Raw genomic sequence first — 104118 nt, forward strand, 5'->3', positions numbered from 1 at the left:
AGGATGCACAAGCTAGAAAAGAACAAGCACAGACAGAATATACTCAAGCAGAAGTTACTGCGCAAAATGCAGTGACTAATCGTAATGATATTCAGAATATTGCTTTAAAAACTCCTGAAGCAGAAGCTAAGTTAAAGCAGGCGGAAGCAAATCTTGAAAAAGCTAGTTTAGAAAACAAACAAGCGCAAGAGGCTTTGGAACAGTTGAATGCAGACGTGCAAAACAAACGTGAAGTACTTGCATTAGCTAAAGATAAACTAGCTGAAAAACAAACTGAATGGAAATCGCTGAATGAAGCTTTGACTGCTGAGAAAGATGCATTGATTGCTAAACAAGGTGAAGTTGCTCGAATTAAAGAACTTGTCCTCAGTCGTCAAGCCTTACTTTCAGAATCAACTGAAGCCTTGAAGGCATCAAAAGAGCGAGTGGAAGTTTTGCAAAATGCCCCACAACTCTTAAAAAAGGCAAAACTGAATCTTGAAGCTGCTCAAGAAGTTTTGAAAGAAAAGAGATCAGCTCTTGAGTTAGCACTAGCAAAACTAGAAGCTGCAAAAGTAGAACAAAGAAAGGTATTAGAGGCTCATAAAGAGTTGTTGTCGGCTTATCGTGATTATCTGGAAGCACAGCAAGAAATTAAGAATCAAAAAGAGTTGACAGTTCAGCAAGCAAGTATTGAACAAGATGGAACTCATTCTAATACAGTAGTTCAAAATGGTAAGACTGCGAAGTATGTGCACGAACAAGTTGCAAAAGTCAAAGATCCAGTCTATCAAGCACCTGCTGCAAGATATGAATTACCTAAGACGGGGGAAAAATCATCCAGTCTTTGGTTCTTTGGAATGTTAACTATTTCACTTTTAAGTTTGTTGAAAATCAAACGAGAATCTAAGGAAAATTAAATTAAATTAAGTAAAGTCATCAAGGTTTCTTGGTGACTTTTTGATTGGAGAAAGAAATGAAAATTATACATTTTAGGGCGAGAGCTCCTTCAAATTATATCGTAAGTGAATAATATTGAATACTATATTAAGAGTTAAAGGAGAAATCATGAAATTCAATAATGAAACAAGAGCATTCGGATCAATCCGAAAAACAAGACGTTGGGGAACGTGTGGAGTAATTCTTGGTCTAGCTGCCTTAGGATTGATGACTAGTCCAGTTAGAGCAGATGAACGAGTAAATCCAAATCCTGCTACAAATGCGAAAAGTTTACAAGATGCCCCAACGGTGGATTCTACAAAAGACCAAGGTAGTGCAGAAAAATCAACAGGCTCTGTTGAAGTTACTGTTAACCGAGAAAAAGTAGAGTCTGCGGTATCGGCTGCTAAAGAAGCAGGTTTAATTGTAAAAGAAACTGAAGTTGATGGTGGTTTGGTGACTAATCCTGATGTGTTAGCTAAGAAAACTGCTGAAATTGAGTCTACTTATGAAAAACAAGCGACTACTGTTGTAGATGAGTCTAAGAAGTACAAAGAGGAAGTAGAAACTCGTAAAGAAGAGATTAAAACTATTACTGCTGAGAACAATGAAAAGCAAGACTCTTATAACAAAGCCAAAGCTCAGTATGATAAAGATTTAGCAGACGCTACTACTAAAAATGCTCAGATTGATAAAGAAAATCAAGAAAAGAATGAGCGTTTAAAAGCTGAAAAAGAGCGTGTAGCTAAAGAGAATGAGCGTATTAAACAAGAAAATGCGCTTGCCAAGTCTAACTATGAGAAGGCTTTAGCTGATCAAACAAAGAAAAATGCTGAGATTGATAAAGAAAACGCAGAGGCTAAGAAAGCTTACGAAGAAGCTTTAAAAACATGGACTGTTGAAAAAAGTAAGTCTGATGCTGATTTAACGAAGTATAAAGAGCAGTTGGCTCAGTATCAGAAGGACTTAGCTGAAGCAAAGCGTAAAAACGAAGAAATTGCTAAGAAGAATCTTTCAGATAAAGATGCTTATGCAAAAGCAGTAGAAGCTCGTAGGAAAGAAAATGAAGCTATTCTTCAGGCTAATAAAACTGCTTTAGACGCTTATGAAAAAGCTTTAGCTGATTTAAAACTTAAAAATGAGCAGATTGATAAAGATAATGCAAAATCACAAGATGAGTACAATAAAGCATTATTGAGGTATCAAACTGCTCATGCTCAATACGAAAGTGATTTAGCTGACTATAACCGTAAGTTAGCTGCATTGAGAACTCAGAGAGTTCAAGGTAGTGCGAATGGTGTTACTATTTATGGTGAATTTGATGAATCGAAGCGTGGTTCATTAGAATATTACTCTAGGCTGACTGCGGTTTTTGATTCAAGTGTTCCTAATCTTGAGGTAGTAGATGGTTCTTTGGGTGCAAATGTTAATACAACTATGAGTTTAGATAAGGATTTGCAACACGATAGATTAGAGAATAAAGATTTCTATGGTCATTCTGATTCTAAAGGAACTTATGGTGGTTCTGTAATCACAGGAATCAAACAAGGTTCAACATTCACCTTACACGACATCGGTAAAACTAAAACAGGCAAAACAATTTCTGCTAAGTTTGTAGCGCGCAACACTCCTGTCCCTGAGCATAAAATTGCAGGTAATCCTTCAACATATACTCGTTTGAATGTTTGGTGGAATAAGGTTACAAACGACAAGGATGTTTCATCTGTAAATTTTAACCCTTATAATTATCTTAATGTTGAATGGGATATTCATTACTTTGATGAGAAGTCAGGTAAAGCTATTGATTTAGGGCTTATTACTATTTACTCTGATTTAGATTACGCACAGGCAGTGCGACATACTTATGGGGACAATGTGGTAGGTGTTGTAATCAACCCAACGGATTCTCTGATTAAGGAAACTACAGTCAATGGACAAACACATTGGATGGGTGTAAAAACTGATGGTGTTTACAAACATAATGATCCAAGTGGGTTGGAACGTTATAAAATTGGCGATCCTGATTATATCGATGTAGATGATTACAGAGCAACTCCAGAAGGCACAATTGTAAGTGCAGGTCACGGTTCTATTCAACACTTAACTTACTTAGCGCGCGGAGATAAACCTTTACATACATACACAGAATCACAATCAGCTTCTTACCGTAAGTATTGGAATGATGAGCGTAGAGCTAACGGGCAACAAGATGATAACGATGATGAAATCTTCGCAGCTGGTTACACCTTCCAGGTTTGGGGTGGTCGTTCTGTGGTTAATCAGTTAGTTCCACCGTCTCCGCTAAAAATACCAATTCAACCAAGCTTAATTCAAAAGAATAAGGATACTATTGAGAAACCTACACCTAAGTCGTTATTACCAGAAATTCCACCAGTATCTGATACAGGTGAGGTTCCTTTGCCAAAAGAACCTCCTAAACCAGACGAATTTACAAACCCAAGACCAGATGAACCAGAGTATAAGGAGAAGGACAAGACTCCATTGACACCTCCTAAGGAGAAACCTTTATTAGCCTCGCCAAAAGATGAACCAGATAAACCTCACGTTCCTATTCCGAGTGAACCTCCTACACCGGACTTAAAGCCTGTGCCAAATGAGGTCGCGCCGAGAGAAATTAAGGTTACATACACTCGCTTGAAAACTACGCCTACTGTAGAAAAGTTAGTTAAGAACTCTGCAGGTACAAATGTGAATAATTCGTCAGTACCCAAGTTATCAGAAGTTGTTTGGGACTTGAAAACTAAACCTCTTGCAGCAAACAGAGAAGAAACTACAATTTACGAACTAACAGACAACTTACCTCAAGGATATCGTTTAGATTTAGCAAAAACTGTAGCTCAAAACTCAGATTTTACAATAACTTATGATAAAGCTAAACATCAGTTAAAAGGGTTATTGAAATCTGAAGGTTTAGCTAAAGTTAATTTGGATTTAACTAAAGTATTTACCGCACCTGTTCTTAAAGTGTATGGTACAGTAACGAATGATGGTGCAACCTATAAGAATAACTTCCGTTTGAATTTAAACAATGAGTTTGAGTCTTATTCAAATATTGTTAAGGTAACAACACCAGGTAAACCGAATGATCCAGACAATCCGAATAACAACTTAATCAAACCTCTCAAACACAATCATAACAAGGATGGTGTTATCATTGATGGAAAGACAGTTCTAGCTGGTTCAACGAATTACTACCATATAACCTTGGATTATGATCAGTATAAAGGGATAAAGGCAGATCCATCTGCTATTCTAAAAGGCTTTGGTGCGATTGATGATTATCCAGAAGAGGCAGTAACTATTAATAAATCAGATATTCGTTATATTGATAGTGAAGGAAAAGAAGTTTCTGGTATTTCAGTGTATCAGTATGATTCTATTGAAGCTGTTGATAATGATAAGGTTAAAGCCTTTCTAGATAGTTCTGAGATTAAGCCTAAGGGAGCTTTCCAAGTATTTTTAGTGGATGATCCGGAAGCTTATTTTAAGCAATATATCAAAGCAGGAAAATCTGTTACAATTATTGATCCAATGGTAACTAAGGAAGAACTGCGAAATACAGGAAAATCATTTGAGAATACAGCTTACCAAGTTGATTTCGGTAACGGATATAAAACTGATACAGTTGTAAATAATGTTCCTACTGTTAAACCAACCAAAAAGAATCTTAACAAGGAAGGTGTTAACATCGATGGGAAACAAGTCTTGGCAGGCTCTGTCAACTACTACAAGGTAACGGCAGATTATAGCCAATACAAGGGCATTGAAGCAGATAAAGACCGTATTGGTAAAGGGTTCTATATCGTTGATGATTACCCAGAAGAAGCTGTTACCATCAATCAAGACGGTGTTCAAGTAACGGATTCTAAAGGGCAAGTGGTTAAAGGGTTGAGAGCTACTATATATGAAAGTCTAGACAAAGCTCCAGTAGGAGTTCAAGAATCTTTGAAAAAACAAGGATTTATCCCAAAAGGAGCGATTCAAGTATTCAAGGCGGAGAATCAAGAGGAATACTACAAGACCTACGTTCAAACTGGAGAAGTTCTGACTATTACCAACCCAATGACTGTCAAGAAGGAATTGGGTCAAACAGGTGGTAAGTATGAGAATACAGCTTATCAAGTTGATTTTGGTATAGCTTATGTAACTGAAACTGTAGTCAATAATGTTCCGAAGATTGAACCTAAGAAAGATGTGGTGATTGACCATCTAAGTAAAGAAAGTTTAGATGGCAAAGATGTCAGGTTGAATCAAACGTTTAATTATAAATTAGTTGGTTCCTTGATACCAAAAGATCGCTCAGAACAGTTATTTGAATATAAGTTTAGAGATGACTATGATGAAACACATGATGATTATCAGAGTATCTATCAAGTGTTTGCGACTGTAGATTTTGAAACAAGTGATGGTCAAAAATTCAAAGCTGGTGATGAATTAACTAAGTTCACAAGTCAAGTAGTAGACAAGGCTAAAGGTAAAGTAGATATTAGCTTTGATGATGCTTTCTTGAAGTCAATTTTAGAAACATTAGAGTTTCAAGCAGAAGCATATCTACAAATGACACGTATTCAGTCAGGAACAGTAGAAAATACTTACTCTCATACAGTTAATGGTGTGGAAGTTGTTTCTAATACGGTTGTGACTCATACTCCAGAAGAACCAAAAACTCCTGAAGAACATCCGCAACAACCAGAACGAAGCTTGCCATCTACAGGTGAGCAGGCTTCTGCAGAATTGTTGTTAGCTGGTCTGGCAATGGGGGGTACTGCTGCAGGCTTGCTCTACAGCAAGCGCAAGAAAAAAGAGGCTTAGAATACTCTAGGAACCTTTGAAATAAGCTATTTTTATGGTATAATAACGGTAAATCGTAGAGGAGTAGGATTATGAAATTTGGAAGTGATTTTTCCTGGTTATGGGTAGCTATCATTAGGATTTTTACAGCTCCCTTTTATATCATTCTTTGGTGTATTAATGTTGTGAAATCAGCGTTTGGAGTTGTCATACTTTGGATTGTATCTAAATGTTGTGTTGGATTAGTTCTGTTTTTGCCTTTTTGGCTTTTGATTGATATCTTACACTGGATTACTCCTTCGGTAGGAGATGCTTTTTTCCGATGGTACGGAATTCATGTTATGGGTTTTGTTCAACGTGCTTGGATTGATGGCGCAGTTCATGAATTTCCAATACCTGCAGGTGGAACTAATTTCCTTCCCTATCCACATATTGAGATTCCGATTATGATAGTACTTACTCTTCTAGTAGCTACTGTTCGGACGATTTATCGTGAAGAATTTGATGAATTATAAAAATGTGTTTGGCACTGTAGAAATCTCTGCAGTGCCTTTTGTTATAAAAAAAGAAATTAAAAGAGGTAAAACAAATGGAAATCATTACAAAAATTATTACTGGTCTAGGTGGAGTTGGAACAGTTACGGGTCTTTTCTGGATCTGGGCTGGTGCGGTCGACTTTATTCAAGGAAGAAAGAACAAAGATAAGCAAAGACAAGATGATGGGTCTGATTCTATGACTAATGGTGTATATCTGGCCATAGCTTCTGCGGGGATTGCAGCCGCAATCGTTGCAGCACTATCTCAGATAAAATTTTAGGAGTAGCCTATGAATTTAGATATTAGAGAGCTAACTAGTTCTCTTTCCAGTTACAGCTCGGCGACAAACCAAGCTGTAAATATGATGGCTGATGCAGTCAGACCTATTGGGTATATCCTTTTAGGTCTTTTTTTCTGGTTTGAAATGGCATCGTGGTCACAAATGGTCAAGTCGAGAGGAGGTTCGCTAACCCAAAAGATTTGGCTAGAGGCCTTGATGAAGTATTTATTTGCCTTAATCATGATTTCTGCCTCATCTCAAATTTGCGATGCCATTCTGGAATTGCTTAATATTATTGTGAAAGTAATTGCTCATGTAGTACCTTCACAACTTGATAAATATCAATATGCGCAAGGTGCTGTCAAAGGTTGGTTTGAAAAAAGTATTTTTGGTCTAGTCGGTGGACTAACTGAATTCATAGCTAATATAATACTTGGAATTATTATCTTCCTAAGGTATTTAGACTTGTATATGCTTAAGGCTTTAGCTCCATTATTGGTAGCTTTCTTTATGATGGATTCTTTACGAACTGTCACGATTAACTTCCTGAAATATTTTGCAGCTTCAGCCTTTATCGGAGTTATTCTAATTGTAGTATCTGTTGTATATAATGGTTTAGTCACTACAGATATGTTAAAAGTGGCAGCAGGAACTAGCGGAAGTTTGGGGACAGCCTTTGCGTCAATTGCTAAAGGTGTAATATACATCTTTACACTTGTTGGAACTAGTCGAAAAGCCAAGCAACTTTTAGGAGTATAATCCATGTCTAGAGAAATTAGAATTAATCGATGTTACCTATGTTTAGAGAGTTTCTATAGAAAGAGGTGACTATCGATGGAAACGTTAAAAGAGATAGGAAATAAACAATTTAATGATTTACAAAAGCAACATGGTACAAGAGAGTTGAAAGATAAAATAACTTCTCTTGAACAAGAAATAACACGTCTTTCTTGGTTTGCCTATGAACATGAATTATTATCGGAGCCTTTATTGGAGTGGATATTGGATGGTAGGGTTAAGATAGATGAAATTCCTTGTGCTGTTCGGATGAGTAGTTATGGTGATGAACTATATATTTATGCTTGGCGCTATGCAGAAGCTAAGCAAGATGCTTTTTATGGCATGAGAATTCTTACCCTTCTTCAGGAAGATATAAAGCACTGTGTTATAGCCGATAGTATCAGTCAAACAGAGTATGTTTACCGTTTGGAACAGTGGATTAAATATATGGCTCGTGGTAAAATGGTCTTCAAAGGAGATGAAAACTTTGAACGCTATTTTCAGGAACAAAAGGCGTCTAACAGAAGCCTATTCGATACTGAGGGGTTATGAGAATGAAATCAAATTGTTAAAGAAACAGTTAAGCATTCTTAATAGAGATTTGCCAAGAATTGAAGAATCGAATTATAGTGAAAGAATGATTCTTTTTAGTAAGGCTATTCAGAATAAACGTATTATTATCACGGTGCGCTATAACCTAAATTATAAAAAACAGGTTGAGATGCTTTATTTTAGCTTGGATGATGGTCAAGGAAAGACTAAATACGCTCATCAGTTACAACTTCAAGCCCTCTATGGTCATTATGATGGATTATTTAAACAATTGGTAATAAGGGATTTTCTTATAAGAGATCCTAATAGAGGATATGGCAGTCTATTATTAAGGGAATCTCTTCTTCATATTAGTCAATTATTTGGAGTAAAGACTAAAATTGTTGGAAAGTTGTCTTTTGTAGACGAAGTAGACAAGGTAAATCATCAACGTCGAGATCATTTGTACCAAAAATTTGGTTTTTCTATCACAGATGGAAGAATTTCGCTTGATGAGATTCCTGTAGCTATGCTTGTAAAGGAACGTGATAAATAACTGACATAACACTAACAGTTCTAAACGGACTGTTTTTTTGATGGGAAGGAAACTAATTGAAAAAAATTGGATCAGAATTTTTAAGAGAATTTGAAAACGAGGACAAGCCAATTCTATTTGGTCTAACTACTAGAATGCTTGTTCTATACCTGTGTTTGATAATAGCTGTCTCAGGGACAATTGCTATTTACTTCTTTGGTCTACCTGATTGGTACATCTATCTTTGGGATGCTCTATTTGTCGTTCCTGGAGGAATGTACGGTACGGGAATGACTAAGCGAATGCGGATTAAAGAAAAAATCAATTTCTTTTTCCGAATCCAACAACGAACCTATGAGACAGAATTTGGAAAGGTAGGAATGTATACGAAAGATGAGTTTATTCAAAAGCAAAAGAGAAAAACTAGAAAAAGCAGAAAAGAAAAAAATTGATCGTTTGCGTCGCCAGATGAAACCTACAACGCAAAACACGATCAATTACACACGTCTACATGAAGATGGATTGATGCACATTGCACGTGAGAAGTATTCTCGTAGCTTTATGCTAGGGGATGCTTCTTACTCGACAGCTCAACAAGATGAAAAAGAGAGTATCATCGATACAACGATGGATGCTCTTAATTCACTGGATGAGGGTAGTAACTACCAGCTCCTAGTCATTAATCGTCGAGTATCGGATAACTCCTTGCAGAATATCTTGTTTGAAGAAACAAACGATGGCTACGATGACTATCGTGAGGAGCTAAATGAGATGATCAAGGAGCGATTTACGACACATGCTAACAACTTCGAGGTACATAAGTATGTGACCATTTCAACGAATGCGGATGACCGAAAACAGGCTCAGTTGTTACTACAAGATATTGGAGTTTCCCTAGGGACTCAGTTCCAGGAGGCTGATATTACATTTAGGGATATGAATGGTTTGGATCGCCTAAAGGTCTTTTCTGAGCTACTACGAGGTAACCCGTATGTCAATTTTGATTACAAAGAAATTGCTTTGACAGGTTTATCCACTAAATCATTTATTGCGCCAAACAGGATTGAATTTCAAGAAAAACGCATGATGATAGATGATAGCTGGGTCAAGGTACTCTATGCACACCGCTATCCTAACTGGATGTCTGATCGTCTCATTCGGGATTTAACAACACTAGGTTTTGAACTAGCTATTACTATTCATGCAGAACCCTATGAGAATGTTGAAATCTTAGAGAAAATTGACGATGCAGAAACAGATGCTGAAATTGGGAAACTTCGTTCTAAACGCAAGGCGGCTCAATCTGGTATCTTTGATGATGCGGTTGTGGCTGGTCGTGACCAAGAAATCTCAGAAGCTACCAAGAAGTGGCGAGACGAGATTACTGAGTATGATCAGAAAATCTTTTCTGGTTTGATTGCAGTGTATTTTAAGGCAGAGAGCCAAGAGGAACTACAACGTAACGAACAGAAGATTAAGCGTGCTGGCCGTAAATTAGGGGTAGAGTTTGATGATCTTTATTATTATCAAGAAGAGGCTTTGAATACGATTCTACCTATCGGGGAGTGCTTCTTGAATGTGAAGAAGAATTTTATGAGAAAGATGACGACAGCTAATATTGCTACGCAAGTTCCTTTTACCAACGTGGACTTGAAGTCTGAAAGCTCACTTGCTCGCTACTATGGACAGAATCAATTATCAAACAATATCATTACACTAGATCGAAAACGTGATCTGAATACGGGTTCAGGTGTTGTACTTGGTACCTCTGGTTCTGGTAAATCTACTACGATTAAAGGTGGAGAAGTCATTCCAACTTTGCTGAAATATCCAGAAGACCGAGTTATCATCGTGGATCCCGAAGATGAATATTCTGATATTGGCCGTGCTTTCGGTGCTCAGATGGTGGATATTTCGATTGGTTCTAAAACACATATCAATCTTTTGGATCTACCAGATCTGGATCGCTTGGATGATGAGGATGACGACCCAATAGGGGATAAAGCAAACTTGTTGATGGGATTGTTTGAATCGATTCTGTCAGAGGTGACAGATGCCCAGATTGGGATTATTGACCGAGTGACAGGTGTGACTTATGAACGCTATTTGACGGAGAATTATACCCCAACATTAAAAGAGTGGCACCAGGTCTTGAAAGAACAACCCGAACCCGAAGCACAAGACTTAGCTTTAGCAGTAGAGACCTATACAACTGGTTCTCAGGATATTTTTGCTCACAATACCAACGTGGATCTCAATCATCGCTTTGTTATCTTTAATCTGAAGAAGTTGTCGCACAAATTGAAGCCGTTCGCTTTGATGGTGATTCAGGATTATATCTGGAATCAAATTGTAGAGAATCAAGGGAAATGTACTACATGGGTTTACTTTGATGAGATGCAGATTCTATTTAAAAATAAGGCTCAAGCAGACTTCTTTACTACGTTGTATTCACGGATTCGGAAATACGGTGCGATTCCAACAGGAATTACACAGAACGTAGAAACGCTAGCTGCTGTTGAAGAAGGTCGGAAATTGCTCTCAAATAGTGAGTTTATGATTTTACTCAAACAAAAACCCCAAGATTTGGCTATCCTAAAAGAGATTGTCAATCTGACTGATAAACAGATTCGCTACTTAGCACGGCCAAAAGCTAAAGGTACTGGCTTAATCGTAGCTGGGCCAGTTGTGGTACCTTTTGAAAATCCAATACCAAAGAATACTAAGTTGTATAACTTAGTCGCAACAGACGCTTAGGAGTCTCATTATGAATCAGGATCAAGGCAGACCAAACACAATCGGTCATAAGTTAGATCAAAAACTGGAGACGGTTCGGAATAATTACCGAACGGTTCAACAAGAGAGTGCTAAGCAAATGAAGGAGCTAAAAGAACAAACACGTTCTAAGCGCCATATAGTGAAGAAGAGTCGTAAACAATTTAGAGCTTCAAAGGCCAAGGTAAAATCTCTAAAAAAGGCATATAAAAGTTTACAGAAACAAGGAAAATCATTAACTCCAGAAGGTGCTAAAAAGTTAGCGTCACTCAAGAAAGAACTGGATAAGGCAAAACTAGAGAAGAGAGTTGCTAAAAAAGTCTTCAAAGTTGCTCAAGAGGCTAACGGTGGTTCACGTAAGAAGAAGTTTTATCGTGCTACTAAACAGGCTTTAGAACGTTCTGCGAGTCAACAAGCTAGTTCTGCAGCGCATCAGGATGATACGCTATCAGATTTAGCACGAGCTAAATATCGGTATCAGGATATTCAGATTCAAGGGAAACGGATCAAAACGATTGGGAAGTATAGCGGTAAACTTGGCCAAGGAATGGTTAAATCGAGCTATAGCCTTGGAAATAGAGTCTACAATAAGGCTAAGGGTAGAGGTTTCACTCGAACTCCAAGAGAATTTTCTTGGGAAGGAAAACTCTCTCGTCGTATTAAGGCCTATAAGAAACGCTTAGCTACTTCTAAAGCAGGGAAAGTTGCTAAGAAAGCGAGGAAGTTTTACCGTGTAGGTTCTAAACCTCTTAAAGTTATTCTCAAAAATCCATTTAGCTTAAAGGCTTATCTGATTGCTTTTGGTCTGCTTTTGTTTCTGGCTATACTTGGTATCGGTAGTTCAGGAATTACCCGTCAAGATGAATTTGATATGAATGATACCTGGTTGTATCTTTCAAAATTGGATCGTGAAAAATCGAATGACAAGGTAGATTATTGGACAAAAATTGACGATCCGCTTTTGTACTTGAATTATAAGTATGATGATATTTCAGATAAGCTTCGTATAGACGGGAATAAATATTTTTCACAACAGAATCGTGGAAAACTTTACTTAGATACCTTATGGAAGAATTTGAATGGGGATAAAGACAATCTTAAAACGATGGAAGAGCTTTATACCAAAAATAATCTCTATAAGCTTGATAAGGACGAGTTAGAGGAGTATAAACAACTCTTAGAAATTGCTAGAGATAGCGGAAAATATATGTTGCTTCAAGAACTAGATAATCCATTTTATACAGAAGAAGAACCTGAATCACAAGCACCGCTTCAGATTATTGAGCGGTTTGGGTATAAAACTAGGACGGAAGTTTTTAATGGATCTGTTTTGCAGGCTTCAGGAGGTCAGTCTCTGTTAGCTGTTTTAGATGGGAAAGTTGAAGTTAAGGGGAGTGACATAGAAATTAGTGATCAGGACTCCAAGTTTCTGTATAAGAACGTAGATACGATTCGCTATAAAACAGGTGATCACGTCAAAGCTGGAGATATTATTGGAAAGGTAGCACCTGAAGGAAATCAAACTGTTTATTATCAAAAGCTAGAACCTGATCGTGCAAATAAGAAAGATAAAGATGGGAATATCAAGAAGAGTTGGACTTATGTCAATGTCGGCTTTTACTTCCAGCGTGTAGAATATACCCAAGCAACGTCGGTTGTGAGCAGTATTGAAACATCTGGAGATAAAGGAAGACGTGCAAGAGCTTTTGCGGATGCAATCAAAAAAAATATACCAGAAGCAACAGATGAAGGAATCGCAGCCGTTTTGGGAGGATTTGATATTGAGAGTTCCATCACCTTTAAACGCTATGAAACAGACTATCTAACCAATAATCAGTTTGATAAAGTCGCTAAAGAACCAACTGCAGAAAATCTAGTTGGTAATTGGGGAGCCTTTCAAGCTATGTACCCTACCTTGCCTCTAAATGAAAGAGGTTATCTAGTCAACGGTTTGCACTATATCGGGATTGGGATTGGTCAATTTACTGGCCCTCGTGCTCTTGCGTTGTGGAATTTTGCAAAATCTGTGAATGGAGATATTTGGTCTGCGGAAGTCCAAACAAAATTTCTTCTGGAGGAAGATGATCCAACTAGACGTGCAGCATTCAGAAGAATTGTAACCTCAACTGGTTCTGTAGAAACTCTTGCGGAGGACTTCTTGAATGCTTGGTTAGGAGTCCCAGGAAATAAGCTTTTAGAACGGCAATCTGCAGCCCGTCAATGGTTGAATTTCTTAAAAAATAAAGGAGGAGGTTCGACAGGTATTTCTAGCAAGCAAGTTCCATCAGAATATAAAGATAAGCTACCTTATGGTCTACCTACCGATCAAGCAATTCTAGAGGGTCAAGGTTATCCAGGTAATGCCTATGCACTAGGAAATTGTACTTGGTATGTCTATAACCGTTTTGCTCAGATTGGAATAGGAATTTATCCGTATTTAGGAAATGCCAATCAATGGGTTGATAGCGGTCAAGCTCAAGGATATGACATTTCAACGACTCCTAAACCAGGTTCTGCAGTTGTATTCATGAATGGTGTAGCTGGAGCATCACCAATTTATGGTCACGTGGGATTCTGTGAGTATGTTAATAGTGATGGTAGCTTCTTAATGTCAGAAATGAACTTTGGTGGTTTATACTTATCGACTTGGCGAACCTTGACACCACAATCAGGCATATACTTTGTTACCCCTAAATAAGAAAGGAAAAGAATGTATAATCAAAAGTTAATCAAAATGGTAAAGGGATTCCTTATGGGAGTTGCTGCTATTTTATGTATTGTCCTGGGCTATTCTATTGCCCGAGTACAGCAGAATTTGAGACAGAATAGTCAAGTTCAGGAAGAGGCAAAGCAGAAACCAGAAGAGAAACAACAGGAACAACTATCTCTTACTGAACAGCAGGTCGAGGACTTTCTAATTGCTTACTATACCAAGAAGGATTTAGAAGAGAATCGCCCGCGCTATAAGCCTTTTATGACTGATTCTATGTATCAGGAAACTGTTCAAGAAGAACAAAAACCAGTCAACCAGACCTATAAGGGGTATGTGGTTGATCAAGCTTTTGAATCAGGCTCTATCTACATTGATAAACAACATAAAATTGCATTAGCTCAGGTTCAATATACTAGTACTACCTTAACAGAGAAAGATAATAGAGCTTCTAAGGGGCTAACTGGTAGTACTAAGGCGACAATTCGATTGACCTATGTAGAAAAAGCAGGGAAACTATTAATCAATAAAATAGAGCCTATCGTATTGACTGAAGCGAGAGGGCAAAGTATAGGAACTTATTCAGATACTAGCAGTTCAAGCTCGACTCCAGTTTCATCTACATCAACGGCAACACCTACATCTTCTGAACCAACAACCGCAACTAGTAGTAACCAATAAGGAGAATTGAATGAATAAAAAAATAGAACAACTTGAAGGTAAGCTTGAGAAAGTGAGGAAAGATAAGAAAAAAGCGCAACGACAAAAAGAAGAAGCAGATAAAAAAATCAAGAATTACATAAATCAAGAAAAAGATTTGGAAGCACAGCTTTTTATTGCACTATCAGAAGAGAGTGGCTTATCCTATCAGGAAATGAAGGAACTCATTCTTCCAGCACAATCAAGTAACCAAGGAGTGAATCATGTATAAAATTATTAATCAATTGACTAATCAAGAGGAAACATTTGAGAATCGAGATGATTTATTATCAAGGCTAGAAATCATCAATGAGCGAATGAAGAGTAATAGAATAACCGGAACATATCAGCTTTATTCTCTTAATCCTGAAGGTGAAATCCTACAAGAACTTAGTCTTGAAATACCTTTTGTTGGGATTATTGATCAGTTGCTGGAAAATTTTGGTACGAGTACTGGAAAGAAAAAGAGAGGTTTTCTTCATTTTTTAGCAAAACATAAAGAAAATACCTCCTTACCAGCCGAACGAGAATCCCAATCTCAACCAGAGCCTGAGCTAGAAGAACTAACGTTAAAGAAAGAAGCAGACAGAAATCGACAAAGAATTGCAGAGCTGGTGGCTAAAAAGCCTCAGAATGATATTGTAGAGGAAAAAACTTTGGGAGATAAGGATACTTTCTCATCCGATGAGTGGACTACAGAACACTTCAGTAGACTGGATGAAACAGAGGCGGTACAGGAAGGACGAGTAGAACCTACACAAGAAGTAGTTTCTAGTGTTGAAAAATCAAGTCAGGAAGAAACTGGATCTCTTCCTGTTAAACAAGAAGATAAGGGCAATGTTGAGCCTTCCTTCTCTCTTTCTCATGCGACGACAGTAGAATTGCCTTCAGAGGTCATTGATAGCTTTGAGGCTCAGACCCTCACTTATAAGCAGTCTATTAAACATAAAATTCAGTCTAACGAAGAATTCATCAAGGAAGCAAACGAGGAAATTATTGAGTGTCAAAATAAAATCAATGAGTTGCGACAACAGATTCTTGCCAAAGAGAAACAAGCTAGTCAACTGAAGGATCTTTATTTCAAAATTGAAGAGGTGAGCTAAAATGGAACAAGAACAAGTGGTAGTCCAATTAGGACGGGCAACTCTTGTGACAGGAGAAATCATCTTAAAAGGCCTCTTTCTGGTGAGTTCTAAGGCAGTTGAAATGTATCAGGCCAGAGGGGAAAATGTCCTCTTTACTGGTGAGACAGACTGGAATAAATTCATGGCAACGGCAGACACTAAAGAAGTCCAGCAATTACTACATAATGAAGTCAATCTCGAGGCAGTTCGAAAAGAACTGGGCCAATATGGGATTGGCTTTTCTTTTTATACACACCCTGATGGTAAGACAACTCTTGCTTTCAATGCAAAAGATAAAGGAGTTGTCGAACAAGCCTTTAAGGATGTCCTAGAAGGCATCACAAGAGATCCTAAAGGATTCAATGAGCGAAACCTTAAAAATGGGAAAACAACTTCTTTTGAAGAGAAATTGCAACATTTCAAAGCAGTGGAACAAGAGAAAATTTCTTCCTTCCAGGTGAACATTCATACGAAGGAGTTTGTTCTTCCAGAAAATATCGAACCACAGATTGGAGGAAAAATGAAGTGATTACAGAAAAGAAGAAACGGAGACTTAGACCGTATTTGTTGTTAGGAATTGGTCTATTCTACCTTTTTCATTGGTTCTTTAAACTATGGCTGTTGGCACCAGATACTGATTCAGTAACAGATGTATTTGGATTTGGAAAGCTTAACTGGATGAACAACCATCTGGGCGATAAATCTTGGTTTGATTTTCAATTCACACTAGCTTCTTTATTAATTGGTATGGGCGGATTTTTGATTGCTTTTCTGCTGTATTTGAGAGTATCTGATACGGGGACTTACCGCTATGGAGAAGAACATGGATCAGCTCGTTTTGCGACAAGAGAAGAGTTGATGAGATTCCGAGACGAAGAACCTGAAAAGAATATGATTTTTACCCAGAACAGTCAGATGGGACTATTTAATAACCGCTTGAGCTTTGAAAATCAGATTAATAAAAATATTCTGGTGTATGGAGGTACAGGGGATTCAAAGACACGTAGTGCTGTAAAACCGAATATATTACAAGCTAACTCTAGTTTTGTAACTACAGATACTAAAGGGATTTTGATTCATGAAACAGGGAAATCACTTGTAGAAAAAGGCTATAAGATTAAGATTTTTGATTTGATTACTTTCCTGAATTCAGATGGCTTCAACGTTTTTAGATATATTCATAATGAAATGGATATAGACCGAGTGGCAGAGGCAATTACAGAGTCTCTCAACAGAAATGGTCATGAAAGTGATCCTTTTTGGCCTGCAGCAAATAAACTCTTGATGCGTTCTCTAATTGGCTATCTTTATTTTGATGGTCAAATCGATCACTATCTGCCTAATTTGGGGCAGGTTACAGATATGATTCGAGAATTGAGAAGGAAGCATCCAGAAGCGGAGAGTCCGGTTGAATTGATGTTTGAAGATTTGGAGAGAAGGAGCCCAGGGAATTATGCCTGCAGGCAGTGGGAACTATTCAATAAAAACTTTGATGGTCAAACACGGGCTTCTGTTTATGCCATTTTTGCGACTACCTTCTCAGTCTTTGACCATGAGCAACTAAGAAAGATTATTGAAAAAGATACGCTGGAGATTGAAAAATGGAATATTGAGAAAACAGCAGTTTTTATTCATATTCCAGAAGTGGATCCAGCTTACCAGTTCTTATCTGCCCTTCTTTTTAGTACCATTTTTGATGTGCTAATAAAAACTGCAGATGCAGTTATATTAGGTGAGTATCCAAAAAAGACTAAGGAAGACCTATTACATCTACAGGTGTGGGCAGATGAGTTTGGTCAGATTGGGAAGATTCCTAATTTACCACCAATTATCTCTGTTATTCGTTCACGAGAGATTTCTATCAAGATGATGGTGCAATCTCAAAGTCAGATTGAAGTATTGTACGGTAAAGAAAATACAAAGACGATTATCAATAACTGTGGTGCTATTCTTTATTTAGGCTCCAATGACTTAGACACGCTTAAGTACCTATCTGAGCGATCAGGTAAGCAAACTTTGAATGATCAGAATTATAGTGAGAGCAGAGGAAGAAATGCCAGCAGTTCTAAGCAAAACTCCAAAATTGGTCGAGAACTGTTGACACCGCATGAAGTGGCTACGATTGGAACAACAGAAGCCCTACTCTTCCTATCCAAACAAAATGTTTTTCGAGATCAAAAATTTAACCTGGATACGCATCCAAGAGCCAATCTCCTAAGCAATGGCCCAAACGATGACAATTGGTATCGATACAAGCGCTATCTGAGCGATATTGATGAGTGGAAAGACCAGGTTGGGGAAGAAAATGTTATTCATATCGGGATTGAGGAAGTGGAGGAAGTTCCTCTCAAAGTGAGTTAGGAATCTTTGGATATACAACTTTCTATAAGTTGACTATCTTTTCTTCAGATGAACTTAAGTTGATGGTAACTAAGAACCAGAGTGCAGAATATATCTTAGTATTTTATGATATAATAAGTGGAGAATGCTGAAGGAGGGATGATATGGCTGTTTCAAAGTTTTATGCAGTATGGCGGAAAGAATCCGGAGAAGAAGAGATTGTGAATGCCTTTCAAGCACTAGCTTTAAAGGGGCGAGCACAAATTATCACGACACCAAAAGAACAGGCGACTCTTTTTGATTTGGAAACGGGTCTCAAGGTTAATCCAAGAAGTAGCCAGAAAAAAGATGGTCGCTATGTAGGTCAACCATACTTTAGTTACTATCCAGGTGAAGAGAGCCCGTTAAAGGGGTTAGAAAGTAGCTTTGAATATTCCTCTGAGCTGAATGCTTTTATCGAGGCTTTTAAGACTATTGAGAAATTTCAGATTGAATATGACGATCATACGGCTTATATTTTTCCTAAAGCTATTTCTCTGATGCAACGGATTGTATTTGAAGATGAAGACTTTGTTATTCTAAAGCTCTTGATTGATATTGATGGGACTTATCCTTATTCTGAATACTACCGTTTAAATGGTCAACTAGGTATTGAATTTTATAAAACGAGTAGACCAGAACCTGCTAAACGGATAAAATTAGCTAAAAAAGGCATTCCCTTGTTTGAAGCCGAAGCTCACTTCCCTGAATCTACTAAAATTTATGTTCCTAAAGAATTTACTTCACCTGAACAGGTTAGAAGTATTGCTGCTAGAGTGAGGGAAGTTTATCAGAAAACAAACTATAAACTGTATGGGAATTTTGACAAATACCACATAGAAGCATTTGTCTTTTTAGATGATAATGAAAGGAAGTACCAAACTTTGAAAACTTATGAGGAACAGTGTCAGGAACTCCTGACAGAAATTGAGCGATTAAGGCTATCCTATATTGAAAAATCAGAAAAAGTTGATCAACTTGATAAAAACATCGAGGAAGTGAAAATACGCCTGAGAAAGTATCACGAAGAGGAGGAGTATTATAAGAAGTTAGAAAAGGAGAATCAAAAACTGGAATATGCTAATCAGAAACTGAAGCAGGAAAAAGGAGAAATTCTCTCCGAAAATCAACGTCTAACCAATAAATCGCAACGTTTACGTAAACTGAAAAATGCAGCAGAAGAGAAGATAGAGTATTTACAAAAACGATCGTTCTGGCAAAGACTTTTAAATAAATAAAAATAGTAGGTAATGAAACAGTTCTAAAGAAGAGCTGTTTTTTTGATGGAAAGGATAAAGTATGAATTTAGAAGAACTCAAGCAACGGCGAGATGAGCTTGTGCAAGACAATGCTTGGATGGATAATTTAATTAAGGAAAAAGAGGAAGAGTTATGGGAATTGAAGGTAAGAGGTATTGCAGCTTCTGAGCTAGCGAGATCGGCATTGGAATCTGCTTTACGCTCTGCAGGAATTGTAGATACCTTTTACGGTCCAGATAATGGAAAGAAAGGAAACGAAATAGAATGAATACATTACCACAAAAACAATTTAAACGAATGAAGCGTGAAGTTGAGGAAGAAACTGCTCGAGGGATTGGTTATTTTGAGGGGATTTTAGAACATATCCCTTCTTACCCCCTATCTGAAGCCGTAAAAGAGTTGGCTTTATCTAGCTGGATCACTCCTCATACAGATGTCATCGATGTCCAAAATATGATTGTTACTGAATCTATAAAATGGATGAATTACCAGGACTTCAAAGAAGTTGCTCCCTACTTGTTTTCTTACCCTCGAGAGCAACGAGAGAAAGATTTATTGGTTCAACCAGTGAAAATCTCCAGAGAGTATTTTGAGGAATTACAAGCCAATGCAGAAGAATTATTTTACTTGAAGCAAGACTTGCTTCAGGTTAATAATCAATTAGATGCTAGGATTCGGGAATTGGAGATGGATCAGCTACCCAATGGCGATCAGGTCATTGGAGTTGATCTGGAAGCTGAGGAGGTATTGTTACTACGAACTCCAGAAAATGCTCAGGTTGAGGAGTGGGAGGTTCGTAAAGATGGCTTGATTACTGATTATCGTTCCAATCTTTCAGAATATGCTCAAATTGTAGATACTTTGCTTGAAATGAAGAATCCAGAGATTGATACGATTCTCTATGAAGAAGTAATCAACTATTCTAAGAAAACTTGGCCAGACTCAGAACCCATTCAACTTCCAGAAAATATCAAGGAACTATTGAATCAAGAGGGCAAGCTTGATCCCTCATATTATCAAATAGCCCAGTTTGAAACAGTAAAACAAGCCTATATCTATGGGATGATTTCACCTAGTTTCCAGGAACATTTCCCTCATTATTCAGATTTCGTTAGGAACTATGTCGAAGATAGGGAAGAATATGAATTTTTCGATTATCGTACAGAAGCCGTTGCACTAGCTCAGGAAATTCTGGTACCACGTTTAGGAGATATTAACCAGATTTTAGGAACGAATAGTCAGGAGTTAATCGTTCAAGAAGTCACTGGATATTCTCAGGGTGAAAGTTGGGAACTAGCTTATTTACGGGATACAAAGACGGAAGATAGAGAATCTGTTCGCTTCTATCTTGAAAGTGAGATTGGAGCTTGGTATAAGGGAAGTTTGACAGAGTTGGCTGTTATCCGCTTTGATAATATTGATTTAGAGAAAGGTTTCAACGGACACCAGGAAGCGATCTATTATATCGATGAGAACTTGTTGGTTCATGATAAGCTAAAACAAGCCCAACTTCATATTCCTGATTTAAAACACTTTGTAGAAGCAGAAGAACTTGAGAGAGAACAGACACAAGATATAGTAGCAGAAAAAGAAGAGCCAGAATTTTCATTGTAGGGAGGTAACAGATGGCATTAAGTAAAGAAGAAGCCAAAAGATTATCTATTATTTCTGTTGCAGAGCAACTAGGCATAGAGTTAAAGCGTACAGGAAGCTATAGTTATACCTGGACAGAGCACGATTCATTTGTAATCGATACAAGGAAAAATGAATTTCACTGGAATTCAAGAACTGAATTTGGAGATGTCATTCAGTTAGTTCAAACCATACGAGGTGTTTCTTACAAGGAAGCGATGTATTTTTTAGAAACTGGAGAATTTAAGGAAGTCGATGTAGAAGCTCAGACGGCCCCAAAAGAGCCTTTTAGCTATTACCTGGAAAGATATGAGCGTCAGGATTTCAGCGCCTCTAGAAGCTATTTGAAGGCAGAGAGAGACCTTTCAGATGATACGATTAACTTCTTTATTAGCCAAGGGAGTATAGCGGAAGCAATCCGAAAAAAGGGAGACTATTTTGAGCCTGTGATTGTCTTTAAGTATAAGGACAACACAGGCTTTTTAGCTGGAGCGAGCCTTCAGGGAATAGTAGAGAATCGGGAGCACTATCCTGAACGTGGACGCCTAAAACAAATTATGAGAAATTCAGACGGACAACTAGGCTTTTCAATTGATATTGGCACCCCAAAACATTTGGTCTTTGCGGAAGCTCCAATCGATCTAATGAGCTACTATGAGCTTCATAAAGATAGGCTTCGGGATGTCCGCTTAGTAGCTATGGATGGAGTAAAAGAAGGAATCATTAGTAGACGGTTTATGGAATTGTATGCAGAGATAAATGATAAATCCTATCAAGTCAATCAGAATACTGGGAAAGCTCTAGAAGTAGTCGCTAGAACAACGAACTATTTTAAAGATGGTCAGCATCAGGATATGATTATCTTGGCTGTAGATAATGATATGGCTGGCCATAAATTTATAACTAGTCTGCAGGAAAAGGGGATTCCAGTACAGATTGCGATTCCCCCTATCCTTCAGAGAGACCAGGAGAAGGAAGATTGGAATGACTTTCTGAAGGGAGGGAATAACACTCCTAAAGAGTTAGCACATGTTTATACAGTAGACGAAAAGTCCTGGCATTATCAGGGCTTTTTTGAGAAGGAACTAGCTCTTGCAAAAGCGCAAGAGCTAACTACACAGGATGTAAAAGCCTTTGTGTCAGATAGGCAATTGACAAAGGAAGAAGTCCGTCAAGAATATCAAACAATTATTAATCAAGAGAGAGGAAGAAAAAATAGTATGTCGGAATCGTACGAGAATGAAACTAAGTATGAAGCAGAGGATGTACCAAGTAGTCCAAAAAAAGATGACGGATTCGTTATTCAACCAGAAGCACAGGATATAATTGATTCTGGAGAGATCAAACAATGGGCTAAACATCCAAATATCTACTTTGTAAAAGGGCTACGTCAAGTAGCTTTAGAACTGACAGAAGAAGGAAAATTTGAACAATCATCTCAATATCTCCCTAATACGAAGGAGGAAAGAGAGGTGGTAAACAAGTTACTGTCTAAACAAAAAGATCAAGGTGAACTAGTCCTAGAAGATGATCAGAGTTCTGTATTGAACATAGACACTAGTAATTTATCTCCCGAAGATGCGGAATGGCTAAAGAAAAACTGGAATAATATTAGCTTCTCAGTAGAACCTAAAAAACAGATGGTCATCGATGGAGATAAAACGGTAATCTTTGAAAAGCCTTCTGATCCGGTTGGAGATACTTATGAAGCGCAAGAAGAAAATCAGAGCACAGAAAAAGCTCTTGAGACTTCTCAAGAGCAAAGTATGAATTCAGAGTATCAAAAAAATGAGAGGACCAATGGTAGTCAGGGGTCTTTACAGCCCAAGGCTGAAGGCAGTCCCACACCCGTACCAGAAGTTGGTACCTTTGAACGCTCTGTTACCAGTCGCCCTACGTTATCCTCTCATTTATTATATTTTAGCATAAACGAAGAGTTTCAGTCAAGTAATGATGGTCATTATCATTCTATTTCCTCGAATGAATTAGCTAAATTGAATCGTACAATTCGTAGTCAAACTATTCAGAATGCAGCGCAGTATTATTTGGATGAATTGGCTAACTCTAAGATTTATTATGTCACTCCTGATAAGACTGTACAAGTAAATTTTGAAGAGAAGCACTTCATGCACTTAACAGGGATTAAGCCACTTGCACCAGGGCAGACACCTGAAAAAACTTTACGTGATTTTGCAGAGGGAAACGGGCACTTTGATAATATTCTTTTGGCTAACAATGATGCAGCTTTTGACAAAATCAACGTCCTGTCAGATCTTTCAGTCGCAACAGAAAGTACATCTTTCTATTTTGATGATTTAACTAATCTTAGACGATATAATGGGCGCTTTGACAGCCTTATAAAGTCTGATGATAAAGATATTATTTTACTGTTTAAAGAGTTGGAAGAAGAAAATTATATTCCAGTATCAGTATTTCAATCCAGAGCAAAACTGGGCAAGGAACTGGAGAAGGCAGATAAAACTCCTATTCTTGCTGTATTCCGTGAACGTAATGGGCACATTGAACAGCTATCAATCAATGAGGACTATATTAAGGATGGGGGCAAAGAATTGCAATCCATTATGAAAAACGGCTTGTTTGAGGCAATTCAACTAAATGAGATTGACAAAAATAACTACAATGTCCGCCTTCAATGGGCTGAGGATCGCCCAGGTGGCCCGAAATTACCGTTTAAAGAGACAGAGCTGATATCTTATCAAGATTTTGCTAGAGAGCTTTACAAGGCCAATCAGAGCTTCTATCAGCTATATCAGGAAGAGCTAAAACAAGTGACTGGTGGTCATCCAGAAGCCTATATATCTCCAACTAAGATCCAGTTTAGTATCTACGCTCCCGATGGTGAACTGATTCAGGATAGCATCCGTTACAATATTGGTGAGGAGATTAATCCAATCGCTCATGAAGAAAGACTTGGTACACGAGAGATGAGAGAGAATCCAGAGCTGATGAAGATAGATAGGGCATTATTCAATCAATATCATCTGGAGAGATTGGCGAGCGAACTAGATATTTCTCAGTTCAGTTACGCTTTGGAAGATACTCCTTATGCAGATCAACTTTTATCCCAAGTACCTTATGGAGTGTTAGAAAACAGCCCGATTGGTTTTTCGGATAGTAGTCATGACAGTCGTCTAGGATTTATTTCTTTTGATGGAATGGATAGTGTTGAGATCGAAAATTTATCTGCTTGGTTTGAGAAGTTGGGAGTTAGAGATTCGCCTCAAGAACAAATAGCTCTTGTAGAAAAATGGCAGAAAGAAATTAAAGAATTATCGGAAAAAGTTGAACAAACCATTGTCAACATTCGAGATGAATTTGAAAAGACACCAGTCAAGAATTCGCAAAATACACTAGATAATCCATACGAAAAAATTTATCAGTATAACCGAAAAGACGAGAGGGATCGTGATTTGGATGGTGATGGTATTTCTAATTCCGATGAGATGTTGCAAGGAACAGATCCATACAATGGTGCTTCTAACCTTCATAAAAAACAGGAAGATAGAGAAAGAATGATAGATGCTGAAGCTGAAATTGGAGCTATTATAACCGATGCAATTGCTACTAAAACTTCAGAACAAACCATTTCCCAGTTAGTCGCAAATAAAGATACAAAAGCTTTAGCTGAACACTTGAAAGAGGGAATGAAGAACTATTTAGATTCAGAACAGTTTAAATCGTTTTTGGATACGATGAGTAAGTTTCACAACTACTCACTCAACAATATTCATTTGCTGAAGATGCAAAATCCTAATGTTTCCCAAGTTGCTAGTTTCAATAAATGGAAAACAGATTTTGACAGAACAGTTAAAAAGGGTTCAAAAGCTCTGAAGATTTGGGTTCCGTATCAAGTGAAAACCAGCATTCCTGTTCATCAAAAGGAGTTAGATTTTACTCCAGCTGAAAATGAAATGGAACAGAAGGAAATCATCGTTACTCGATTCAAGTTAGGGAATGTCTTTGATGTATCTCAAACAGAAGGAAAAGAATTGCCAAAAGCAATTAATGAATTAACTGGAGATGTTAAAGATTATGAAGATTTGTACCGAGCAGCCAAAGCTGTTTCAATGGATAATCAGGTTCCTATCAGTTTTGAAGAAATTAAAAGAGAGAGCACAAATGGTTATTACTCTCCAGATGAAAATCGAATTGTTATTTCAAAAGGATTAAAGGGTCAAGAACAGATTTTAAAAACCATTTTTCATGAAATGGCTCATGCAGATTTACATAGAGGAAGCAATGCCCAATATGGGGACGACCAATATCGTAAGCAAGAATTACAAGCTGAAAGTGTCGCTTATGTCGTGGCTAATCATTTTGGTTTTGATACGAGTAGTTATAGTTTTGGATATTTGGCTATTTGGGCGAAGGATAAAAATGGTTTTGAAGATATGGTAGAACAACTGCAGGTTGTTCAGAAAGAAGCAAAAAGTTTGATTGATCGGATGGATGCTAAGTTAGAATTAGTGAAAAATAAAACTCTGACGAAAGATAAGTTTGCTGATAAACTCCAACAGGCAAAAGAAAAATCTGAGCAGTTGGGGAATCAAAAGGCGGAGGCTGTAAAGCAGGTGGAAGAAAAAAAGTCCCTGAGCAACCCTCAATAATGGAGGCATTAGTCCGTAGGAATAAAAACAAAAAAGGAGAAACGGAAGATGATTGAACATCTAAAACAAGAAACTTTTGATCTTTTAATGGAGATATTTTTTGAGGATGAGGCTACAGATTCGCCAAAAGTGAATGAAGTTAACCAGCACATTTCACGTAAGGAATGTCTTTACATTCTTCGTAGAGATATGCGAATTAAAACAAACTATAAGCTAGAAGAAGTAGAAATGTATCCCATTGCACTTAAAGAAATTGAAGGGATGAGTGATGAACGATTTGAACAACTAAAAGACGAAATTCTTAAAATGGAGATGGTTGATACAATGGAGTTTCTACTGGAAGACTTAAAAATTTAGTCAAACTTCTCCCTCGTGATAGGATAACATTCCTACTTGCAGGGATTAGGGGATTGGGGATTTCCCCAAAGATTTAAAAAGTCAAGAATAGTCAGGGACAACACCCTGACTAACTTTGACCTTTTTAAAAACAGCATTTGGGTACCCAAGTGCTATGCTTGCCAGAAGAAAAGGGGCTTAGCCCCTCAGTCAAAAAATACTAGAATAAAGGTGATGATTTTTGAAAAATGGAGAAAAACGAAAACGAATGATTCAGAAAAAAATTCGTTTGACGGAAGAAGAGGCACGGTTTATTTCAACTAAAGTTGCAGAATCTGGAATGACAAATTTTAATGCCTTTGCCCGAATTATGTTGATTATGGGCGAGGTCAAAATCTTAAATTTTGAAGAATTGAGAGAACTGCGTAAGGAAATAAATCGGATAGGGGGCAATATTAATCAGGTCGCAAAAAAGGTAAACGAAGATGATCAAGCTAGTCTCAATGAATTGAGTCAGATTCTTGAATTGCAAAAACATTTGAAAGATACAGTCAGCCAGTTTATCCAAAAACAAGAAAATCAAACAAAGGAACAAGAGAGATGGTTGTAACAAAAGTTCTTCAGATAAAAGGAGTGGCATCTCTAGGAAGATCTACAAAATATATTGAGGACGAAGCAAAGACGGTCGAAATGACAGACCTAAAAAGTCTGACAAATGCATTGCGCTATATTGAGAATCCCTCAAAAACAAGTTTACTGGAGAATGATGAAGTAGAGTTTCCAGCAGTAGTTAAAGATGGTCGAGTAGTCAAGCAACTTGTATCTACTTATGGAATTACAGATGCGAGTACAGCGACAGAAGAATTTCTTTTGACAAAAAAGAATGCGGCTCAACGATCAGGGACAAAAGAGCTATCGGATATTCAAAATCCGAATCGAGTGTTGGCTCATCACATCATCCAATCATTTTCTCCTGAAGATGATTTGACTCCACAAGAAATTCATGAGATTGGTCGTAAAACAATTTTAGAATTAACTGGTGGACAACATGAATTTGTCATAGCGACTCACATGGATAAAGGACACATTCATAATCACATTATTTTTAATTCTACTAATTCTGTTACTTTAAAAAAGTTTCGATGGCAAAAAGGAACGAAAAAAAGTTTAGAGAATATTTCAGATAAGTATGCTGACCTAGCTGGAGCTAAAATTCTCAAAGAGAGATTATGGACTAATCGAAAAACGTATCATGCTTACCGAAAGAAAAATTCATTTCGTTATGAAATTAAATCTCGTTTAGATTTCCTTTTAAAACATTCAAGCTCCTTAGAAGATTTCAAGTCTAAGGCACGAGCTTTAAATCTGATAGTTGATACTTCAGGAAAGGAAATCAAGTATCGTCTAACTGATCAAGATCAAACCAGAAATGTTCGAGATCGCACGTTATCAAAAAAAGGAAATTATTCTTTAGAGAAAATTTCTGAGAGAGTAGTTGCCAACGAGGTGACTTTTTCTGTCGATGAAATAAAATCCGAATATGAAAAGATGGTAGCAGAACGAGAAGATGATTTTGAAATGAGAATCACAGTTGAAGAATGGCAGGTGATGGAAGAAACGAAAAATGGAATCTATCTTGAAATGGAATTTGGGATTAGAAATAAGGGAACCATTCTTATACCTGCTCATCAGATTGAAAAAGCAGAAGATGGCTCTTATGAAATTTTTATTAGGAAAAACGATTTCTACTATTTTGTTAATCCTGAACACGCTGATAAGAATCGGTATATGAAGGGAGAAACAGTCGCTTCCCAGTTGTCGTATGATAATGGAGAAATGATTGTACGGAAAAATCCGAAAATTTCCAGTTTGGATCAGCTTGTTCGTGAATATAATTATCTATCTGCTCATGGAGTGACAGAAGGACAGCAATTTGATGAATTGTTAAATCGTTTTGAAGAGGAACTGGAAGAAGTAGATAACTTGCTTGATAAATTAGATCAACGATTGGGTGAGCTTAATAAAATTCAGTCTGCATTTCTTGCATTGGAGTCAAGTGATCCTCGGGAATCGAAGTTAGCTATTTCTATTCTGAAAGATCTGAGAGTAGATCCTAGCACTCGAAAATCTGAAATCGATAAACTTGTTAAGGAGGCGACCTTTGAGCGCCAGGCTTTGTATCAACGAGTAGAAACAATTACAAAAGATTATAAGTTACATCAAGACATTGAGAAAAATGTGGAACAGCGTAAGGAAATAGAAACTTCATTGTAACAAAAATAATTATAAACATAATTATAAACATGTTGACAAATATAATTATAATGGTATAATAGAAATATAGAAAAAGGATGGAGAAATAGAATGAAGATTATCACATTTGCCGCTATCAAAGGCGGTGTTGGAAAAACAACTTTGACATTTAATTATGGAGAATGGTTGGCTCGCAAAGGTCATAAAGTTCTCTTTATAGATTTAGATCATCAGTGTAATTTGACTCAGTGCTACAATATTTACGAAAGCAAGAATACGATTGCGAATGCCTTCAAAGGAGGTGACGTGGATATTAAGCAAGTCAAGGAAAATATCAGTCTAATTCCAGGATCGGTTCAACTTGACACTGTAGAACGAGATCTTGAGAACAGCGATAAGAAAAATATGCTACTTTATCTTTGGCTAGAGGATAACTACGAAAAGCAGAAGTTGGATCAGTTTGACTATATCTTGATTGATTGTAGACCAGATTTTGCGACAGCTACTAAAAATGCTGTTGCGGTCAGTCACGCTATTATTAGTCCATTGACTCCTTCAGAGTTTGGTTATAATGCCAAATTCAATCTATCAACTCGGTTAGAAGCATTCAGAAAGGATGTAATTGACTATCGTACAAGAGAATCATACATTACTGCTGAGTTATATTTCTTAGCAAATATGATTCGACCAAACTACGGATCATCGAGAGAATTACTGGAAGCCCTGGGACTTGAAGCCAAAGAAAAGGGAACAGATAACCTTCTAGGAATTGTACCAGCAAAAGAGTTATTCAATCATTCCACGATTGATAAGATCTCTATTGCAGATATGGAGGAGAATCCTGAACTTTATCAAAAACACAAAAAGTTTTTCACTGAGCTGGAGCAGACTTTTTCAAAAATTTATGATACAATATAATTATATTTATAAATACAAATACAATTATAAATATAATTAGAAGGAGATTGTTATGGCATTCACACCAAAAGAAAAAGAGATTTCGCAGATTATCGAAGCAACCCACCAACCTGAGCAGGTTTCAGAGGTAGCCAACTTTGAAAGTTTTGAACGCAAAAAGCAATTCCAGTTTACTTTGAAACCAAGCAATCGGAAAAAATTAGATGAGATTGCTAAAGCAGCCGGCGCAAAATCTGCATCAGATTACCTTGATAAACTTCTCGAAAGTTTATCGCTATAAATATAATTATAAACATAATTATATTTATAATCAAGAAACCTTCCCAATAATAAGGGAAGGCTTTTATCTTTGCTGAAAAAAATATTTGAACTCCTGAACTAAAATCTTTATACTTTTTTATTATGATTTTAGTTGGGAGTGTTTTTATTTTGGATACAAAAATTATTGATGAAAGAGAATTTGTAGAGAAATTTAAAGATAAAAATTTACAAGAATTTCATAAATTTGTAAGTGACTATGATAACTATATTGCTCCCACAATGAGAGCTAGAGGGTACAAATTTGTAAACTATGCTGAGAGAACCGTTACTTTTACGTTTGGCCAGGTAACTTTTTCAAGAAGGCGCTGGTATAAGAATGGGAAATGTAGAATTCCAGTAGATGAGAAGTTAGGTCTAGAGAAACGTATTGCCTATTCCAAAGAATTGCTGTATCAGATCACTAAACTAGCTACAATGTTACCGTATCGAAAAGTTGTGGAAGTTATTGAACTGATGTACCAGGTTTATATTACTAAAGACACAGTGTTAAAAGCAATTAAACTAGCAAGTCAGTTGTTAAATGAAAAAGAAGATTATCGTTACTATAGTGATGAGGTAGTTGTCAAGAAAATTGAGGCACCTGTCATTTATCTTGAAGGAGATGGTGTTTGGATAAAGGTCAGTGGAAGAGAAAAAGAACAACAGAATAAAGAATTATCTCATTTTGTCATTCATACCGGAACGGAGGTGTACGGAAAGAGGAAAATTTTAAAAAATAAGGTGGAAATTGTGTCGCCCAATAATCGAACAGCAAGAAAAAGAGTAGTAGATTATATTTATAATCATTTTAAAATTACGTCAGATACTCTACTTGTGACAAATTCAGATATGGGTCACGGTTATACTCCACATTTATTTAAAGAGATATCACATGATCTAGGAATTAAACATCATCAACATTTTTGGGATCGATACCATCTGAACAAAGAAATAAAAAAGTTGGTCAAGCCGTATTCAGTAGAGCTACTAGATCAATTTATGAAAGCCATAGACAGTCATTGCAAGCAGAAATTGAAAACAGCTATTGATACACTAGAATCATTCATTCTGCTTAATCAGAACGAAAAGAAGATTGATACATTTAAGGTTTTTAAGAATAGAATCCTTGGAAATTTTAAATATACGCAACCTCCTGAGCAGAGGAATCTAGATACAGCAAGTTTAGGAATTATTGAAAGCCAGCATCGGAAAATCAGTTATCGGATGAAAAATAGAGGAATGTATTGGTCATTAGACCATGCCGATGCAATGTCCCATCTTATTTTGTTGTCTTACAATCAAGAACTTCGAGATTTATTTTTTGGTAATTGGATAAATGAATATGAAAAATACCGCTCAGAAGGAATGAGCGGTGCAAAAGTACGAAAAAAGATTGATCAAGCTCCAAGGAGTTTAGGGACGATTGTAAATGCCTCCTGGAAGGGCCGAAAACAGAGAGACAAACAACGTTTTGTAGGGAAAAAAATCAATAAATAAAACGTTATAAACTCAGTAAACTATTGACTTATAGTAATAAATATTGTATAATGATCTTATTAATAAAAAAGAGGCACGCAGCAACGTACCTCTCATAAAGATAAACAATTGGGACTTGTTTATCAGTAAGATTAATACTATCAGAAATTTTAGTAGATGTCAAGGCTGAGCAAGTAAAATTGTTTAGCCTTGTTTTTACATTTCCGTTTTTGATGTATTTTTTTACTACCTCAAAAAAATAGACACAAACTAAAGCTTAAAACCCCTTTACAAATCTAGCCATTCATGGTAGAATGGATTTTGTGTGAAATACCAGCAGGAAAGCATGAAGCTCGTCAACAGGTGTCTTATGATAAGTAACCTTGGCTGTTTAGGCGAAGGGCATCTGCACGAATCAGGGCTTTCTAAGTGACTATTTCCACCGAAATATTATTTATATCAGGAGGACATTTACATGTCACGTTATACAGGACCATCTTGGAAACAAGCCCGTCGCCTTGGCCTTTCACTTACAGGTACAGGTAAAGAATTGGCACGTCGTAACTACGTACCAGGACAACACGGACCAAACAACCGTTCTAAATTGTCAGAATACGGTTTGCAATTGGCTGAAAAACAAAAACTTCGTTTCACTTACGGTGTAGGTGAAAAACAATTCCGTAACTTGTTCGTACAAGCTACAAAAATCAAAGGTGGAATCCTAGGTTTCAACTTCATGCTTCTTTTGGAACGTCGTTTGGATAACGTTGTTTACCGTCTTGGTCTTGCGACTACTCGTCGTCAAGCTCGTCAATTCGTAAACCACGGTCACATCCTTGTTGACGGAAAACGCGTTGATATCCCATCATACCGTGTAACTCCAGGTCAAGTGATCTCAGTTCGTGAAAAATCATTGAAAGTTCCAGCTATCCTTGAAGCAGTAGAAGCTACTCTTGGACGTCCAGCATTCGTATCATTCGATGCTGAAAAATTGGAAGGTTCATTGACTCGCTTGCCAGAACGCGACGAAATCAACCCAGAAATCAACGAAGCACTTGTCGTTGAATTCTACAACAAGATGTTGTAATATTTTATTGAATCAGATAGGCTTTAGAGCCTTGATATTGAGCACTTTGGGGCGCTTTCCCTTAGTGCTTTTTTTGTTTTTACAATAGCTTTTAAGCATGCAGCTATAAGTATCTATACGCAACTAGACCTGTATAGTTTAAAGTGATATAATAGTCTAAAAAGAGGTACTACTATGAATGTTTTAGAAAAAAATACACAGGTAAATTTTAAGACTAACAGAGACTTGTTAGAGAAGGCTAAAGCTGTTATCACAGCACAAAATCTTGATATGACAGCTAGTTTCAACTTGTTTTTAGAACACATTGTAGAAAATAAAGCCTTGCCATTTGAAACTCAAGTAGATAAAGAAAGAGAAGAACTTCTATCAGGGTTGCGTGCTGAAATTGCTCGTAGCTTTGACGATTTAGAACATGGAAGAACTTACAGCCTTGATGAAGTGAGGGCTAACCTTGGAATTTAACGAGAACGCATATAGACTTATTATCTCTGAAACGGTACAAGGACAGCTAAGAGATGTTAAAGATTATATCTCAGCTAACTACTTTTCAGAACAGGCAGGAGCAAACACAGTTAAGAATATTCTTTATGGTTTGGAACGTCTTGAAGTTTTCCCGGAAGCAGGATTTGATGCTGATGAAAGAGTAGGAGGCATTATATACCCACCCCACAAAACTCGATGCATCATTTTAGGCGATTACTTAGCCTTCTATCATATTTTAGAGGATAGAAAAGCTGTCTTTGTATCAGATATTATTCATAGTAAACAGGACTACATCCGTTTGTTCAAGAAAAAATAGCGCCTACACATGAAGGCGTTTTTGTTTGGGAATGACACGATGTTGATGATATACATCTGGTGTGATATAATATTTTGGCCCCCTCACTTTAAGGAAGGGAGGTGTTATATATGCTAGAGTTACTTTCCCTTTTTCTAGCTCCGTTACTTGTTAACGTACTATCTGAGCTTTTCAAGCTATGGATAAAGAAACGTAGCAAGTAGCTTTTAACCCTTTGAGAGGGTAGCAAAAAAGCCCCATCGGTGGCACGATGGGGCTTTTTTAGTTACATATGCTAGAAGCATTGTTTTCCCTTTATGCTTTCATTCTAACACACAACCCCCGATATTTCAAGCTTTTGTTTTGATATGTCCTCAGAGGTCATTAGCAATCTTATAACACTGAAGCCTGTGGTTTGAGTCCACTTTACTGAAATTAGCCCACGCGCTACCAAGTTCCATTCTACAGCAAAGAAATCAACTCTTTTCTAGGGATTTCCGCCCTCATTTTTCTCTTTTGTGCTAAAATAGACTTATAAATTGAAAATAAGGAATGTTTATGAAATCGGGTAATGGTTTTTGGAAAGGCTGTCTCTATTTTTGGGGCTTCTTGTTCTTACTGGGCCTTTTGGTCCAATATGCTCTTCCACTTGCGGCTTGTGTACTGCTAGGCTATGGTGGTTATCGCCTCTATAAACGTTGGCGCTATCCTCTTTTGCAGGATCGTTCGCTCGACGATCGGATTGAGCTTTTAAAAGCTCGGATTCGTCAGGCGGACAAGGATATTCAGCAGTTAGAGGGAGTCTTGGTAGAGAAAGGCTCAGATTCCTATAAGAGTTTGGCTAATCAAGTATTGATCGAACTGCGGGAAATTCATCAGGAGGCGGATCGTCTCAAGTCCTATATCGATGCTGATGTCTACAACCGTATTGACAAAAAGGTTCGTACAGTAAGGGCAAACATCGATGTTCAGCTAGAACGTTTGGATAGGGAAAGTCAGGTAGATCTTGAAAATGCGGAGCCAGAGGAATTAGCTCCAGAATTGTCTCAGACTTTGGCTAATATTGCCATTGACCATCAGGCTATTTTAGACAAGATTGCTACCTCGGCTGAGGGTGATAAGGAAGAATTGACTGCTATTCATAGTTTGAAGATGGAGAAATTCCAAACGATTTTAGAAGGCTATTTAAAGATTAAGGCCAATCCTAAAAACTATAATCGGGCAGAAGAACGCTTAGAGCAAGCTAAAGCAGCTATCGAACAATTTGATCTTGAGCTGGACCAAGTTTTGAGAGAACTCAATGAAACAGATATGCGTGATTTTGATATCAGTCTGCGTATTCTAGAAAAAGATCGTAAAGAATAGGTTAGAAACAAAGGAGTAACCATGACAGAATTTAATTTTGATATTGACCAGATTGCCAATAATACGGTAGCTAAGGTGGATAAAACAACCCAAATCATCGAGACCAATACTGGCTCAGACAAGACCTTGACCTTCCTTGAAAAGTTGAGCCCTGAGCAGCAAGAAGGAATCAAGGCGCACGTGCCGCAGTTGGTAGACCAGTTTGTCACAAATCAAAATGCTCTTTTAGATTTTGGACAATCTGCTGTAGAAGGTGTGAACAATACAGTTAATCGTATCTTGTCAGAACAAAAGAAACTGCAGATTCCCCAAGTGGATGATCTACTCAAAAATACCAACCGTGAGTTGCAAGGCTTTGTAGTAAAATACAAGAACGCTGAGATTGCTGAGTTAGAAGAGAAGCCAAACTTTTTGCAACGATTGTTTAACAAGAGTAAAAATACGCTACAAGAATTTTACTTTGACTCAAAAACAGTGGAGCAAAAGCTCGATGGCATGGCTGCTGCAGTGGTCAAGCAAGAAGATGTGCTAGCTCGAAATATCGTCTCAGCTGAGATGTTGATCGAGGACAATACCAAATCCATTGAAAATCTAGTGGGAGTGATTTCCTTTATCGAAGCCAGCCAGACAGAAGCTGGTAATCGCGCTGCCGAACTGAAAGCCCAAGCTGACCAACTCGATACAAGTACGGTAGAATACCAAACCAAGTCACAAGAATTGGCCCGCATAGCAGAAGTGGTCAATACCCTCGAACAACAGCACACTGAGTATGTCAGCCGTCTCTATGTTGCCTGGGCAACAACACCTCAGATGCGCAATCTTGTGAAGGTATCATCTGATATGCGTCAAAAATTGGGCATGCTTCGTCGTAATACCATTCCAACAATGAAGCTTTCCATTGCCCAACTTGGTATTTTGCAACAATCTATGAAATCAGGTGTTGTGGCAGATGCCATTGTCAATGCCAATAATGCTGCTCTTCAGATGCTAGCTGAGACCAGCAAGGAAGTGATTCCACAGATGGAACGAATTGCCCAAAACCCGACAGTCGCTGTCGAATCTGTTACCAAACTGGCTGAAAGTCTGGTCGCTCAAAACCAAGGTATCGTCGCAGCTATTGAGTTGGGACGTCAGAAACGTGCCCAACTAGAAACAACCATCGTTAAGTCCGCAGAAATGATCAACGATTCTGTCAAACTACGCGATGAGAAAATCGTCCAAGCCCTTCTAGACCAAGGAAAGGCTGCCCAGAAAGAAGTACAAGAATAACACACAAGTCCCCTATAATGTAGATTCGCAGGGGATTTTGCTTGGCTAGGAGCCCTTACCAACCATTGTTAGTGGCCAGTAAGCAAGTTTACTCTAAAATAGAGATAAAAGCATGGGAAGCCTTTTCCCAATAGGGCTTTTATGGTACAATAGAAGGAAGTAAAGGTGTTGTTTTTCAATCTTATCAACGCCTTGGATGAATGAAAAGGAAGAGTCCCTATGTTTTTCAGATTTAAGCAAATAACTAGCTTGCATATATATATATATATATATATATATATATATATATATAAACTCGCGTTTTCATACCCATTTTCAAAACCTACCAATTTCCTTGGTAGGCTTTTTGCGTTGTAGAAATGGGGTATGAACATGGCTTACACTTTATCAAGAGAATTAGAACAAGACCTCATCGTTTCAGCGCCTGAGTTGCAGGCTAGTTATGCTGCTATCGTAGAATACCTAGAAGCTATCAACCAGAAAGAAGCATCTGGAAGAAATTCTCAGGAACTCCAGAATCAGCTTGCTATTCAGCTGAGACGTTTAGAAGATTTAGTGCAGGGTTATATCCAAATAAAGAAGAATCCACATCACTACCTAGATGCAGATAAAGACCTGACAGAATCCTATCAAGCCATAAAAGGTACGGAGCAAGATCTTCTCAAAAAATTGCAACATCTCAATCAAGCAGCCTTGCAGGATTTCCATATCAGCCAGAGACTCTCTCCCAAAGATGAGACTGCTATTCCTGTAGCAGGTAAAGCCAAAACCAAACAGGAATTGGCTATCGAGCGGGATTTGATTAACCAGCTGACAAAGGGAGAAAGTCAATGGGTGTATCGACCTGAGTTAAATACAGAAGACCTCCTATGGGGAAACTTTTTTGCCAAGCTGGAAGCCAATAATGTCCGCATTTTGCAAGACCATCCCCTTACAAATTCAGAGAAAAATCAAATCAAAAACCAGCTCAATTTCGTCAACTTTTATGAAGCAGCCAAGTGGATAGCAGGGGAAAACGGTATTGCCAAGGTGCAGGTTCAACGTGAAGATGCCAGTCTAGGCACCATTCGCTTGGAAGTCTTGTGGAGAAACAATGTCGCTGGTGGCAAATCCAGCTATGAGGTTGTCAACCAAGTCATCACAGGCGGAGAAGGGATTCGCCAGCGTCGCGGGGATGTGACTTTGTTAATCAATGGTCTGCCCATGATTCAAATCGAACTGAAAAGCCGTTCTCATCCTTATATGGATGCCTTCCGTCAGATTAAAAAATACGACCAAGAAGGACAGTTCAGAGGTATTTTTTCAAGTCTTCAGATGTTTGTTGTCTCTAATGTCACAGACACTCGCTACATCGTTGCTGCCAAAGCCAACAAGCTAAATGAGCGCTTCTTGACCAAGTGGGTGGATAGTGAAAATAGACCTCAACATCAACTATTTGACTTTGCAGAGTCTGTCTTGTCGATACCGAGAGCCCACGAGATGGTCATGCAGTATTCTGTCATCGATGATGACAAGAAGGCCTTGATTTTATTGCGTCCCTATCAGGTACATGCCATTGAGGCCATTCGTGAAGCCAGTCGCAAGCGCCAGTCAGGCTATATTTGGCATACGACTGGTTCAGGAAAAACCCTGACCTCCTATAAGGTTTCGCGCAATCTGCTTCAGATACCATCCATTGAGAAGACAATCTTTGTGATTGATAGGACAGACCTTGACCAGCAGACGACCAGTTCTTTTCAGTCTTACGCAGAGAACGACATGATTGATATCGACGAAACCGATGATACACAGGAATTGGTTAAAAATCTGGCTTCTGATGACCGCCGTGTCGTTGTGACGACCATCCAGAAAATCAATGCTATGATTCGTCAGTTTGATGAAGGGCGTCACCAAAAGGTCTACAATCGTATCAAACAACTTAAACTAGCCTTTGTCGTTGATGAATGCCATCGTGCAGTGACTCCTGAACGCCAGCGCCACCTAGAGCATTTCTTTACAAATTCTCTCTGGTATGGGTTTACAGGGACTCCTATCTTTACAGAAAATAAGCGTGAACAAAAAGGAGACCTCGCTCAGACGACCGAAGAGCAGTACGGTGACTGCCTCCACCAATATACTGTTAAAGAAGCCATCCATGACAAGGCGGTTCTTGGCTTTAATGTGGAGTATCAGACAACCATGCCTGGTTGGGCAGAAGATGAGATTGACGAGGAGCGTTATGATGACGAAGGCCACATGCTTGCCGTTTTAGATGCCATTCTCAATCGCTCAAGACGCAAACTCGGTTTCCAAAATGGGGTAGGAAAAACCTATGAAGCCATTTTGACCGTCAAAAGCATTGCCCGTGCGCAGGCCTATTATAACCTGATTAAGCAAGTCAAAAATGGAGAAAAGTCTCTAAGCATTTCGGAAAATGTTAAAAAGGTCTTGCCAGACTTTCCTAAGGTTGCTATTACTTACTCTGTGACAGAAAATGAAGCAGACTCCTATATCAACCAAGCCTACATGGAGGAAAGTCTAGAAGACTACAATACCATGTTTGGTACCCACTTTAGCCTAGCAACCATTGCTTCCTACAACAGTGACCTCAACGACCGTCTGGCCCGTAAGAAAGAACGCTTTGCTTTTCGTGAGGAACAATTGGACCTGGTTATCGTTGTGGACCGCTTGTTGACAGGCTTTGATGCCCCTTGCCTATCGACCCTGTTCATGGATCGTCAGCCCATGAAACCCCAGCATATCATTCAGGCCTTTTCACGAACCAATCGCCTCTTTGATGAAGGCAAGAAATTCGGCCAAATCGTTACCTTCCAAACGCCTGACCGCTTTAAAGAAAAGGTGGATGAAGCTCTGAGCCTCTACTCAAATGGTGGCGAAACCAGTGTCTTAGCCCCGGAATGGCAGGAGGAGAAGGCCAAGTTTCTGGAGAAGGTTCATCAACTATTAGCCATCGCTCCAAGTCCAGAGCAGGTGCCTGATTTGGATACAGCGACAGATGCAGAATTAAAACGCTTTGCCAAGGCCTTCCAAGAATTTGACAAGCTCCTATCTTCGATACAGGTCTATTCTGACTATGATGAGAAAGTCATCCTCAGAGAAATTGGCCTCAGCCTAGAAGACATCGAGAACTTTGCCGGCCAATATCAAAATGTCATCGAAGAACTACGCAGACGTAGAAAAGAAGAACAAGAAGATGAAGGTGTGCTGCTGGATATCGAGTATGAGCTCGAATCCATCCGCACCGACGAGATAAACTATCACTATATCCTCTCTCTCATCCAAGCCCTGATCGAAAATCGGGAAAATCTCATTGGTAAAAAGGAAAAGAGCCTGGTAGATAACTATATCGAAGATTTGAACAAATCCAATCCCAAGTTATCCAACCTCATCTCCAAACTCTGGCAGAATGTCCAAGCAGATGCCAAGAGCTATCAGGGTCAGTCTATCATCCATAAGTTGGATGAGATGATTGAGTTAACAACCCAGAAAAAGATTCGTGAAACGGCAGATTATTGGCAGATAGGAGAGGATGAACTCCAGTTCGTAGTGGACAACTACCGCATCGGACGAGACAAGCAAAATGGCGAAAAAGCCATCACCGAGTCTCAGGATTATCTGGCCTATAAGGAAGCCCACGGAGACAAGGCACTACCAAAACTCAAATACAAAAAAGCCCTCAAAGAGGACTATATGCGCATGATTTCAGAGGATATCTTACCGCTAAGAGGGAGATAAACTACCGATTTGACTTTTCTTATTTGCTAGATGTTTAACTTTATCTTGTCAAATCAGACTTTCTATTGTTTCAAAATAGGTAAAATTGAAGAATAGAATAGCATAGTTGCCTATCTAAAGTGCAAAAATAGCAAAAATTGAACAAAAGAAATGACAGATGTATGTCCTAAAGTTCAAAAATGGCCGAAATTGAAGAATAGAAATCAAAAAAGAAAATCTAAAGTGTAGAAATAAGAAAATGGAGTAATAGAAAGAAGGAACATTATGGAAAAATTATTTATTATTGGAAATGGGTTTGATATAGCGCATGATTTAAAGACGGATTATCTATATTTCAAGAAGTTCGTTTATCAGCAGGCGTATGGAAAAGATGATTTGTTAGAGGCGTTGCAAAGTGAAAATGCCATAAAATTGTACCTAAATAGAATTGACGAAGAAATATTGCTAGAAGAAATAGACGATTATAGTATTCCTGAAATGCAAAAGGGACCAGATTGGGGAGACCTATATCCAGATGATGTAGATTTGTATAAGTTGTTGTACCAGTTAATGGGTCAAATTACGGAAACTGAGAAATTTTGGTCTGATTTTGAAGCGAAATTAGCAGATTTTAATAAAGTGTCTATTGCTACCATGGATTTTCTGGATAGTGATGGCGATTTGGATGGTTCTTTGATGGCTAATAATGCTGATGAGATAGGAGAAATTCTAGCTAAATATATATATTATTCTTTAAATAAATTATTTAAATTGTGGATAGAAGAAACATATTCTGATTGGAAGGATAGAATTCTGACTAAAAGTGAAGAGTCGCACTCTAAATTATTAAAGGATACAGTTTTGAAAAATTCTGATGCATTATTTATCAATTTCAATTATACAAAAACGTTAGAGGATTTATATAGAATTCCTGAAGAGCAAGTTTTTCATTTACATGGAGTTATTGGTGGGGAAGGATTTGTTTTTGGACATGGTTGTGATGATGAAGTAAGTGATTTCAATCCTCTTGATGTAGGAGCATATCTTGAAGAAGTTGTTGAAAAGTTAAAGAAACCAGTTGACAATGTATTGACTAATTATAATGAACTTTTTGAAAGATTATCTTCTGTCAAAGAAATTTATTTCATCGGATTTGGAATTCGTTCGGAACAAAGATGGGTAGACAGTCCATATTTAAAAGAAATATTTAAAAAGACTCCAAACGCAGATATTTTACTTGATAGTTATTACCGATTTGGAAATATAGTACAAATGAAAAGAACTCTGAAAAAATTAGGTGCAGATAAAGCATATAAACTAAGATTAATAGATACAAGGGACAATCAATTGCTATAAGGAGGATAAACATGACAAAGAAACCAAGTTATCGCTTTACTGGCTATGCTGAACCTTGGGAAGAAAAGAAGTTGAGGGAAACTGAAACTCTTTTTACAGATGGCAACTACGGAGAAGCTTATCCGTCAGAGAAAGACCTTACTACTAGTGAAAATGGTGTCCCTTTTTTAAGAGGTAGTAATCTTGTAAATGGAGTTTTGGATGAGACTAATGCAAATTATATAACTCATGAAAAACATGAAGAATTGACATCTGGTCACATTGAATTGGATGATATTATTTTAGCAGTGAGAGGATCATTAGGAGCTATTGGATACGCTAAAGATGAGAATGTTGGATGGAACATCAATTCACAGCTCGCAATTATTCGGACTAACAAAAATGAAGCTAAAGGGGACTTTCTTTTGCAATTTTTTATTAGTACAAAAGGGCAAAGAGAATTGTTATCGAGAAATACTGGAACGGCATTAAAGCAGTTACCACTTAAGCAACTGAAAGATATCCCAGTCCCCCTCCCCTCCCTCCCCGAGCAAACTGCTATTGGTTCTTTCTTCCAAGATATTGACCAGCTCATTAGCCTTCAACAGTGTAAGTTAGAGGTGCTCAAAGAGCAGAAGAAAACCTACCTCAAACTCCTCTTCCCAGCCAAAGGACAAATCAAACCAGCCCTTCGCTTCGCAGGATTTGAAGATGAGTGGAAAGAAGTGAAGTTGGGGGAAGTTACGGATAGGTATGATAATTTAAGAGTTCCAGTTTCAGCAAATGAAAGAGTTTCTGGGGCTACTCCATATTATGGGGCTAATGGGATACAGGATTATGTAGATGGTTATACACATGATGGCGAGTTCATTCTCATTGCCGAAGATGGTGCAAGTGATTTAAAAGATTATCCAGTACAATATGTAAATGGAAAAGTTTGGGTAAATAATCACGCTCATGTTATTCAAGGTAAAAATAATCTGATAAACAATATTTTTTTATTATTTGCAGTAAAACAAATTAACATTGAACCTTTTCTAGTAGGAGGAGGAAGAACGAAGCTAAATTCGGATATAATGATGAAACTTCCTTTACATCTCCCCTCTCTCCCTGAACAAGAAGCTATCGGTTCTTTCTTCCAAGATCTAGACAAAGCTATTGCCAAGCAAGAGGAAAAAGTCAACCAGCTCAAAGAAAGCAAACAAACCCTACTCAGAAAAATGTTTATCTAAGATACAAAGACCGTCAAAAGCCCAGTGATTCGTTTTTAAAAGAGTTTATCGTAAAATGAGTGCGAACGAAGTGAGCTTTTAGAGGATATTTTCCGCCATGGTGGTATCCTATACAATAACAAAGTTATTGTATAGGACGGGATTTTTTAGACTCTGGGCTCAAAAATTAGGGATGAAATTCCTTGGATTTCTAAAATCATCCACTGGATAATTTTACCTCCCGTCCGCACTATTTAAGGAAAATATAAAAAAGAAAAATATTTTAAAACATGGAATACTACTAACAACATAAATTGATAGGAGACCCTATGTCACAAACAGATTTATCAAGAGAACTCTACCAATCCCTCTGGAATGCGGCAGATATCCTGCGTGGCCAGATGGAAGCCAATGAATACAAGTCCTACCTCTTGGGCTTGATTTTCTACAAGTACCTATCCGACAACATCCTCCAAGCCGTCTGTGATAACTTGGACGAGACTTTTGAGTCCTTCCAGCAAGCACAGCTTCTCTACGAGGAAAACTTTGCGGATGCAGATGTCCGTGAAGACCTCATCGAGGTCTTAAATGACGAGCTGGGCTATGTGATTGAGCCTTCTCTAACCTTCACCAAGCTGGTTCAGTCTATCCATGAAGGAACCTTCCAGCTAGAATCTCTAGCCCAAAGTTTCCGTGATATCGAGCAGGCCAATGAAAAATTTGAAAATCTCTTCGAAGATATCGATCTCTATGCGAAAAAGCTAGGCAACACACCACAAAAGCAAAATAAAACCATCTCTGAGGTTATGAAACAGCTCAACGACCTCAATGTGTCTGGTCATGCTGGTGATATCTTGGGTGATGCTTATGAGTACTTGATTGGCCAGTTTGCCAGTGATTCTGGTAAAAAGGCTGGAGAGTTCTATACACCTCAAGCAGTCTCTCACCTCATGACTCAGATTGTCTTTGCAGGGCGCGAGCATCAAAAGGGCATGTCGGTTTACGACCCAACCATGGGTTCTGGTTCTCTCTTGCTCAATGCCAAGCGCTATAGTAAGGAAGCTTCGACGATTTCTTACTACGGCCAAGAGTTGATTACTTCGACTTTCAACCTTGCTCGCATGAATATGATGCTTCATGGAGTTGCGATTGAGAATTATCACCTCAGCAATCACGATACACTAGACGAAGATTGGCCGACGACCGAGCCGACAGACTTTGATGGGGTTTTGATGAACCCACCCTATTCACTGAAGTGGTCAGCAGATAGTGGCTTCCTGCAAGATCCTCGCTTTTCAAGTTATGGAGTTCTTGCACCTAAGTCAAAAGCAGATTTTGCCTTCCTGCTTCACGGTTTTTACCACCTCAAGCATAATGGTGTCATGGCTATCGTACTTCCTCACGGAGTTCTCTTTCGAGGAGCAGCCGAGCAAAAGATTCGCCAGCATCTATTAGAAGAAGGCGCTATTGATACAGTTATCGGCTTGCCAGCAAATATCTTCTACAATACCTCTATCCCGACAACTATTATCATCCTTAAAAAGAATCGCACTAACAAGGATGTCTTCTTTATCGATGCCTCAAAAGAGTTTGAAAAAGGGAAAAATCAAAACAATATGACCGAAGACCATATTGCTAAGATTTTGGAGACTTATCAAAAACGCGAGAATGTCGAGAAGTTTGCCCATCTAGCCAGCTTTGAAGAGATTGTTGAAAATGACTACAACCTCAACATTCCACGCTATGTTGATACCTTTGAGGAAGAACCCGTAGTTCCCCTCGCCGACCTCGCCGATCAGCTCGCAGAGATTGATAAAGAGATTGGAGAGGTAGAAACCAGACTCGCACACATGCGCAGCCAGCTAGTAGGCACAACACCAGAAGCCCAAGCAGAATTAAGCGCCTATCTCGAAAAGTTGAATGAGATTTAGAGAGTAGGGGAAGAATGAAAAAACGCAGGTTCACTTGAGCCTGCGCTTTGGTTTCCGCAAATTTGGGAAAAGACCATATTATTTCAAAAATTTTTAGGAATGAAAATAAAATATTTAATATTTAGTCATGAAATCTCCAAGATTTTTGATTTGTTGTTTAATGATGTGGTATTGTTCAGTTGAGCTTTTAGGGAGAACATATCTTGTAGATCGTCCCTTACCTTCTATCTCAATATACTTTTTATTTTGTAGAGATTTCAAATTTTCTCTAAATTTATACTCAGTCATGAGAGAATTTTCGAGGACATCATTTTTAGTAATACTACCATTTTTAATGATATATTCAAGTATTATCTTTTCATTATCTGATGTATCCGCATAAGAAGACAATAAGTCTACTTTCCAGATTGTAACAACAGTACTATCAAAGGTAGTGCTTACCTCAGGGATTTTTAGTTTATATTTTTCGGAAATATCAAAAATTTTTGGTCCACCTGATCCAGCTTTTTCGGACATCCCAATTCTACGGAATAATGAAGAGATTGTACTATTTCGCGTTTTGGAAGTTCCGCCATGTATAAATTCGGGAATAGAAATTTTCATCTTACCTGGATTTTTAAATTCATAGAAGTCTTGATAAGCTGTAATAACTATAGGAGAATCAAAGTCATAGTAAGCATGCATTAAGCAGTTTACTAAAGCTTCACGTATAGATTCAGATAGGTCTTTCTTGAATGGTAAACGGTGGGCAGATTCGTTATTAAACTCAAATCTATCATTTGTTGTAGTAGTTAATTTCTTATATGCTAAATTGAAAAAATCAAACATGTTTAAATCAGGGTACATCATATCCCCTGTTGAAATTCTATCGTTCCACCTAGTTGAAAGGGAGGTATCTTTTTCAAAATAGTCTAATTGAAATTTGGGATAACGAGAAATGATAGAATTGTACTTTCCAAAAAATATTAGTCCTCCTGCGGTTAATTTATATGTATTATCAATCCTGTCTTTTTTAAATACACCAATTTCGATTAGAAAATCTCTCAACGAAATGCTATTATATTTTGTATTACCAGTAAGTTCAATTAATAATTGCTTGTAATGTTCTATTGTATCTAAATTTAAATCATTTTCGTCAAAATTATTAAGTAACTCACTATCAATATCATCATGAGAACTAGTCATCAGATATTTAAGTTCTTCTTTATCAAGTCGAACATCGCCTTCACCTAATCTTTTATATGACTCACGATAATCATTTTTTAGATGGACGGGTTTTTGGTGAGGATTCGCTTCTCTTACAGTGATTACCATGAGTTGTTTATTTTTACCTGGAATGTCAATGTATTCAATGTCATTATCGGTAAGTAAGTTACAACTAACTTTTTGTTTGTTTGCGACTAAAGCGAATAAATTGTCTCGTATTTTTTGAGGATTATTGACTCCTTGGTAGGGGTCAATATTTTTTTCGTCTATCCCGAGAATTATTTTCCCGCCATTTGTATTTGCAAATGCTGAGTAGGTTTCCCAGAAAGACTCTGGAAGATCGTTTTTGGCTTTTTTGTATTCTAAATCAACCCCTTCAAATTTTAAGTCCATATTTTTCCTTCCTAAAATATAATGTTGCTTAAATTTATTTTTTTAAATGATTGTCACGCGAAAAAGTAAATTTGATAGATAATTAAAATCTTTGATTTCATCGTATTTCTAAGATATATTTTAAAATATTCACGCGAAAATCACGCGAAAATCACGCGAATATTTGTAATCAAAATTCAATTGAAAAATGTAGAATTTTCAATAATAAAATAGATGGATTTAAAATCTATTTTATTATAACACAGAGATAAGAAAAAATAGATAGTGAGACAAGTTTAAATAGGATTACTCGCTATGAAATGTTAATTACTTTTGATGGCTTAACAAATATTATCAATAATGTAGTCATTCGGTTGATTTTTATTGTAATGTACTGAAATTAACAAAAAGAAAAAACGCTTGAATCAGCGTTTTTCTTTTGTATTGATTCGTATTGAATGCTTACTTCACTTCTGTAAACACAACGTGTTTGCGAAGTTTTGGTGAGTATTTCTTCAATTGAAGACGGTCTGGAGTGTTACGTTTGTTTTTAGAAGTAAGGTACAAGCGTTCACCAGATTCTTTGTGTTCAAGTGTAATATTTACGCGCATGGTATCTCCCTTCTATTATTCAGCTGATGCAGCTTTAGCGATTTTACGTCCTTTGTAGTATCCTTTAAGTGATACGCGGTGAGAACGTGAGTAATCTCCAGTAGTTTCGTCAAAGTTTACAGATGGAGCTGTTACTTTGTAGTGTGTACGACGTTTGTTTTTCTTCGCTTTTGAAGTGCGACGTGCAGGTACTGCCATTTTGATTTCTCCTTTAGGTATTTATATTCGATTCAATCTACTGATTTTCATCAACCATACTAGGATAACACATTTTTTTTGTAAAGTAAAGTTACTTGACAAAAAAAGATGAAAAAATTAAAAGGTCATCAATTGAATTAATCGAAATTTTCTGAAAATTCAAGAATTTTCTTCTGTTCATTGCCTTTAAAATGTGCTATAATAGTAAAAACTGAAATGGGAGGGAACAAATGACTGAATTAGCTAAACGTCATCGCAGTAGCATTTATGATAGTATGGTTAAATCACCAAACCGTGCTATGCTTCGTGCGACTGGTATGACAGATAAGGACTTTGAAACACCGATTGTGGGAGTGATTTCGACTTGGGCGGAAAATACACCATGTAACATCCACTTGCATGATTTTGGGAAATTGGCTAAAGAGGGTGTCAAATCTGCAGGCGCTTGGCCTGTGCAGTTTGGGACTATCACTGTAGCGGACGGGATTGCCATGGGAACGCCTGGTATGCGTTTCTCTTTGACATCTCGTGATATCATCGCGGACTCCATCGAAGCGGCTATGGGTGGTCACAACGTGGATGCCTTCGTCGCTATCGGTGGCTGTGACAAGAACATGCCTGGATCTATGATTGCTATTGCAAATATGGATATTCCAGCTATTTTCGCTTATGGTGGAACCATTGCACCGGGAAATCTTGATGGCAAAGACATCGACTTGGTTTCTGTTTTTGAGGGTATCGGAAAATGGAACCACGGTGACATGACAGCTGAGGACGTGAAACGTCTTGAATGTAATGCCTGCCCTGGCCCTGGTGGCTGTGGTGGTATGTACACTGCTAATACCATGGCGACTGCTATCGAAGTTCTCGGTATGAGTTTGCCAGGCTCTTCATCTCACCCAGCTGAATCAGCTGACAAGAAAGAAGACATCGAAGCAGCAGGACGTGCTGTTGTTAAGATGTTGGAGCTCGGTCTCAAACCATCAGATATCTTGACTCGTGAAGCCTTTGAAGATGCTATCACTGTAACTATGGCTCTAGGTGGTTCTACAAACGCCACTCTTCACTTGCTTGCCATTGCCCATGCTGCCAATGTTGACTTGTCACTTGAGGACTTTAATACAATCCAAGAACGTGTGCCTCACTTGGCTGACTTGAAACCATCTGGTCAGTATGTCTTCCAAGACCTCTACGAAGTCGGTGGTGTGCCTGCGGTTATGAGATATCTCTTGGCAAATGGTTTCCTTCATGGAGACCGCATTACATGTACTGGTAAGACTGTTGCTGAGAACTTAGCTGACTTTGCAGATCTTACACCAGGTCAAAAAGTCATCATGCCACTTGAAAATCCAAAACGTGCAGATGGTCCGCTTATCATCTTGAACGGGAACCTTGCTCCTGACGGTGCGGTTGCCAAGGTATCAGGTGTTAAAGTGCGTCGTCACGTTGGTCCAGCTAAGGTCTTTGACTCAGAAGAAGATGCTATTCAGGCCGTTCTGACAGATGAAATCGTTGATGGAGATGTAGTTGTTGTTCGTTTCGTTGGACCTAAAGGTGGTCCTGGTATGCCTGAGATGTTGTCACTTTCATCTATGATTGTTGGTAAAGGTCAAGGAGACAAGGTTGCCCTCTTGACGGATGGCCGTTTCTCTGGTGGTACTTATGGTCTGGTTGTTGGACATATCGCCCCTGAAGCTCAGGATGGTGGACCAATTGCCTACCTTCGTACAGGCGATATCGTTACGGTTGACCAAGATACCAAAGAAATTTCCATGGCCGTATCCGAAGAAGAACTTGAAAAACGCAAGGCAGAAACAACCTTGCCACCACTTTACAGTCGTGGTGTCCTCGGTAAATACGCTCACATCGTATCATCTGCTTCACGCGGAGCCGTGACAGACTTCTGGAATATGGACAAGTCAGGTAAAAAATAAACTCATACTCTTCGAAAATCTCTTCAAACCACGTTAACGTCGCCTTGCTGTAGGTATGGTTACTGACTTCGTCAGTTCTATCTACAACCTCAAAACACTGTTTTGAGCAACCTGCGGCTAGTTTCCTAGTTTGCTCTTTGATTTTCATTGAGTATCAAAAAGCAAGCCAACTTCGGCTTGCTTTTTTTCATCTTCAAAAGTTATTTGCTTGCTTAACGAGGTGGTAGTCCAAGGGCAATACGGCCGTAGCGACTGATTCGTGTAATCTTCCAGGCAGGCGACCAGGTAACTTCAACCTTGACATCTTCGATCCCCTCGATTTGTTTCAGACCTGCGACGATTTCAATAGGCAGGCTTTCGGCACAATCGCAGGCAGTGTCGGTGAAGGTCATGACAATCTTGCAGAGGCCCGTTTCATCCAGATTGATTTCATAAATCAACCCTAGATTGTAAACATCCAATTCCACATCTGTATCAAAAACCTTCTCTAGTTTTTCGATAATTTGGTCTTGCAAGGCCAAAGCGCGGTCATTGATTTTGATATCGTCTCTCATTACAGTCCCTCCACGTGATAAATATCCTCTATTTTCTCATAATTCTGACAATTTGGCAAGTTTTTGATGAATTTTCTGAAAAATATGATAAAATGAAGAAAATACTGAATCAAGGGGAAGCCTATGGAGCAGATTGGAAAAGTCTTTAGACAATTACGAGAGTCAAGAAATATCTCACTGAGACAAGCAACTGGGGGACAATTTTCGCCGTCTATGTTATCTCGCTTTGAAACAGGTCAGAGTGAGCTATCGGTGGAAAAGTTTCTATTTGCCCTAGAAAATATATCTGCCAGTGTAGAGGAAATCCTCTTTCTGGCGAGAGGTTTTCAGTATGATACAGATTCTGAGTTGAGAAAAGAAATCATAGATGTCTTGGATCCAAAGAATATAGCTCCGCTTGAGGACTTGTATCGCAGGGAGTATCAAAAGCATGCCCATTCTCAAAACAAACAGAAACATATTCTAAATGCCATTCTTATCAAGTCTTATATGAAGAGCATGGATGAAAGGGTAGAGTTAACGGCAGAGGAGGGGAAAGTCCTTCATGATTATTTGTTTTCTACCGAGATCTGGGGAATCTATGAACTCAATTTATTTTCAGTCAGTTCTCCCTTTTTATCAGTTCCTCTTTTTACCAGATATGTACGAGAAATGGTCCGCAAATCTGATTTTCTAATGGAAGTGTCTGGCAATCGAAACCTGTTTCACACTATACTATTGAATGGCTTTTTAGCTAGCATTGAGTGTGAAGAATTTACCAATGCCTCTTATTTTAAACGTGTCATCGAAGAGCATTTCTACAATGAAAATGAAACCTATTTCCGAGTTGTCTATTTGTGGGCGGAAGGTCTCCTTGATAGCAAGCAAGGTAGAGTCAAGGAAGGCCAGAAAAAAATGGAAGATGCTGTTCGTATTTTTGAGATGCTTGGCTGTAACAAATCTGCCGAATACTATAGAAATACGACTGATTGTTGAATATCTGCAAACTAAGAAAATTATTTGAAATTTTAAGCGATAGAACTGTTGGGCTCTCTCGTGCCACTAGAGAAATTCTATTGTTTCTTTTTGCTCATTTCATTTGTTGCATATATTCAAAAGTTTTTCTCTAGAATTTCTAAGTGCTATACTATAGTCATACTTCACATAAAACTTCTAACAAGAAGGGAGATTACCTATGAAACTATTGTTTAGGAATCAAGCTTATCGCCTCTTGACTTTGTCACGCTTCTTCAATGCTTTTGGTGCTTCAATTTTCAATCTGGTCTTTATCGTCTATGCATCGACCCTGCCACAAGCCTCGTTTGCGGTTGCTATGGCGAATATTGTCATGCTTCTTCCTACTCTCTTTACAGTTTTTGTAGGGATTCGGGCAGATTACACGAGGGACAAGGTCAAATGGATGATCTATAGCGGTTTGTTTCAGGCGGTTTTATTTTTTCTAGCAGCCCTAGTTGTCCAGCAAGCTAGTCTCTTTGCCTTTTCTAGCCTGTGCTTAATCAATGTCATTAGTGATGTGATTAGTGATTTTGCAGGTGGCTTGCGCATGCCTCTTATTAAGGAAAAAGTAGCTGAAGACGATCTGATGGAAGCTTACTCTTTTTCACAGTTCATCACCTATATTTCAGCTATTGGTGGTCAAGCTTTCGGAGTCTGGCTCTTAGGCCTATCGGTCAACAATTTTTCCCTCGTTGCGGGAATCAATGCCTGTTTTTTCCTCGTATCAGCCTTTATTCTCTTTTTAGGAAAAAGCAAATTGAGCCTGTCAATGTCATCTGCTGATGGTGAAATCCTAAAGAATGAGAAGCTTCCTATCAAAGACCAGTTCCTAACGATTTATCGAAATTTGCGTCTTGTTTTTCTTAAAAGTGGACAGAAAAACTTTGGTTTTATGCTCTTTGCTGTCTTGCTTATCAATGCCTTGGGTGGCGCTTTGGGTGGAATTTATAATATCTTCTTTTTGAGCCATTCTCTCTTGAATTTTTCTTACACAGAGGCACTATTTATCAATCAAGTCGGTGTCTTAGTAGCAGTCATCATCAGTAGCCTTACGGGCAATGATTATTTTGGGAAGCAGTCCTTGCCTAGATTGATGATGTGGGTGACCGTAGGACTCAGTCTAGTTGGTCTAGCTAATTTATTCAATCAAGTCGTACTTGGTTTACTATTTCTCTGTTCAACTCTGTATGTGTCTGGTAAAGTTCAACCAAAGATTAGTGCCATGCTCATGAAAAATCTAGCTCCAGAGGTTCTGGCTCGTACCAGTAATTTTTTAGGTCTCTTGTTTACCTTGTCCATACCTGTGGGAACAGCTTGTTTTTCACTTATAGCTGTATGGAATATACAGTTGACTTGGATGCTATTTGTTGGTCTTTCCTTGCTAGCTATTCTTTTGACAGTTATTAATCTTAAAAATGATATTTAAATCCTAATTTTTTTCTCACTGTTTTAATCCCTCTATTTATGGTAAAATAAGACTATTAAGTTTAAAGAGGATTCCCTATGAAATTACAAAAACCAAAAGGAACGCAGGATATTTTACCTGCTGAGTCTGCCAAGTGGCAGTACGTTGAGGGCTTTGCCCGTGAAATTTTCAAGCTCTATAACTATGCAGAAGTGCGCACGCCTATTTTTGAGCACTACGAGGTTATCAGTCGCTCTGTCGGAGATACAACGGATATCGTAACTAAGGAAATGTATGACTTCTACGATAAGGGTGACCGCCATATTACCCTCCGTCCAGAAGGAACAGCGCCAGTTGTCCGTTCCTATGTGGAAAATAAACTCTTCGCGCCAGAAGTGCAAAAGCCAAGTAAGTTCTACTACATGGGCCCAATGTTCCGCTATGAGCGTCCACAGGCAGGGCGTTTGCGCCAATTCCACCAGATTGGTGTTGAGTGTTTTGGCTCTAGCAATCCAGCTACCGATGTGGAAACAATCGCTATGGCAGCCCATTTCTTGAAAGAAATCGGAATCCAAGGTGTCAAATTGCACCTCAACACTCTTGGAAATCCTGAGAGTCGTGCGGCCTACCGTCAAGCCTTGATTGACTATTTGACACCGCTCAAGGAGACCTTGTCTAAGGATAGCCAGCGTCGCTTGGAGGAAAATCCTCTTCGTGTCTTGGACTCTAAGGAGAAAGAAGACAAGGTAGCAGTAGAGAATGCGCCTTCTATCTTGGACTTCCTTGATGAAGAAAGCCAAGCTCATTTTGATGTTGTGCGTCAGATGTTGGAGAATCTTGGAGTAGATTATATCATCGATACCAATATGGTGCGTGGTCTGGACTACTACAACCACACCATTTTCGAGTTTATCACTGAGATTGAGGGCAATGACCTGACAGTCTGTGCAGGTGGTCGTTACGATGGTTTGGTTGCTTACTTTGGTGGCCCTGAAACTGCTGGATTTGGTTTTGGACTTGGTGTAGAGCGCCTGCTTCTCATTCTTGAGAAGCAAGGTGTGTCCCTTCCTATTGAAAATGCCCTAGATGTTTATATCGCAGTCTTGGGCGAAGGAGCAAATGTCAAGGCCTTGGAATTAGTACAGGCTCTTCGCCAACAAGGATTCAAAGCAGAGCGTGATTACCTCAACCGTAAGCTCAAAGCTCAGTTCAAGTCAGCCGATGTCTTTACGGCTAGGACCCTCATCACCCTAGGAGAGAGCGAAGTCGAAAGTGGACAAGTGACGGTCAAGAACAACCAAACCCGAGAAGAAGTGCAAGTGTCACTTGAGACAATCAGCCAAAACTTCTCAGAAATCTTTGAAAAACTAGGATTTTAATGATAGATAAACCGGTCAGGAACCTACCCCTGACCTTTTTCTTTTGCAAAATGACAAAAATCATAAACTTTTTGACAAATATGCTTGTCAAAAAGAAAAAGATGTGTTACAATGTAAGCAAGTTAAGAGAAAAGGAGAAAGGAATGCTTAAAAATCGTCTAAAAGAGCTTCGGGCTCGCGATGGTCTCAATCAAACCGAACTGGCTAAGCTAGCAGGGGTTTCCAGACAGACCATTAGCCTACTAGAACGGGATGAGTACACCCCATCCATTATCATTGCCCTGAAAATATCTCAGATTTTCAACGAAACAGTCGAATCGGTATTTCGCTTGGAGGAGGACGAGTGATGAACAAGTATAAAGTAATCTATTATGTAGTTGCCATAGCTTTATTAGTCAGCGTATTTCTATTGATTGGGATGGACTTAGGATGGTTTAATCCCTATCAGAGTAACCAATTTATTTGGGTCTACTTTGCTCTTATCCCAGTCGTTGACTGGATTGAAAAGAAAGCAAACAATCTAGCAAGTGAAAAAGGAGAATGAATATGAAAAAGAAAAAGAAAGGTGTCTTGTTATTTTTAATGTCTATTGTCTTGGGAGGTTTCTTGTACATATTTGTAGATATGTTGAAGGCTGGTGCCGAATCCCACGAAATTATTTTAGATGTAAAAATCTTGATACCATGGATATCAGCTATTTGTTTAGTATTAGGTTTCATTAGCATTCTTTTGACGTTCAATTTCTTAAAGAAAAGCAGAAAATTTCACTCCTTGTATCAAGAGGAAATGGATGATGATCTGAATGAAACCTATTATGTGCAGATGTATCGGAATCTCGAGTTTGGAACTATTGCTTTTAATAGTGCAAGCGTAGCGATTTTATTGGCTCTTTTCATCTCAGGTAGTGAAGCATTTGTACTAAATAGAAGCCATCTAACCTTATCTCTTTCTTTTTTGGGATTAGTGCTGATTTTCAGTGTTCAAAAATATCTTTTTAAGACCATTGCGATTGTTCGTCAGTTTGATTTGGCATTTTTCTCTACACCAAAGGATGTCATGGACTTTATCAATTCTTACGATGAAGGGGAGCGCCAGGCTAATTTGGAACAGAGTTTTCGAATTTTATTCCAATTAAACCAGTATGTCTTGCCAGGTTTGTATATTTTGATTGATCTCTTTTCCTTACTGACAGGAGAGATTCAGTTACTAGCCTTCTTGCTTGTAGGAGCTATCCATATTTATATCAATGTGATGCAGTTACCTATGGTAAAACGTTATTTCAAATAAAGGAGTTTCTATGATTCGTGTTGAAAATGTAAGCAAAAGTTTTGGGAGCAAAAAAGCTCTTCATCAGATTTCTTTTGAGATTAAGGAAGGTGAAATCTTTGGTTTTCTTGGACCTTCTGGCTCAGGTAAAACAACCATGATCAATGTCTTAACAGGTCAGTTGGCTGCAGATCAAGGTAAAACAGTTTTGTTAGGCAAGAATTCTCAAGATTTAACCTCAAAGGATTTGGAACAAATTGGTATAGTTAGTGATGGCAGTGGTTTTTATGAAAAGATGAGTCTTTACAAAAATCTTCTCATCTATGCTAAGCTATATGGTCTCAAGTCAGATAGAGTAGTTCAGGTGCTTCAACAGGTTGGATTGGCAGATGCTAAAGATATTATCGCAGAAAAGTTATCTACTGGAATGAAACAACGAATGTTCTTGGCCCGTGCCCTTCTGAATGCTCCTAAGATTCTCTTTCTAGATGAGCCAACTAGTGGCTTAGATCCTACAACATCTAAGATGATTCATACCCTACTTCAAGAATTAAAGCATGCGGGGACAACTATCTTTCTGACCACGCATGATATGAATGAAGCAACTCTGCTTTGTGATCGCTTATCTCTTTTAAATAAGGGTAACTTAATAGAGTATGGAAGTCCGCAAGATATCATCCAGAAGTACCATGTGGATAAGAAAGTACATGTGGTTTATAACGATGGACGAGAACAGATAGTTCCATTTGAAGAATTGCCACATTTAGACACGACAGATTTGATGGTGGTTCACTCTTGTGAGCCAACACTAGAAGAAATCTTTATCAGATTGACAGGAGAAAAGTTAGATGTTTAGAAAATTAAATGCCCTACTATGGTTAAGAGTACAAGTTCTTATTAGCAATTCAAGTTTGTTAGCAACTTTATTGATGCCTTTTGGTATTGCTGTTCTATATAATGAATTCATGAATAAGAATGGAGAATTGAGTATGTTGCTCCTCTCTACGAGTTTGACCATGGTCTTGAGTATGGGAAGTGGTTATATGGTATCGATTATGATGGCAGAAGATAAGGAAAAGCGCAATCTTAAATCACTCATTCTAAGTGGTGTGACAGCAACAGAATATACTCTTAGTATGCTTGTTCTCCCTATTCTGATAATGTTACTTGCTATGATTGTACTTCCCATCTATCTTAAAGTAGATATATCTGGTTATTTATTTGCCTACGTTATCTATTTGCTCCTAGCAACGATTAGTATTATTTTTCTCAACCTTCTAATCGGTGCGGTGTCAGATACTCAATCTAAAGCGCAAGTTTATAGTATCTTCCCTATGTTAATTGTCTCTTTTTTACCTATGATTGCTCTTCAAAATGATACGGCTCAGAAAGTGTTGGATTACTCGTTCGTCGGTCCTATTGTAAATCTTTTAAATAAAAAAGGTGGGGAAATATCCTTTTCTAATATCGGCATGTTACTTGCCTGGGTACTTGTGTTAGGGATAGCAAACCTCTTTGTATTGAAAAACAGCTATAAAGCAAGATAGGAGACCTTTATGAAATTACTTAAAAACCTCGGCTGGTTTCTTCTAGCCCTTCTATCCTTTTTCTTTATCTATAGCTTCATTCAGGGGCTCGCGACTGCTTCGCTTGCCTTAGGCGCTTCCCCCTATGCTGTTACCTTGCTCTATGTGGCCTTGGCTGGAGTATACGTGTACGGCATTTACAAATGGTATCAGAAAGCTCCTGTTCATATTGAGAAGAGTGGCTTTAACCGATTTATTTGGCTCCCTGCCTTGGTTTGGTTCTTATCTCTGGTTGTCCAGTTTTTCTTGCCAGATGATCCTTCAGTAAATCAACAAATAGCGACAGACTTGACCTTGTCTCAACCACTTTTCTCATTCTTTGCTGTCGTTATTTTTGCTCCTTTGACGGAAGAACTCCTCTTTAGAGGAATGCTGGCACGCTATCTCTTCCCTAAGCAGGACAAGAGCAAACAGGTTCTGTTTCTTCTGGTATCCAGTGTTTTGTTTGCTTTGATTCATTTCCCAGGTGATGTGCAACAATTTTTAGTTTATACTAGTCTTGGTTTTAGCTTGGGCTTGGCTTATATTAGCAGAAAAGGTCTGGTCTACAGTATTTCTCTCCACGCTTTGAATAATTTAGTCAGCTTTTTGATGATTCTCATGCTATAATAGAGTCAGGAGGTCACATGAAACGAGTAATTTTATTAGCAGTGATTCAAGCAGTTGTTCTATTTTTCATCATTGGGGCGCTAGCTTATGCCTTTAAGGGCGATTTCTTCTACAACTATCTAGCAGTTGTCTTTGCCCCTATTGCAGGTGTCTTGCGCTTTGGGACAGCTTACACGACGGAAATCGTCTTGCCTCGAAAGGCAGCTGAAATCGCTGAAAAGCGCAAAGCAGGCAACAATTCAAAATAAAAGAGTCCGATGAAGTTCATCGGATTTTTGTATGGGCGCTAATTTTTAGGGACTTTACCTGATTTTTAAAGACTGACAAACTTTTCTGCTGATTTTCATGAAGAGCCTGCGCTTTTATGGTAAAATAGTAACAGAATAAAAGAGGAGAGAAAACATGAAACGTAGTATGTATGCTGGTCGTGTTCGTGAGGAACACATCGGACAAGAAATAACCTTGAAAGGATGGGTTGGCCGTCGTCGTGACCTTGGTGGTTTGATCTTTATCGATCTTCGTGACCGTGAAGGGATCATGCAGTTGGTTATCAACCCTGAAAAAGTATCTGCAGAGATCATGACAACAGCTGAAAGCCTTCGTAGCGAATTTGTTATCGAGGTGACTGGACAGGTCGCTGCGCGTGAGCAAGCCAATGATAAGTTACCAACTGGTGCAGTTGAGTTAAACGTGACAGCTCTGACAGTGCTGAATACAGCTAATACAACCCCATTTGAGATTAAGGATGGCATTGAGGCCAATGACGATACACGTTTGCGTTACCGTTACCTTGACCTTCGTCGTCCAGAAATGTTGGAAAATCTTAAACTTCGTGCTAAGGTGACCCACTCTATCCGCAACTACTTGGATGAGTTGGAGTTTATCGACGTGGAGACACCATTCCTTTCTAAGTCAACGCCTGAAGGGGCGCGTGACTATTTGGTGCCATCTCGTGTTAATAAAGGGCATTTTTACGCGCTTCCTCAAAGTCCGCAAATCACTAAGCAGTTATTGATGAATGCTGGTTTTGACCGTTACTACCAAATCGTTAAATGTTTCCGTGACGAGGACTTGCGTGGTGACCGCCAGCCTGAGTTCACACAGGTTGACTTGGAAACATCTTTCCTTACTGAGCAAGAAATCCAAGATATCACAGAAGGCTTGATTGCGCGCGTGATGAAAGAAACTAAAGGCATCGAAGTGACGCTTCCATTCCCTCGTATGAAATACGATGATGCTATGGCTCTTTATGGTTCTGATAAACCTGATACGCGTTTTGACATGTTGCTTCAAGACTTGACAGAAGTGGTCGAAGGTGTAGACTTTAAAGTCTTTTCAGAAGCACCTGCTGTAAAAGCCATTGTAGTCAAAGGCGCAGCGGACAACTACTCACGTAAAGACATCGACAAGATGACGGAAGTAGCCAAACAATATGGTGCCAAAGGTCTTGCTTGGGTCAAGGTGGTTGATGGAGAATTAAATGGACCAGTTGCTAAGTTCTTGACAGGCATCCAAGCAGAATTGACAACAGTGCTTGCACTTGAAGATAAGGACTTGGTTCTCTTTGTGGCGGATACGCTTGAAGTGGCCAATGCAACGCTTGGTGCCCTTCGTGGACGTATTGCCAAAGAGCTTGGTTTGATTGATAATGATAAATTCAACTTCCTTTGGGTTGTTGACTGGCCAATGTTTGAATGGTCTGAAGAAGAAGGTCGTTACATGAGCGCCCACCATCCATTTACTCTACCACAGGAAGAGACTGCTCACGAATTAGAAGGTGATTTGGCGAAGGTTCGTGCCATTGCTTACGATATTGTCTTGAACGGTTATGAACTTGGTGGTGGTAGCCTTCGTATCAACCAAAAAGACCTTCAAGAACGTATGTTCAAGGCTCTTGGTTTCTCAGCCGAAGAAGCAAATGACCAGTTTGGTTTCCTTCTTGAAGCCATGGACTATGGTTTCCCACCACACGGTGGCTTGGCTATCGGGCTTGACCGATTTGTCATGCTCTTAGCAGGAGAAGAAAATATTCGTGAAGTTATTGCCTTCCCTAAGAACAATAAGGCAAGTGACCCAATGACACAAGCTCCTTCAACAGTAGCTCTCAAACAACTAGAGGAACTCAGCTTACAAGTAGAAGAAGATGAAACAAGCAAAACGAATTAAGCGGTGGCGCTATTATCTGCGCCGCTTTGCTCATCAGATAAAAATTTTACGTGTCTTACAAAGCATCTCTCGCGAAAAATATGATGAGAAGATTTCGGCCTCTCTGGTCTATGGATTTTTATCAGCAGTAGCGGTCAATTTCTTTTTCCAACCAGGTCATGTGTATTCGAGTGGTGCGACAGGTCTGGCACAGATTATCTCTGCCTTGAGTAATCACTGGTTTGGTTTTCATATCCCGATTTCGTTGACCTTCTATGCCATTAATTTCCCTTTGATGGTCTTGGCTTGGTATCAAATTGGGCATAAGTTCACCGTCTTTACCTTTATAACGGTATCCATGAGTTCCTTCTTTATCCAGTTTGTCCCTGTGGCGACCTTGACGGAGGATCCCATTATCAATGCCCTTTTTGGGGGTGTTGTCATGGGCTTGGGGATTGGTTTTGCTCTTCGAAACAATATCTCCAGTGGTGGGACGGATATCGTCAGCCTGACTATTCGCAAGAAAACGGGTAAGAATGTTGGTAGTATTTCTTTCTTGGTAAATGGGACCATCATGCTGATAGCAGGCTTGACCTTTGGTTGGGAATACGCTCTCTACTCTATGATTACCATCTTTGTCTCTAGCCGTGTCACAGACGCTGTCTTTACCAAGCAAAAACGGATGCAGGCCATGATTGTGACCAATCATCCAGAGAAGGTAATTGAAAAAATCCATAAAAAATTGCACCGCGGTGCAACCATGATCCACGATGCAGAAGGAACCTATAATCACGAAAGAAAGGCAGTTTTAATCACTGTCATTACACGTGCAGAGTTTAATGAATTTAAACAGATTATGAAACAGGTGGATCCAAGCGCCTTTGTCTCTGTCTCGGAGAATGTTCATATTTTGGGACGGTTCGTTGAAACAGATAATTAGTGATCAAAAAAACCAGCTCGAGCTGGTTTTTATTTTTCGATAATTTTGTGGGCGATTAACTGACGGTAACAAATTTGTTTATTGCTCTTAGCATCGTTGATAATCTGAAGAATCGTTTCAAATGATGTTCGACCAAGTTCTAGGCTATTGATATCGACATAGGCTGCCAAGTTGAGCTTGGGATTGACTGAGTCGAAGCTGAGAACAGGGACATCCAGCTGGTGTTTTGCGATGTAATCACAGACCCCTGCAGCAAGGAGACTATCAATGGTAATAATAGCGTCAATATTTGAATCGTGTTTGAAGAGAAGTCTACTAAAGCGATAACCATTATCTTCAAGAAATTCAGTAGCAAAGCAAGTCAGATTAGTATCGAGAGGAAGTTGGTGTTGTTTTAGAGCCATCTCGTAACCTGTCAGACGGTCTTGTGTTACGAAGAGTCGCTTAGTCCCTCCAATGAAGGCAATTCGCTTGCAACCTTTTTTGATGAAATACTCTGTCGCATCAAAACCAGCTTGGACATTGTCATTATCGACAAGCGGAATGAAGGGAGATAGAGATTTACCTAAGATAAGGAAAGGAAATTGCTCGTCTGCTACTAACTTAACCAAAGGGTCCTCTTCTTTGGCATAAAGGAAAATCAAACCATCCACACGTTTACCGTAAACCATCTGTGAAATAGCTTTAAGGCGCTCTTTTTCATCTTTACCTGTTGCAATCTGAATAGCATAGTGGTTTTCAGAAGCGACTTGGGCGATACCACGGAGGACAGATGGGAAGAAAGGATTTTGATAGAAGGCGTCTGAGTCGTCAGGAAGGACCAAGCCAATAACTTGGGTATAACTGCTTACCAAACTACGAGCGTTGAGGTTAGGGTGGTAATTGAGCTCCTTCATAGCCTTGCGAACGCGTTTTTTTGTTTCGTCGCTAATGGTTGATTTATTTTGAATAACACGGGTTACGGTTGAAGGCGAAACACCAGCAGCCTTGGCCACGTCTTTAATCGTAACGGGCATAAAAATCTCCTATTTATGGTAATCTGGATCACGGAAATGCGTTTTATAAAAGATAGTGACCAGATAAAGGACAAAAAGAATGTTTTGTATAGTGATGAGGTTTGACATATTTTGGCCAAATAATCCCAAAATAAGCGTAATCAGAGTTGGTAATCCTAAACAGTTCAAGATAAAATGGTAGCACTCTTTAAAGGTTTTAAATGAAAAGAGGCGTGATTTCTTAGTGATATAAAGGAGAAGACTCGCCCCTAGAGAGACGATAAAGAAATTCAAACCAAAGAGGAAGCTAGCACCGAGAACTAGGAAGAGACTGATATAGACACGATTCTGCTGGTACCAGTCTTTAGAAATTGCTTGGGTCAAGCTATCTTTACTTTTGAAACTCTCAGTATCAATCGCTCGGTAAGAGACACGGGTCAGTTCTTTACTTTCCTTGCTGATGACTAGCTCATTCGTATCGAAATGCAGTTGCAGGTCCTTAGGTAATTCTTTGCTTGGGCTTGGACCGATTACAATAGAAGGCGCTTGACTAGCTGTTCCTGTATAAGTTAATTTGCCATCAACAATTGTAGCGTGTTCAGAGAGATCCTGGACAACCTTATCTGTCAATGGTTCATAGACATTATCGATAAAGGTTTCTAGCGGATAAGTCTCCTGGGAGCTGTTTTGGATGGCAATAGGTACCATAGATAAGCTGATAAGGAAGATACTGGTAAAGAGAAGCTGAAACCAGTTGAGCCCGAAACGTTTGGACAGGGGCTTACGAAATCCCCAAATACTTGAAAAATAGGAAAATGGATATGGAAGCATTTGTATCTTTCTAAAAGGTGTTTTCTATATGAGTATTATTATATAGAGAAATGCGCTTTATTTCAAGTCTAGGAGAAAAATTGCTTGTTGCAAGAATATTATTTACAGTAGCAATCGCTAATACTCAATGAAAATCAAAGAGCAAACTAGGAAACTAGCCGCAGGCTGCTCAAAACACTGTTTTGAGGTTGCAGATGGAAGCTGACGTGGTTTGAAGAGATTTTCGAAGAGTATAAAATGAAAAAGGGTGGCGGGGATATATTATCCCTTGTCGCCACCACTTGTAAGTCCTGAAACAAAGTTCTTTTGTAGGAAGAAGAAGAGAATACAGATTGGAAGGGCGATGAGGATAGCACCTGCTGAGAAGTAGGCAATCTTCATGTTTTTCGCATTGTTAACGAAGGTTTGGAGACCAACGGCAACAGTAAAGTATTCTTTCTCACGAAGCAAGAAACTAGAGAGGATGTAGTCCCCGAAAGGTCCCATGAAGGCCCAGAGAGCTTGTACAGCAACCATTGGGCGAACAAGTGGAAGAACAATTTGCCAGAAGCGGCGGAAGTGTCCTGCACCGTCTAGTTTTGCAGATTCGTCTAGAGACATTGGCACTGTATCGAAGTAGCCCTTCATGAGCCAAGCATTCATCGGGATACCACCACCAACGTAGAGGAAGATGAGGAACCAGCTGTGGTTAAGGGCGTTCAACATAAGTGCCATAACGAAGAAGGCTGTCAAAGCGGCCATGGTTGGCACCATTTGGATAATCAAGAAGAAGACCAAACTTTGTTTACGAGCCAAGAAGTTGTAACGGCTGTAAGCATAACCAGCAAGTACGATAATACTTGTTTGAACAGCCATAGTAATTAAGGCGATAATCAAAGTGTTGAGGTACCAAGTACCGTACAAGGTTTCAGTGAAGAGGCCTTTAAAGTTATCAAAATTGAGGTCGATATTAGTATCTAGTTTAAAGGCTGAGACGTTACCTGCTTTAAAGGCTGACATGATGGTAATCAAAAGTGGATAGATAATCACGATTGATAGGCCAATTAAGTAGAGGTAAGTAAGGGTTTGAGTCAGTCTACGTTTGAGTTTAATTGAGTTATTCATCTTAGACGTCCTCCATATCAAATGCGTGTAGTTTCTTGAATGCGATCATAGAGATTGAGATGACAATGATAGAGATAATCAAGGTAACAGCTGCCGCCATTGAGTATTGAGGAGATGTACCTGTTGTCAAACGGTAGATCCATGAGATCAAGATATCGGTTGAACCAGCTCCACCTCCGACACTACCAGGTCCTCCACCATTGAAGAGGTACATGATAGAGAAGTTGTTAAAGTTGAAGGTGTATTGGCTGATCAAAGTAGGTGCCGCAACGGCCAAGATCATTGGGAAAGTGATGTTGCGGAATTTTTGCCAAGCATTGGCACCGTCAATATAAGCTGCTTCGTAAAGGTCGTTAGGGATAGATTGTAAGATACCTAAAGTCAAAACGTAGATGTATGGGAATCCAAGCCAACCTTGCATCATAATCAAGGCAATTTTTGTCCAAGTTGGATCTGTTTTCCAAGGAATAAGAGCACCATCAAGGAAAGGAAGGAATTTAGCAAAGATTGGCAAGACTTGAGTGTTGATAGCACCGACACTATCATTAAACATATTTGAGAATGTCAAGATAGTGATGAAGGCTGGGACAGCCCAAGGAAGAAGGAAAATAACACCAAAGATACGTTTTCCTTTGATAAATGGTTGGTTAGCAATGATAGCTGTGAAGATACCGATTACGATTTGTAAAGTTGAGGCAGCCAAAGCCCAGATGATAGTCCAAGAAAGAACGGAACCGAAGGCAGAACGGAAGGTACTCAAACTCCAGATGTTCGTAAAGTTCGTCAAACCAACCCAGTCCAACAATTTGTTTGGTGGCAAGTGTTGGAAGTCGTAGTTGGTAAAGGCGATCATCAAGGTTACGATAACTGGGAAGATAATCGCAAAAGTCATGGCAACATAAGATGGAATGATCAAGAGGTAAGGGAAGCCATTTTCATAGATTCCTTTGACCATTTCTTTAAAGGTAAGTGCTACTGGTATGCCATTGTTAATGTGTTTGGCAGTTGTATGTGCATCTTTGATATTTGCGAAATAAAAGAGTACATAAACAACTACAAAGATTAAATGGAAGGCACCGCGAATCAACATAAAGAGGGAATTGTCACGACCTGGTTTGTCACCAAGAGTGATGAGATTGCTCAATTCAGGGGCTGCAAGTGCTAGGAAGTAGAGGACAAATACAAAGGTTACACCAAGGAAGATAAAACCTTTGGCTTTTTGTTTATTGTAAATCTGTCCTAACCCAGGAATGATAGACAGCAGGGCTGCTTTACTAGGTTGTTGCTTTTCCATAATAACTCCTTTCATAGGATACTGGTTTCTATATAAAACCTAAACTATTTGTGTTTTTGTTGATAAATTCAAAGGGGGATTTGATTTCCACCCCCCTTGAACAAATTTCTTATTCACCAAATTTTTGTTTGATTGTTTCTTTGATCAATGTTACAGCATCGTTAGCTGCTGTTTTAGCATCTTTCTTGCCACTTACAGCATCAAAGAGCATATTTTTCGCTGGATCCCAAACTGCAGACATTTGAGAGATGTTTGGCATTGGTTGAGCGTTCTTGAACTGTTTGATAACAGCAGTTGTCAACTCATCGTTTTTACCTTCAGCGTATGAACGAGCCTCAGTGTTAGCTGGGATTTCGTTAGTCTTATCGTATAATACTTTTTGTTGTTCAGTTGAAACAAGGAAGTCTACAAATTTTTGAGAAGCTTCAAGGTTCTTAGTGGCTTGAGGGATGACCCAAGCTTTACCACCACCAAATGCAGCATATTCTTTTCCGTTTGGAAGAGTTGGGATAGTCGCAACACCGTAGTTTACTTTAGCATCTTTGAAGGCTTGAGCTTTCCAAGGTCCGTCGATGATAGCGGCTGTTTTACCTTCTTGGAAATGAGTTTGGATTAAGTTACCAGCACCTTCAGTATCTTGCATACCTTTAGGCCATTTTTCATACCAAGATTTAGCGTACTCTATACCTTTGATAGCGCCGTCGTTGGCAAGACCGATATCTTTAGCGTCTTTACCGTTTTGTCCGAATACGTAAGCGCCGTTACCAGCAAGAAGTCCGTATGCATAGTAGAAGTTTGTCCAGTCAGCTAGGAAAGCAGAAGTTTTTCCATCTTCTCCAGCGAAGGCATATTTGCTATCTTTAGCAAGGTTTTCTAAGTCAGCAAAAGTTTTTGGAGCTTCTTTTATCAAGTCTTTGTTGTAGTACATAACAAGTGACTCGATAACGGCAGGAGCACCGTAAACTTTACCATTAGCAGCTGTTACAAGAGATTTAGTTGTGTCGTCTGTTTTAGCACCATCGCTCAATTTCACTTCTGAAAGTTGTCCGTCAGAACCAAGGCTACCTACACGGTCGTATGGAGCCATCATAATATCAGGGACATTACCAGATTGGTTGTCAAGAGAAAGTTTATCAAGACCTCCTAGAGCATCACCAGTTTTAAGAGTGATTTTTACCCCAGCTTCTTTTTCATAAGCTTTAGCAACCTCTTCAATATAGCTCTTATATCCCTCGTCTACATATACAGTGAGTTCTTTCGCTTCAGATGAACCAGAATCAGCAGGCTTATCAGCAGTTTTGCTTCCGCAAGCTACCAAAAGCAAGCTAGCAAGTGTAACAGTTCCAAGCACAGCAGTGCTCTTCATGAATTTAGATGACATAGTGTATTCCTCCTAAAGAATAACAAATTTTATAATGAGGAAACGCAAACGTTTTCCTTTATGGGACTAGTATAGCACAAATAGAAAACGGTTGCAAGTGTTTTTTGTAAAAATTTTAAAAAAATTTCACGGGAATGGTAAGCGTTTTATTTGTTTGTAATAGAAGAAAAGTCGGAAAATATATTTTCATGATTTTACTGAAATTATTTAGGGAAACGATTGCCTAAATTTTGAACAAAAAATAAATTGCTCTAGACCAAAAGTAGGCTAAGTTGAGCCTTCTATTTATAGTTGAAGAAGATTTTGTAAATAGAAAAGAAAAATGTATATGTATACATAAAGAAGGACAAGTTTTTTTAAAAAAATAATCAAAAAGTTTTTTAAAAACGCTTGCAATTATTCCAAAAATAAAGTATACTTATCTTAACGCAAACGTTTGCGCCCAAAAATGAAAATTTAAACTACAAATACACGAGGTGTTGTTTATGAAAAAACGTCAAAGTGGTGTGTTGATGCACATCTCTTCTCTCCCAGGAGCCTACGGAATCGGATCGTTTGGTCAAAGTGCTTACGACTTCGTTGATTTCTTGGTTCGCACAAAACAACGTTACTGGCAAATCCTTCCATTAGGAACAACTAGTTACGGGGATTCTCCTTACCAGTCTTTCTCAGCCTTCGCAGGGAACACTCATTTTATCGATTTGGATATCTTGGTGGAGCAAGGTTTGTTGGAAGCAAGTGACCTTGAAGGAGTTGACTTTGGTAGCGATCCGTCTGAAGTTGACTATGCTAAGATTTACTATGCACGTCGTCCTCTTTTAGAAAAAGCGGTGAAACGTTTCTTTGAAGTTGGAGATGTTAAAGATTTTGAGAAATTTGCTCAAGACAACCAATCATGGCTTGAGCTCTTTGCTGAGTATATGGCTATCAAAGAGCATTTTGAAAATCTTGCTTGGACTGAATGGCCAGATGCAGATGCTCGCGTTCGTAAAGCTTCAGCACTTGAAAGCTACCGTGAGCAATTGGCAGACAAGTTGGTTTACCACCGTGTGACTCAGTACTTCTTCTTCCAACAATGGTTGAAATTGAAAGCTTACGCTAACGACAACCACATCGAAATCGTTGGAGACATGCCAATTTACGTAGCGGAAGATTCAAGCGATATGTGGGCAAATTCACATCTCTTCAAGACAGATGTCAACGGTAAGGCGACTTGCATCGCAGGATGCCCACCAGATGAGTTTTCTGCAACTGGTCAGCTTTGGGGTAACCCAATCTATGATTGGGAAGCAATGGACAAAGACGGCTACAAATGGTGGATTGAACGCTTGCGTGAAAGCTTCAAAATCTACGATATCGTTCGTATCGACCACTTCCGTGGTTTCGAATCTTACTGGGAAATCCCTGCTGGTTCCGATACAGCAGCACCTGGTGAGTGGGTGAAAGGTCCGGGCTACAAGCTTTTTGCAGCCGTTAAGGAAGAACTTGGTGAGCTAAACATCATCGCAGAAGACCTTGGCTTCATGACTGATGAAGTTATTGAGTTGCGTGAACGTACTGGCTTCCCAGGAATGAAGATTCTTCAATTTGCTTTCAACCCAGAAGATGAAAGTATCGATAGCCCACACTTGGCACCTGCTAACTCAGTTATGTACACAGGAACACACGATAACAACACGGTCCTTGGTTGGTACCGTAACGAGATCGATGATGCGACTCGTGAGTACATGGCTCGCTATACTAACCGTAAAGAATACGAAACAGTGCCACACGCTATGCTTCGTACAGTCTTTTCATCAGTTAGCTTCATGGCAATTGCAACTATGCAAGATTTGCTAGAATTGGATGAGACAGCTCGTATGAACTTCCCATCTACCCTTGGTGGAAACTGGTCTTGGCGTATGACTGAAGATCAATTGACACCAGCTGTCGAGGAAGGTTTGCTTGACTTGACAACAATCTATCGACGAATTAATGAAAATTTGGTAGAATTAAAGAAATAATACAATATCAGGAGACACCTTAAACATGTTATCACTACAAGAATTTGTACAAAATCGTTACAATAAAACCATTGCAGAATGTAGCAATGAAGAGCTTTACCTTGCTCTTCTTAACTACAGCAAGCTTGCAAGTAGCCAAAAACCAGTCAACACTGGTAAAAAGAAAGTTTACTATATCTCAGCTGAGTTCTTGATTGGTAAACTCTTGTCAAACAACTTGATCAATCTTGGTCTTTACGACGATGTCAAAAAAGAACTTGCAGCTGCAGGTAAAGACTTGATTGAAGTTGAAGAAGTTGAATTGGAACCATCTCTTGGTAATGGTGGTTTGGGACGTTTGGCTGCCTGCTTTATCGACTCAATTGCGACTCTTGGTTTGAACGGTGACGGTGTTGGTCTTAACTACCACTTTGGTCTTTTCCAACAAGTTCTTAAAAACAACCAACAAGAAACAATTCCAAATGCATGGTTGACAGAGCAAAACTGGTTGGTTCGCTCAAGCCGTAGCTACCAAGTACCATTTGCAGACTTTACTTTGACATCAACTCTTTACGATATTGATGTTACTGGTTATGAAACAGCAACTAAAAACCGCTTGCGTTTGTTTGACTTGGATTCAGTTGATTCTTCTATTATTAAAGATGGTATCAACTTTGACAAGACAGATATCGCTCGCAACTTGACTCTTTTCCTTTACCCAGATGATAGTGACCGTCAAGGTGAATTGCTCCGTATCTTCCAACAATACTTCATGGTTTCAAACGGTGCGCAATTGATCATCGACGAAGCAATCGAAAAAGGAAGCAACTTGCATGACCTTGCTGATTACGCAGTTGTACAAATCAACGATACTCACCCATCAATGGTTATCCCTGAATTGATCCGTCTTTTGACTGCACGTGGTATCGAGCTTGACGAAGCAATCTCAATCGTTCGTAGCATGACTGCCTACACTAACCACACAATCCTTGCTGAAGCCCTTGAAAAATGGCCTCTTGAATTCTTGCAAGAAGTGGTTCCTCACTTGGTACCAATCATCGAAGAATTGGACCGTCGCGTGAAAGCAGAATACAAAGATCCAGCTGTTCAAATCATCGATGAGAGCGGACGTGTTCACATGGCTCACATGGATATCCACTACGGATACAGCGTTAACGGGGTAGCAGCACTTCACACTGAAATCTTGAAGAACTCTGAGTTGAAAGCTTTCTACGACCTTTACCCAGAAAAATTCAACAACAAAACAAATGGTATCACTTTCCGTCGTTGGCTCATGCATGCTAACCCAAGACTATCTCACTACTTGGATGAGATTCTTGGAGAAGGTTGGCACCATGAAGCAGATGAACTTGAAAAACTTTTGTCTTATGAAGACAAAGCAGCTGTCAAAGAAAAATTGGAAAGCATCAAGGCTCACAACAAACGTAAATTGGCTCGCCACTTGAAAGAACACCAAGGTGTGGAAATCAATCCAAACTCTATCTTTGATATCCAAATCAAACGTCTTCACGAGTACAAACGCCAACAAATGAACGCCTTGTACGTGATCCACAAATATCTTGACATCAAAGCTGGTAACATTCCTGCTCGTCCAATCACAATCTTATTTGGTGGTAAAGCAGCTCCAGCCTACACAATCGCTCAAGACATTATCCACTTGATCCTTTGCATGTCAGAAGTTATTGCTAACGATCCAGCAGTTGCTCCACACTTGCAAGTTGTTATGGTTGAAAACTACAACGTTACTGCAGCAAGCTTCCTTATCCCAGCATGTGATATCTCAGAACAAATCTCACTTGCTTCTAAAGAAGCTTCAGGTACTGGTAACATGAAATTCATGTTGAACGGAGCTTTGACTCTTGGTACTATGGACGGTGCTAACGTGGAAATCGCTGAGTTGGTTGGCGACGAAAACATCTACATCTTTGGTGAAGATTCAGAAACTGTTATCGACCTTTACGCAAAAGCAGCTTACAAATCAAGCGAATTCTACGCTCGTGAAGCTATCAAACCATTGGTTGACTTCATCGTTAGCGATGCAGTTCTTGCAGCTGGAAACAAAGAGCGCTTGGAACGTCTTTACAATGAATTGATCAACAAAGACTGGTTCATGACTCTTCTTGACTTAGAAGATTACATCAAAGTCAAAGAGCAAATGTTGGCTGACTACGAAGACCGTGACGCATGGTTGGACAAAGTTATCGTTAACATTTCTAAAGCAGGATTCTTCTCATCTGACCGTACAATCGCTCAGTATAACGAAGATATCTGGCACTTGAACTAATACTCTTCGAAAATCTCTTCAAACCACGTCAGCTTTATCTGCAACCTCAAAGCAGTGCTTTGAGCAACCTGCGGCTAGCTTCCTAGTTTGCTCTTTGATTTTCATTGAGTATAAGATACAAAATTTATACTAATACATTTTGTAAAAAAGCGAGTTTCGATTGAAATTCGCTTTTTTAAATGTTGTGGATTTTAGTCAATCCTGTCTAAAAATAGGGAAATCCTAGATACAGTGAAGGATTTAAATGCTGGTTTTTACGGTCTTCAACCTCATGCTTCTTCGTAGTTGATTACCTCATATTTCTTGCATCCGTTTACATCAAGTATTATAATATAATTGTAGGAAAGAAGGTGTTTTTATGTGGAAAAAATATTTTTCAAAATATAGATGGACTGATTTATTTTGGATTTTATTTATCATTTTGACCTGCCTCTATATAGGTAATCACGATTTGTTTCCTCTCAATCATCAAGAATTCTCTTTTCGTGGTAGCATTTGGGGTCTGGTACTGGCCTTATATCACTTATTGTTCATTGATAAGTTTGTTATCTCGAATCGAAAATAAAGTTTAGGGCTATGCTTAGCTGTGTACCTTTATTGATTTTTGGAGGAAGCTTTTGTCTCTATTATTTATTATTTTAAATTTGTTTATCTTGTACAAGATCTATTCTTTGAGACGGGAGAAATCGAAATATTTGATTTATACGGCCTATATCATATTTGGGGTAAATGTAATATATGGTATTCAATGGCTATTAAGAGAACTGATTTCAACTATTTCCCCTTAATGTGTAGGGAAACTATAACAAAACGCATAAGATTAAGGTTTTGTGTCCTGTTCTTATGCGTTTTTGTAATATTGAAGATTTTCGGTAAGTTTTATACCTTTGGGAAGTCTAGTTTAGAATGCTTTCCCAACCAGAACCTCAGCTTCAATGGTAATTTCTGTCAGTTGGCTCCAGTCAATCTTGCTCTGGTCGATGTGAAAGAGTAGGGGCGTCATGCTGAGTAGGGCTTGAAGCTGCTCTGTTGTGATAGTCTTAGTCAGAGAGACCGTTTGGTTAGATAGGATGGTAAAGTATTCTTGGAAATGATTTTTGATATCTTGGTTAGAATAATCCTTGTTTGTCAGTTGGTCTTGTACCTTCTGGCGAATTTCTTTGAGGTGATTTTCCGTTGGAATAACCTTTATCAAGATACCGTCTTTGGATAAAACGCGACGAAATTCTCCATAGTTGGCAGGTGAGAAGATATCAAGTAGGATATCCATGCTGGCGTCTTTTATAGGAAGTCGTGCCAAGTCGCCAACGAACCAATTGACTGCCCAGTTGGCTTCACTTTTAGCAGCGATTTGGACAGAATCTTTGGAAATATCAAAGGCATAGAAGGTTTTGTCAGGATGACTTTCTTGTAGTTTGCGAGAATAGAATCCTTCACCACAACCGATATCTAAGACTGTGGTGCTAGTTTCTGAATTTGCTAACAAGTCAGATACAGCCTCTAAGATAGCGTGGTAAAAGCCAGATTCTAGGATTTGTTGGCGGTTTTGAAAGTTTTCCTTGTCGTAGTTGGCAGATTGCTTAATTTGAGGGGCTAGATTAACATAGCCGAATTTCGCCAGGTCAAAAGAATGGCGATTGTTACATTTGAGACTGTTCTCTAGCAGAGTCAGATTTTCTTGACAGATAGGACAGGAAAAGGCAGTCGCAGAAGCAAAACGCTGAAGTTTGGGTTTGAGATTTGTATTCATAGTTTAAGTGTATCAAAAGAGGCAAATGAAAGCAACTTTAGGAGTAAGTAGATGGGAGATTCAGTAGAAATAAAACTAATACTCTTCGAAAATCAAATTCAAACCACGTCAACGTCGCCTTGCCGTACTCAAGTACAGCCTGCGGCTAGTTTCCTAGTTTGCTCTTTGATTTTCATTGAGTATAATTCTCCAATTTATAAAATAAAATTGCTTTTATATCTAAATTGCTATATAATAATGATAAGGAGGAAATAAGTATGTTAAAAGAAGTATTGAGCGTCGCAAAAGTTGCGAAAAAATCATCACTCTTTTTGGGTGGTGTCGCATTTGGTACCCTTGGCTTGAAAATCTTAGCAAGTAAGGAAGCTAAAAAAGGTTATTCTAAAGCCTTGGCTAAGGCTTATAAGTTAAAAGACGAGCTAGATGCATCTGTTTCTGTTGTGAAGCAACATGGAGACGATGTCTTGCAAGATGCCAAATATTTGTACGAGCAAGAGAAAAAAGAAGAGCAATTAGATAGCCTTATAGGAGAATAATATGTCTTTTAAAGTGCTACATAGAGGATACCAACATATCCGACTATCATCTTCTTTTTCACTCACCTTGGATATTCAAGACTATCTTCGTTCCTTGGCGAGAGATGAAAAGGGGATTGAGTCTATCCAGTTTTACATGGATCAACAGCACTTTACTCTACGTATAAAAGAAGGCTTTTCTGTATTAGATAATGCAGAAGCCTTTTTAAAAAGAATTGATAAAGGGAAAGTTTCTGAGTTGATGACTCTTCCCATTCGTAGAGAAGAGAGTGCTTATTCTATTGTTTCAGGTGCAGCGATTAAGCGTATACTTTTTCGTAGTTTTGTGCCGTATCCTATTCGCTATATATGGACTTGTTATCAGGCCTTTGGCTATATTAGAGAAGCCTATCAAACACTAGCGCGTAAGGAACTAACGATGGAGGTTTTGGACTGTTCGGCGATTTTATTGTCCTTGTTTATGAACCAATCCAAGACAGCTAGCAATATCATGTTTATGCTTGATTTGGGGAATCATTTAGATCAGTGGTCCTTGAAAAAAACGGCAACAGATTTAGAACAAAGCCTTCTTGCAAAAGAGAGCGATGTATTCTTAGTGCAGGGCGATACGGTCGTTAGTATCAAGAGTTCCGATGTTCAAATAGGAGATGTCTTGGTTCTATCTCAAGGAAATGAAATTCTGTTTGATGGACAAGTAGTTTCAGGTTTAGGTATGGTCAACGAAAGTTCCTTGACGGGAGAGAGTTTTCCAGTTGAAAAAAGAGAATCTGATTTGGTTTGTGCAAATACAGTATTAGAAACTGGAGAGTTACGTATTCGTGTAACCGATAATCAGATGAACAGCCGAATTTTACAACTGATTGAGTTAATGAAGAAATCTGAAGAACACAAGAAAACGAAACAACGCTATTTCATCAAAATGGCGGACAAGGTCGTCAAATATAATTTCTTGGGGGCTGGGCTAACTTACCTATTGACAGGTTCTTTTTCGAAGGCTATTTCTTTCCTATTAGTCGATTTCTCCTGCGCTTTGAAAATTTCTACTCCGGTAGCTTATTTGGCAGCTATCAAGGAGGGGTTGAACCGTGAAATGGTGATTAAGGATGGAGATGTTCTGGAGAAATATCTGGAAGTTGATACCTTCTTATTTGATAAGACTGGGACAATCACAACTAGCTATCCTATAGTTGAAAAGGTGTTGCCTTTTGGGGACTACAGTGAGGAAGATATTCTCAGAATCAGTGCCTGTCTTGAGGAACACATTTATCATCCTATTGCTAATGCCATCGTCAAGCAAGCTGAGATAGAGGGGATTGAACATGAGGAAATGCATGGGAAACTCCAATATATCGCAAGCAAGGGGATTAAATCTCATATAGATGGCCAACCAGTTCTTATTGGGAATTATGTTTTGATGCAGGATGAGCAAATTCATATCAGTTCAGAACAAAATGCTTTAATTGAAGAGTACAAGAGTCACTACAATCTCTTATTCTTGGCTTATCAGAATGAATTGATTGGAATGTTCTGTATTCATACTCCTTTGAGAAAAGAAGCAAAAGCAGCCTTGGAGAAACTTAAGGCACAAGGGAAAAAATTGATTCTGGCAACAGGGGACACCATGGTTAGGACAGAGGAATTAGTCAAAGATTTGCCCTTTGATCAGGTCTATACAGACTTGAAACCTGATGGGAAATTTGAGTTAGTAGAGGAACTGCAGAAAGCAGGTCACACTATTTTGATGGTTGGGGATGGGTTGAATGACTCAGCGGCTCTAACCCTATCAGATATTGGTGTGGTGATGAATGAGAGTGCAGATATTTCTAAGCAGATGAGTGATATCTTATTGTTAGATAATCGTTTGGATTTCTTCCAAGAGTTGGATTGGCTATCATCATCTTTGCAAACACTCATCAAGAAGAATATTCAAGATACCGTTGTCGTAAATAGTAGTTTGATTGGCTTTGGATTGTTTAATTGGCTCAGCCCTTCAAATCTTTCTATCTTACATAATCTAACAACCTTACGCATAGTCCTGCGTAGCCTGTCTATTAAGGCTAGATAGATGTGGTTATCAACAACAAAAAGGAGTTACCTTTCTCGAGGTTAACTCCTTTTTTATAGGTAAATGTTGAACAGCTTAGTAAGTCAATACAAAGTATTTTTTCTTACCGCGACGGATAACAGTCAGTTCATTCTCTAACTTATCTGCGTCACTCAAGACATAGTCAAGGTCTTGGATGCGGCCGCCGTTGACGTAGATAGCTCCGTTTTGGACGTCTTCACGGGCTTGGCGTTTTGAGTTAACCACACCAGATGAGACGAGCAGTTCCACGATATTGTGATTTTCATCTGCTTGAACTTGGTAGTTTGGCACTCCACGAAGTCCTTGTTTAAGCTCTTTAACAGAAAGGTTTTTGATGTTTCCTGCAAAGAGTTGCTCAGTGATGTTGAGGGCTTCTTTGTAGGCTTCTTCTCCGTGAACAAGTGTTACGACTTCACGAGCCAAGACTTTTTGAGCCAAGCGTTCGTGTGGAGCCGCTTCAAACTGTTTACGGATGTCTTCAATCTCATCAAGTGACAAGAAAGTAAAGATCTTCAAGAAGCGAACAGCGTCTGCGTCCATAACGTTCATCCAAAATTGGTACATTTCGTATGGAGAAGTCTTTTCAGGATTGAGCCAGACTGCGTTTCCTTCTGATTTACCAAATTTCTTACCAGTTGCATCTGTGATCAATGGAACAGTGATTACATGGCCAGTCTTGTCAGCCTTACGACGAAGCAATTCGGTACCAGCTGTCATATTTCCCCACTGGTCGGAACCACCGATTTGAAGAGTGACATTATGGTCTTGGTTAAGGACAAAGAAGTCATAACCTTGCATGATTTGGTAAGCAAACTCAGTGTAAGAAATTCCTGTTTCGATCCGTTTTTTAACAGACTCTTTACTCATCATGTAGTTGACAGTAAAGTATTTTCCGATATCTCGGAGGAAGTCAATGAAGCTGATGCTGCCAAACCAGTCGTAGTTGTTGACCATGACAGCTTTATTTTCGCCATTTTCAAAGTCAAGAAAACGAGAAAGTTGTCCTTGGATAGACTTGACCCAGCCATCTACTGTGTCTTTTGTTTGGAGACTACGTTCAGCATCTTTGAAGGACGGATCTCCGATGAGACCTGTAGCACCGCCAACGAGCGCATAAGGTTTGTGACCTGCTAGCTGCAAGCGACGACTTGTCAAGATTGCGACAAGGTGGCCTAGGTGAAGGCTGTCAGCAGTTGGATCGTAGCCAGTATAATAAGAAACTTGACCTTCTTCTAGGGCTTTACGCAAAGCTTCTTCATCAGTCGTTTGAAAAATCAAACCACGCTCTTTTAGCTCATCAAAAATGTGCATGTGTCTTTTCTCCTTTTTAAAATTATTGTTTCTAACTATTGTATCACAAACTTGGGCAATAGCCTAGCAGAATAGGGAAGAAAGTGGCTATTTTATTGAAAGTTTCCCTTTTGTGGTATAATAGATAGAGTGAGGAAATCCATGCAAAATCAATTAAATGAATTAAAACGAAAAATGCTGGAATTTTTCCAGCAAAAACAAAAAAATAAAAAATCAGCTAGACCTGGCAAGAAAGGTTCAAGTGCCCAAAAATCTAAATCCTTAGAGAAGCCAGCCATTTTTCCAGCTATTTTACTGAGTATAAAAGCCCTATTTAACTTACTCTTTGTGCTCGGTTTTCTAGGAGGAATGTTGGGAGCTGGGATTGCTTTGGGGTACGGGGTGGCATTGTTTGACAAGGTACGGGTGCCTCAGACAGAAGAATTGGTACATCAGGTCAAAGATATTTCTTCGATTTCAGAGATTACCTATGCGGATGGGACGGTAATTGCTTCCATAGAGAGTGATTTGTTGCGCACTTCTATCTCATCTGAGCAAATTTCGGAAAATCTGAAGAAGGCTATCATTGCGACGGAAGACGAACACTTTAAAGAACATAAGGGTGTAGTGCCCAAGGCGGTGATTCGTGCGACCTTGGGGAAATTTGTAGGTTTGGGTTCCTCTAGCGGGGGGTCAACCTTGACCCAGCAACTGATTAAACAGCAGGTGGTTGGGGATGCACCGACCTTGGCTCGTAAGGCGACAGAGATTGTGGATGCTCTTGCCTTGGAACGTGCCATGAATAAGGATGAGATTTTAACGACATATCTCAATGTGGCTCCCTTTGGCCGAAATAATAAGGGGCAGAATATTGCAGGAGCTCAGCAGGCAGCTGAGGGGATTTTCGGTGTAGATGCAAGTCAGTTGACTGTTCCTCAAGCAGCATTTTTAGCAGGACTTCCACAGAGTCCCATTACCTATTCTCCTTATGAAAATACTGGAGAGTTGAAGAGTGATGAAGACTTAGAAATAGGCTTGAGACGGGCTAAGGCAGTTCTTTACAGTATGTATCGTACAGGTGCCTTAAGCAAAGACGAGTATTCTCAATATAAGGATTACAATCTTAAACAGGACTTTCTCCCTTCAGCTACAGTCACAGGTGTGTCACGAGGCTATTTATACTTTACAGCCTTGGCAGAAACTCAGGAACGTATGTATGATTATCTAGCTCAGAGAGACAATGTCTCCGCTAAGGAGTTGAAAAATGAGGCAACTCAGAAGTTTTATCGCGATTTGGCAGCCAAGGAAATTGAAAATGGTGGTTATAAAATTACTACTACCATAGACCAGAAAATTCATTCTGCTATGCAAAATGCAGTTGCTGACTATGGCTATCTTTTAGACGATGGAACAGGTCGTGTAGAAGTAGGGAATGTGCTTATGGACAACCAAACAGGTGCTATTCTAGGCTTTGTAGGTGGTCGCAATTATCAAGAAAATCAAAATAATCATGCCTTTGATACTAAACGTTCGCCAGCTTCTACTACCAAACCTTTGCTGGCCTACGGTATTGCTATTGACCAGGGCTTGATGGGAAGCGAAACGATTCTATCTAACTATCCAACAAACTTTGCTAATGGCAATCCGATTATGTATGCTAATAGCAAAGGGACAGGAATGATGACCTTGGGAGAAGCTCTGAACTATTCATGGAATATCCCGGCTTATTGGACCTATCGCATGCTTCGTGAAAAGGGTGTTGATGTCAAGGGTTATATGGAAAAGATGGGTTACGAGATTCCTGAGTACGGTATTGAGAGCCTGCCAATGGGGGGTGGTATTGAAGTCACAGTTGCCCAGCATACTAATGGCTATCAGACCCTAGCAAATAATGGTCTATATCATAAAAAACATGTAATTTCTAAAATTGAAGCAGCAGATGGTAGAGTGGTGTATGAGTATCAGGATAAACCGGTTCAAGTCTATTCAAAAGCTACTGCGACAATTATGCAGGGCTTGTTGCGAGAAGTTCTGTCCTCTCGTGTGACAACAACCTTCAAGACGAATCTGACTTCTTTAAATCCTACTCTGGCTAATGCAGATTGGATTGGGAAGACTGGTACAACCAATGAAGATGAAAATATGTGGCTCATGCTTTCGACACCTAGATTAACCCTAGGTGGCTGGATTGGGCATGATGATAATCATTCATTGTCACGTAGAGCAGGTTATTCTAATAACTCTAATTACATGGCTCATCTGGTAAATGCGATTCAGCAAGCCTCCCCAAGCATTTGGGGGAACGAGCGCTTCGCTTTAGATCCTAGTGTCGTAAAATCCGAAGTCTTGAAATCAACAGGTCAAAAACCAGGGAAGGTTTCTGTTGAAGGAAAAGAGGTAGAGGTCACAGGTTCGACTGTTACCAGCTATTGGGCTAATAAGGCAGGAGCGCCAACGACCAGTTATCGCTTTGCTATTGGTGGAAGTGATGCGGATTATCAGAATGCTTGGTCTAGCATCGTGGGGAGTCTACCAACTCCATCAAGCTCCAGCAGTTCAAGTAGTAGCTCTAGCGACAGTAGTAACTCAAGTGCTACACGACCTTCTTCTTCAAGGACGAGACGATAAGTTCTATGAACTGTGCTAAATGAAGTGGCTAATCAATTGATTGCCACTTTTTTCTTTTTCCCTTTCGTGTTACAATAAAGGTATGAATCAGTATCAGAAAAAGATTATTAAAGGAACCATTTATTCGCTTCTATCCGGCTTGATATGGGGAATCTGTGGAATTTTAGGAGAATATTTCTTTACTCATTATCAAGTGTCCTCTGGCTGGATTACCTCTATGCGTTTGACACTGGCAGGGAGTCTTGTGCTCATTTGGTCTGCAATGCAATTAAAATCGCAAGTGTTAGATATTTGGCGAGATAAGAAAAATTACCTGCCCTTTTTAGCCTATGCTATTTTGGGGATTTTTTCAGTTCAGTATTTTTTCTATCTCTGTGTAGAATACTCAAATGCAGCGACAGCAACTATTTTACAGTTTATCAGTCCTGTTTTTATCCTCTTTTACAATCGCTTGGTTTATCAAAAACGAGCGTCAAAAAGTGCTATTTTCTATGTTTTGATTGCCATGCTGGGCGTGTGCTTGATGGCGACAAAGGGAGATCTCTCTCAGTTATCTATGACTCCGCTAGCCCTTATAACAGGTTTGCTGAGTGCCATGGGGGTCATGTTTAATGTTATCTTGCCCCAGCCTTTTGCGAAGCGCTATGGTTTTGTACCCACGGTTGGGTGGGGGATGATTTTGGCAGGTTTATTTAGCAATGTCCTCTCGCCGGTTTATCAGCTTTCCTTTGCTCCTGATATTTGGAGTATCTTGATTTGTCTCATTATCGCTTTCTTTGGAACGGCTTTTGCCTTTTTTATTTCCATGAAGGCTGTTTCCTTGGTTTCTCCCTTGGTGGTTTCCGTTATCAGTGCCAGTGAACCTCTCTCTTCTGCTCTCTTGAGTGTTTTGTTCTTAGGATTGGTAGTGGATTGGTCCCTTCTTCTAGCTATGGCCCTGATTATTTTACCCATGATTTTCCTATCGATAGAAGAAGCGAAAGAAAGTAAATAAAAAGTCTTTTCTTAATTCTAAAAGTGTGCTATACTAGAATAGTCAATAAAACACGGGGAGATAGTTGTGAAGAGTGTTTTTAGGTTGTATCGGTAGGGGCTTGCTTTTACCGACAGCACGTTTTATCTCACATCCCTAAAAATCATACCTAAAAACAAACAAAAAGGCTTCAAATTTGAGGCCTTTTTTGGTAGAATAGGTATCATTAAAATGAACTAGGAGGCGCCTATGACTGCCACAAAAATGAACGCTCAAGAAATTATCCAATTTATCGCCAATGCTGAAAAGAAAACCAGTGTTAAGGTAACCTTTGAGGGAGAACTCGCAACTGCTGTACCAAGCTCTGTTGTCAAACTAGGGAATGTCCTATTCGGAGATTGGAAGGACGTGGCTCCGCTTCTCGATGGTTTGGTAGAAAATCAAGACTATGTTGTTGAGCAAGATGCTCGTAATTCAGCAGTTCCCTTGCTAGACAAACGTGCTATCAACGCTCGTATCGAGCCAGGTGCTATTATCCGTGATCAGGTTGAAATTGGTGACAATGCTGTTATCATGATGGGAGCCGTTATCAATATCGGTGCTGAAATCGGTGCAGGAACCATGATTGACATGGGGGCTATCCTTGGTGGCCGTGCTATTGTTGGAAAAAACAGTCACGTTGGTGCAGGTGCCGTTCTTGCAGGTGTGATTGAGCCAGCTAGCGCAGAACCAGTCCGTGTTGGAGATAATGTTCTTATCGGCGCTAATGCAGTGGTTATCGAAGGAGTCCAAATCGGTAGTGGTTCAGTTGTCGCAGCAGGAGCTATTGTTACCCAAGATGTTCCAGAAAACGTGGTGGTGGCAGGTGTTCCAGCTCGTATTATCAAAGAGATTGATGCCCAAACCCAACAAAAAACAGCGCTAGAGGATGCGCTTCGTACCTTATAATTGTAAAAGTAATAAAGAGGCGGAACCCTTCTTCCAGCCTCTTTCTGCTATATCGGAGGATAGATAGATGTTAGATTTGATTCAGACTAGACGAGATTTGCACCAGATTCCAGAGATTGGCTTGGAGGAGTTCGAGACTCAGGCTTATTTGCTGGATGTAATTGAGAAATTGATTGAAGGTAAGGAATTTGTTCAAGTTCGTACTTGGCGGACAGGTATTTTGGTTTATTTGCAGGGAAGTCAGCCAGAGCGGACCATTGGTTGGCGAACAGATATTGATGGCCTGCCTATCGTCGAACAAACAGGCCTTCCTTTCGCTTCCCAGCACCAAGGTCGTATGCACGCCTGTGGCCATGATTTCCACATGACTATTGCTTTGGGCTGTCTTGAGCGAGCCCTTGAGGAGCAACCAAAGAACAATCTGCTCTTTCTGTTTCAGCCTGCTGAAGAAAATGAAGCTGGTGGCATGCTCATGTATGAGGATGGCGCTTTTGGAGACTGGTTGCCAGACCAGTTTTATGGACTCCATGTGAGACCAGATTTGAAAGTCGGCCAGATTGCGACTAATACTCATACACTCTTTGCAGGAACTTGCGAGGTGAAGATCCGTTTCAAAGGCAAAGGTGGCCACGCAGCCTTTCCACATGAAGCTAATGACGCCTTGGTGGCGGCTAGTTACTTTGTTACCCAGGTGCAGTCAGTTGTCAGCCGCAATGTTAACCCAATCGAGGGAGCAGTGGTGACCTTTGGCGTTTTTCATGCTGGAACAACCAACAATGTTATCACAGACACAGCCTTTTTGCATGGAACCATTCGGGCCTTGACTCAGGACATGAGTCTCTTGGTTCAAAAGAGGGTCAAAACAGTTGCAGAAGGGGTTGCAGCTGCCTTTGATATGGAAGTCGAAGTGGAACTCAAACAAGGTGGATACCTACCTGTTGAGAACAATCCAGCCTTGGCGCGTGAACTGATGAACTTCTTTGAAGAGAAAGACGGAATCGAGTTGATTGATATCGAGCCTGCTATGACAGGTGAAGACTTTGGTTATCTCCTTTCAAAAGTTGATGGCGTTATGTTCTGGCTTGGTATAGATAGTCCCTACGCCCTTCATCACCCTCAGATGAGTCCTAAGGAAGAAGCCTTAGCCATTGGGGTAGATGCGGTCTCTAGTTTCCTGAAAAAGAAGGCAGTAGAGTAGAGGGCTTGTCTATGAAATCGGAATTACGCAAGCAAGTCTTGCACGAAATGAAGGCTATCCCTCGAGAGCAAAAACAGTTTATAGACCAAGCTTTAACTGAGCGACTTTTACAACACCCCTTTTACCAAGAAGCCAAGGTCATCGCAAGCTACCTCTCTTTTCCTCATGAGTTTCAAACTCAGGAACTGATTGACCAGGCGCTGAGGGACGGCAAGAAGGTTCTGATACCCAAAACTTATCCCAAGGGGCGCATGGACTTTGTAGTCTATAATCCGCAACAACTAGCCAAAACTTCTTTTGGCTTACTGGAACCACAGGGAGATTTGGAAGTGGTGGCTGCATCTCAGATTGATTTGATTCATGTTCCTGGCTTGGCTTTTACGACGGAAGGATATCGGATTGGATACGGTGGAGGTTATTATGATCACTATCTGAAACATATTACTGGTCATACTTTGAGTACGATATATCCTTGTCAAATTCAGGACTTTAGCCCTGAAAATCATGATATTCCTGTTCAGGAGGTACTGATTGATGAAAGAAATCTTTGATAGGCGTTACCCTGTGACGAGTTTCTTCCTCTTAGTGACGGCCTTGGTATTTATACTAATGTTGGTGACCACAGGAGGAAACTTTTACAGGGCAGATACCCTATTTCGATTTGGAGCCATGTATGGGCCTGTCATTCGTCTCTTTCCTGAGCAGATTTGGCGTCTCTTCTCTGCTATTTTTGTTCATATTGGGTGGGAGCATTTCATTGTTAATATGCTTTCGCTTTATTACCTTGGTAGGCAAGTAGAGGAAATTTTCGGATCCAAGAAGTTTTTCTTTCTCTATCTCTTATCTGGAATGATGGGCAATCTCTTTGTTTTTGTATTTAGTCCCAAATCCTTAGCAGCAGGAGCCTCGACTTCTCTCTATGGGCTATTTGCTGCAATTATTGTTCTTCGCTATGCAACGCGTAATCCTTATATCCAGCAGTTGGGGCAATCCTATCTGACACTTTTTGTGGTTAACATTATTGGAAGTGTTCTGATTCCAGGAATCAGTCTAGCAGGTCATATCGGAGGTGCAGTTGGTGGCGCATTTCTAGCAGTTATCTTTCCAGTTAGAGGAGAAAGACGGATGTATAGCGCTAGTCAAAGACTGGTAGCGTTAGTCTTGTTCGTAGGACTCGCAGTTTTGCTTTTCTACAGGGGAATGGGATTGTAATGACTAATATGTAAACTTGAATAAGAAAAAAGCTACTTAAAAAATGAGTAGCTTTTAATGTGTTTTGGAACCATTCGAAACAACACAGCTCTAAAACTGAGCTAGAACTCCAGGAGATCGCAGTTGAGTTTTGGAACCATTCGAAACAACACAGCTCTAAAACCTCGTAGAAAAATTTTTCTCACGAAATTTCGTAATCGCGCCATTCGTCCCAGCTAGACTTCAGCTCGTCAGGTTCCAATTATCACTCTTATTATACCATATTTTCAGGGTTCAAGAAATAGTCTTGATCCAATACATACTGGGGAAAATCATAGATTTTCCGAGGCTCAACAAACAAGACGGACAGTTGATTGAGTTGGATATACTCTATTAAATTTACTAACTCATCCTTTGATAGATAGGCGGATGCATTGATGAAAACAAGGAGTTTCTTTTTAGAAAGATATTTAAAAACCTGGACAATTTCTAGCATCTTTTCAAAAGGTGTGTCACTCAGAGTTTCAACTTTGACTCCTAGCGCATCGATTAACTCTAGAATGGTGATTTCATCGTATTCTAGGTCTAGTTCATTTTCTAAACACTCAAATGCCAATAATTCTGTAATCGTGGCTACCAACTTTTCAATCATGGATTTGACTTCTGGTTTGTCATTGAGTTGATTTTCAAGGTCAGCATGTATCAGCTTGAGCATGGCAGGTGAGTTGAGATTGTATCCTAAGACATCCGTTATCACTAGTAACTCGGATTCTTTCAGAGCTTTTAGATTTCTATCAAACAACTTCAACTCTCCATCATCAGTGTACTGGTAGAATTGCTTGACGATAGTTGAAAAGGTAAACTGGTCTTCCAACACTAAAAAAGTTGCATTTTCAATAGCTAATGGTTCATCCAATAGTGGGAAATTAATCTTCATCTCTAGGCTCCTCTCCTAGAAAGACCAAGCGTGCATCGGAGTTTGCTACGCTGGTATTTCGCTCGCCATTTAAGTAAATCATGCGAGAAAACTGCTTTTCTGTAACGGTTAAGAGCGTAATGTTCCCTTTTTTAGGGTTATGAGTCTTGAGTCGCTCAATCATGGCGTTATTAGCAGAGTTGTTGAGCAAGAGCTTGCTATAGATGGAGAATTGGTGCATGATAAATCCCTCATCTATGAGGAACTTCCGAAATTTCCGATAGGCCTTGCGTTCCTCTATGGTATCAACTGGCATATCAAACATTAAAATCATACGCATATATCGATAACTCATATCCTAAACTCAGGAACTCCTTTCTCGGGTTGATTGAGAGCTTGGATGACTTTCTTAGTATAGTCACTGATGATATTGGACAGGTACATATCTTTATCATTGTAGTGGAAGGTGTCTGAGAAAATAGTAAAAAGTTCTCGCTTGATTTTGACAAAAGAACTATTTCGATTTTCATAGACAATTCTGTCAATAATCGGACGGAAAGGCTCCATAATATCACTGGCTAGGTTGAATTGATTGAACTGATTGGCATGTTTCAATCCAAACTGAGTTATGCAGCCAGACAAAACAATCTCACGCGCAAACATACTCAAAATCAAGGTGTAGCCATAGTCCAAGGCAGCATTAACATCACTATCTTGCTCACGACTAAAATCATTTCCAAACAAGGTGTTGAAATAAATACGAGCTGCGTGTCCCTCACGGTTACTAGGATCAAACAAATCCAACCCATGATAGAGATCGATGACTGACTGGCTCTTTTCCAGAAAACCACAACTCCCCAGATAAAAAGCTTGATTGAGAATTTTTTGTGCAATGATGGTTGTCCATATTTCCGCCTTTACATCTTCATTCCAAGCAATTTGACGAGAGAGTTGCAAACTGGAATCATGACGACCATAGTAAGGCATTAAGTATGCCGTTGGTAAGCGTTTATCATCACAAAAGATGACCAGAATGTTTTCATCCACCAAGCGTTTGATTAGCATAGTGGAGAGAACAATATCTGTCGTCTCCAAAAGCAGGATGTCCACCTCGGACAGGTGAATTAACTCTGTCCGAGAGGCATCTTTAAAAATCAAGTGGTTATTCTTGTAGGAGAGTTTAGAGTGCGTATTGACTATAACAGTTCTCCATCCCATTAGTCTTCTCCTAGTTTACTTAAGTCAATCCGAGTCTCGTAGAGACCAGTGATGGATTGGTGGATGAGGGTGGCGTTGAGGAGTGAAGAAGGTGTATAGTCTCTGTATCGTGGAATTTTTACTCCCAAGAACTCGAAGTCAGAAGCACTTCCTTGTGAAGTTAACTCGAATAAACCAGCATTTTTACTATTTCTTGGACCAATGAAACTGAAACATAACTTTTCGATATCAACTGTTTCCCAATCAATAAATGCTTGTCTGATTCTTTCTCCATTTTTTAATGCGCCTACATACTTATCGTTAAAGTCAAGTACAGATTCTAAAAGTTTAGCAAAATCATTTCGATGTTTCTCAACATACTCTAAGTGCTCTGGTTCAAGTGTTTTATTAATATTCTTAGCATGATACAAAAGAGTCGTATACTTTTCGGGGATGACCAATTCATTACCTTTATGAATTTCTCCTCGTTTATTGTTTGTCGATAGAATACTTGCCAGTCTTCTTCTTGTACCATCAGGAAACTCAAACAAACTATATTTAGGTAAAGTAATGGTTGATAGAATTTTTATGTATCCTTTTTCAAGAAGATAGTTTTCTTTGTTCTTTTCAAAATTTATTTTATCTAAAATAGAGATACCTTGAAATTCAAGAACAGTCTTTTGTTGTTTTTTCGCTCCTTTTTCAATAATAGCTTTAACTAAGACTGCGTATGAGTTAGAAATACCAGCGTAACCACCGTATTTTCGTGGGTCAAGCCCTTGTTTAATTGGGACAAGATTTTCTTTACTATCTTCTGAAGGTTTAGGAGATGGATTAGAATTGAACAATCCTCTAGGTTTACCTCTATCTAGACCATGTGTTTGAATCTCTGTCTTCTTCACAATATTCACCTGCGGAAGTGAAAGAACTTTTTTGATTGTAGCGAAATCTTTTTCTTTATTCCAAGCGATTTCTCCAGTATCATTGGAGTATTCGATATTCTCTCTTTTTACGATGGTTCCGTCTGCGTAATGCACCTCTTCTTTAAAGAAGTTCAACAAGTTTGAGTAGAAGAAATACTTTTCAGTTGCTTTTTCAACATCTTTAGGATCTTTGGATCTTGAGATGTAGCGCTTAAGATCGTACTTTTGATAGTCACCATAGACGAATTCAGGCTCTAGTTTAGGATATTTCTTAAGGATAGCCTTAGCCACTACTGCATTTAAATAGGCATCATGTGCATGGTGGTAGTCATTGATTTCCCGCACCTTATATAACTTAAATTCTTTACGGAAGTTGGAAACTAGATTGGATTTCAAAGTGATAATTTTGACCTTACGGTTCTTCTTATCCTTCTCAGTCACTTCTGTATTAAAACGGGCATCCAAAATCTGAGCAACATGTTTTGAGATTTGCCGTGTTTCAACTAGTTGGCGTCTGATAAAGCCAACTTTATCTCGCTCATCTAGCCCACCACGTTCAGCCTTGGTTAAATTATTAAATTTACGTTCTGAAATCAATTTGGAATCCAGTAATTGTTGCCAAAAAGCTTTTCTTTTTTGAACAACCTCTAAACTTGGAACATTATCAGATTTACCACGATTATCCTTTGAACTAGTCAAGACACGGTTGTCTAGAGAATCATCTTTTATAAAAGCCTGTGGGACGATGTGGTCAATGTCATAGCTACTTAGTTGGTTGATGTTAAGAGGTTCCCCAGTGTACATATCCTTCCCATTTTGGAGATAGTAAAGGAAGAGACGGTCGTTTTGCAGTTGAATATTATCTGTTGGATGTTCTTTTAATATATTTGAGTCAAGCCCAGGAGCTAGATTTTTTAGTGCATCTTCAATGCGTTTATATCTTTGTTGGGAATTCTTTTTCCCTCTGGCAGTTGTCTGATTTTCTCGGGCCATCTCAATCACAATGGACTCGGGAGTGTGGCCCATAACTTTGACAAGCTCATCGACAAGCTTGATACTTTGTAAAATTCCCTTTTTAATAGCAGGGCTTCCTGGAAGCTCTTGGACAACTTGTTTCACATCGTTTGTCTTATCAACCACTTGTGCTTTTTGAATAATGTCTTTGAATGAAAATCCGTCATCATTGATTAACTGCATAAAATTACGATTGCTGTAGCCGTCATCAATCAAGTAGTCAAGAATTGTTTTACCAGTTTTTTTATCACAGATACCGTTGATTAGCTTAGCAGAGAGTTTTCCCCAACCAGTATAATGTCGACGAGTCAGTGCCTTGATCCCTTTTTTATCAAAGAGAGAGTCATATTGAGCAAGGCGTTGCTTGATCATCTCACGATCTTCAAAGATAGTTAGTGTGTGGACGATATTTTCAAGAATCTCTTCATTCTTAGGATCATCCATAAACGCTTTATCCTTGATTATTTTGAGTAAATCATGATAAGTAGAAAGACTAGCGTTAAATTGTTTTTCAATTCCTTTTAGTTCGATTCCATCGTAGCCATCAACATTGTGTAGGTACTGAATGATGTCTTTTTCAGTTACTTTTCTTTTCTCTTTGAATAATTGATTGACAATTTGCTTCTTTTGCCCACTATCAAGGAATTGATAGTCTCTCAATCCCTCTGCAATAAATTTTACTTTTGTTAATTCATTGTAGACAGCAAATGTTTCATACAAGAGACTATGCTTGGGCAAAACTTTTTCCTCTGGCAGATACAAGTCATAGTTAGTCATCTTATTGATGAAGTCTTCTGCAGAGCTTGTTTGGTCAACAATTTCTTCAAAATTCCAAGGTCGGATTGCTTGGTCAGAGTTTCGAGTAAGCCAAGCAAAATCACCATTGCCACGAGCCAATGGGCCAACGTAGTAAGGAATACGGAAAGTCAAGATTTTCTCAATCTTTTCTTTATTTTCTTGCAGAAATGGATAATGTTCTCCTTGCCGACGGATAATGGCATTCATTTCTTGAAGATGAATTTGATGAGGAATAGAACCGTTATCAAAGGAGCGTTGTTTTCTCAAGAAATCTTCACGTTCGATTTTATCAAGGAAATAATCTACTCCTTCAAATTTAGAAAGAAGATTTTTGATGTATTTGTAAAATGCTTCTTGAGTGGTTTTGCCATCTATATACCCAGCATACCCATCTTTAGATTGGTCAGAGAAAAATTCATCATATTTTTCTTGAATATTGTTTTGGATGAATTGTTTTAAAGACGCTAAGTCTTTTTGGTGGTTTTCATAGCGCTCAATCATAGATGCTGATAGTGGAGCCTTGGTTGAAGGATCTGTGACAGTTAAGATTCCTGAGAGAAGAATGGCATCATAGAGTTTTTTAGCCACTAGGAAAAGGTCTGCAAAGTCATCTCCAATTTGTCCGAGTAAGTTTTCCAAATCCTCATCATAGGTATCTTTAGAGAATTGTAGTGGAGCTTTTTCTTCCAAGTCAAAGTGTTTTAGAATGCGTTCTCTCTTAGCAGATTTACTAATTTTATCAGTAAAAATTGCTTCTACTTGTGCATTTTGTCCACTAAGTGAACTTCCTTCAAAGGTGTTGTCGTAAATGCTTATAAACTCGCTAAAGATTTTTTGGATATCATTGTTTTTAATATCGAAAGATTCTTCATACAAAAAATGTCCGCGGTATTTAATCATATGCGCTAATGCTAGATAGATCAAGCGTAAGTCAGTTTTTTCTTTTGAGTCTGCCAGCTGTTTTCTCAAATGATATATAGTTGGAAATTTCTTGTGATATTCTTTTTCTTCTGCCGAGGTAGCAAAAATAGGATATTTACTTCCTCTTTTATCCTCAGGAACTAAGAAGGAGTCATCTAATCGATGGAAGAAACTACTATCCACCTTGCTCATTTCTTCAGAAAAGATTTCTTGAAGATAGCGAAGACGATTTTTTCGACGAGTATAGCGACGGCGTGCTGTTCGTTTTAGACGTCTATCTTCAGCAGTAGTCCCTTCATCAAATAATAAAGCTCCAATTAGATTTTTCTTAATAAAGTATTTATCAGTATTGCCCAGAACTTTCATCTTTTTTGATGGTACCTTATAGTCATCCGTAATGACGGCCCATCCGACGCTGTTAGTTCCGATATCGAGTCCGATAGAGTAGGATTTGTTGCTCATTTAGTGTTCTCCTTTTATTAAGTTTTTTGTTAGTAAATGATAATACAATACTTTCAGATGAATTTCTAATATAAAATATTATTCCATTTTATTTACATTTCTCTTGCTAATTTTAAAAGAATAATATACAATACAAGTGTTGGAACTATTCGAAACAACACAGCAAAGTTAAAATAAGGCTTTGTCCGTACACAACTTGAAAAAGTGCGCACCGATTCGGTGCTTTTTTGTTTTACTATACTAATTTATTCTACTCTTATTTTAATGAAAAAACAAATACAAGTATAGCGTTTTCATTAGTTTTTATGAAACAGGTAGATTCAAGTAGAGAATTTACTTAATTTATGTGTGGCTAATCTTGATATATAAAGAAGAACTAGGATAATTAAGCATCCTAGTTCTTTTTTATATAAATGATTTTGTTATTCCTTCTCAGCCAATTCTTTTCCAAGTTGGATGAGGTAATTTTTCAAGGCATCTTTGACTTGTGGGTGCTTGAGGGCGTAGTCAATAGATGTTTTCATAAATCCAAACTTATCCCCAACGTCGTAACGAGCTCCTGTAAATTCACGGGCAAAAACACGCTGTGTTTTATTGAGCGTATCAATAGCATCAGTAAGTTGGATTTCATTTCCAGCACCAGGAGTTTGATTTTCTAAGATATCAAAAATCTCAGGTGTGAGTAGATAGCGACCGATGATTGCCAAATCACTTGGTGCATCTTCGGGAGCTGGTTTTTCTACGAAAGTTTCAACGCTATAGAGTCCATTACTTCCTTCACCCTGAGGAGCGATAACCCCGTATGATGAAACGTCTTCGTGTGGTACAGGCATGACAGCAATGGTTGATGCGTGTGTCTTTTCGTAATCATTCATCAGTTGTTTTGTCAAAGGAACGGCATTCTCATTTGTGATGTCCATAAGGTCATCACCCAGCATAACAACGAAGGGCTCATTCCCTACAAAAGCTTTGGCTTGTAGGACAGCGTCTCCAAGACCACGAGGGTGAGTTTGGCGAATGAAATGGAGGCGCATACCAGTTGCTTCATCTACCAATTTTAACAAATCCGTTTTGCCTTTTTCCTTAAGATTGTATTCAAGCTCAAAGTTTGAGTCAAAGTGGTCCTCAATAGAACGTTTTGATTTACCAGTGACAACTAGAATATCTTCAATACCTGATTTGAGAGCCTCTTCCACGATAAACTGGATAGTTGGTTTGTCTACAATTGGCAACATTTCTTTGGCAAGTGCCTTAGTTGCTGGTAAAAATCGAGTTCCGAGTCCAGCGGCAGGGATGACTGCTTTTCTAACTTTTGATGACATAAGAATCCTTTCTTTAGAGGGTTAAGACCACTCATTTTCTGCTTTAAATTCATTGTTCATGATGTCATAAATGGCATCTTTGATATTGGTTCCGTTGTAAATGACTTGGTAAATGGCCTGTGTAATCGGCATATAGACTCCAAGTTCTTGCGCTAGTTCATAGGCTGCTCGAGTCGTTGAAATTCCTTCAATTACCATGCCCATATTAGCCTCTATATCAGCTAGGGATTCTCCACGACCAAGGGCATCTCCAGCTCTCCAGTTACGAGAGTGGATGGAGGTTCCTGTTACGATCAAATCTCCCACACCAGATAAGCCGCTATAGGTCAATGGATTAGCCCCGAGTGCTACCCCTAGGCGGGTGATTTCTGCCAGGCCTCGAGCGATGATGGCTGCCTTAGCATTGTCACCAAATCCTAAACCATGTAAGGCTCCAGCACCGACAGCGATAATGTTTTTAAGAGCACCAGCGGTTTCGACCCCGATAACATCCGTATTGGTATAAAGTCGGAAGTAGTGATTACTAAAGAGTTCTTGAACGTATTGAGCTGTTTGTAAATCTTTAGAAGCAGCAGTGATTAAAGTCAGGTCACGTACAATGGTCTCTTCTGCATGGCTAGGCCCTGAGACAACGACGATATCACTGCGGAGATGTTCAGGAATTTCTTCTTCAAGGATGGTTGATAATCGTTTATGACTATCGGGTTCTAATCCCTTTGATGCGTGCATGATGATAGCCTTATGGTCTAAGGTTTTTGCAACTTGTTGGGCAACAAGTCGTGTCACTTTTGTTGGGACAACAAACAAAATCGCATCTACATCTTTCAATGCTTCTGCTAAGTCGGTGTAGGCAATGATATTTTCATCTAGAACGACATCTTTAAAGTAGTGTTTGTTAGTATGATTGGTATTAATTTCATTGATTTGTTCGGGAATGTTTCCCCAAATACGTACCTCGTGTCCATTATCATTTAAGACTTGTGAAAGGGCAGTTCCCCAAGAACCAGGCCCCAAGACGGCGACGGTTTGTTTTTCCATGTTTTCCTCCTTAATAGAGTCCTTTCCATTATTCTATCATATTCTAGAGGATTTTGCACTTGCATTGCTGGGATAGTGGTGGCTTTGTTGTTTGAAAAATACACAAAAACCGAGCCTAAGTATTAAAGTCTTAGTCTCGGTTTTGATATTCGTTATAATATAGTTAGGTTTATTTCAACTGATCTGTAATGTCTTTTGATAGCAACATTCCCAGATGATAAGTTTTATTGATGTAAGCAATGACATCATTGATATTTTCAGTCGTGTGAATTTTCTCTTTGATGTCAGCTCTAAATGTTTCATCCTTTAAAAGTTGTTCTTGGTAGAGCCTTTGCAGTCTCTCCTTCTCGTACTTATTGAGCAGAAAAAGGAAAACCAAGCTAATTACAACTAGGACATAAGCATATTGGCTCATAGGAAATCTCCCTGTATGATAAAGAAGTAGTAGTGAGTAGATTGAATTAGTCAATTCAAAGTAGCAGAGCAAGTTAGCAAAACTTGATAAGATTTTTGATAGACCTCTAAGCCAAAGTCCGTATAGGCTTTAGTATTAGTTACTTAGATTGCTTTGCAATCAAGTAATTTAAAATATTACGACATGAACCAAACCAAATCGATATTATTGGGTTAGATGAATTAGTAAAGCGTTTAGACAAGTATCTCTAATTACGACGTAAAGAAACATAAATCGATAATATTTATGTTTCTTTGCTAGTGAAGCAGTTAGCTAGTCCGCATATAAGCGGCTAGCGTCTAACAATTAGGAACTTTAGTTCCAATAACTTGAAGATTACGACGTTTTAGGACATAAATCGATCATATTTATGTCCTAAAACTAGTGAAGCGCCTAGCCAAAGTCCGAATAGGATTTGGCGTTAGTTACTTAGATTGCTCCGCAATCAAGTAACTTTGGCGATTTACATCTTCTCAGGTGCTTCTACTCCAAGCAAGCGAAGGGCTTCTTTGAGAACAATTGCAGTTGCGTAGCTGAGGGCTAGACGGCTGTCGCGTTCTGGGGTTTCATCCAAGATGCGCGTATGTGCATAGTATTTGTTAAAGGCTTGAGCTAGGCTAATTGCAAATTTAGCAATGATAGAAGGTTCAAAGTTATCCGCCGCACGGTTAATAATACGTGGGAAGTCTTGGATGAGTTTGATGATTTCCCAGCTTTCAGCATCATTCAAGCTATAGTTGCCAGCTGTTTCTGGTTTGAAGTCTGCTTTGCGCAAGATAGATTGGATACGAGCGTAAGCATATTGAACGTAAGGTCCAGTTTCACCCTCGAAGGATACCATAGCCTCTAAGTCGAAGTCGTATCCATTTGTACGGTCGGTCTTGAGGTCATAGAACTTAATGGCTCCTACCCCGACAGCATGCGCTACCTGGTCTTTGTTTTCCAATTCAGGGTTTTTAGCTTCGATTTGGGCCTTGGCACGGCTAACTGCCTCTGCAACTGTAGGTTCTAGTAAGATGACATTCCCTTTACGAGTAGAGAGTTTCTTCCCTTCTTTTGTAACCAAACCAAAAGGAACGTGAGTAATGTCGTTACTCCAGTCGTAGCCCATCTCTTGTAAGACAGCTTTGAGTTGTTTAAAGTGGGCAGATTGTTCTTGGCCAACGACGTAGATAGATTTAGCAAATTGGTATTCGTTTTTACGGTAAAGAGCTGCAGCCAAGTCACGTGTGATATAGAGAGTTGCACCATCAGATTTTTTGATAAGGGCTGGATGTTCAATTCCATATTTCTCAAGATTCACAACTTGGGCACCTTCTGATTCAACAAGAAGGCCTTTTTCAGAAAGAATGTCTACAACTGCATCCATCTTATCGTTGTAGAAGGCTTCTCCATTGTAGCTGTCAAATTCGACTTGTAATTCATTGTAAAGACGGTTAAATTCCACCAAACTTTCATCACGGAACCATTGCCAAAGTGCGAGAGCTTCCTCGTCTCCATTTTCAAGTTTACGGAACCATTCGCGTGCTTCTTCATCCAAGCTAGGGTCATTTTCAGCTTCAGCGTTGATGCGGACATAGAGTTTAAGAAGTTCATCGATTGGATGAGCTTTTACAGCTTCTTCATCGCCCCATTTTTTGTAGGCAACAATCAACATCCCAAACTGTTTACCCCAGTCTCCCAAGTGGTTGACCTTGACCGTTTGATAACCGATTTTTTGGAAAATATGTGATAAGCTATCTCCGATAACAGTTGAGCGTAGGTGGCCAATAGAGAATGGCTTAGCGATATTGGGACTAGACATGTCGATAACAACATTTTCTTGTTTGCCAATAGTTTGGTCAGCATAGTGTTCTTTTTCAGTGATAACAGCTTGCAATACTTGAGCAGAAATGGCAGATTTATCAAGGAAAAAGTTAACGTAAGGTCCTGTTGCAACAACCTTTTCAAAGGCTTGGCTGTTAATTTTTTCAGCCAGTTCAGCCGCAATCATTTGAGGTGCTTTACGTTCGACTTTTGCAAGAGAAAAAGCGGGGAAAGCGATGTCTCCCATTTCTGAGTTTTTAGGGGTTTCCAGTAAATTTAAAATAGCCTCTTGGTCCAGGCTATCAATGATACTAGCCAATTCGCTAGCAATCAATTCTTTTGTATTCATTAAGAGCTCCTTTTTGGACTTTTCTACTATTTTATCACAATTTTAAAGAAAGAAGAAAAAATTTTTGAAATCTCCTATTTTTTTGGTATAATATAGTTATAAAAATAGTTATAAATATTCACATAAGAGGATTTTATGAGAAAAAGAGATCGTCATCAGTTAATAAAAAAAATGATTACTGAGGAGAAATTAAGTACACAAAAAGAAATTCAAGATCGGTTGGAGGCACATAATGTTTTTGTGACGCAAACAACCTTGTCTCGTGATTTGCGCGAAATCGGCTTGACCAAGGTCAAGAAAAATGATATGGTGTATTATGTACTAGCAAATGAGACAGAAAAGATTGATTTGGTTGAATTTTTGTCTCATCATTTAGAAGGTGTTGCAAGAGCAGAGTTTACCTTGGTGCTTCATACCAAATTGGGCGAAGCCTCTGTTTTGGCAAATATTGTAGATGCAAACAAAGATGAATGGATTTTAGGAACAGTTGCTGGTGCCAATACCTTATTGGTCATTTGTCGAGACCAGCACGTTGCCAAACTCATGGAAGATCGTTTGCTAGATTTGATGAAAGATAAGTAAGGTCTTGGGAGTTGCTCTCAAGACTTATTTTTGACAAGGAGAGACGGAAAATGGCGACAGAAAAGCTATCACCCGGGATGCAACAGTATGTGGATATTAAAAAGCAATACCCAGATGCTTTTTTGCTCTTTCGTATGGGTGATTTTTATGAATTATTTTATGAGGATGCGGTCAATGCTGCGCAGATTCTGGAAATTTCCTTAACGAGTCGCAACAAGAATGCCGACAATCCGATTCCTATGGCGGGTGTCCCCTATCATTCTGCCCAACAGTACATCGATGTCTTGATTGAGCAGGGCTATAAGGTAGCCATTGCAGAGCAGATGGAAGATCCTAAACAAGCAGTTGGGGTTGTGAAACGAGAGGTTGTTCAGGTCATTACCCCAGGGACAGTGGTTGATAGCAGTAAGCCGGATAGCCAGAATAATTTCTTGGTTGCCATAGACCGTGATGGCAATCAGTTTGGTCTAGCTTATATGGATCTAGTGACAGGTGATTTTTATGTGACAGGTCTTTTGGATTTTACGCTGGTTTGTGGGGAAATCCGCAATCTCAAGGCTCGAGAAGTGGTGCTGGGTTATGACTTGTCTGAGGAAGAAGAACAAATCCTCAGTCGTCAGATGAATCTGGTACTTTCCTATGAAAAAGAAGGCTTTGAAGACCTTCATTTGCTGGATTCACGATTGGCATCTGTGGAGCAAGCGGCATCTAGTAAATTGCTCCAATATGTTCATCGGACTCAGATGAGGGAATTGAACCACCTCAAACCTGTTATCCGCTATGAAATCAAGGATTTCTTGCAGATGGATTATGCGACCAAGGCTAGTCTGGATTTGGTTGAGAATGCTCGTTCGGGCAAGAAGCAAGGCAGTCTTTTCTGGCTTTTGGATGAAACCAAAACGGCTATGGGAATGCGTCTCTTGCGTTCTTGGATTCATCGCCCCTTGATTGATAAGGAACGAATCATCCAACGTCAAGAAGTGGTGCAGGTCTTTCTCGACAATTTCTTTGAGCGCAGTGATTTGACAGATAGTCTCAAGGGTGTTTATGACATTGAGCGCTTGGCTAGTCGGGTTTCTTTTGGCAAAACCAATCCCAAGGATCTCTTGCAGTTGGCGACTACCTTATCCAGTGTGCCACGGATTCGAGCGATTTTAGAGGGAATGGAGCAGTCTGCTCTGTCTTATCTTATCGAACAATTGGATAGAATCCCTGAGTTGGAGAGCTTGATTAGCGCAGCGATTGCTCCTGAAGCTCCTCATGTGATTACGGAAGGTGGCATTATCCGCACTGGCTTTGATGAGACTTTGGATAAATACCGTCGTGTGCTCAGAGAAGGGACTGGTTGGATTGCTGAGATTGAGGCTAAGGAACGCGAAAACTCTGGTATCAGTACGCTTAAGATTGACTACAATAAGAAGGATGGCTACTATTTCCATGTGACCAATTCGCAACTGGGAAATGTGCCTGCTCACTTTTTCCGCAAGGCGACGCTGAAAAACTCAGAACGCTTTGGGACCGAAGAATTAGCTCGTATCGAGGGCGATATGCTGGAGGCGCGTGAGAAGTCAGCCAACCTAGAGTACGAAATTTTTATGCGTATTCGTGAAGAGGTCAGCAAGTACATCCAACGTTTACAAGCTCTAGCCCAAGGAATTGCGACAGTTGATGTCCTGCAAAGTCTCGCAGTTGTTGCTGAAACCCAGCATTTGATTCGACCTGAATTCGGAGATGATTCGCGAATTGATATCCAGAAAGGGCGCCATGCTGTCGTTGAAAAGGTCATGGGGGCTCAGACCTATATTCCCAATACGATTCAGATGGCAGAAGATACCAGTATTCAACTAATTACAGGGCCAAACATGAGCGGGAAATCTACCTACATGCGTCAGTTAGCCATGACGGCGGTTATGGCCCAGATGGGTTCTTATGTGCCAGCAGAAAGCGCCCATTTACCGATTTTTGATGCGATTTTTACCCGTATCGGAGCAGCCGATGACTTGGTTTCAGGTCAATCAACCTTCATGGTGGAGATGATGGAGGCCAACAATGCCATTTCGCATGCAACAAAGAATTCCTTGATTCTCTTTGATGAGTTAGGTCGTGGAACTGCAACTTATGATGGTATGGCTCTTGCTCAGTCTATCATCGAATACATTCATGAGCATATCGGAGCCAAGACCCTCTTTGCGACCCACTACCATGAGTTGACTAGTCTAGAGTCCAGCCTGGAACACTTGATCAATGTTCACGTGGCAACCTTGGAGCAGGATGGGCAGGTCACCTTCCTTCACAAGATTGAACCAGGGCCAGCCGATAAATCCTATGGTATCCATGTTGCCAAGATTGCTGGCTTGCCAGCAGACCTTTTAGCAAGGGCGGATAAGATTTTGACTCAGTTAGAGAGTCAGGGTACAGAAAGTCCTGCTCCAATGAGGCAAACAAGTGCTGTCACTGAACAGATTTCACTCTTTGACGCGCCAGCAGACCATCCTATCCTAGCAGAATTAGCTAAACTGGATGTTTACAATATGACACCTATGCAGGCTATGAATGTCTTGGTCGAGTTAAAACAAAAATTATAAAGAATGAATTACTTGTCATTCTAGCTATATCAAGGGGACTTCTTTGACAATCCCTCACTTTTTTGCTAGAATAACATCACACAAACAGAATGAGAAGGAGCTGACACATTGTCGCTCCCTTTTGTCTATTTTTTAAGGAGAAAGTATGCTAATTCAGAAAATAAAAACCTACAAGTGGCAGGCCTTAGCTTCGCTTCTGATGACAGGCTTGATGGTTGCTAGTTCACTTCTGCAACCGCGTTATCTGCAGGAAGTGTTAGACGCCCTCCTTGCTGGGAAATATGAAGCTATTTATAGTATCGGGGCTTGGTTGATTGGTGTGGCCTTGGTCGGTTTGGTTGCTGGTGGGCTTAATGTTATCCTTGCAGCCTATATTGCCCAAGGAGTTTCATCCGACCTTCGAGAGGATGCCTTCCGTAAAATCCAAACCTTTTCTTATGCCAATATTGAACAATTTAATGCGGGAAATCTAGTTGTTCGCATGACAAATGATATCAACCAGATTCAGAACGTGGTCATGATGACCTTCCAAATTCTTTTCAGGCTCCCCCTCTTGTTCATCGGTTCGTTTATCTTGGCTGTTCAAACCTTACCTTCTCTGTGGTGGGTGATTGTTCTCATGGTAGTCTTGATTTTTGGTTTGACTGCTGTCATGATGGGGATGATGGGGCCTCGTTTTGCCAAGTTTCAAACCCTTCTTGAACGCATCAATGCCATTGCCAAGGAAAATTTGCGTGGCGTTCGTGTGGTCAAGTCCTTTGTCCAAGAAAAAGAGCAGTTTGCTAAGTTTACGGAGGTTTCAGACGAGCTACTCGGTCAAAATCTTTACATTGGTTATGCCTTTTCAGTAGTGGAACCTTTCATGATGTTGGTCGGTTATGGGGCGGTATTCCTCTCTATTTGGCTGGTTGCGGGGATGGTTCAGTCGGATCCGTCAGTTGTTGGTTCCATTGCTTCCTTTGTCAATTACCTAAGCCAGATTATCTTTACCATTGTTATGGTTGGATTTTTGGGAAATTCTGTCAGTCGTGCCATGATTTCTCTGCGTCGTATTCGAGAAATTCTTGATGCAGAGCCAGCCATGACCTTCAAGGATGTGCCAGATGAAGAGTTGGTCGGAAGTCTTAGCTTTGAAAATGTGACCTTTACCTATCCAATGGACAAGGAACCGATGCTGAAAGATGTGAGCTTTACTATTGAACCTGGTCAGATGGTTGGTGTCGTTGGAGCGACTGGTGCAGGAAAATCAACCTTGGCTCAATTGATTCCACGTCTCTTTGACCCACAGGAAGGGGCCATCAAAATCGGAGGCAAGGATATTCGAGAAGTGAGTGAAGGAACCCTGCGTAAAACTGTTTCTATCGTTCTTCAACGTGCCATTCTCTTCAGTGGAACGATTGCAGATAACTTGAGACAGGGTAAGGGAGATGCTACTCTATTTGAAATGGAACGCGCAGCTAATATTGCCCAGGCTAGTGAATTCATTCATCGTATGGAGAAAACCTTTGAAAGTCCAGTTGAGGAAAGGGGAACCAACTTCTCAGGTGGGCAAAAGCAAAGGATGTCGATTGCGCGTGGAATTGTCAGCAATCCACGTATTCTGATTTTTGACGATTCGACCTCAGCCTTGGATGCCAAGTCAGAGCGCCTGGTGCAAGAAGCCTTGAATAAGGATCTGAAGGGGACGACAACCATTATCATCGCGCAAAAGATTAGCTCGGTTGTCAATGCAGATAAAATCTTGGTTTTAGATCAAGGACGATTGATTGGTCAAGGTACGCATGCAGACTTGGTTGCCAACAATGCTGTTTACCGTGAAATCTATGAAACACAGAAGGGAAAGGAGGAGTAAAATGAAGACAGTTCAATTTTTTTGGAATTATTTTAAAGTTTATAAGTTATCATTTGTAGTTGTTATTCTGATGATTGTTCTAGCGACTCTTGCCCAAGCCCTCTTTCCAGTCTTTTCTGGACAAGCAGTGACGCAGTTAGCTAATTTAGTTCAAGCTTATCAAGATGGTAATCCAGAACTTGTTTGGCAGAGTCTATCAGGAATCATGGTCAATCTTGGTCTGCTGGTTTTGGTTCTATTTATCTCCAGTGTCATATACATGTGTCTTATGACGCGCGTGATTGCAGAATCGACCAACGAGATGCGCAAAGGCCTTTTTGGGAAGCTTGCGCGATTGACGGTTTCATTCTTTGACCGCCGACAAGATGGAGATATCCTGTCTCGTTTTACCAGTGATTTGGATAATATCCTCCAAGCCTTTAACGAGAGCTTGATTCAGGTCATGAGCAATATTGTTTTATACATTGGTCTGATTCTTGTCATGTTTTCGAGAAATGTGACGCTGGCCCTCATCACCATTTCCAGCACACCAGTAGCCTTCCTCATGCTGATTTTCATCGTGAAAATGGCACGCAAATACACCAATCTCCAGCAAAAAGAGGTAGGGAAACTCAACGCCTATATGGATGAGAGTATCTCAGGCCAAAAAGCTGTCATTGTGCAAGGAATTCAAGAGGATATGATGGCAGGATTTCTTGAACAAAATGAGCGTGTGCGCAAGGCAACCTTTAAAGGAAGAATGTTCTCAGGAATTCTTTTCCCTGTCATGAATGGGATGAGTTTGGTTAACACAGCCATCGTCATCTTTGCGGGTTCAGCTGTACTTTTGAATGATAAGTCTATTGAAACAAGTACAGCCCTAGGTTTGATTGTTATGTTTGCCCAATTTTCACAGCAGTACTACCAGCCTATTATCCAAGTTGCAGCTAGTTGGGGAAACCTTCAGTTAGCCTTTACTGGGGCTGAACGGATTCAGGAAATGTTTGACGCAGAGGAAGAAATCCGACCTGAAAAGGCTCCAATCTTCACTCAGTTGCAAGAAGGTGTTGAAATCAGTCACATTGATTTTTCATACTTGCCTGATAAACCTATTTTGAAAGATGTCAGCATTTCTGCTCCTAAAGGCCAGATGACTGCAGTTGTTGGGCCAACGGGTTCAGGAAAAACCACCATTATGAACCTTATCAATCGCTTTTATGATGTTGATGCTGGTAGCATTTATTTTGATGGGAAAGATATTCGTGACTATGATTTAGATAGTCTCAGAAGTAAGGTGGGAATTGTTTTGCAGGATTCGGTCTTGTTTAGCGGAACGATTCGAGACAATATCCGTTTCGGTGTGCCAGATGCTAGTCAAGAAATGGTTGAGGCAGCAGCCAAGGCAACCCATATCCACGACTACATCGAAAGCTTACCTGACAAATACGATACCCTTATCGATGATGACCAGAGCATCTTCTCAACAGGACAGAAACAATTGATTTCTATCGCTCGAACCCTGATGACAGATCCAGAAGTTCTCATTCTAGATGAAGCAACTTCAAACGTAGATACGGTGACAGAAAGTAAGATTCAGCATGCCATGGAGGCGGTTGTAGCAGGCAGAACTAGTTTTGTCATTGCCCACCGCTTGAAAACCATCCTCAATGCAGACCAGATTATTGTCCTTAAAGATGGAGAAGTCATTGAACGCGGTAGCCACCATGAACTCTTAAAACTAGGTGGATTCTACTCAGAACTCTATTACAATCAATTTGTCTTTGAATAAGAAAAAAGTTGTCCTATGCGGGCAGCTTTTTCTTGTCCATAGAAAATATTTATCACAGCCTTAAAAAAAACATATTAGACGAAAGTCATTTTGAGTGCTATGATAGGACTATCGTTAACATTCGAAAGGAGAGGCATCATGGCTAGAACGGTTGTAGGAGTTGCTGCAAATCTATGTCCCGTAGACGCAGAAGGCAAAAACATTCATTCATCTGTATCTTGTAGATTCGCAGAGAGCATTCGTCAAGTCGGTGGTCTCCCTTTAGTCATTCCTGTTGGTGATGAGTCAGTTGTACGCGATTATGTGGAAATGATTGACAAACTCATTTTGACAGGAGGCCAAAATGTCCACCCTCAGTTTTATGGAGAGAAAAAGACCATCGAGAGCGATGATTACAATCTAGTACGTGATGAGTTTGAACTGGCCCTCTTGAAAGAAGCGCTTCGTCAGAATAAACCAATTATGGCAATCTGTCGCGGTGTTCAACTTGTCAATGTTGCCTTTGGTGGAACCCTCAATCAAGAAATCGAAGGTCACTGGCAAGGACTGCCTTTCGGAACATCTCACTCTATTGAGACAGTGGAAGGAAGCGTGGTGGCTAAGCTATTTGGAAAAGAAAGTCAGGTCAACTCCGTACATCGTCAGAGTATCAAAGATTTGGCACCTAATTTCCGTGTAACTGCTATTGATCCAAGAGACCAGACCATCGAAGCGATTGAGTCTATCGACGAGCACCGCATTATCGGTTTGCAGTGGCACCCAGAGTTTCTGGTCAATGAAGAAGATGGTAATTTAGAATTATTTGAGTATTTATTGAATGAACTGTAACGACTGGAACATCTAGTCGTTCTTTCTTTTATTTTTTCAAAATTTTTGGAATATGGGATTTTTACGCAAACGTTTGAATTCTGATAAAAATTGGAGAAATTCGACAAAAAAACTTGAAAAAAACGAAGGTAAGCGTTATGATAGAAAAGAAGAAATATTGGAGGAATAACATGTCACATATTAAATTTGATTATTCAAAAGTTTTAGACAAATTTGTTGCACCACATGAAGTGGAATACATGCAATCACAAGTAACAGCAGCAGATGAATTGATTCGTAAAGGAACTGGTGCTGGTAGCGACTTCTTGGGATGGTTGGACCTTCCTGAAAACTATGACCGCGAAGAATTTGACCGCATCTTGAAAGCTGCTGAGCAAATCAAATCAGACAGCGATGTTTTGGTTGTAATCGGTATTGGTGGATCTTACCTTGGTGCCAAAGCAGCAATCGATTTCTTGAACCATCACTTTGCTAACTTGCAAACAAAAGAAGAACGTAAAGCTCCACAAATCCTTTACGCAGGAAACTCAATCTCATCTACTTACCTTGCTGACTTGGTAGAGTATGTTGCAGACAAAGACTTCTCAGTAAACGTAATTTCTAAATCAGGTACAACAACTGAGCCAGCTATCGCTTTCCGTGTCTTCAAAGAACTCTTGGTTAAGAAATACGGACAAGAAGAAGCTAACAAACGTATCTATGCAACAACTGACCGCCAAAAAGGTGCTGTTAAGGTTGAGGCAGACGCTAACGGTTGGGAAACATTTGTTGTTCCAGATGACATCGGTGGACGCTTCTCAGTATTGACAGCCGTTGGTTTGCTTCCAATCGCGGCATCAGGAGCTGACATCAAAGCCCTTATGGAAGGTGCGAACGCAGCTCGCAAAGACTACACTTCAGACAAAATCTCTGAAAACGAAGCTTACCAATATGCAGCTGTTCGTAATATCCTTTACCGTAAAGGCTATGCAACTGAGATCTTGGTAAACTACGAGCCATCACTTCAATACTTCTCAGAATGGTGGAAACAATTGGCTGGTGAATCAGAAGGAAAAGACCAAAAAGGTATCTACCCAACTTCAGCCAACTTCTCAACTGACTTGCACTCATTGGGTCAATTTATTCAAGAAGGAACTCGTATCATGTTTGAAACAGTTGTCCGTGTTGACAAACCTCGTAAAAACGTGATTATCCCTAGCTTGGAAGAAGACCTTGATGGACTTGGTTACCTTCAAGGAAAAGACGTTGACTTTGTAAACAAAAAAGCGACCGACGGTGTTCTTCTTGCCCACACAGATGGTGACGTACCAAACATGTACGTGACCCTTCCAGAGCAAGATGCCTTCACTCTTGGTTACACTATCTACTTCTTCGAATTGGCTATCGCTCTTTCAGGTTACTTGAATGCCATCAACCCATTTGACCAACCAGGTGTTGAAGCTTACAAACGCAACATGTTTGCCCTTCTTGGAAAACCAGGATTTGAAGAATTGAGCAAAGAACTTAACGCACGTCTATAATAGAAGAAAAGAGTGGTTTGTCCACTCTTTTTACTCTCTTTATCCATAGAAATTGGACTCAGCCAAGACTTGTGATATAATATAGAGAGCAAAAAGGCAGACGCCTAGAGACTTTATAGGAGAAACTATGTCAAAAGATATCCGCGTACGTTACGCACCAAGTCCAACAGGACTACTACACATCGGGAATGCCCGTACAGCATTGTTCAACTACCTTTACGCACGTCATCATGGTGGAACTTTTATTATCCGTATTGAAGATACTGACCGTAAACGTCATGTCGAGGATGGGGAACGTTCACAGCTTGAAAACCTTCGTTGGTTAGGTATGGATTGGGATGAAAGCCCAGAAACACATGAAAATTACCGCCAGTCTGAGCGTTTGGACTTGTATCAAAAATACATCGACCAACTATTAGCTGAAGGAAAAGCCTACAAATCTTACGTTACAGAAGAAGAGTTGGCAGCTGAACGCGAACGCCAAGAAGTAGCTGGCGAAACACCACGCTACATCAATGAATACCTTGGTATGAGTGAAGAAGAAAAAGCAGCTTACATCGCAGAACGTGAAGCAGCAGGGATCATCCCAACGGTTCGTTTGGCGGTCAATGAGTCAGGTATCTACAAGTGGCATGATATGGTCAAAGGTGATATCGAATTTGAAGGTGGCAATATCGGTGGTGACTGGGTTATCCAAAAGAAAGACGGTTACCCAACTTACAACTTTGCTGTTGTTATCGATGACCACGATATGCAAATCTCTCACGTAATCCGTGGAGATGACCATATTGCTAATACACCAAAACAGCTCATGGTTTATGAAGCACTTGGTTGGGAAGCTCCAGAGTTCGGTCACATGACCTTGATTATCAACTCTGAGACTGGTAAGAAGTTATCTAAACGTGATACTAATACACTTCAATTTATCGAAGACTACCGTAAAAAAGGCTATTTACCAGAAGCAGTCTTTAACTTTATTGCTCTTCTTGGTTGGAACCCAGGTGGCGAAGATGAGATTTTCTCTCGTGAAGAACTCATTAAACTTTTCGATGAAAACCGCCTCAGCAAGTCTCCGGCAGCCTTTGACCAGAAAAAACTCGACTGGATGAGCAATGATTATATCAAGAATGCAGACCTAGAAACTATCTTTGAAATGGCAAAACCATTCTTAGAGGAAGCAGGCCGTTTAACTGACAAGGCTGAAAAATTAGTTGAACTCTATAAACCACAAATGAAATCAGTAGATGAGATTATTCCATTGACAGATCTCTTCTTCTCAGATTTCCCAGAATTGACCGAAGCAGAGCGCGAAGTCATGGCAGGTGAAACAGTCCCAACAGTTCTTGAAGCCTTCAAAGCAAAACTTGAAGCGATGACAGATGATGAATTTGTAACAGAGAATATCTTCCCACAAATCAAAGCTGTTCAAAAAGAAACAGGTATTAAAGGGAAAAATCTTTTCATGCCCATTCGTATCGCAGTTTCAGGTGAAATGCATGGACCAGAATTGCCAGATACTATCTTCTTGTTAGGCCGTGAAAAATCAATCCAACATATCGAAAATATGTTAAAGGAAATCTCTAAGTAAGAAGGGTACAATAATGGACATCTGGGAAAAGATGTACGAAGAAGCACAGAAATTGTATAATCCACATGAAGTATCTGATTTTGTTTATGCTAATCATGTCGTTGCCGCTGTAGAAGCAGAAGATGGACAAATATTTACAGGTTTCTGTATGGAGGGAACCTGTGGTGTATTCCATCTCTGCGCAGAACGGGCGGCCCTCTTTAATATGTACCAATTTTCAGGACAAACTAAGGTTAAAAAAGTATTAGCCTTTCGAGACAAACCACCTTATGGTGGAAGTTCAGGAATGCCCTGTGGCGCATGCAGAGAGTTCCTCTTAGAGTTGAACGCTGAAAATAAAGATGCAGAATTCATGATGGACTACAATACAAGAAAGACAGTTAAAGTCGCAGAACTAATGCCCTATTGGTGGGGAGAAGAACGTGCTTCTAAGTTTAATGAACAATAGAAGAGTCAGTACAATTCTGGCTCTTTTTACTATAATTTGAAAAACTGTACTTGAAAAGAATTGAAAGATTTGTAAAAAAGTAGTTGACAAAAAATAAAAAGTCGGTATAATAGTAAGAGTTGAAAATAACAACTCAGGTCCGTTGGTCAAGGGGTTAAGACACCGCCTTTTCACGGCAGTAACACGGGTTCGAATCCCGTACGGACTATGGTATGTTGCGGTTGAAACACTTGATGAAAAAAAGTTTAAAAAAGTTTCAAAAAAGTGTTGACAAGCGAAAGCGACTGTGATATACTAATATAGTTGTCACTTGAGAGAAACGAGTGACAAAGACCTTTGAAAACTGAACAAGACGAACCAATGTGCAGGGCGCTACAACTAAGGTTGTAGTACTGAACAATGAAAAACAATAAATCTGTCAGTGACAGAAATGAGTGAGAACTCAAACTTTTAATGAGAGTTTGATCCTGGCTCAGGACGA

The 104118-nt window shown here is 39.4% G+C and carries 85 protein-coding genes and 1 tRNA gene (1 of these 86 only partly in view); 67 read left to right on the forward strand and 19 right to left on the reverse strand.

Features of this window, described 5'->3' with window-relative positions; translation table 11 throughout:
- From CYK18_RS06610 to CYK18_RS06775, 34 genes are all read left to right on the forward strand, one after another.
- On the forward strand, nt 1-899 hold the 3' portion of the coding sequence (locus CYK18_RS06610) for an SEC10/PgrA surface exclusion domain-containing protein (RefSeq protein ID WP_101785730.1). The gene continues 1687 nt to the left of window position 1, outside the view; only the last 899 of its 2586 coding nucleotides appear in the window; the start codon falls outside the window, past its left edge; the stop codon is at nt 897-899.
- Between the two features lie 148 nt (nt 900-1047).
- Nucleotides 1048-5751, forward strand: a complete 4704-nt coding sequence (locus CYK18_RS10815) for an SspB-related isopeptide-forming adhesin (protein WP_180948019.1) — start codon at nt 1048-1050, stop codon at nt 5749-5751.
- A gap of 71 nt (nt 5752-5822) precedes the next feature.
- Entirely contained in the window at nt 5823-6245 is a 423-nt protein-coding gene (locus CYK18_RS06620; protein ID WP_101785732.1) for a hypothetical protein, read from the forward strand.
- A gap of 74 nt (nt 6246-6319) precedes the next feature.
- The gene (locus CYK18_RS06625) at nt 6320-6547 is read left to right on the forward strand and encodes a hypothetical protein (RefSeq protein WP_101785735.1); all 228 of its coding nucleotides are present in this window, start codon (nt 6320-6322) and stop codon (nt 6545-6547) included.
- 9 nt (nt 6548-6556) lie between these two features.
- Nucleotides 6557-7306 carry a conjugal transfer protein TrbL gene (locus CYK18_RS06630; RefSeq protein ID WP_101785737.1) on the forward strand — a complete coding sequence of 250 codons (750 nt, stop codon included), beginning with the start codon at nt 6557-6559 and terminating at the stop codon, nt 7304-7306.
- Nucleotides 7307-7381: 75 nt separating this feature from the next.
- Complete coding sequence (locus tag CYK18_RS06635; protein WP_101785739.1) at nt 7382-7879, forward strand: hypothetical protein; 498 nt, start codon at nt 7382-7384, stop codon at nt 7877-7879.
- Nucleotides 7880-7892: 13 nt separating this feature from the next.
- Nucleotides 7893-8414 (forward strand): hypothetical protein, encoded by a 522-nt coding sequence (locus CYK18_RS06640; RefSeq protein WP_101785741.1) that lies wholly within the window; start codon nt 7893-7895, stop codon nt 8412-8414.
- Between the two features lie 56 nt (nt 8415-8470).
- A complete protein-coding gene (locus CYK18_RS06645) occupies nt 8471-8845 on the forward strand; it encodes a hypothetical protein (RefSeq protein WP_101785743.1) in 375 nt (124 codons plus the stop codon).
- On the forward strand, nt 8787-11150 hold the full coding sequence (locus CYK18_RS06650; RefSeq protein ID WP_101785745.1) for a VirB4-like conjugal transfer ATPase, CD1110 family: 2364 nt from the start codon (nt 8787-8789) through the stop codon (nt 11148-11150). Before CYK18_RS06645 ends, CYK18_RS06650 begins: the two co-directional genes overlap by 59 nt.
- A 10-nt stretch (nt 11151-11160) precedes the next feature.
- Nucleotides 11161-13866, forward strand: a complete 2706-nt coding sequence (locus tag CYK18_RS06655; RefSeq protein ID WP_101785747.1) for a phage tail tip lysozyme — start codon at nt 11161-11163, stop codon at nt 13864-13866.
- 12 nt (nt 13867-13878) lie between these two features.
- On the forward strand, nt 13879-14559 hold the full coding sequence (locus tag CYK18_RS06660; protein ID WP_101785749.1) for a hypothetical protein: 681 nt from the start codon (nt 13879-13881) through the stop codon (nt 14557-14559).
- A 10-nt stretch (nt 14560-14569) separates the two neighbouring features.
- Entirely contained in the window at nt 14570-14809 is a 240-nt protein-coding gene (locus CYK18_RS06665; protein ID WP_101785751.1) for a hypothetical protein, read from the forward strand.
- Nucleotides 14802-15680, forward strand: coding sequence for a hypothetical protein (locus CYK18_RS06670; RefSeq protein WP_101785753.1), 879 nt, complete (start codon nt 14802-14804; stop codon nt 15678-15680). Before CYK18_RS06665 ends, CYK18_RS06670 begins: the two co-directional genes overlap by 8 nt.
- Nucleotide 15681: 1 nt before the next feature.
- Entirely contained in the window at nt 15682-16230 is a 549-nt protein-coding gene (locus tag CYK18_RS06675) for a DUF3801 domain-containing protein (RefSeq protein ID WP_101785755.1), read from the forward strand.
- Nucleotides 16227-18062 (forward strand): VirD4-like conjugal transfer protein, CD1115 family, encoded by a 1836-nt coding sequence (locus tag CYK18_RS06680; protein WP_101785757.1) that lies wholly within the window; start codon nt 16227-16229, stop codon nt 18060-18062. The genes CYK18_RS06675 and CYK18_RS06680 overlap by 4 nt, the downstream gene beginning before the upstream one ends.
- Before the next feature lie 143 nt (nt 18063-18205).
- Nucleotides 18206-19318 carry a hypothetical protein gene (locus CYK18_RS06685; RefSeq protein ID WP_101785759.1) on the forward strand — a complete coding sequence of 371 codons (1113 nt, stop codon included), beginning with the start codon at nt 18206-18208 and terminating at the stop codon, nt 19316-19318.
- A 61-nt stretch (nt 19319-19379) separates the two neighbouring features.
- Complete coding sequence (locus CYK18_RS06690; RefSeq protein WP_101785761.1) at nt 19380-19607, forward strand: hypothetical protein; 228 nt, start codon at nt 19380-19382, stop codon at nt 19605-19607.
- On the forward strand, nt 19604-20953 hold the full coding sequence (locus CYK18_RS06695; RefSeq protein WP_101785763.1) for a hypothetical protein: 1350 nt from the start codon (nt 19604-19606) through the stop codon (nt 20951-20953). The genes CYK18_RS06690 and CYK18_RS06695 overlap by 4 nt, the downstream gene beginning before the upstream one ends.
- Before the next feature lie 11 nt (nt 20954-20964).
- Nucleotides 20965-25599 (forward strand): PBECR4 domain-containing protein, encoded by a 4635-nt coding sequence (locus CYK18_RS06700; protein WP_101785765.1) that lies wholly within the window; start codon nt 20965-20967, stop codon nt 25597-25599.
- A gap of 48 nt (nt 25600-25647) precedes the next feature.
- Nucleotides 25648-25956: a hypothetical protein gene (locus CYK18_RS06705; protein ID WP_101785767.1), complete on the forward strand. Its 309-nt coding sequence runs from the start codon at nt 25648-25650 to the stop codon at nt 25954-25956.
- A gap of 247 nt (nt 25957-26203) precedes the next feature.
- Complete coding sequence (locus CYK18_RS06710) at nt 26204-26545, forward strand: plasmid mobilization protein (protein WP_419991809.1); 342 nt, start codon at nt 26204-26206, stop codon at nt 26543-26545.
- Nucleotides 26536-28209: a helical hairpin domain-containing protein gene (locus CYK18_RS06715; RefSeq protein WP_101785771.1), complete on the forward strand. Its 1674-nt coding sequence runs from the start codon at nt 26536-26538 to the stop codon at nt 28207-28209. The genes CYK18_RS06710 and CYK18_RS06715 overlap by 10 nt, the downstream gene beginning before the upstream one ends.
- 90 nt (nt 28210-28299) lie before the next feature.
- Nucleotides 28300-29106 carry a ParA family protein gene (locus CYK18_RS06720; protein WP_101785773.1) on the forward strand — a complete coding sequence of 269 codons (807 nt, stop codon included), beginning with the start codon at nt 28300-28302 and terminating at the stop codon, nt 29104-29106.
- A gap of 52 nt (nt 29107-29158) precedes the next feature.
- Nucleotides 29159-29386, forward strand: a complete 228-nt coding sequence (locus CYK18_RS06725) for a hypothetical protein (RefSeq protein WP_101785775.1) — start codon at nt 29159-29161, stop codon at nt 29384-29386.
- Between the two features lie 149 nt (nt 29387-29535).
- Entirely contained in the window at nt 29536-30903 is a 1368-nt protein-coding gene (locus CYK18_RS06730) for an ISLre2 family transposase (RefSeq protein WP_101785777.1), read from the forward strand.
- Nucleotides 30904-31357: 454 nt separating this feature from the next.
- Nucleotides 31358-31969: a 30S ribosomal protein S4 gene (rpsD, locus tag CYK18_RS06735; protein WP_000092756.1), complete on the forward strand. Its 612-nt coding sequence runs from the start codon at nt 31358-31360 to the stop codon at nt 31967-31969.
- A gap of 174 nt (nt 31970-32143) precedes the next feature.
- Nucleotides 32144-32431 (forward strand): type II toxin-antitoxin system RelB/ParD family antitoxin, encoded by a 288-nt coding sequence (gene relB, locus CYK18_RS06740; RefSeq protein WP_101785779.1) that lies wholly within the window; start codon nt 32144-32146, stop codon nt 32429-32431.
- Nucleotides 32421-32768, forward strand: coding sequence for a type II toxin-antitoxin system RelE/ParE family toxin (locus CYK18_RS06745; RefSeq protein ID WP_101785780.1), 348 nt, complete (start codon nt 32421-32423; stop codon nt 32766-32768). Before relB ends, CYK18_RS06745 begins: the two co-directional genes overlap by 11 nt.
- Nucleotides 32769-33305: 537 nt before the next feature.
- Nucleotides 33306-34112, forward strand: a complete 807-nt coding sequence (locus tag CYK18_RS06750) for a coiled-coil domain-containing protein (protein ID WP_101782246.1) — start codon at nt 33306-33308, stop codon at nt 34110-34112.
- A gap of 21 nt (nt 34113-34133) precedes the next feature.
- Nucleotides 34134-35381 (forward strand): toxic anion resistance protein, encoded by a 1248-nt coding sequence (locus tag CYK18_RS06755; RefSeq protein WP_101782247.1) that lies wholly within the window; start codon nt 34134-34136, stop codon nt 35379-35381.
- Nucleotides 35382-35747: 366 nt separating this feature from the next.
- Entirely contained in the window at nt 35748-39116 is a 3369-nt protein-coding gene (locus CYK18_RS06760) for a type I restriction endonuclease subunit R (protein ID WP_257960168.1), read from the forward strand.
- A gap of 264 nt (nt 39117-39380) precedes the next feature.
- Nucleotides 39381-40451, forward strand: a complete 1071-nt coding sequence (locus tag CYK18_RS06765) for an AbiH family protein (protein ID WP_049540097.1) — start codon at nt 39381-39383, stop codon at nt 40449-40451.
- An 11-nt stretch (nt 40452-40462) separates the two neighbouring features.
- The gene (locus CYK18_RS06770; RefSeq protein ID WP_053092697.1) at nt 40463-41662 is read left to right on the forward strand and encodes a restriction endonuclease subunit S; all 1200 of its coding nucleotides are present in this window, start codon (nt 40463-40465) and stop codon (nt 41660-41662) included.
- Nucleotides 41663-41970: 308 nt separating this feature from the next.
- The gene (locus CYK18_RS06775; protein ID WP_101785784.1) at nt 41971-43572 is read left to right on the forward strand and encodes a type I restriction-modification system subunit M; all 1602 of its coding nucleotides are present in this window, start codon (nt 41971-41973) and stop codon (nt 43570-43572) included.
- 114 nt (nt 43573-43686) lie between these two features.
- On the opposite strand, the gene CYK18_RS06780 is transcribed toward CYK18_RS06775, so the two are convergent.
- From CYK18_RS06780 to rpmF, 3 genes are all read right to left on the reverse strand, one after another.
- Complete coding sequence (locus CYK18_RS06780; RefSeq protein WP_049521336.1) at nt 43687-45171, reverse strand: RNA-binding domain-containing protein; 1485 nt, start codon at nt 45169-45171, stop codon at nt 43687-43689.
- A gap of 441 nt (nt 45172-45612) precedes the next feature.
- The gene (gene rpmG / locus CYK18_RS06785; RefSeq protein ID WP_001265622.1) at nt 45613-45762 is read right to left on the reverse strand and encodes a 50S ribosomal protein L33; all 150 of its coding nucleotides are present in this window, start codon (nt 45760-45762) and stop codon (nt 45613-45615) included.
- A 15-nt stretch (nt 45763-45777) separates the two neighbouring features.
- Entirely contained in the window at nt 45778-45960 is a 183-nt protein-coding gene (gene rpmF, locus CYK18_RS06790) for a 50S ribosomal protein L32 (RefSeq protein WP_000290417.1), read from the reverse strand.
- Nucleotides 45961-46190: 230 nt separating this feature from the next.
- On the opposite strand from rpmF, the gene ilvD reads away from it, so the two are divergent.
- Nucleotides 46191-47894, forward strand: a complete 1704-nt coding sequence (ilvD, locus tag CYK18_RS06795) for a dihydroxy-acid dehydratase (protein ID WP_023947583.1) — start codon at nt 46191-46193, stop codon at nt 47892-47894.
- 212 nt (nt 47895-48106) lie between these two features.
- On the opposite strand, the gene CYK18_RS06800 is transcribed toward ilvD, so the two are convergent.
- Nucleotides 48107-48448, reverse strand: coding sequence for a metal-sulfur cluster assembly factor (locus tag CYK18_RS06800; RefSeq protein WP_001204052.1), 342 nt, complete (start codon nt 48446-48448; stop codon nt 48107-48109).
- A gap of 123 nt (nt 48449-48571) precedes the next feature.
- Between CYK18_RS06800 and rgg the strand changes: the two genes are divergently transcribed.
- The 12 genes from rgg to CYK18_RS06870 all read left to right on the forward strand — a co-directional run bounded on the left by rgg (nt 48572) and on the right by CYK18_RS06870 (nt 58774).
- On the forward strand, nt 48572-49423 hold the full coding sequence (gene rgg, locus CYK18_RS06810; RefSeq protein WP_101785786.1) for a quorum-sensing system transcriptional regulator Rgg: 852 nt from the start codon (nt 48572-48574) through the stop codon (nt 49421-49423).
- Between the two features lie 199 nt (nt 49424-49622).
- Nucleotides 49623-50870 carry an MFS transporter gene (locus CYK18_RS06815; RefSeq protein WP_101785788.1) on the forward strand — a complete coding sequence of 416 codons (1248 nt, stop codon included), beginning with the start codon at nt 49623-49625 and terminating at the stop codon, nt 50868-50870.
- Nucleotides 50871-50947: 77 nt separating this feature from the next.
- A complete protein-coding gene (hisS, locus tag CYK18_RS06820; RefSeq protein ID WP_101785790.1) occupies nt 50948-52228 on the forward strand; it encodes a histidine--tRNA ligase in 1281 nt (426 codons plus the stop codon).
- 143 nt (nt 52229-52371) lie between these two features.
- Entirely contained in the window at nt 52372-52575 is a 204-nt protein-coding gene (locus tag CYK18_RS06830) for a helix-turn-helix transcriptional regulator (RefSeq protein WP_025173208.1), read from the forward strand.
- A complete protein-coding gene (locus tag CYK18_RS06835; protein ID WP_101785792.1) occupies nt 52575-52772 on the forward strand; it encodes a hypothetical protein in 198 nt (65 codons plus the stop codon). The genes CYK18_RS06830 and CYK18_RS06835 overlap by 1 nt, the downstream gene beginning before the upstream one ends.
- A 2-nt stretch (nt 52773-52774) precedes the next feature.
- A complete protein-coding gene (locus CYK18_RS06840; RefSeq protein WP_180948020.1) occupies nt 52775-53515 on the forward strand; it encodes a DUF3169 family protein in 741 nt (246 codons plus the stop codon).
- A 10-nt stretch (nt 53516-53525) separates the two neighbouring features.
- Nucleotides 53526-54350 carry an ABC transporter ATP-binding protein gene (locus tag CYK18_RS06845; protein ID WP_101785796.1) on the forward strand — a complete coding sequence of 275 codons (825 nt, stop codon included), beginning with the start codon at nt 53526-53528 and terminating at the stop codon, nt 54348-54350.
- Nucleotides 54343-55041: an ABC transporter permease gene (locus tag CYK18_RS06850; protein WP_101785798.1), complete on the forward strand. Its 699-nt coding sequence runs from the start codon at nt 54343-54345 to the stop codon at nt 55039-55041. The genes CYK18_RS06845 and CYK18_RS06850 overlap by 8 nt, the downstream gene beginning before the upstream one ends.
- Before the next feature lie 9 nt (nt 55042-55050).
- On the forward strand, nt 55051-55689 hold the full coding sequence (locus CYK18_RS06855; RefSeq protein WP_045606593.1) for a CPBP family intramembrane glutamic endopeptidase: 639 nt from the start codon (nt 55051-55053) through the stop codon (nt 55687-55689).
- Between the two features lie 17 nt (nt 55690-55706).
- Nucleotides 55707-55937 carry a hypothetical protein gene (locus CYK18_RS06860; protein WP_000832185.1) on the forward strand — a complete coding sequence of 77 codons (231 nt, stop codon included), beginning with the start codon at nt 55707-55709 and terminating at the stop codon, nt 55935-55937.
- Nucleotides 55938-56091: 154 nt separating this feature from the next.
- Nucleotides 56092-57855 (forward strand): aspartate--tRNA ligase, encoded by a 1764-nt coding sequence (gene aspS, locus CYK18_RS06865; RefSeq protein ID WP_101785800.1) that lies wholly within the window; start codon nt 56092-56094, stop codon nt 57853-57855.
- Nucleotides 57833-58774 carry a YitT family protein gene (locus CYK18_RS06870; protein WP_024057518.1) on the forward strand — a complete coding sequence of 314 codons (942 nt, stop codon included), beginning with the start codon at nt 57833-57835 and terminating at the stop codon, nt 58772-58774. Before aspS ends, CYK18_RS06870 begins: the two co-directional genes overlap by 23 nt.
- 29 nt (nt 58775-58803) lie before the next feature.
- On the opposite strand, the gene CYK18_RS06875 is transcribed toward CYK18_RS06870, so the two are convergent.
- The 5 genes from CYK18_RS06875 to CYK18_RS06895 all read right to left on the reverse strand — a co-directional run bounded on the left by CYK18_RS06875 (nt 58804) and on the right by CYK18_RS06895 (nt 64379).
- Entirely contained in the window at nt 58804-59790 is a 987-nt protein-coding gene (locus CYK18_RS06875) for a LacI family DNA-binding transcriptional regulator (protein ID WP_101785802.1), read from the reverse strand.
- Nucleotides 59791-59799: 9 nt separating this feature from the next.
- Nucleotides 59800-60600, reverse strand: a complete 801-nt coding sequence (locus tag CYK18_RS06880; protein WP_101785804.1) for a DUF1189 domain-containing protein — start codon at nt 60598-60600, stop codon at nt 59800-59802.
- A 261-nt stretch (nt 60601-60861) separates the two neighbouring features.
- Complete coding sequence (locus CYK18_RS06885; RefSeq protein WP_001065646.1) at nt 60862-61704, reverse strand: sugar ABC transporter permease; 843 nt, start codon at nt 61702-61704, stop codon at nt 60862-60864.
- A gap of 1 nt (nt 61705) precedes the next feature.
- Entirely contained in the window at nt 61706-62998 is a 1293-nt protein-coding gene (locus tag CYK18_RS06890) for a carbohydrate ABC transporter permease (protein ID WP_180948021.1), read from the reverse strand.
- Nucleotides 62999-63107: 109 nt separating this feature from the next.
- Complete coding sequence (locus CYK18_RS06895; protein WP_077804580.1) at nt 63108-64379, reverse strand: maltodextrin ABC transporter substrate-binding protein; 1272 nt, start codon at nt 64377-64379, stop codon at nt 63108-63110.
- 485 nt (nt 64380-64864) lie between these two features.
- Between CYK18_RS06895 and malQ the strand changes: the two genes are divergently transcribed.
- The 3 genes from malQ to CYK18_RS11115 all read left to right on the forward strand — a co-directional run bounded on the left by malQ (nt 64865) and on the right by CYK18_RS11115 (nt 69231).
- Nucleotides 64865-66382: a 4-alpha-glucanotransferase gene (gene malQ, locus CYK18_RS06900; RefSeq protein WP_101785808.1), complete on the forward strand. Its 1518-nt coding sequence runs from the start codon at nt 64865-64867 to the stop codon at nt 66380-66382.
- 25 nt (nt 66383-66407) lie between these two features.
- On the forward strand, nt 66408-68666 hold the full coding sequence (gene glgP, locus CYK18_RS06905; RefSeq protein WP_000950168.1) for a glycogen/starch/alpha-glucan family phosphorylase: 2259 nt from the start codon (nt 66408-66410) through the stop codon (nt 68664-68666).
- A gap of 358 nt (nt 68667-69024) precedes the next feature.
- Nucleotides 69025-69231, forward strand: a complete 207-nt coding sequence (locus tag CYK18_RS11115) for a hypothetical protein (RefSeq protein WP_101785810.1) — start codon at nt 69025-69027, stop codon at nt 69229-69231.
- A 336-nt stretch (nt 69232-69567) separates the two neighbouring features.
- On the opposite strand, the gene CYK18_RS06920 is transcribed toward CYK18_RS11115, so the two are convergent.
- Nucleotides 69568-70416 (reverse strand): putative RNA methyltransferase, encoded by an 849-nt coding sequence (locus CYK18_RS06920; protein ID WP_101785812.1) that lies wholly within the window; start codon nt 70414-70416, stop codon nt 69568-69570.
- Between the two features lie 257 nt (nt 70417-70673).
- Here CYK18_RS06920 and CYK18_RS06930 point away from each other — a divergent pair, with 257 nt between their 5' ends.
- Nucleotides 70674-70952, forward strand: a complete 279-nt coding sequence (locus tag CYK18_RS06930; protein ID WP_000910903.1) for a DUF6110 family protein — start codon at nt 70674-70676, stop codon at nt 70950-70952.
- Between the two features lies 1 nt (nt 70953).
- A complete protein-coding gene (locus CYK18_RS06935; protein ID WP_101785814.1) occupies nt 70954-73017 on the forward strand; it encodes a heavy metal translocating P-type ATPase in 2064 nt (687 codons plus the stop codon).
- Between the two features lie 75 nt (nt 73018-73092).
- On the opposite strand, the gene tyrS is transcribed toward CYK18_RS06935, so the two are convergent.
- Nucleotides 73093-74349, reverse strand: coding sequence for a tyrosine--tRNA ligase (gene tyrS, locus CYK18_RS06940; RefSeq protein ID WP_101785816.1), 1257 nt, complete (start codon nt 74347-74349; stop codon nt 73093-73095).
- Nucleotides 74350-74490: 141 nt separating this feature from the next.
- Between tyrS and pbp1b the strand changes: the two genes are divergently transcribed.
- From pbp1b to CYK18_RS06970, 6 genes are all read left to right on the forward strand, one after another.
- Nucleotides 74491-76956, forward strand: coding sequence for a penicillin-binding protein PBP1B (gene pbp1b / locus CYK18_RS06945; RefSeq protein WP_101785818.1), 2466 nt, complete (start codon nt 74491-74493; stop codon nt 76954-76956).
- A gap of 82 nt (nt 76957-77038) precedes the next feature.
- Nucleotides 77039-77950, forward strand: a complete 912-nt coding sequence (locus CYK18_RS06950; protein WP_101782293.1) for a DMT family transporter — start codon at nt 77039-77041, stop codon at nt 77948-77950.
- 228 nt (nt 77951-78178) lie between these two features.
- Nucleotides 78179-78877 carry a 2,3,4,5-tetrahydropyridine-2,6-dicarboxylate N-acetyltransferase gene (gene dapD / locus CYK18_RS06955; RefSeq protein WP_000127443.1) on the forward strand — a complete coding sequence of 233 codons (699 nt, stop codon included), beginning with the start codon at nt 78179-78181 and terminating at the stop codon, nt 78875-78877.
- Between the two features lie 67 nt (nt 78878-78944).
- Nucleotides 78945-80075: an N-acetyldiaminopimelate deacetylase gene (locus CYK18_RS06960; protein ID WP_101782294.1), complete on the forward strand. Its 1131-nt coding sequence runs from the start codon at nt 78945-78947 to the stop codon at nt 80073-80075.
- Nucleotides 80076-80086: 11 nt separating this feature from the next.
- Nucleotides 80087-80626: a 5-formyltetrahydrofolate cyclo-ligase gene (locus tag CYK18_RS06965; protein ID WP_101782295.1), complete on the forward strand. Its 540-nt coding sequence runs from the start codon at nt 80087-80089 to the stop codon at nt 80624-80626.
- Complete coding sequence (locus CYK18_RS06970; RefSeq protein WP_101782296.1) at nt 80610-81287, forward strand: rhomboid family intramembrane serine protease; 678 nt, start codon at nt 80610-80612, stop codon at nt 81285-81287. Before CYK18_RS06965 ends, CYK18_RS06970 begins: the two co-directional genes overlap by 17 nt.
- A 253-nt stretch (nt 81288-81540) precedes the next feature.
- Here the strand turns inward: CYK18_RS06970 and csn2 are convergent, their stop codons facing one another.
- The 8 genes from csn2 to argS all read right to left on the reverse strand — a co-directional run bounded on the left by csn2 (nt 81541) and on the right by argS (nt 92466).
- On the reverse strand, nt 81541-82203 hold the full coding sequence (csn2, locus tag CYK18_RS06975) for a type II-A CRISPR-associated protein Csn2 (protein WP_101782297.1): 663 nt from the start codon (nt 82201-82203) through the stop codon (nt 81541-81543).
- Nucleotides 82193-82537: a CRISPR-associated endonuclease Cas2 gene (gene cas2 / locus CYK18_RS06980; RefSeq protein ID WP_070837522.1), complete on the reverse strand. Its 345-nt coding sequence runs from the start codon at nt 82535-82537 to the stop codon at nt 82193-82195. Before cas2 ends, csn2 begins: the two co-directional genes overlap by 11 nt.
- Entirely contained in the window at nt 82534-83400 is an 867-nt protein-coding gene (gene cas1 / locus CYK18_RS06985) for a type II CRISPR-associated endonuclease Cas1 (protein WP_101782298.1), read from the reverse strand. The genes cas2 and cas1 overlap by 4 nt, the downstream gene beginning before the upstream one ends.
- Nucleotides 83400-87497: a type II CRISPR RNA-guided endonuclease Cas9 gene (gene cas9 / locus CYK18_RS06990; RefSeq protein ID WP_101785820.1), complete on the reverse strand. Its 4098-nt coding sequence runs from the start codon at nt 87495-87497 to the stop codon at nt 83400-83402. The genes cas1 and cas9 overlap by 1 nt, the downstream gene beginning before the upstream one ends.
- Before the next feature lie 422 nt (nt 87498-87919).
- The gene (gene galU, locus CYK18_RS06995; protein ID WP_101782300.1) at nt 87920-88819 is read right to left on the reverse strand and encodes a UTP--glucose-1-phosphate uridylyltransferase GalU; all 900 of its coding nucleotides are present in this window, start codon (nt 88817-88819) and stop codon (nt 87920-87922) included.
- A gap of 21 nt (nt 88820-88840) precedes the next feature.
- Complete coding sequence (locus CYK18_RS07000) at nt 88841-89857, reverse strand: NAD(P)H-dependent glycerol-3-phosphate dehydrogenase (protein WP_101782301.1); 1017 nt, start codon at nt 89855-89857, stop codon at nt 88841-88843.
- A gap of 169 nt (nt 89858-90026) precedes the next feature.
- Nucleotides 90027-90272 carry a hypothetical protein gene (locus tag CYK18_RS07005; RefSeq protein WP_023943963.1) on the reverse strand — a complete coding sequence of 82 codons (246 nt, stop codon included), beginning with the start codon at nt 90270-90272 and terminating at the stop codon, nt 90027-90029.
- 502 nt (nt 90273-90774) lie between these two features.
- The gene (gene argS, locus CYK18_RS07010; protein ID WP_101776937.1) at nt 90775-92466 is read right to left on the reverse strand and encodes an arginine--tRNA ligase; all 1692 of its coding nucleotides are present in this window, start codon (nt 92464-92466) and stop codon (nt 90775-90777) included.
- Nucleotides 92467-92601: 135 nt separating this feature from the next.
- On the opposite strand from argS, the gene argR reads away from it, so the two are divergent.
- The 9 genes from argR (at nt 92602) to CYK18_RS07060 (ending at nt 103845) form a co-directional block, all read left to right on the forward strand.
- Entirely contained in the window at nt 92602-93048 is a 447-nt protein-coding gene (argR, locus tag CYK18_RS07015) for an arginine repressor (RefSeq protein ID WP_001231476.1), read from the forward strand.
- Between the two features lie 50 nt (nt 93049-93098).
- The gene (gene mutS / locus CYK18_RS07020) at nt 93099-95633 is read left to right on the forward strand and encodes a DNA mismatch repair protein MutS (protein WP_101785822.1); all 2535 of its coding nucleotides are present in this window, start codon (nt 93099-93101) and stop codon (nt 95631-95633) included.
- A gap of 145 nt (nt 95634-95778) precedes the next feature.
- Nucleotides 95779-97485 carry a multidrug efflux ABC transporter subunit PatA gene (gene patA / locus CYK18_RS07025; protein WP_101785824.1) on the forward strand — a complete coding sequence of 569 codons (1707 nt, stop codon included), beginning with the start codon at nt 95779-95781 and terminating at the stop codon, nt 97483-97485.
- A gap of 1 nt (nt 97486) precedes the next feature.
- A complete protein-coding gene (gene patB, locus CYK18_RS07030) occupies nt 97487-99253 on the forward strand; it encodes a multidrug efflux ABC transporter subunit PatB (RefSeq protein WP_101785826.1) in 1767 nt (588 codons plus the stop codon).
- 138 nt (nt 99254-99391) lie between these two features.
- Nucleotides 99392-100081: a gamma-glutamyl-gamma-aminobutyrate hydrolase family protein gene (locus CYK18_RS07035; protein WP_000124770.1), complete on the forward strand. Its 690-nt coding sequence runs from the start codon at nt 99392-99394 to the stop codon at nt 100079-100081.
- Between the two features lie 170 nt (nt 100082-100251).
- On the forward strand, nt 100252-101601 hold the full coding sequence (locus CYK18_RS07045; RefSeq protein WP_000018268.1) for a glucose-6-phosphate isomerase: 1350 nt from the start codon (nt 100252-100254) through the stop codon (nt 101599-101601).
- Between the two features lie 127 nt (nt 101602-101728).
- Nucleotides 101729-103189, forward strand: a complete 1461-nt coding sequence (gene gltX, locus CYK18_RS07050) for a glutamate--tRNA ligase (RefSeq protein WP_101785827.1) — start codon at nt 101729-101731, stop codon at nt 103187-103189.
- A 13-nt stretch (nt 103190-103202) separates the two neighbouring features.
- Nucleotides 103203-103637, forward strand: a complete 435-nt coding sequence (locus tag CYK18_RS07055; protein ID WP_049521612.1) for a cytidine deaminase family protein — start codon at nt 103203-103205, stop codon at nt 103635-103637.
- A gap of 136 nt (nt 103638-103773) precedes the next feature.
- Nucleotides 103774-103845: transfer RNA gene (locus CYK18_RS07060), tRNA-Glu, on the forward strand.
- The last annotated feature ends 273 nt before the right edge of the window (nt 103846-104118 follow it).

This window comes from Streptococcus mitis (assembly GCF_002860865.1).
In the GTDB taxonomy this organism is placed as follows: domain Bacteria; phylum Bacillota; class Bacilli; order Lactobacillales; family Streptococcaceae; genus Streptococcus; species Streptococcus mitis_AT.

What these genes read in the sequence shown, in the direction of transcription:
- CYK18_RS10815 (WP_180948019.1), top strand. Translation starts at nt 1,048, where the DNA reads ATGAAATTCAATAATGAAACAAGAGCATTCGGATCAATCCGAAAAACA.
- CYK18_RS06620 (WP_101785732.1), top strand. Translation starts at nt 5,823, where the DNA reads ATGAAATTTGGAAGTGATTTTTCCTGGTTATGGGTAGCTATCATTAGG.
- CYK18_RS06625 (WP_101785735.1), top strand. Translation starts at nt 6,320, where the DNA reads ATGGAAATCATTACAAAAATTATTACTGGTCTAGGTGGAGTTGGAACA.
- CYK18_RS06630 (WP_101785737.1), top strand. Translation starts at nt 6,557, where the DNA reads ATGAATTTAGATATTAGAGAGCTAACTAGTTCTCTTTCCAGTTACAGC.
- CYK18_RS06635 (WP_101785739.1), top strand. Translation starts at nt 7,382, where the DNA reads ATGGAAACGTTAAAAGAGATAGGAAATAAACAATTTAATGATTTACAA.
- CYK18_RS06650 (WP_101785745.1), top strand. Translation starts at nt 8,787, where the DNA reads ATGAGTTTATTCAAAAGCAAAAGAGAAAAACTAGAAAAAGCAGAAAAG.
- CYK18_RS06655 (WP_101785747.1), top strand. Translation starts at nt 11,161, where the DNA reads ATGAATCAGGATCAAGGCAGACCAAACACAATCGGTCATAAGTTAGAT.
- CYK18_RS06660 (WP_101785749.1), top strand. Translation starts at nt 13,879, where the DNA reads ATGTATAATCAAAAGTTAATCAAAATGGTAAAGGGATTCCTTATGGGA.
- CYK18_RS06665 (WP_101785751.1), top strand. Translation starts at nt 14,570, where the DNA reads ATGAATAAAAAAATAGAACAACTTGAAGGTAAGCTTGAGAAAGTGAGG.
- CYK18_RS06670 (WP_101785753.1), top strand. Translation starts at nt 14,802, where the DNA reads ATGTATAAAATTATTAATCAATTGACTAATCAAGAGGAAACATTTGAG.
- CYK18_RS06675 (WP_101785755.1), top strand. Translation starts at nt 15,682, where the DNA reads ATGGAACAAGAACAAGTGGTAGTCCAATTAGGACGGGCAACTCTTGTG.
- CYK18_RS06685 (WP_101785759.1), top strand. Translation starts at nt 18,206, where the DNA reads ATGGCTGTTTCAAAGTTTTATGCAGTATGGCGGAAAGAATCCGGAGAA.
- CYK18_RS06690 (WP_101785761.1), top strand. Translation starts at nt 19,380, where the DNA reads ATGAATTTAGAAGAACTCAAGCAACGGCGAGATGAGCTTGTGCAAGAC.
- CYK18_RS06695 (WP_101785763.1), top strand. Translation starts at nt 19,604, where the DNA reads ATGAATACATTACCACAAAAACAATTTAAACGAATGAAGCGTGAAGTT.
- CYK18_RS06700 (WP_101785765.1), top strand. Translation starts at nt 20,965, where the DNA reads ATGGCATTAAGTAAAGAAGAAGCCAAAAGATTATCTATTATTTCTGTT.
- CYK18_RS06705 (WP_101785767.1), top strand. Translation starts at nt 25,648, where the DNA reads ATGATTGAACATCTAAAACAAGAAACTTTTGATCTTTTAATGGAGATA.
- CYK18_RS06710 (WP_419991809.1), top strand. Translation starts at nt 26,204, where the DNA reads ATGATTCAGAAAAAAATTCGTTTGACGGAAGAAGAGGCACGGTTTATT.
- CYK18_RS06715 (WP_101785771.1), top strand. Translation starts at nt 26,536, where the DNA reads ATGGTTGTAACAAAAGTTCTTCAGATAAAAGGAGTGGCATCTCTAGGA.
- CYK18_RS06720 (WP_101785773.1), top strand. Translation starts at nt 28,300, where the DNA reads ATGAAGATTATCACATTTGCCGCTATCAAAGGCGGTGTTGGAAAAACA.
- CYK18_RS06725 (WP_101785775.1), top strand. Translation starts at nt 29,159, where the DNA reads ATGGCATTCACACCAAAAGAAAAAGAGATTTCGCAGATTATCGAAGCA.
- rpsD (WP_000092756.1), top strand. Translation starts at nt 31,358, where the DNA reads ATGTCACGTTATACAGGACCATCTTGGAAACAAGCCCGTCGCCTTGGC.
- relB (WP_101785779.1), top strand. Translation starts at nt 32,144, where the DNA reads ATGAATGTTTTAGAAAAAAATACACAGGTAAATTTTAAGACTAACAGA.
- CYK18_RS06750 (WP_101782246.1), top strand. Translation starts at nt 33,306, where the DNA reads ATGAAATCGGGTAATGGTTTTTGGAAAGGCTGTCTCTATTTTTGGGGC.
- CYK18_RS06755 (WP_101782247.1), top strand. Translation starts at nt 34,134, where the DNA reads ATGACAGAATTTAATTTTGATATTGACCAGATTGCCAATAATACGGTA.
- CYK18_RS06760 (WP_257960168.1), top strand. Translation starts at nt 35,748, where the DNA reads ATGAACATGGCTTACACTTTATCAAGAGAATTAGAACAAGACCTCATC.
- CYK18_RS06765 (WP_049540097.1), top strand. Translation starts at nt 39,381, where the DNA reads ATGGAAAAATTATTTATTATTGGAAATGGGTTTGATATAGCGCATGAT.
- CYK18_RS06770 (WP_053092697.1), top strand. Translation starts at nt 40,463, where the DNA reads ATGACAAAGAAACCAAGTTATCGCTTTACTGGCTATGCTGAACCTTGG.
- CYK18_RS06775 (WP_101785784.1), top strand. Translation starts at nt 41,971, where the DNA reads ATGTCACAAACAGATTTATCAAGAGAACTCTACCAATCCCTCTGGAAT.
- CYK18_RS06780 (WP_049521336.1), bottom strand. Translation starts at nt 45,171, where the DNA reads ATGGACTTAAAATTTGAAGGGGTTGATTTAGAATACAAAAAAGCCAAA.
- rpmG (WP_001265622.1), bottom strand. Translation starts at nt 45,762, where the DNA reads ATGCGCGTAAATATTACACTTGAACACAAAGAATCTGGTGAACGCTTG.
- rpmF (WP_000290417.1), bottom strand. Translation starts at nt 45,960, where the DNA reads ATGGCAGTACCTGCACGTCGCACTTCAAAAGCGAAGAAAAACAAACGT.
- ilvD (WP_023947583.1), top strand. Translation starts at nt 46,191, where the DNA reads ATGACTGAATTAGCTAAACGTCATCGCAGTAGCATTTATGATAGTATG.
- CYK18_RS06800 (WP_001204052.1), bottom strand. Translation starts at nt 48,448, where the DNA reads ATGAGAGACGATATCAAAATCAATGACCGCGCTTTGGCCTTGCAAGAC.
- rgg (WP_101785786.1), top strand. Translation starts at nt 48,572, where the DNA reads ATGGAGCAGATTGGAAAAGTCTTTAGACAATTACGAGAGTCAAGAAAT.
- CYK18_RS06815 (WP_101785788.1), top strand. Translation starts at nt 49,623, where the DNA reads ATGAAACTATTGTTTAGGAATCAAGCTTATCGCCTCTTGACTTTGTCA.
- hisS (WP_101785790.1), top strand. Translation starts at nt 50,948, where the DNA reads ATGAAATTACAAAAACCAAAAGGAACGCAGGATATTTTACCTGCTGAG.
- CYK18_RS06830 (WP_025173208.1), top strand. Translation starts at nt 52,372, where the DNA reads ATGCTTAAAAATCGTCTAAAAGAGCTTCGGGCTCGCGATGGTCTCAAT.
- CYK18_RS06835 (WP_101785792.1), top strand. Translation starts at nt 52,575, where the DNA reads ATGAACAAGTATAAAGTAATCTATTATGTAGTTGCCATAGCTTTATTA.
- CYK18_RS06840 (WP_180948020.1), top strand. Translation starts at nt 52,775, where the DNA reads ATGAAAAAGAAAAAGAAAGGTGTCTTGTTATTTTTAATGTCTATTGTC.
- CYK18_RS06845 (WP_101785796.1), top strand. Translation starts at nt 53,526, where the DNA reads ATGATTCGTGTTGAAAATGTAAGCAAAAGTTTTGGGAGCAAAAAAGCT.
- CYK18_RS06850 (WP_101785798.1), top strand. Translation starts at nt 54,343, where the DNA reads ATGTTTAGAAAATTAAATGCCCTACTATGGTTAAGAGTACAAGTTCTT.
- CYK18_RS06855 (WP_045606593.1), top strand. Translation starts at nt 55,051, where the DNA reads ATGAAATTACTTAAAAACCTCGGCTGGTTTCTTCTAGCCCTTCTATCC.
- CYK18_RS06860 (WP_000832185.1), top strand. Translation starts at nt 55,707, where the DNA reads ATGAAACGAGTAATTTTATTAGCAGTGATTCAAGCAGTTGTTCTATTT.
- aspS (WP_101785800.1), top strand. Translation starts at nt 56,092, where the DNA reads ATGAAACGTAGTATGTATGCTGGTCGTGTTCGTGAGGAACACATCGGA.
- CYK18_RS06870 (WP_024057518.1), top strand. Translation starts at nt 57,833, where the DNA reads ATGAAACAAGCAAAACGAATTAAGCGGTGGCGCTATTATCTGCGCCGC.
- CYK18_RS06875 (WP_101785802.1), bottom strand. Translation starts at nt 59,790, where the DNA reads ATGCCCGTTACGATTAAAGACGTGGCCAAGGCTGCTGGTGTTTCGCCT.
- CYK18_RS06880 (WP_101785804.1), bottom strand. Translation starts at nt 60,600, where the DNA reads ATGCTTCCATATCCATTTTCCTATTTTTCAAGTATTTGGGGATTTCGT.
- CYK18_RS06885 (WP_001065646.1), bottom strand. Translation starts at nt 61,704, where the DNA reads ATGAATAACTCAATTAAACTCAAACGTAGACTGACTCAAACCCTTACT.
- CYK18_RS06890 (WP_180948021.1), bottom strand. Translation starts at nt 62,998, where the DNA reads ATGGAAAAGCAACAACCTAGTAAAGCAGCCCTGCTGTCTATCATTCCT.
- CYK18_RS06895 (WP_077804580.1), bottom strand. Translation starts at nt 64,379, where the DNA reads ATGTCATCTAAATTCATGAAGAGCACTGCTGTGCTTGGAACTGTTACA.
- malQ (WP_101785808.1), top strand. Translation starts at nt 64,865, where the DNA reads ATGAAAAAACGTCAAAGTGGTGTGTTGATGCACATCTCTTCTCTCCCA.
- glgP (WP_000950168.1), top strand. Translation starts at nt 66,408, where the DNA reads ATGTTATCACTACAAGAATTTGTACAAAATCGTTACAATAAAACCATT.
- CYK18_RS11115 (WP_101785810.1), top strand. Translation starts at nt 69,025, where the DNA reads ATGTGGAAAAAATATTTTTCAAAATATAGATGGACTGATTTATTTTGG.
- CYK18_RS06920 (WP_101785812.1), bottom strand. Translation starts at nt 70,416, where the DNA reads ATGAATACAAATCTCAAACCCAAACTTCAGCGTTTTGCTTCTGCGACT.
- CYK18_RS06930 (WP_000910903.1), top strand. Translation starts at nt 70,674, where the DNA reads ATGTTAAAAGAAGTATTGAGCGTCGCAAAAGTTGCGAAAAAATCATCA.
- CYK18_RS06935 (WP_101785814.1), top strand. Translation starts at nt 70,954, where the DNA reads ATGTCTTTTAAAGTGCTACATAGAGGATACCAACATATCCGACTATCA.
- tyrS (WP_101785816.1), bottom strand. Translation starts at nt 74,349, where the DNA reads ATGCACATTTTTGATGAGCTAAAAGAGCGTGGTTTGATTTTTCAAACG.
- pbp1b (WP_101785818.1), top strand. Translation starts at nt 74,491, where the DNA reads ATGCAAAATCAATTAAATGAATTAAAACGAAAAATGCTGGAATTTTTC.
- CYK18_RS06950 (WP_101782293.1), top strand. Translation starts at nt 77,039, where the DNA reads ATGAATCAGTATCAGAAAAAGATTATTAAAGGAACCATTTATTCGCTT.
- dapD (WP_000127443.1), top strand. Translation starts at nt 78,179, where the DNA reads ATGACTGCCACAAAAATGAACGCTCAAGAAATTATCCAATTTATCGCC.
- CYK18_RS06960 (WP_101782294.1), top strand. Translation starts at nt 78,945, where the DNA reads ATGTTAGATTTGATTCAGACTAGACGAGATTTGCACCAGATTCCAGAG.
- CYK18_RS06965 (WP_101782295.1), top strand. Translation starts at nt 80,087, where the DNA reads ATGAAATCGGAATTACGCAAGCAAGTCTTGCACGAAATGAAGGCTATC.
- CYK18_RS06970 (WP_101782296.1), top strand. Translation starts at nt 80,610, where the DNA reads ATGAAAGAAATCTTTGATAGGCGTTACCCTGTGACGAGTTTCTTCCTC.
- csn2 (WP_101782297.1), bottom strand. Translation starts at nt 82,203, where the DNA reads ATGAAGATTAATTTCCCACTATTGGATGAACCATTAGCTATTGAAAAT.
- cas2 (WP_070837522.1), bottom strand. Translation starts at nt 82,537, where the DNA reads ATGAGTTATCGATATATGCGTATGATTTTAATGTTTGATATGCCAGTT.
- cas1 (WP_101782298.1), bottom strand. Translation starts at nt 83,400, where the DNA reads ATGGGATGGAGAACTGTTATAGTCAATACGCACTCTAAACTCTCCTAC.
- cas9 (WP_101785820.1), bottom strand. Translation starts at nt 87,497, where the DNA reads ATGAGCAACAAATCCTACTCTATCGGACTCGATATCGGAACTAACAGC.
- galU (WP_101782300.1), bottom strand. Translation starts at nt 88,819, where the DNA reads ATGTCATCAAAAGTTAGAAAAGCAGTCATCCCTGCCGCTGGACTCGGA.
- CYK18_RS07000 (WP_101782301.1), bottom strand. Translation starts at nt 89,857, where the DNA reads ATGGAAAAACAAACCGTCGCCGTCTTGGGGCCTGGTTCTTGGGGAACT.
- CYK18_RS07005 (WP_023943963.1), bottom strand. Translation starts at nt 90,272, where the DNA reads ATGAGCCAATATGCTTATGTCCTAGTTGTAATTAGCTTGGTTTTCCTT.
- argS (WP_101776937.1), bottom strand. Translation starts at nt 92,466, where the DNA reads ATGAATACAAAAGAATTGATTGCTAGCGAATTGGCTAGTATCATTGAT.
- argR (WP_001231476.1), top strand. Translation starts at nt 92,602, where the DNA reads ATGAGAAAAAGAGATCGTCATCAGTTAATAAAAAAAATGATTACTGAG.
- mutS (WP_101785822.1), top strand. Translation starts at nt 93,099, where the DNA reads ATGGCGACAGAAAAGCTATCACCCGGGATGCAACAGTATGTGGATATT.
- patA (WP_101785824.1), top strand. Translation starts at nt 95,779, where the DNA reads ATGCTAATTCAGAAAATAAAAACCTACAAGTGGCAGGCCTTAGCTTCG.
- patB (WP_101785826.1), top strand. Translation starts at nt 97,487, where the DNA reads ATGAAGACAGTTCAATTTTTTTGGAATTATTTTAAAGTTTATAAGTTA.
- CYK18_RS07035 (WP_000124770.1), top strand. Translation starts at nt 99,392, where the DNA reads ATGGCTAGAACGGTTGTAGGAGTTGCTGCAAATCTATGTCCCGTAGAC.
- CYK18_RS07045 (WP_000018268.1), top strand. Translation starts at nt 100,252, where the DNA reads ATGTCACATATTAAATTTGATTATTCAAAAGTTTTAGACAAATTTGTT.
- gltX (WP_101785827.1), top strand. Translation starts at nt 101,729, where the DNA reads ATGTCAAAAGATATCCGCGTACGTTACGCACCAAGTCCAACAGGACTA.
- CYK18_RS07055 (WP_049521612.1), top strand. Translation starts at nt 103,203, where the DNA reads ATGGACATCTGGGAAAAGATGTACGAAGAAGCACAGAAATTGTATAAT.